Source organism: Burkholderia sp. A2, from assembly GCF_001729305.1.
GTDB lineage: Bacteria > Pseudomonadota > Gammaproteobacteria > Burkholderiales > Burkholderiaceae > Burkholderia > Burkholderia sola.
The window spans coordinates 1-111386 of record NZ_LZXX01000098.1; the positions used below are offsets into that span (position 1 = coordinate 1).

At 68.2% G+C, this 111386-nt stretch carries 96 protein-coding genes and 1 pseudogene; 36 read left to right on the forward strand and 61 right to left on the reverse strand.

Annotation, left to right across the window (positions count from 1 at the left end):
• The 3 genes from A9Z05_RS17970 to A9Z05_RS17980 form a co-directional block, all read right to left on the reverse strand.
• Positions 1-440: ATP-binding cassette domain-containing protein (locus A9Z05_RS17970; RefSeq protein ID WP_141723433.1), on the reverse strand; the 440-nt coding region annotated here is incomplete at its 3' end.
• A gap of 11 nt (positions 441-451) precedes the next feature.
• Entirely contained in the window at positions 452-2206 is a 1755-nt protein-coding gene (locus tag A9Z05_RS17975) for an ABC transporter permease subunit (RefSeq protein ID WP_069619312.1), read from the reverse strand.
• Positions 2207-2291: 85 nt separating this feature from the next.
• On the reverse strand, positions 2292-2477 hold the full coding sequence (locus tag A9Z05_RS17980; protein ID WP_069619313.1) for a phosphate transporter: 186 nt from the start codon (positions 2475-2477) through the stop codon (positions 2292-2294).
• 252 nt (positions 2478-2729) lie between these two features.
• Between A9Z05_RS17980 and A9Z05_RS17985 the strand changes: the two genes are divergently transcribed.
• The 3 genes from A9Z05_RS17985 (at position 2730) to A9Z05_RS17995 (ending at position 5325) form a co-directional block, all read left to right on the forward strand.
• Entirely contained in the window at positions 2730-3674 is a 945-nt protein-coding gene (locus A9Z05_RS17985; protein ID WP_069619314.1) for a metallophosphoesterase, read from the forward strand.
• A 19-nt stretch (positions 3675-3693) separates the two neighbouring features.
• A complete protein-coding gene (locus tag A9Z05_RS17990) occupies positions 3694-4035 on the forward strand; it encodes a cupredoxin family copper-binding protein (protein WP_069619315.1) in 342 nt (113 codons plus the stop codon).
• 150 nt (positions 4036-4185) lie between these two features.
• The gene (locus A9Z05_RS17995) at positions 4186-5325 is read left to right on the forward strand and encodes a patatin-like phospholipase family protein (RefSeq protein ID WP_069619316.1); all 1140 of its coding nucleotides are present in this window, start codon (positions 4186-4188) and stop codon (positions 5323-5325) included.
• Positions 5326-5365: 40 nt separating this feature from the next.
• Here A9Z05_RS17995 and A9Z05_RS18000 read toward each other — a convergent pair whose 3' ends face one another.
• Both A9Z05_RS18000 and A9Z05_RS18005 read right to left on the reverse strand, forming a co-directional pair.
• On the reverse strand, positions 5366-5677 hold the full coding sequence (locus A9Z05_RS18000; protein WP_084044317.1) for a 3-phosphoglycerate dehydrogenase: 312 nt from the start codon (positions 5675-5677) through the stop codon (positions 5366-5368).
• A 58-nt stretch (positions 5678-5735) separates the two neighbouring features.
• Complete coding sequence (locus tag A9Z05_RS18005) at positions 5736-6941, reverse strand: alpha/beta fold hydrolase (protein ID WP_069619317.1); 1206 nt, start codon at positions 6939-6941, stop codon at positions 5736-5738.
• Between the two features lie 322 nt (positions 6942-7263).
• Here A9Z05_RS18005 and A9Z05_RS18010 point away from each other — a divergent pair, with 322 nt between their 5' ends.
• Positions 7264-7572, forward strand: a complete 309-nt coding sequence (locus A9Z05_RS18010; RefSeq protein ID WP_006496873.1) for a helix-turn-helix transcriptional regulator — start codon at positions 7264-7266, stop codon at positions 7570-7572.
• A gap of 81 nt (positions 7573-7653) precedes the next feature.
• A complete protein-coding gene (locus tag A9Z05_RS18015) occupies positions 7654-8715 on the forward strand; it encodes an alkene reductase (RefSeq protein WP_069619318.1) in 1062 nt (353 codons plus the stop codon).
• A gap of 18 nt (positions 8716-8733) precedes the next feature.
• Here the strand turns inward: A9Z05_RS18015 and A9Z05_RS18020 are convergent, their stop codons facing one another.
• Positions 8734-9261 carry a GNAT family N-acetyltransferase gene (locus A9Z05_RS18020; protein ID WP_069619319.1) on the reverse strand — a complete coding sequence of 176 codons (528 nt, stop codon included), beginning with the start codon at positions 9259-9261 and terminating at the stop codon, positions 8734-8736.
• A 93-nt stretch (positions 9262-9354) separates the two neighbouring features.
• Between A9Z05_RS18020 and A9Z05_RS18025 the strand changes: the two genes are divergently transcribed.
• Entirely contained in the window at positions 9355-9966 is a 612-nt protein-coding gene (locus A9Z05_RS18025; RefSeq protein ID WP_069619320.1) for a LysE family translocator, read from the forward strand.
• Between the two features lie 21 nt (positions 9967-9987).
• Here the strand turns inward: A9Z05_RS18025 and A9Z05_RS18030 are convergent, their stop codons facing one another.
• Positions 9988-10908, reverse strand: a complete 921-nt coding sequence (locus tag A9Z05_RS18030; protein ID WP_176730224.1) for a phosphatidylinositol-specific phospholipase C — start codon at positions 10906-10908, stop codon at positions 9988-9990.
• Positions 10909-10914: 6 nt separating this feature from the next.
• Between A9Z05_RS18030 and A9Z05_RS18035 the strand changes: the two genes are divergently transcribed.
• A complete protein-coding gene (locus A9Z05_RS18035) occupies positions 10915-11937 on the forward strand; it encodes a LacI family DNA-binding transcriptional regulator (protein ID WP_069619322.1) in 1023 nt (340 codons plus the stop codon).
• Positions 11938-11969: 32 nt separating this feature from the next.
• On the opposite strand, the gene A9Z05_RS18040 is transcribed toward A9Z05_RS18035, so the two are convergent.
• The 11 genes from A9Z05_RS18040 to A9Z05_RS18090 all read right to left on the reverse strand — a co-directional run bounded on the left by A9Z05_RS18040 (position 11970) and on the right by A9Z05_RS18090 (position 24797).
• Complete coding sequence (locus A9Z05_RS18040; protein WP_069619393.1) at positions 11970-12830, reverse strand: carbohydrate ABC transporter permease; 861 nt, start codon at positions 12828-12830, stop codon at positions 11970-11972.
• Complete coding sequence (locus A9Z05_RS18045) at positions 12827-13696, reverse strand: carbohydrate ABC transporter permease (RefSeq protein ID WP_069619323.1); 870 nt, start codon at positions 13694-13696, stop codon at positions 12827-12829. The genes A9Z05_RS18040 and A9Z05_RS18045 overlap by 4 nt, the downstream gene beginning before the upstream one ends.
• A gap of 34 nt (positions 13697-13730) precedes the next feature.
• Entirely contained in the window at positions 13731-14969 is a 1239-nt protein-coding gene (locus tag A9Z05_RS18050) for an ABC transporter substrate-binding protein (protein ID WP_069619324.1), read from the reverse strand.
• Positions 14970-15269: 300 nt separating this feature from the next.
• Positions 15270-16478: a porin gene (locus tag A9Z05_RS18055; protein ID WP_069619325.1), complete on the reverse strand. Its 1209-nt coding sequence runs from the start codon at positions 16476-16478 to the stop codon at positions 15270-15272.
• A gap of 171 nt (positions 16479-16649) precedes the next feature.
• Positions 16650-17588 (reverse strand): helix-turn-helix domain-containing protein, encoded by a 939-nt coding sequence (locus A9Z05_RS18060; RefSeq protein WP_069619326.1) that lies wholly within the window; start codon positions 17586-17588, stop codon positions 16650-16652.
• Between the two features lie 70 nt (positions 17589-17658).
• Positions 17659-18249 carry a DUF3156 family protein gene (locus A9Z05_RS18065; RefSeq protein WP_069619327.1) on the reverse strand — a complete coding sequence of 197 codons (591 nt, stop codon included), beginning with the start codon at positions 18247-18249 and terminating at the stop codon, positions 17659-17661.
• Positions 18246-19748, reverse strand: coding sequence for an APC family permease (locus A9Z05_RS18070; RefSeq protein ID WP_069619328.1), 1503 nt, complete (start codon positions 19746-19748; stop codon positions 18246-18248). The genes A9Z05_RS18065 and A9Z05_RS18070 overlap by 4 nt, the downstream gene beginning before the upstream one ends.
• Before the next feature lie 222 nt (positions 19749-19970).
• Positions 19971-21311 (reverse strand): aspartate aminotransferase family protein, encoded by a 1341-nt coding sequence (locus A9Z05_RS18075; protein ID WP_069619329.1) that lies wholly within the window; start codon positions 21309-21311, stop codon positions 19971-19973.
• A 63-nt stretch (positions 21312-21374) separates the two neighbouring features.
• The gene (locus A9Z05_RS18080) at positions 21375-22877 is read right to left on the reverse strand and encodes an aldehyde dehydrogenase family protein (protein ID WP_069619330.1); all 1503 of its coding nucleotides are present in this window, start codon (positions 22875-22877) and stop codon (positions 21375-21377) included.
• A gap of 149 nt (positions 22878-23026) precedes the next feature.
• On the reverse strand, positions 23027-23755 hold the full coding sequence (locus tag A9Z05_RS18085) for a LuxR C-terminal-related transcriptional regulator (RefSeq protein ID WP_069619394.1): 729 nt from the start codon (positions 23753-23755) through the stop codon (positions 23027-23029).
• A 163-nt stretch (positions 23756-23918) separates the two neighbouring features.
• Complete coding sequence (locus A9Z05_RS18090) at positions 23919-24797, reverse strand: neutral zinc metallopeptidase (RefSeq protein WP_069619331.1); 879 nt, start codon at positions 24795-24797, stop codon at positions 23919-23921.
• 430 nt (positions 24798-25227) lie between these two features.
• On the opposite strand from A9Z05_RS18090, the gene A9Z05_RS18095 reads away from it, so the two are divergent.
• The 5 genes from A9Z05_RS18095 (at position 25228) to A9Z05_RS18115 (ending at position 30083) form a co-directional block, all read left to right on the forward strand.
• Positions 25228-26019, forward strand: a complete 792-nt coding sequence (locus A9Z05_RS18095) for an SDR family NAD(P)-dependent oxidoreductase (RefSeq protein ID WP_069619332.1) — start codon at positions 25228-25230, stop codon at positions 26017-26019.
• A gap of 99 nt (positions 26020-26118) precedes the next feature.
• A complete protein-coding gene (locus A9Z05_RS18100) occupies positions 26119-27171 on the forward strand; it encodes a LysR family transcriptional regulator (RefSeq protein ID WP_069619333.1) in 1053 nt (350 codons plus the stop codon).
• Positions 27172-27271: 100 nt separating this feature from the next.
• Complete coding sequence (locus A9Z05_RS18105; protein ID WP_069619334.1) at positions 27272-27955, forward strand: DUF4286 family protein; 684 nt, start codon at positions 27272-27274, stop codon at positions 27953-27955.
• Positions 27956-28024: 69 nt separating this feature from the next.
• A complete protein-coding gene (locus tag A9Z05_RS18110) occupies positions 28025-29332 on the forward strand; it encodes an MFS transporter (RefSeq protein WP_069619335.1) in 1308 nt (435 codons plus the stop codon).
• Positions 29333-29381: 49 nt separating this feature from the next.
• The gene (locus A9Z05_RS18115) at positions 29382-30083 is read left to right on the forward strand and encodes a DUF2848 domain-containing protein (protein ID WP_069619336.1); all 702 of its coding nucleotides are present in this window, start codon (positions 29382-29384) and stop codon (positions 30081-30083) included.
• 414 nt (positions 30084-30497) lie between these two features.
• Here the strand turns inward: A9Z05_RS18115 and A9Z05_RS18120 are convergent, their stop codons facing one another.
• Positions 30498-31889 carry an RtcB family protein gene (locus tag A9Z05_RS18120; protein ID WP_069619337.1) on the reverse strand — a complete coding sequence of 464 codons (1392 nt, stop codon included), beginning with the start codon at positions 31887-31889 and terminating at the stop codon, positions 30498-30500.
• A 131-nt stretch (positions 31890-32020) separates the two neighbouring features.
• Positions 32021-32998: an NAD-dependent epimerase/dehydratase family protein gene (locus A9Z05_RS18125; RefSeq protein ID WP_069619338.1), complete on the reverse strand. Its 978-nt coding sequence runs from the start codon at positions 32996-32998 to the stop codon at positions 32021-32023.
• A 98-nt stretch (positions 32999-33096) separates the two neighbouring features.
• Between A9Z05_RS18125 and A9Z05_RS18130 the strand changes: the two genes are divergently transcribed.
• Complete coding sequence (locus tag A9Z05_RS18130; RefSeq protein WP_069619339.1) at positions 33097-33999, forward strand: LysR family transcriptional regulator; 903 nt, start codon at positions 33097-33099, stop codon at positions 33997-33999.
• Positions 34000-34030: 31 nt separating this feature from the next.
• Here the strand turns inward: A9Z05_RS18130 and A9Z05_RS18135 are convergent, their stop codons facing one another.
• Positions 34031-34351, reverse strand: coding sequence for a hypothetical protein (locus A9Z05_RS18135; RefSeq protein ID WP_069619340.1), 321 nt, complete (start codon positions 34349-34351; stop codon positions 34031-34033).
• A gap of 60 nt (positions 34352-34411) precedes the next feature.
• Positions 34412-35284 (reverse strand): LysR family transcriptional regulator, encoded by an 873-nt coding sequence (locus A9Z05_RS18140; RefSeq protein WP_050017430.1) that lies wholly within the window; start codon positions 35282-35284, stop codon positions 34412-34414.
• A 147-nt stretch (positions 35285-35431) separates the two neighbouring features.
• Between A9Z05_RS18140 and A9Z05_RS18145 the strand changes: the two genes are divergently transcribed.
• Entirely contained in the window at positions 35432-36892 is a 1461-nt protein-coding gene (locus A9Z05_RS18145; RefSeq protein WP_069619341.1) for an MFS transporter, read from the forward strand.
• A gap of 90 nt (positions 36893-36982) precedes the next feature.
• Here the strand turns inward: A9Z05_RS18145 and A9Z05_RS18150 are convergent, their stop codons facing one another.
• The 5 genes from A9Z05_RS18150 to A9Z05_RS18170 all read right to left on the reverse strand — a co-directional run bounded on the left by A9Z05_RS18150 (position 36983) and on the right by A9Z05_RS18170 (position 41788).
• Positions 36983-37180: an oxidoreductase-like domain-containing protein gene (locus A9Z05_RS18150; protein ID WP_069619342.1), complete on the reverse strand. Its 198-nt coding sequence runs from the start codon at positions 37178-37180 to the stop codon at positions 36983-36985.
• A 128-nt stretch (positions 37181-37308) separates the two neighbouring features.
• On the reverse strand, positions 37309-38691 hold the full coding sequence (gene creD, locus A9Z05_RS18155; protein ID WP_069619343.1) for a cell envelope integrity protein CreD: 1383 nt from the start codon (positions 38689-38691) through the stop codon (positions 37309-37311).
• Between the two features lie 105 nt (positions 38692-38796).
• Positions 38797-40257 (reverse strand): two-component system sensor histidine kinase CreC, encoded by a 1461-nt coding sequence (gene creC / locus A9Z05_RS18160; RefSeq protein ID WP_069619344.1) that lies wholly within the window; start codon positions 40255-40257, stop codon positions 38797-38799.
• Between the two features lie 15 nt (positions 40258-40272).
• Positions 40273-40986, reverse strand: coding sequence for a two-component system response regulator CreB (creB, locus tag A9Z05_RS18165; protein ID WP_069619345.1), 714 nt, complete (start codon positions 40984-40986; stop codon positions 40273-40275).
• 88 nt (positions 40987-41074) lie between these two features.
• Complete coding sequence (locus tag A9Z05_RS18170) at positions 41075-41788, reverse strand: SDR family NAD(P)-dependent oxidoreductase (protein WP_069619346.1); 714 nt, start codon at positions 41786-41788, stop codon at positions 41075-41077.
• 374 nt (positions 41789-42162) lie between these two features.
• Between A9Z05_RS18170 and A9Z05_RS18175 the strand changes: the two genes are divergently transcribed.
• Positions 42163-42840 (forward strand): dihydrodipicolinate reductase C-terminal domain-containing protein, encoded by a 678-nt coding sequence (locus A9Z05_RS18175; protein WP_069619347.1) that lies wholly within the window; start codon positions 42163-42165, stop codon positions 42838-42840.
• A gap of 93 nt (positions 42841-42933) precedes the next feature.
• Here the strand turns inward: A9Z05_RS18175 and A9Z05_RS18180 are convergent, their stop codons facing one another.
• Both A9Z05_RS18180 and A9Z05_RS18185 read right to left on the reverse strand, forming a co-directional pair.
• Positions 42934-43743, reverse strand: coding sequence for an SDR family oxidoreductase (locus A9Z05_RS18180; RefSeq protein WP_069619348.1), 810 nt, complete (start codon positions 43741-43743; stop codon positions 42934-42936).
• On the reverse strand, positions 43740-44573 hold the full coding sequence (locus tag A9Z05_RS18185) for a molybdenum cofactor biosynthesis F family protein (protein ID WP_069619349.1): 834 nt from the start codon (positions 44571-44573) through the stop codon (positions 43740-43742). Before A9Z05_RS18185 ends, A9Z05_RS18180 begins: the two co-directional genes overlap by 4 nt.
• A gap of 170 nt (positions 44574-44743) precedes the next feature.
• Between A9Z05_RS18185 and A9Z05_RS18190 the strand changes: the two genes are divergently transcribed.
• From A9Z05_RS18190 to A9Z05_RS18200, 3 genes are all read left to right on the forward strand, one after another.
• Positions 44744-45538, forward strand: coding sequence for an AraC family transcriptional regulator (locus tag A9Z05_RS18190; protein ID WP_069619350.1), 795 nt, complete (start codon positions 44744-44746; stop codon positions 45536-45538).
• A 180-nt stretch (positions 45539-45718) separates the two neighbouring features.
• Positions 45719-46651, forward strand: coding sequence for a DMT family transporter (locus A9Z05_RS18195; protein ID WP_069619351.1), 933 nt, complete (start codon positions 45719-45721; stop codon positions 46649-46651).
• A 201-nt stretch (positions 46652-46852) separates the two neighbouring features.
• On the forward strand, positions 46853-47401 hold the full coding sequence (locus A9Z05_RS18200; protein ID WP_069619352.1) for a permease: 549 nt from the start codon (positions 46853-46855) through the stop codon (positions 47399-47401).
• Positions 47402-47496: 95 nt separating this feature from the next.
• Here the strand turns inward: A9Z05_RS18200 and A9Z05_RS18205 are convergent, their stop codons facing one another.
• Positions 47497-47631, reverse strand: coding sequence for an entericidin A/B family lipoprotein (locus tag A9Z05_RS18205; RefSeq protein ID WP_050017418.1), 135 nt, complete (start codon positions 47629-47631; stop codon positions 47497-47499).
• A gap of 245 nt (positions 47632-47876) precedes the next feature.
• Here A9Z05_RS18205 and A9Z05_RS18210 point away from each other — a divergent pair, with 245 nt between their 5' ends.
• Positions 47877-49172, forward strand: coding sequence for an aspartate carbamoyltransferase (locus A9Z05_RS18210; protein WP_069619353.1), 1296 nt, complete (start codon positions 47877-47879; stop codon positions 49170-49172).
• 131 nt (positions 49173-49303) lie between these two features.
• On the opposite strand, the gene A9Z05_RS18215 is transcribed toward A9Z05_RS18210, so the two are convergent.
• Complete coding sequence (locus A9Z05_RS18215) at positions 49304-49723, reverse strand: type II toxin-antitoxin system VapC family toxin (protein ID WP_069619354.1); 420 nt, start codon at positions 49721-49723, stop codon at positions 49304-49306.
• Positions 49720-49959 carry an Arc family DNA-binding protein gene (locus A9Z05_RS18220; protein ID WP_069619355.1) on the reverse strand — a complete coding sequence of 80 codons (240 nt, stop codon included), beginning with the start codon at positions 49957-49959 and terminating at the stop codon, positions 49720-49722. Before A9Z05_RS18220 ends, A9Z05_RS18215 begins: the two co-directional genes overlap by 4 nt.
• A 320-nt stretch (positions 49960-50279) precedes the next feature.
• Here A9Z05_RS18220 and A9Z05_RS18225 point away from each other — a divergent pair, with 320 nt between their 5' ends.
• From A9Z05_RS18225 to A9Z05_RS18235, 3 genes are read left to right on the forward strand one after another with little or no spacing between them, the layout of a single operon-like run.
• Positions 50280-52523, forward strand: a complete 2244-nt coding sequence (locus tag A9Z05_RS18225) for a TonB-dependent siderophore receptor (protein WP_069619356.1) — start codon at positions 50280-50282, stop codon at positions 52521-52523.
• Between the two features lie 3 nt (positions 52524-52526).
• On the forward strand, positions 52527-53282 hold the full coding sequence (locus A9Z05_RS18230) for a tetratricopeptide repeat protein (RefSeq protein ID WP_069619357.1): 756 nt from the start codon (positions 52527-52529) through the stop codon (positions 53280-53282).
• Positions 53279-53962 carry a Fe2+-dependent dioxygenase gene (locus A9Z05_RS18235; RefSeq protein WP_069619358.1) on the forward strand — a complete coding sequence of 228 codons (684 nt, stop codon included), beginning with the start codon at positions 53279-53281 and terminating at the stop codon, positions 53960-53962. Before A9Z05_RS18230 ends, A9Z05_RS18235 begins: the two co-directional genes overlap by 4 nt.
• Positions 53963-54035: 73 nt before the next feature.
• On the opposite strand, the gene A9Z05_RS18240 is transcribed toward A9Z05_RS18235, so the two are convergent.
• The gene (locus A9Z05_RS18240; RefSeq protein ID WP_141723434.1) at positions 54036-56228 is read right to left on the reverse strand and encodes a hypothetical protein; all 2193 of its coding nucleotides are present in this window, start codon (positions 56226-56228) and stop codon (positions 54036-54038) included.
• A 275-nt stretch (positions 56229-56503) separates the two neighbouring features.
• Here A9Z05_RS18240 and A9Z05_RS18245 point away from each other — a divergent pair, with 275 nt between their 5' ends.
• The 4 genes from A9Z05_RS18245 (at position 56504) to A9Z05_RS36980 (ending at position 58412) form a co-directional block, all read left to right on the forward strand.
• Positions 56504-56743, forward strand: coding sequence for a type II toxin-antitoxin system Phd/YefM family antitoxin (locus A9Z05_RS18245; protein WP_021158157.1), 240 nt, complete (start codon positions 56504-56506; stop codon positions 56741-56743).
• Positions 56740-57135, forward strand: coding sequence for a type II toxin-antitoxin system VapC family toxin (locus A9Z05_RS18250; protein ID WP_069619395.1), 396 nt, complete (start codon positions 56740-56742; stop codon positions 57133-57135). The genes A9Z05_RS18245 and A9Z05_RS18250 overlap by 4 nt, the downstream gene beginning before the upstream one ends.
• A gap of 379 nt (positions 57136-57514) precedes the next feature.
• Positions 57515-58099 (forward strand): NTP transferase domain-containing protein, encoded by a 585-nt coding sequence (locus tag A9Z05_RS18260; RefSeq protein WP_069619361.1) that lies wholly within the window; start codon positions 57515-57517, stop codon positions 58097-58099.
• A gap of 172 nt (positions 58100-58271) precedes the next feature.
• The gene (locus A9Z05_RS36980) at positions 58272-58412 is read left to right on the forward strand and encodes a hypothetical protein (protein WP_012339712.1); all 141 of its coding nucleotides are present in this window, start codon (positions 58272-58274) and stop codon (positions 58410-58412) included.
• Between the two features lie 50 nt (positions 58413-58462).
• On the opposite strand, the gene A9Z05_RS18265 is transcribed toward A9Z05_RS36980, so the two are convergent.
• The 8 genes from A9Z05_RS18265 to panE all read right to left on the reverse strand — a co-directional run bounded on the left by A9Z05_RS18265 (position 58463) and on the right by panE (position 67730).
• Entirely contained in the window at positions 58463-59221 is a 759-nt protein-coding gene (locus A9Z05_RS18265; protein ID WP_069619362.1) for an SDR family oxidoreductase, read from the reverse strand.
• Positions 59218-60765 (reverse strand): FGGY-family carbohydrate kinase, encoded by a 1548-nt coding sequence (locus tag A9Z05_RS18270; protein WP_069619363.1) that lies wholly within the window; start codon positions 60763-60765, stop codon positions 59218-59220. Before A9Z05_RS18270 ends, A9Z05_RS18265 begins: the two co-directional genes overlap by 4 nt.
• Positions 60766-60794: 29 nt before the next feature.
• Positions 60795-61883, reverse strand: coding sequence for an alcohol dehydrogenase catalytic domain-containing protein (locus A9Z05_RS18275; RefSeq protein ID WP_069619364.1), 1089 nt, complete (start codon positions 61881-61883; stop codon positions 60795-60797).
• A gap of 46 nt (positions 61884-61929) precedes the next feature.
• Positions 61930-62937 carry an ABC transporter permease gene (locus tag A9Z05_RS18280; protein ID WP_069619365.1) on the reverse strand — a complete coding sequence of 336 codons (1008 nt, stop codon included), beginning with the start codon at positions 62935-62937 and terminating at the stop codon, positions 61930-61932.
• Complete coding sequence (locus A9Z05_RS18285; protein WP_069619396.1) at positions 62924-64444, reverse strand: sugar ABC transporter ATP-binding protein; 1521 nt, start codon at positions 64442-64444, stop codon at positions 62924-62926. The genes A9Z05_RS18280 and A9Z05_RS18285 overlap by 14 nt, the downstream gene beginning before the upstream one ends.
• A gap of 62 nt (positions 64445-64506) precedes the next feature.
• Positions 64507-65451, reverse strand: coding sequence for a substrate-binding domain-containing protein (locus A9Z05_RS18290; protein ID WP_050015077.1), 945 nt, complete (start codon positions 65449-65451; stop codon positions 64507-64509).
• A 120-nt stretch (positions 65452-65571) separates the two neighbouring features.
• On the reverse strand, positions 65572-66531 hold the full coding sequence (locus tag A9Z05_RS18295) for an AraC family transcriptional regulator (RefSeq protein ID WP_069619366.1): 960 nt from the start codon (positions 66529-66531) through the stop codon (positions 65572-65574).
• Between the two features lie 251 nt (positions 66532-66782).
• Positions 66783-67730, reverse strand: a complete 948-nt coding sequence (gene panE, locus A9Z05_RS18300; protein ID WP_069619367.1) for a 2-dehydropantoate 2-reductase — start codon at positions 67728-67730, stop codon at positions 66783-66785.
• Positions 67731-67829: 99 nt separating this feature from the next.
• On the opposite strand from panE, the pseudogene A9Z05_RS34875 reads away from it, so the two are divergent.
• A pseudogene (locus tag A9Z05_RS34875) lies at positions 67830-68293 on the forward strand (transposase); the annotation flags it as partial.
• A 207-nt stretch (positions 68294-68500) separates the two neighbouring features.
• Here the strand turns inward: A9Z05_RS34875 and A9Z05_RS36245 are convergent.
• The 3 genes from A9Z05_RS36245 to A9Z05_RS38445 form a co-directional block, all read right to left on the reverse strand.
• Complete coding sequence (locus A9Z05_RS36245; RefSeq protein WP_141723435.1) at positions 68501-68740, reverse strand: hypothetical protein; 240 nt, start codon at positions 68738-68740, stop codon at positions 68501-68503.
• Between the two features lie 455 nt (positions 68741-69195).
• Positions 69196-69612, reverse strand: a complete 417-nt coding sequence (locus A9Z05_RS34880) for a DUF4279 domain-containing protein (protein ID WP_084044318.1) — start codon at positions 69610-69612, stop codon at positions 69196-69198.
• Between the two features lie 7 nt (positions 69613-69619).
• A complete protein-coding gene (locus A9Z05_RS38445; protein WP_084044320.1) occupies positions 69620-69859 on the reverse strand; it encodes a hypothetical protein in 240 nt (79 codons plus the stop codon).
• Between the two features lie 900 nt (positions 69860-70759).
• On the opposite strand from A9Z05_RS38445, the gene A9Z05_RS18320 reads away from it, so the two are divergent.
• Complete coding sequence (locus tag A9Z05_RS18320; RefSeq protein ID WP_069619370.1) at positions 70760-72313, forward strand: methyl-accepting chemotaxis protein; 1554 nt, start codon at positions 70760-70762, stop codon at positions 72311-72313.
• Between the two features lie 19 nt (positions 72314-72332).
• Here A9Z05_RS18320 and A9Z05_RS18325 read toward each other — a convergent pair whose 3' ends face one another.
• A complete protein-coding gene (locus tag A9Z05_RS18325; RefSeq protein WP_069619371.1) occupies positions 72333-73010 on the reverse strand; it encodes a response regulator transcription factor in 678 nt (225 codons plus the stop codon).
• A gap of 377 nt (positions 73011-73387) precedes the next feature.
• On the opposite strand from A9Z05_RS18325, the gene A9Z05_RS18330 reads away from it, so the two are divergent.
• Positions 73388-73879 (forward strand): hypothetical protein, encoded by a 492-nt coding sequence (locus tag A9Z05_RS18330; protein ID WP_069619372.1) that lies wholly within the window; start codon positions 73388-73390, stop codon positions 73877-73879.
• Positions 73880-73955: 76 nt separating this feature from the next.
• Here A9Z05_RS18330 and A9Z05_RS18335 read toward each other — a convergent pair whose 3' ends face one another.
• From A9Z05_RS18335 to A9Z05_RS18370, 8 genes are all read right to left on the reverse strand, one after another.
• On the reverse strand, positions 73956-74462 hold the full coding sequence (locus tag A9Z05_RS18335; protein WP_069619397.1) for a hypothetical protein: 507 nt from the start codon (positions 74460-74462) through the stop codon (positions 73956-73958).
• 129 nt (positions 74463-74591) lie between these two features.
• Positions 74592-75989 carry a sigma-54 dependent transcriptional regulator gene (locus tag A9Z05_RS18340; RefSeq protein WP_069619398.1) on the reverse strand — a complete coding sequence of 466 codons (1398 nt, stop codon included), beginning with the start codon at positions 75987-75989 and terminating at the stop codon, positions 74592-74594.
• Between the two features lie 131 nt (positions 75990-76120).
• Complete coding sequence (locus A9Z05_RS18345; RefSeq protein WP_069619373.1) at positions 76121-76705, reverse strand: hypothetical protein; 585 nt, start codon at positions 76703-76705, stop codon at positions 76121-76123.
• 155 nt (positions 76706-76860) lie between these two features.
• A complete protein-coding gene (locus A9Z05_RS18350; protein ID WP_069619374.1) occupies positions 76861-78519 on the reverse strand; it encodes a chemotaxis protein CheA in 1659 nt (552 codons plus the stop codon).
• A gap of 44 nt (positions 78520-78563) precedes the next feature.
• Positions 78564-78845, reverse strand: coding sequence for a hypothetical protein (locus A9Z05_RS18355; RefSeq protein WP_069619375.1), 282 nt, complete (start codon positions 78843-78845; stop codon positions 78564-78566).
• Positions 78846-78917: 72 nt separating this feature from the next.
• A complete protein-coding gene (locus A9Z05_RS18360; RefSeq protein WP_069619376.1) occupies positions 78918-79508 on the reverse strand; it encodes a hypothetical protein in 591 nt (196 codons plus the stop codon).
• A gap of 112 nt (positions 79509-79620) precedes the next feature.
• Entirely contained in the window at positions 79621-79944 is a 324-nt protein-coding gene (locus A9Z05_RS18365; RefSeq protein ID WP_069619377.1) for a hypothetical protein, read from the reverse strand.
• 1849 nt (positions 79945-81793) lie between these two features.
• Positions 81794-82717 (reverse strand): AraC family transcriptional regulator, encoded by a 924-nt coding sequence (locus tag A9Z05_RS18370; RefSeq protein ID WP_069619378.1) that lies wholly within the window; start codon positions 82715-82717, stop codon positions 81794-81796.
• Positions 82718-82898: 181 nt separating this feature from the next.
• Here A9Z05_RS18370 and A9Z05_RS18375 point away from each other — a divergent pair, with 181 nt between their 5' ends.
• The 7 genes from A9Z05_RS18375 to A9Z05_RS18405 all read left to right on the forward strand — a co-directional run bounded on the left by A9Z05_RS18375 (position 82899) and on the right by A9Z05_RS18405 (position 103121).
• The gene (locus A9Z05_RS18375) at positions 82899-83360 is read left to right on the forward strand and encodes a (2Fe-2S)-binding protein (RefSeq protein ID WP_069619379.1); all 462 of its coding nucleotides are present in this window, start codon (positions 82899-82901) and stop codon (positions 83358-83360) included.
• Between the two features lie 2 nt (positions 83361-83362).
• Positions 83363-85573 carry a xanthine dehydrogenase family protein molybdopterin-binding subunit gene (locus A9Z05_RS18380; protein WP_069619380.1) on the forward strand — a complete coding sequence of 737 codons (2211 nt, stop codon included), beginning with the start codon at positions 83363-83365 and terminating at the stop codon, positions 85571-85573.
• Between the two features lie 379 nt (positions 85574-85952).
• Positions 85953-86351: a winged helix-turn-helix domain-containing protein gene (locus tag A9Z05_RS18385; protein WP_069619381.1), complete on the forward strand. Its 399-nt coding sequence runs from the start codon at positions 85953-85955 to the stop codon at positions 86349-86351.
• A 393-nt stretch (positions 86352-86744) separates the two neighbouring features.
• Positions 86745-87899 carry a type III secretion system cytoplasmic ring protein SctQ gene (sctQ, locus tag A9Z05_RS18390; protein WP_069619382.1) on the forward strand — a complete coding sequence of 385 codons (1155 nt, stop codon included), beginning with the start codon at positions 86745-86747 and terminating at the stop codon, positions 87897-87899.
• A gap of 1 nt (position 87900) precedes the next feature.
• Positions 87901-88575, forward strand: coding sequence for a type III secretion system export apparatus subunit SctR (gene sctR / locus A9Z05_RS18395; RefSeq protein ID WP_006480865.1), 675 nt, complete (start codon positions 87901-87903; stop codon positions 88573-88575).
• On the forward strand, positions 88575-89357 hold the full coding sequence (locus A9Z05_RS18400) for a lytic transglycosylase domain-containing protein (RefSeq protein ID WP_069619383.1): 783 nt from the start codon (positions 88575-88577) through the stop codon (positions 89355-89357). The genes sctR and A9Z05_RS18400 overlap by 1 nt, the downstream gene beginning before the upstream one ends.
• 252 nt (positions 89358-89609) lie before the next feature.
• Entirely contained in the window at positions 89610-103121 is a 13512-nt protein-coding gene (locus A9Z05_RS18405) for an LWXIA domain-containing protein (protein WP_069619384.1), read from the forward strand.
• A gap of 56 nt (positions 103122-103177) precedes the next feature.
• On the opposite strand, the gene asnB is transcribed toward A9Z05_RS18405, so the two are convergent.
• The 8 genes from asnB to sctJ form a co-directional block, all read right to left on the reverse strand.
• On the reverse strand, positions 103178-105148 hold the full coding sequence (gene asnB / locus A9Z05_RS18410; RefSeq protein WP_069619385.1) for an asparagine synthase (glutamine-hydrolyzing): 1971 nt from the start codon (positions 105146-105148) through the stop codon (positions 103178-103180).
• A 261-nt stretch (positions 105149-105409) separates the two neighbouring features.
• Positions 105410-106441, reverse strand: coding sequence for an EscU/YscU/HrcU family type III secretion system export apparatus switch protein (locus A9Z05_RS18415; protein WP_069619386.1), 1032 nt, complete (start codon positions 106439-106441; stop codon positions 105410-105412).
• Positions 106442-106457: 16 nt separating this feature from the next.
• A complete protein-coding gene (gene sctT / locus A9Z05_RS18420; RefSeq protein WP_069619387.1) occupies positions 106458-107267 on the reverse strand; it encodes a type III secretion system export apparatus subunit SctT in 810 nt (269 codons plus the stop codon).
• A complete protein-coding gene (locus A9Z05_RS18425) occupies positions 107261-107929 on the reverse strand; it encodes a hypothetical protein (RefSeq protein WP_069619388.1) in 669 nt (222 codons plus the stop codon). The genes sctT and A9Z05_RS18425 overlap by 7 nt, the downstream gene beginning before the upstream one ends.
• Complete coding sequence (gene sctN, locus A9Z05_RS18430; RefSeq protein WP_069619389.1) at positions 107922-109298, reverse strand: type III secretion system ATPase SctN; 1377 nt, start codon at positions 109296-109298, stop codon at positions 107922-107924. Before sctN ends, A9Z05_RS18425 begins: the two co-directional genes overlap by 8 nt.
• Positions 109295-109924, reverse strand: a complete 630-nt coding sequence (sctL, locus tag A9Z05_RS18435) for a type III secretion system stator protein SctL (protein ID WP_027781117.1) — start codon at positions 109922-109924, stop codon at positions 109295-109297. The genes sctN and sctL overlap by 4 nt, the downstream gene beginning before the upstream one ends.
• Positions 109906-110646: a SctK family type III secretion system sorting platform protein gene (locus tag A9Z05_RS18440; protein ID WP_069619390.1), complete on the reverse strand. Its 741-nt coding sequence runs from the start codon at positions 110644-110646 to the stop codon at positions 109906-109908. The genes sctL and A9Z05_RS18440 overlap by 19 nt, the downstream gene beginning before the upstream one ends.
• A partial coding sequence (gene sctJ, locus A9Z05_RS18445; protein WP_069619391.1) for a type III secretion system inner membrane ring lipoprotein SctJ occupies positions 110643-111386 on the reverse strand: 744 nt, incomplete at its 5' end. The genes sctJ and A9Z05_RS18440, both read right to left, overlap by 4 nt.

Genomic DNA, 111386 nt, shown 5'->3' on the forward strand with positions numbered 1-111386 from the left:
AGACCGATCAGGTCGATCGCGGCGAGCGCACGCTCGCGCCGCTCGCGCGCGCCGACACCCAGCGCTTCGAGCCCGGCTTCCACGTTCTGCAGCACGGTGAGCCACGGGAACAGCGCGAAGGTCTGGAACACCATCGCGACGCCTTCGGCCGGGCCGCGCAGCGGCTTGCCGAGATAGGTCACCTCGCCGCCGGTCGGCTCGATCAGCCCGGCGATGATCCGCAGCAGCGTCGACTTGCCCGAGCCCGAGCGGCCAAGCAGGCCGACGATCTCACCTTCGCGCAGCGACAGGTTCGCGTCGTCGAGCACCAGCAGTTCGCCCTGCGTCTTGTTGAAGCCGCGGCAGACGTGATCGACGCGCAGGATTTCTTCGCCGAGGCGCGGCGGCTGCAACGGCTGGGACGTCTTGACGGGGGCGTGGATAACGGTCGAATTTTGCATCGCGCTTACTCTCAATCGAGACGGAGCCGGGATTCCGCATAGGCGTACATCGGACGCCACAGCAGGCGGTTGAACAAGGTAACGAACAGGGACATCACGGCGATGCCGAGGATGATCTTCGGGAAATCGCCGGCGGCGGTCGTTTGCGCGATATACGAGCCAAGGCCGTGCGCGACGACTTTCGTATCGCCCCACTGCACGAACTCGGACACGATGCTCGCGTTCCACGCGCCGCCCGACGCGGTGATCGCACCGGTCACGTAGTACGGGAAGATGCCGGGCAGCATCGCCTGGCGCCACCACTGCCAGCCGCGGATGCGGAAATTCTTTGTCGCTTCCTTGTAATCGTTCGGATAGGACATCGCGCCGGCGATCACGTTGAACAGGATGTACCACTGCGTGCCGAGCACGATCAGCGGCGACAGCCAGATGTCTGCGTTTAGGTGGAAGTGGACGATCGCGATCACGAACACCGGGAACAGCAGGTTCGCGGGGAACGCGGCGAGGAACTGCGCGAGCGGCTGGATCTTCTCGGCCAGCTTCGGGCGCAGCCCGATCAGCACGCCGAGCGGCACCCAGATCACCGATGCGATCGCGATCAGCACCAGCACGCGCAGCAGCGTGATGAGTCCGAGCACGAGCACGTGGCCGACCTCGGCCATCGTCACGCCGGTCGCGACGAAACTGACGACGCGCCATGCGACGTACGCCGTCAGCAGGATCACGAACGCGGCCCACACGATGTCGCCGATGCGCGACGGACGGCGCGACGAGGCGGCGCGCACGCGCGTGCCCGTCAGCGACGGCGCGCGCAACGGAATCCGCGCGGCCTGCGACAGCAGCCAGCCGGCCGGCACGAGCAACTGATGGATCAGGTGCGTGCGCCGCATCATGTCGAGCAGCCACGATTGCGGCGCATCGCCCGACGCGGTGTTCTCCATCCGGAACTTGTCGGCCCACGCGACGAGCGGGCGGAACAGGAACTGGTCGTAGGCCAGGATCACGACCGACATCGCGACGATCACCCAGCCGACCGCACCAAGATTCTTGTCCGAGATCGCCTGCGCGAGATACGCACCGATGCCCGGCAGCGTGATCGTCTGGTTGCCAACCGTGATCGCCTCCGACGCGACGACGAAGAACCAGCCGCCCGACATCGACATCATCATGTTCCAGATCAGGCCCGGCATCGAGAACGGCACCTCGAGCTTCCAGAAGCGCTGCCACGGCGTCAGGTGAAAGCCGCGCGACACTTCGCTCAGGTCGCGCGGCACCGTGCGCAGCGACTGATAGAAACTGAACGTCATGTTCCATGCCTGGCTCGTGAAGATTGCGAAGATCGCCGCCAGCTCCGCACCGAGCACGCGGCCCGGAAACAGCGCGAGGAAGAACGTGACCGTAAACGAGATGTAGCCGAGCACCGGCACCGACTGCAGGATGTCGAGGATCGGGATCAGCACCATGCCCGCGCGGCGGCTCTTCGCGGCGAGCGTGCCGTAGACGAGCGTGAACGCGAGCGACGCGACCATCGCGGCGAGCATCCGCAGCGTGGTGCGCAACGCGTATTCGGGCAGGTTCGACGGATCGAGCGAGATCTTCTGCGTCTGCAACACGCCGATCGGCGCCATCGTTTCGTGAAAGCCGACGATCGCCATCGCGAGCATGCCGATGATCAGCGGAAACGCGACCGCGTCCCAGCGGTTGGGCAGCACGCGCCACGCGGACGCGTTGGCGGTGCGATTCGGATCGAAGAAACGGATATCCATCGGTAGCGTCTTGTGTCCTGTGTTGAATTAAAAATCGATGGGTATGGACGTGTGCCGCGTAGCCAGTTCGCAGCCGCGGGGCGATTCAGGACAGGCCGTGCAGTGCGATCGGCAGCACCGAACCTTCCTTGACGAGACGAAGATCGGCGCCGGGATGCATGCCGACAGGGACGATGCCGCCGGCAATGAACGGAAAAAACAGCGCGAGGCCGAGGGAGCGCATGCGGTGACCGACCGCACGGCCCGTGTCCGTTGCCGCGAGGTTCGGCATGAAGGGCTCCGGAGAAGTGATTCGGAGTGGGAGGCTATCGGGCAGCCGTGACGCAAATGTGACGTGTCACTTACAGGACATTGACGAGTCATCCGGCGGCATCGCGCATCGCTCCGACGGCCGCCCACCCGGCGGGCGATCTCGCAACGATCGGGAATAAATCCACCGCTTCGCCGGTATCGCATGCGAAGGCGCCGGCTTATTCCAGGACGATCCGGCCGTCCGGTTTCGTCACACGAATGCGAGGCTTACATGTCTTCATCGACCCCTACCCGCCCGTCGCGCCGCAAGGCCCTGCAATGCATGGCCTTCGGCGGGCTCGGCACGCTGTTCACGCTATCGGGCGGCATCCTCACGCCGTTCGACCTCGCGCTCGCGCAGCCCGGCGACGCGCGCCCGGCCAACGCCGGCCGACCGCTATTCGTGCAGATCAGCGATACGCACATCGGCTTCAACAAGGACGCGAATCCCGACGTGTCGGCCACGCTGAAGCAGACGATCGATCTCGTCAACGGGATGCCTGCGCTGCCCGCGCTGGCGATCCACACCGGCGACATCACGCATCTGTCCAAGCCCGAGGAATTCGACCACGCGTCGCAGTTGCTGTCCGCGCTGCGCGTGCCGGAACTGCACACGGTGCCCGGCGAACACGACGTCACCGACGGTTCGGGCGCCGAATATTTCGGCCGGTTCGGCAAGGCGTCGGACAACCGCGGCTATTACAGCTTCGACCATGCGGGCGTGCACTTCATCGGGCTCGTCAACGTGATGCACTTCAAGCCGAACGGGCTCGGCAGCTTCGGCGACGAACAGCTCGCGTGGCTCGCGCAGGACCTGAAAGGCCGCTCGTCGAGCACGCCGATCGTCGTGTTTTCGCACATGCCGATGTGGACCATCTACGAACCATGGGGCTGGGGCACCGGCGACGCGCCGCAGACGATGGCGCTGCTGCGCCGCTTCGGCTCGGTCACCGTGCTGAACGGGCACATCCACCAGATCGTGTCGAAGGTCGAGGGCAACGTGATCTTTCATACCGCCCGCTCGACCGCGTTCCCGCAGCCGACGGCCGGCAACGGCCCGGGCCCCGTGCCGCTCACGGTGCCGCACGACCGGCTGCCGTCGATGCTCGGCGTGACGACCGTCGAATTCACCGGCCATCCCGCTACGTCGTCGCTGCACGATGCGACGCTCGCGTGACCAATATAAGGAGGCCGACATGATCCGCTTCAAGCCATCTCGAATCATCGCAATGCTGATGCTGTGCGGCGCGGCCGCAGGCACGCCGCTCGCCGCGTTCGCGCAGGGCCCGAACGGCCCGCTCGTGACGATTCGCAATTTCATGTTTTCGCCGATGTCCACCACGATCAAGGCCGGCACGACGATCACATGGAAGAACCTCGACGCGGAGCCGCACACCGTCGTCAACGACGCCGGCATCTTTCATTCGAAAGCGCTCGACCAGGACGAGACGTACGCGTTCCGCTTCGACAAACCGGGTGTCTACAAGGTGTTCTGCGGGATTCATCCGTACATGAAGGAGACGATCACCGTCGAATGACGCGGCTCGCCATGAAGCGCGCGGGGAACGACGGGCGGCAGCAAAAAACGCAAGCCGCCATTGCGCAGCGGGCGCCCCCGCGCTGTCGATCGCCTAAACTGAATCGAACTGTTCGGTTCCGACCCACCGTCACACGCAGCGAGGCAAGCCATGACCGCGAGCCAGCCGGCACGAATGGACCTCCCCGGGCAAGTCGTGCTCGTGCTCCAGGGCGGCGGCGCCCTGGGCGCGTTCCAGCTGGGTGTATTCCAGGCAATGGACGAGGCCGGGATCCGGCCCGACTGGGTGGTCGGCACGTCGATCGGCGCGATCAACGCGGCGTTGATCGCGGGGAATCCGCCCGAACGACGCTACGACCAGTTGTCGGCATTCTGGCATCGCGTGACGGAGCGGACCCGCTTCGACGTCCCGCCGCTGCTGCCCGGCTGGGACCGGGCGCTGGCCGAGCTGATGATCATCGGCGGCGGCATCACGGGATTCTTCCAGCCCAATCCGGCGTCGTGGCTCGGGCCGATGGTGCGGCTCGGCGTCGATCGCGCGTCGTACTACCGGATCGCGCCGCTGCGCGACACGCTGGCGTCGCTGGTCGATCCCGACCTGCTGAACGCCGGCCATCCGCGGCTGACCGTCAGCGCGGTCAACGCCTGCACGGGGACGATGCGCTATTTCGATTCGCGCGATACGCCGCTCGGAATCGACCACATCATGAGTTCGGGCGCGCTGCCGCCCGCGTTCCCGGCGATACGAATCGACGGCGCGCCGTACTGGGACGGCGGCGTGTATTCGAATACGCCGGTCGAGGTCGTGCTCGACGACAACCCGCGCCGCAGCGCGGTCATCTTCTCGGTGCAGATGTGGAATCCGGCCGGCCCGGAGCCCGAGAGCATCTGGCAGGTGTCGGAACGACAAAAGGACATCCAGTACGCGAGCCGCACCGACAGCCACATCGCGCGCCAGCAGCAGATTCACCGGTTGCGTCACGTGATCCGCGAACTGGTCCGGCACGTGCCGGAAGCCGACCGCGCGTCGCCGGCCGTACGCCAGCTCGCCGCGTGGGGATGCGAGACCACGATGCACCTGATCAAGCTCGCCGCGCCGCGGCTCGACGGCGACAATCAGTGGAAGGACATCGATTTCACGCCTGCCGGCATCGCGGCCCGCCGGGAGGCTGGCTACGACGCGGCGAAACGGGCCATTGCCGCGCGGCCGTGGGAACTGCCGATGGACCCGACGGAAGGCTTGACGGTGTTCGATCCGGACGCCGCGCCGGTCGCGGAAAAAACGGCATGACGCGCGGCAGGCACCGCCTCGCGCCGCGTGCCCCGCAGGGTCAGGCGCGCGCGGCTCGGATATGCGCGCGGCCGGCGTCGCTCACTTCGACCTCGGCCACGCCGCCCGGCGCATGATGGCGGACCAGATAGCCGCGTGCGCAGGCCTCCTCCCACACCGGCAGGCGCGGGCACGACGTGCGCCACGCGTCGATCACCTCGTCGTACGGCCGCGCGCCGGGCCCGATCCATTCGAGCAGGTCGAGAATCAACGGCTCGATCGATGCTGCTTCGCGCTCGGGTACATCCGGCGGGACTGCGTGGATCGGCGGCCCATCCGGCTTACGGTAATCATCGACGATCGTGATGTTCATGGGGAGCTCCTGGGAACACCGTCATCCTGATCCGCGAAGGCCGCGCGTGGAAATGAATTTATCTTGCCGATTCCTGCATTTTTCTGATCGATCGATTTTCGTCGGGCGTACGCCAGTCCGCCGCGGTGCCGGCCACGACCGGACACGACTGCGGCAATGCCTGCCCGAACAGCACGGCCAGCCCGCAAGCGGACGTGAACATGCCGAGACCGTCATGCCCGACACCCGGCACTTCGACGACCTGCTGCGCGAGATCGTCCGGATGCCGCTTTTTCAGGTAATCGAAATAGGCCAGCCCGCGCGCGAGCCGGTACGGCCCCTGCGCCATCGCCGCGCATGAACGGTCGATGAAATGCGTATAGGGATTCGTGTCGGCCTGCCCGAGCAGATACACGACGTGGCGTGCGACGTAGCGGGTTTCGAGATCGCGGACGTCCTGCGACGCCACGTAAGGCGGCGCCGATTTCAGCCCGTATTTCCATTCCGTCGCGCGCGGGCAGACGCCGCCGGCAAGTGCATCGGCATTCGGACGTTCGTCGTCAAAATACAGGTAGCTCGACGGGTTCGCGACCACGTAGCGTATGGCGATGCCGGCTCGCGCGAGCGCGTCGCCTTCGCGCCCGGCTACTGCGTAACGCTGCAGCAATTGCGCGCCGGCGGAGTGGCCGATCACGACGACCGTCGTCAGCGACGGGTACAGGCTGCGGTCGGTGAAATGCGCGAGCAGCGCGTCGAGCGCGGCAAACGAGCTGATCGGCGCCGGCTGGCGCGCCGGTTCGCCGCCCTTCCATCCTTCCTGGGTCCACGCGAGCGTCGATGCGGACAACGAGAACGCGCGCGTATCGGCACGTGTCAGGAACTGCGGCGCGACGACCATCGTGCCGTTGCCTGCCGCACCGGCCTTCTCGACGACCTTGCGCCCCGATGCGTAGTACGTGTCGGCATTGCGCAGGGTGCCATGAATCACGATGAACACGCGCGTGACGTCGGGCGCGGCCCGGTCGAGCGGATGATCGGCGTAGACCGGCAGCATCGCGCTCCCCTGCGGCGTATCGACGGCCACGCGCTGGTCGGCGACGGCCTTGACCGGCGCTTCGAGCCGTTCGCGCTGCGTGGGCGTGGCGGCTTCGGCCGGCTGCGCGCCGGCTAGCGCGCCGGCGGCGGCGCAGGCTACCGCGAGCGGAACGGCGTATGACAGGGCGCGCGCGGCCAGCAGCGCACACGAGCGTCGGAGACTGGCAAACGCGACGGAGGGGACGGACATGGCGGCAGCTCGGTGGTAGAGATGACTTGAACGGCGATGGTCGCAGAATCCGTCGCACGCCGCCGGCCGGTTACGCATGCCTTCGGCGTTGACGCACCCTTTGCCCGAGCGGCTCGTGTGTGGCGGTATGACATTGCCGGCAAGACGAACTAAAACCAGCGGATTCATCGAGAGCGGTTCACGGCGCCGCCGATCCGCCCCCGAGATTACGGTTTCCTATCAACCCCATTGTCGGCAGTGCTTTCCCATATATCGTCAAAATGCGATATAAGATTCGCCCATCGACGATACTTGTTTGCCCGATCGAAACACCCACCCTTCCATGCCGACTGAACTCGACATCGACGCGATCCTGAAAGCGCTCTCGAACCCCGTGCGCCGGGAGATCCTCGTCTGGCTGAAAACGCCCGGCGAGCATTTTCCGCAGCAGACGCTGCCGTACGAACACGGCGTCTGCGCGGGCCAGATCGACGCGCGCTGCGGGCTGTCGCAGTCGACCGTCTCCGCGCACCTCGCGACGCTGCAGCGCGCGGGGCTCGTGACGTCGACGCGGATCGGCCAGTGGGCGTTCTTCCAGCGCAACGAGGCCGTCATCGACGCATTTCACGACGCCCTGCGCCGCGAACTCTAGCCAACGGCCGAACCGGCCATGCGGGGCGCCGTCGCGCATGGTGCGCACGCTTCCCCGCCTTTCGTGAAGAGGTTATCTGCCATGCCCACGTTGTTCGATCCCGTTACGCTCGGCGAACTGACCCTGCCGAACCGCATCGTGATGGCGCCGCTGACCCGCTCCCGTGCGGGTGCGGCGCGCGTGCCGAATGCGCTGATGGCGCGCTACTACACCGAGCGCGCGTCGGCCGGCCTGATCATTACCGAAGCGACGTCCGTCACGCCGCAAGGCGTCGGCTATGCCGACACGCCGGGCATCTGGTCCGACGAGCAGGTCGAGGGCTGGAAGCAGGTCACGCAGGCCGTGCACGCGGCCGGCGGGCGCATCGTGCTGCAACTCTGGCACGTCGGCCGGATCTCCGATCCGATGTTCCTGAACGGCGACCTGCCGGTCGCGCCGAGCGCGATCGCCGCGGGCGGCACCGTGAGCCTCGTGCGTCCGCCGCGTCCGTTCGTGACGCCGCGCGCACTCGAACTCGACGAAATTCCGGGCATCGTCGCCGCGTACCGCAAGGGCGCCGAGAACGCGAAGGCAGCCGGCTTCGACGGCGTGGAGATTCACGGCGCGAACGGCTACCTGCTCGACCAGTTCCTGCAGGACAGCACCAATCGCCGCACCGACGCGTACGGCGGCCCGATCGAGAATCGCGCCCGCCTGCTGCTCGAAGTGGTCGACGCGGCGATCGACGTGTGGGGCGCCGGCCGGGTCGGCGTGCACCTCGCACCGCGCGGCGACGCACACACGATGGGCGATTCCGATCCGGCGGCAACGTTCGGTTATGTCGCGCGGGAACTCGGCCGCCGCAAGATCGCGTTCATCTTCACACGCGAATCGTATTCGGGCGACCAGTTGAGCCCGCGCCTGAAGGAAGCGTTCGGCGGCCCGCTGATCGCGAACGAGCAGTTCACGCTCGACACCGCACAGGCCGCGCTCGCGAACGGCAGCGCCGACGCGATCGCCTGGGGCAAGCTGTTCATCGCGAACCCGGACCTGCCGCGCCGCCTCGAAATCGGCGCGCCGCTCAACCAGCCGGTGCCGGAGACGTTCTACGCGGAAGGCGAAACGGGCTACACCGACTACCCGGCGCTGAGCGACGCGGCCTGACGGTGGAACGGCGCGGGTTCAGGCGGGCACGTCCGCACGCATGAACACGCGCCGCGTTTCATCGAGACCGAGCGCGACGTGGTGCGCGCGGATCGCGCGCAGCGCGTCGTCGAGCGCCGCATCGTCGATGATCCGGAAACCGAGACGCGCGTAATAAGGCGCGTTCCACGGCGCATCGCGAAACGTCGACAGCACCACCTGCTCGACGCACTCCCGCGCCGCGCGCGCCATCACCTGCTCGATGAGACGCGCGCCGATCCGCTGCCCGGCATGCGACGGCGCGACATCCAGTTCCTCCAGATACAGCCGCCGCGCATCGAGCAGCCGATAGAACGCGAATCCCACGCACGTGCCTCGCGGATCGACCGCGACGTACGCGCGACCGCCGTCGATCCGCTCGAGCACGGCGGCCGTATCGGTCGGCTCGGCATCGGCGATGTCGGCCATGCCGATCTCGCGAAACCGCTGCGCGGCGGCAACTTCCACCGCGGCCATCGCGGCCGCGTCTTCCCGCGCGGCGGGGCGAATCAGGATCGAGGCAGGCATGACGGCATTTCAGGCAGGCAGTCTGGAACGGCCGTCACTATAATCGAAACTTCATACGTATCGTTTTCGACCGCCCGATCCACGAGGTCCGTCATGACGTTGTCCGCACTCGCCGTCTTCGCCTTCGCCCTGCTCGTCACCGCCGGCACGCCCGGCCCAAGCGTCGCCGCGCTCGTTGCGCGCGTGCTGACGAACGGCGTGCGCGACGTGCTGCCGTTCCTGGCGGCCATGTGGCTCGGCGAGGCGCTGTGGCTCACGCTTGCGGTCGCGGGGCTGTCCGCGTTCGCGCGCACGTTCGCGACGGGCCTGATCGTGCTGAAGCTGCTCGGCGTTGCGTACCTGCTGTTCCTCGCATGGAAGATGTGGACCGCGCCGACCGGCACGGGCGCGGACGACCTGCCGCGCGGCCAGTCGTCGTGGCGCATGTTCGTCGCGGGGATGCTCGTCACGCTCGGCAACCCGAAGATCATGATCTTCTACCTCGCGCTGCTGCCGACCATCGTCGACCTCACGCACGTCAGCGTCGCCGCCTGGGCCGAACTGGTCGGCACGATGCTCGCGGTCCTGATCCTGGCCGACTGCTTCTGGTCGCTGCTCGCGTCGCGCGCACGGGCCTTCCTGACATCGGCGCGCGCGAAGCGGATCGCGAACCGCACGAGTGCAACCGCGATGGCCGGTGCGGCAGTCGCGATCGCGACGCGGTAGTCCCCGGCGACGCGCCCCCCGTTAACAGCGAAACGCCTTGCGCCACACACCCTGCTGCGGCGTGTGATCGTTGCATTCGATCAGCCCACGCACCAGCGCCCAGTCGTCGTTATCGCAGAAATCGAGCAGCATCGCGCCATGCGGGCCGCGCTGCTCGCGCAAGCGCTCGGCAAGCCGCGCATGAATGCCCTGCACGCGGCCATCGCCGTGTGCGACCACCGACGGATTCGCGCCCATCCCCGTTCCGCTGCAGAAATTGAGCGCCCAGCGGCCGCTATCCGGCAGCGGCAGATGCGTCAGCAGCGCGTCGATCGCGCGCCACTTCCATGCGATCGACGCGGCCACCGGCACGCGATATTCGTCCTGGATCACGAACGCGCCGTCCGGATGATCGATCGTGAACGTCGCGTTGTCGGGCCACGCGGTGAGGTCGATGCCAAGCGGCCGGCCGCTGCGAAAGCGCCGCAACAGCACGACCGCGCCGCGCACGTCGCCGAGCGTCGGCAGCGTGCCGCCGGCATGCCAGCGCAATCGCGGGTGCCGCGCGCGATGCGCGTCGAACGTTGCATCGAAACCGCGCGTGCACGCATGCGCCGGCCACTCGTCCTTCACCGACATCACGATGCATTCGCGCGGATGCGCATCGAGAAAGCGCGTACAGGTGGCCAGCACGTCGTCGAACGTCATGCCGAGCGCGATGCCGCCGTGATGGATGTCGAACGCATCGCGCACGTGCCGGCAACGGATGTCGAGCAGCCGCACGCCATGCGCGAGCTGCGCATCGAGCGGCGCGCGCTGCGTGCGCACGAGTAAATCGTCGACCGTATACGCACAGGTGTCATGGCTGCCCGGTAGGGTCAGCGTATGCAGCGGCCGCGCGTCGTCGAGCGCCGACATCCAGTCGGCGGGCGGCATGCACGTATCGTGGCGCGAAGGGATCATGAATCGATGAATGACAAGGAAAGGAAACCGTGGGTCACGGCGTCGGATGTCGCGGTGCGGGCCGGCGTCTCGCGCTCCGCAGTGTCGCGCGCGTTCTCGCCGACGGCAAGCATCGCGCCGCAAACGCGCGAGCGCGTGATGGCCGCCGCGCGTGCGCTGGGCTACCAGGTCAACCGGATCGCGCGCGACATGATCACGCAGCGCAGCAGCATGATCGGCGTCGTCACGGCCGGCTTCGAGAACCCGTTTCGCGCGCGGCTGCTGTCGGACCTGATGGCCGCGCTCGGGCAGCGCGCGCTCACGCCGCTCGTGACCAATGCGGAAGATCCGCGCCAGGTACGGCAATCGCTCGAACAACTGCTCAGCTACCGGATCGCGGGCCTCGTGATGACGTCCGCGTCGCCGCCACTGTCGGTCGCGCAGCAATATCTCGAACACCGGATTCCGGTCGTGATGATCAACCGCGAAGCGAATCTGCCGGGCGCGGATGTGGTCGTCAGCGACAACGCGGCGGGCGCCGCCCACGCGGCGCAGCGGCTCGTACGGGCCGGCGCGCGCCGGCTCGCGTTCGTCGGGCCCCGCGGCGCGAGCTACAGCGCGCGGTCGCGCGCCGCTGCGTTCGAGCAGGCGATCGGGCCACGCGACGCGTTCGACCCGACACTCGTACGTATGCTCGATACGCCGTCCGACACGCACGCCAGCGGAGTCGACGCCGCGCGGCACCTGTTCGCGACCGGCGAACGACCCGACGGCGTGTTCTGCTCGTCCGACCTGCTCGCGCTCGGCGTGATCGACGTCGCGCGTCGCGAATTCGGCTTGCGCGTGCCGGACGACCTGCGCGTGATCGGCTTCGACGATATCCCCGCCGCCGAATACGATGCATATCGGCTGACGACGCTGCGGCAGGACACGCGCGGCCTCGCGCTTGCGGCGATCGACCTGCTCGCCGACCGGATGCAGACGTTCGACGGCCCGTCGCGCACGCGGGTCGTGCCGGTCACGCAGGTGGTGCGCGACAGCTGCGCGTGACGACGCAGGACCGGGCGCGGCCACGCCACGCGTCACTTCAACCCGCCCGCGAACCCGCGCAACAGGTAGCGCTGTACATAGCCGGCCACGGCCAGCGTCGGCAGCGACGCCATCAGCCCCGCGCTCATCAGGTCGCCCCAGTCGATCCCGTTCTCCGTCACGTAGCCGGCAATCGCGAGCGGCAGCGTGAAGCGGCTCGGCGTCGACACGAACAGCAGCGCGATCAGGAATTCGTTCCACGCCGCGATGAACACGAAGATCGCGGTCGCGATCAGCCCCGGCGCGCACAGCGGCAGCACGATCTGCACGAGCCGCCGTGCGAGCCCCGCGCCGTCGATGCACGCCGCTTCCTCGTATTCGATCGGCACGTCGCGCACGAACGCGAGCAGCATCCAGATCGCCATCGGCAACGCGTAGATCTGGTACGCGAGCATCAGGCCGAGCGTCGAATCGAGCAGGTGCAGCCGCTTCGCGAGCGCGAACAGCGGCACCGCGATCGTGATCGGCGGCATCAGCTTCAACGCCAGCACGAGCATCAGGAACAACAGGTCGAGCCGCGCCGGAAACCGTAGCCGCACGAGCGCATACGCGGCCGGAAATGCGAGCGCCAGCGCGAGCAGCGTCGTGCCGAAGCCGACCAGCAGCGAATTGAACAGCGGTGCGCCGATGCCGTTCGACCACACCGACGCAAAATGCGCGAAGGTCGGCGCGGCCGGCCAGATCCGCAATGGATGATCGAGACGTTCGAGCGTCGGCATGAAGGCCGCGCCGGCCATCCACAGGCACGGCAGCAGCAACAGCGCGAGCGCGACGACGCGCAGCACCCATGGCATCGCGTGACCGCATGCGGCGCTCGTTCGTGCGCGCGGGATACCCGCCGATCGCGTCGTCATGCGCGCCGCTTGCGGACCGTCTGCCATACGTACCCCGAGACCAGCACCGCGGACGCCGCCAGCATCAGCACCGACGCGGCACTCGCCGGCCCGACGTTGAAGAAGCGGAAGCCCGTGTCGTAGATATAGGTCGACAGCGTCTGCGTCGCATTGCCGGGGCCGCCGCCCGTCAGCGCATAGACCTTGTCGAACAGCTTGAACGTGTCGATCGAGCGCAGCAGCAGCGCGAGACCGATCTGCGGCGCCGCGAGCGGCAGCGTGACATCGCGCAGGCACTCCCACTCGCTCGCACCGTCCGTGCGCGCGGCTTCGTACAGCTCCTGCGGGATCGACTGCAGCCCGGCCAGCACGATCAGGAACGCCATCGGCGTCCACTGCCACACGTCGACGAGCGCGAGCGACCACAGCGCGAGATGCGGATCGGACAGCCAGCGCACGCCTTCGACGCCGAACGCCGCGAGCAGCGCGTTCAGGAAGCCGTCGAAGTTCAGCCAGTTGCGCCAGATCGCCGAACACACGAGCGTGGACAGCATCATCGGCAGGATCGCGAGCGGCAGCGCGATGCGCCGCCCGGGAAACGCGCGCACGAACAGCAGCGCGAGGCCGAAGCCGAGCGCGACTTCGGCGAGCGACGCGACGATCGTGAAACGCAGCGTGTTGCCGAAGCCGGCCACAAACGCATCGTCGCCGAGCACCGCGCGATAGTTCGCGAGCCCCGCGAACGCGCGATGGCCCGCTGAATAATCGACCCGACAGAATGAGTCGATCAGCACCTGTGCGACCGGATACAGCGCCAGCGCGGCGAGCACCAGCAGCGCGGGCCCGAGCAGCGCGACGAACGGCAGGCTGCGGCCGAAGGTTTTCATGCGCGACCTCGGGCCACCGAGTTGACGCGCGCGGTCACTTGCCGGCCGCGGCCGTTGCCTGCGCGATCTTCTGCTGCGCCTGACGCAGTGCGGCGTCCGGTGCGGCCTGCCCCGTCAGCGCGAGCTGCAACTGGTCGCCGAGAATGCTCTCGACCTGCTGCCAGTCCGTCACGCGCGGCCGCGCACGGCCGGCCTCGAGCGCCTTCAGCTGATCGGGATACCAGCGGTACTGGCGCACCAGCGCCGGATCGTTGAACACGCTGCGGCGGGTCGGCGGAATGCCGATGCCGGCGAGGCGCGTCTGCGTATCGCGCGCGGTCAGGTAAGCGAGGAAGTCCTGCGCGAGCTTCGCATGCGGCGCGTCCTTCGGAATGCCCATCTGCCAAATGCCGAGCATCGGGGCCGGGCCCGCGGTCTGCCCCGGCGGCGGCTGCAGCGCGATCTGCCCGACCACGCGCGACTGCTTCGGATCGTCGAGCGCCGGCACCCATGCCGGCCACACCTCGATCGACTGCGCGGCCGTGCCGCGCTGCAATGCATCGCGCACTTCGGCCGCGCCGTACACGTCGACGTCCTTCGGCGCGAACGCCTTCAGTGCGAGGAACGTCTTCAGCGCGGCCTGCGCTTCGCGCGAATCGATCGTCACGTTGCCGGCACGGTCGAACACGTCGCCGCCATACGCCCACAGGATCGGCAGGAAGCCCGTGACGACCGGGTTGCCCTTCGTGCCGCGAAACACGACGCCCGACACGCTCTTGTCCGCGCCGCCGACGGTCTGCGCGATCTTCAGCACGTCGTCCCAGTTGCGCGGCGGTTGCAGTTTGTACTTCGCGAGCAGGTCCTTGCGGTACGCAAACATCTCGACGTTGCCGACGATCGGCAACGCGTACAGCGCGCCGGCCGCATTGCGGCCGAGCGCGACGGCGGACGGCACGAGATCGGCGTCGGCGAGCGCCGCGGGCAGCGGCTTCAGCCAGCCGTTACCGATGAATTCGGGCGCCCACGTGTCGTCCATCATCACGAGGTCGTACGCGCCGGTGCCTTCGCGCATCGACAGCTTGAGCTTCTGGTACAGGTTCGCGTTCGGCAGCTTGAGCAGCTCGATGTCGGTGCCCGGATGCAGCTTGTTGAAGCCGGCGACGGCGTCGGCGAGCCCCTTGCCGTAGATGTCGTCGCGGCCCGCGATGACGAGATCCGCCGCAAAGGCGTGCGTGGCGACAACGGATAGCGCAACGGCGGCGGACAGCGCCCGCAGGCGACTCAGCAAGGTCATGAGGTCTCTCTCGATCGGCGTATGGAGCGGAACAGTCATGCGTTGCACACGTGTGCAATGCCGGCGACACGTTGGGTCGCGTGAAGCGTCGCCATTGTTCACGCTGACCGTGAAGGTATTGTGGCAAAGCGCAAAGCCTAGCCACCTGACGCGCGCATTCCGTCCATCCAGGCCCGTTCAGTCAAGCATACGGACGTTTTTTCAAACGTCGCTTTCCATCACTCGACGGGTGCCGGACCCTGCACGCGGAGGCAGCACGGCGGCACGCGACCGACGTGCCGCCGCCAGCCGCATTCGACGTCAGAAGTTCACACGAATGCCCGCCATCACGGCGAGCTGCCGGCTCGAATTGCTGTTCGCGAGCACCGGAATCTGCGCGTAGTTCACCGCGTTGCCATTCCCATCGGTGCCGAGCCCCGTGCCGCTCGCGATCTGCCCGATCGCGACCGCATACAGCGCGGTGCGCTTCGACAGGCTGTAGTTCGTGCCGACGTTGACCTGATGGAAACGCGTCGTGCCGCGCCCGTCGGTGTGCGCGGCGTTGAAGATGTACGCGACGCCGCCCTGCAGCGCGGGCGTGAACATGTACGTGACGTTCAGCTCGCCGACGTCGAACGTGAATGCCTGCGTGCGCGGCTGCGCGCCGGTCGAGAAATAGCGGCTGTCGCCGAGACGCGTGTGCGTGTAGGTCAGCGCGACCGTCGCCGCGCCGAATGTGACCGAGCCGCCAGCGCCGAACGCGCGCATCGAGCCGGCGTCCTGCAGCAGGCAGAGCATCGCGCCCGGGTTGCTGCACGCGAAATCGCCGATATAGCCGCTCGCGCCGCCGAGCGCCGCGTCGAGCGGCTGGTGCAGGTCGAGATAGCCGACCGAGAAAGCGACCGGCGCACGCGTGTAGGTCGCGGCGACCGCATAGCCGCGCTTCGCGGAAAAGTCGCCGGCCTGCCCGCCGAAGCTGAACGTGCCGCCGAACGTGAGGCCGTTGAAATCGGCGCTGGTGAACTTCACCGCATTGTTGAAGTTGAACGCGGCGTTCAGGTTGTCGACGTCGCCGAGATGCGAGCCGTACGGCGTCGCCCAGTTGTTGCTCGATACGTATGCGCCGAGCATGTCCGTGTACGAGTCGTATTGCCGGCCGAGGCCGAGCGTGCCGATCGAATCCTGGCGCAGCCCGACCCATGCCTGCCGGCTGAACGCCGTGCCGCCCTGCAGCGCCTGCCCGTTCGCGGACAGAAACTGCTGCTCGAGCGAGAACACCGCGCTGAGCCCGCCGCCGAGCGGCTCGGCGCCCTGGAAGCCGAAGCGGGACGGCACCAGGTTGCCGCCGCCCATCTGCCATGCATGGCCGCCGCCCGTGCTGCCGTCGGCGCGCGTGAACTGCTGGTTCGTCGAATAGATGATGCCCGTGTCCACGGTGCCGTACAGCGTCACGCTGCCGGAGGTTTGCGCGTGCGCGTGCAGGCAACCCAGCATGGCCGCGGCTGCGGTCAGTCGTCGTCCGTTCTTCATGTCCCGCCCCTCAATGGTCATCGGTTCGCAGTACAAACCGATGGTGTTGTCGATATGGGTGGCAGGACTTTATCCAGCGAAAATTCCGGACCTCTATCCCAAATCAGCAAACGGTGATGGGGACGGGCAATACACGACGGCGCTCGGCGGCGCCGCCACGGTGAGGAGGCGTCATTCGGGACGCAAGGTTTGCGACGGCAGCTCGCCGAACAGGTCGCGATACTCGCGCGCGAAATAGCCGAGATGCGTGAAACCCCAGCTCGCGGCGGCCTCGCCGACGCCGAGCTGCTGCACCGGGGTCGTGCGCAGCAGGCGACGCACCGCGTTCAGCCGGATCGTGCGCAGGTAGCCGACCGGCGTGACGTCGGCCACGCGCTGGAAGCTCGTTTGCAGCGTGCGGCGGCTGCAGCGCAGCGCGCGACACAGTTCGAGCACGGTGACGGGTTCTTCGGGCCGCTCGCGCAGATGCTTCTCGCAGCGGCTCACGATATCGCTGTAGGTGGCGTGCGTGATGTCACGGCGCTCGACGCCGATACCGTGTTCCAGCGCATCGAGGAACATGCCGAGCATCGCGTCGCGGAACATCTTGCGGGTCGCCGCATATTCGAGGCAGCCCGGGTTGCGCTGCGCATCGTCGATCAGCGCCGACAGCCGCACGCCGAGCGCGACGCCCTGCGCGTCGGACAGCCGCGTCACGTGCCGCAGCCTGCGCGCGGCCGTCGCGCCGAATTCGGCTTCGCACAGCTCGTCGATCATGTCCGACGCGGCGCTGATCCCGACCAGCCCCATCCCTTCCGGCGTGTGAAACTCGAAATCCTCGCCGGCGCGTAGCGCGAGCAGCGCATAGCCGTCGACCGGCTGGCCCTGGAACGTACCCGCGAGCGGCACCGACAGCGGCACCGCGAGCGACGTGCGTCCGACCGGCGCGAGCCCGGTTTGCGCGACACGGCGGTTGGTCGTCTCGCGGAAGAAGTGGAAATCGTCGTACAGCACCTGCGTGACGGTGCCCTTGAAGCGGCCCGGCGTCATCTGACGGTACACCTGATGCCAGCCCGCGATCGCGAGCCCGTGATCGTGCACGTCTTCGTGTGAACGGGACTGGAACAGCATCGGCGTCTCCGGTAAAACCCTCGGGTGCTGGATGCGGCCGCCGGGCTCGCACGGCACGCACCGTCACAGCTTACCCTCGCAAAATCCTGCGTAGTGCGGTTTCGAACGCAAGACAGGCCGCCGACAGCGCGGCGGCCTGCTCATCGATCAGCCTGACGTAACGGCGAAACGACGGCATCCGGTTCACGACCTCGCTGCCGCCGAACGGCACGATCGCGAGCGTCCAGCGGCCGTCGCGCGCGGCGATCGTGCAGTCGCTCAGGTGCAGCGGGCGCAGCGCGTCGGCAAGCGACGAATCGGCGACGAGCGCGGCCACCGTCCGGAAAAATCCGGGGTCGCATCCCGGTGCGGGCTCGGCCGCGACGCCGGTGCGCCGCAGCCAGCCGGTCTGCAGCATGCGCGCAAGGCCCTGCCCGGCCGGCCCGACCGCATGGATCGACACTTGCACGCTGACCGTATGCATCAGGAACTGACGGTCGACGCGTTCCTCGATGCTCACGCGCACGCCGTTCGGCAGCCGGGCCAGGGTTTCGGCCGCGCCGCCGTCCGCATCGCGCACCGCCCCGAGGTCGGCCAGCACGCGCGCCGCGATCGCGCCGGGCCGGTGGCCGGGCGGCGGTGTGCCGGGCGCCGCGCGCCATCGGGCGAATACGAGCTTCACGACACGACGTGCTCGTTGCGCAGCACGTCCTCGACCGGCACCGGCCTGAACGGATGCCGGCGCTGCACGACGAGCGTCCAGAACAGCGCGTACAGCGCGGTGAGCCCCAGCATCGCGCCGAACGGCACGTAGATGTCGCGCGCGTTCATGCCGGGCGGCGTGATGTACCAGATCGCGAGCACGATCCCGACGCTCGACACGATCTGCGGCAGCGGGAACAGCGGCGAACGGTACGGCCGCGGCAAGTCCGGGCGGCGGATGCGCAGCATCACGACCGACGCGGTGACGAGCAGGTACGCGGTGCCCCATGCGCAGGTCGCGGCGAGCACGAGGTGCAGGATGCTGTCGAGGTTGCCGTTGATCAGCCATGCATGGAAGATCGGCACGACCGCCGCCGCGATGATGCCGACCACCGGTGTCTTGAAACGCGGATGCAGGTACGCGAAGCAGCGCGGCAGCGCGCCGTCGATCGCCATCCCGTACAGGATGCGCGGCAGCCCGGCCATCAGCGTGTTGATCGTCGCGGCGCCCGCGCACAGAAACGCGATGCCGAACCAGATCCGCCCGAACGGCCCGAGCACCTGCAGCGCGAACGCCGGAATCGCCCCGGGCGTGTCGAGCAGGTGCGTGAGGCCGTCCGGGCTCACCGGCACGTTCGGGACCTGGCGGCGGATCGCCGCGCCGTACAGGAACATGCAGATCGCGACGCCGACGAGGCCGAGCGCCATCGCGCGCGGGATCGTCCGGCCGGGCGCCTTCATTTCCGGCGCGAGCGGCGTGACGAACTCGCAGCCGACGAACATGAACATCGCCATCCCGACCAGCGATAGCACGGCCGGGATGGACGTGCCGACTTCCGACCCGCCGAACCAGCCGTCGAGATGCACGGCCGGCGCGGCCGCGAGCCCGAGGATCCCGAAGATCATCAGCGACAGCCACATGCCGGCCGTCAGCACGATCTCGAGCTTGCTGAACACCTTGATGCCGACGATGTTGGTGATCGCGAACGTGACCACGAGGCCGACGCCGACGAGCCATGAACTGTTGTGCTTCTCGAACGCGGCGTTCAGCGATTCGAAGTTCACGAGCGCCATGATGCCGCTCAGGATCGTCTCCGCGGTGCCGGCGAACACGTGCACGAGGAAATACGCGGAAATCGTGCCGGTGATCGCCCAGAAGCGGCCGAGCCCGCACGACAGGTAATCGTAAACCGAGCCGGCCGTCGGCAGCATCGCGGCAGCTTCGGAGAACGTGGTGGCCTGCGCCTGCATCATCACGAACGCGATGATCATCGCGACCGCGAACGCCCAGCCGCCCATCCCGAAACCCGACGTCGCGGTGAGGATCACCGGGCTCGCCATGATGAGCCCGACCGCGCTCGCCAGCGCGGTCGGAAAACCGACCGCACCGGCCTTCAACGCGGTGCCGCCGCCTGCTTCAGCCGGCGCACCGGCGGGCGTATCGCCCGCGGCGCCGGTCATTCCCGACCATCCCGACATCGTCGTCTCCTTCGTGGGTTGGCCCTAACCGGCGCTTCGTCGGCGGCCGGGGCCAGATGCTTTGCGGTCGGCCCCGGGCGGTGTTTCAGCGCGTCGATTCCCGGGGCCCTTCGTCGATCACGGCGTGATCCGATGTCGAAAAAATACGCAGGCAAAATAATCCGGTCATAGCGCAAATCGGCAAACCCGCGATGGCGTTTACCCGCCACCGCGGGTTGGCCGTCATGCGAACGGCACGGCCTCGAAGCCGGCGGCGAGCGCGTCGACGATCCGGTCGAGCTGTTCGCGCTGGATCACGAGCGGCGGCGACAGGATGATCTTCGTGCCGACCGGGCGCACCAGCACGCCGTGCTCGCGCGCGACTTCCGCGACCGCGTTCGCATAGCCCGACAGCGGATCGATCGGCTCGCGCGTATCCTTGTTCGCGACCAGATCGAGCGCAAGCATCAGCCCCTTGCCACGCACCTCGCCGACCGCCGCGAACCGTTCCGCGAACGGCTGCAGCGCTTCGAGCAGATACGCGCCCTGCTTCGCCGCATTCGCCGGCAGGTCTTCCTTCACGACGATATCGAGGCTCGCGATCGCGGCCGCGCAGGCGACCGGGTGACCGGCGTACGTATAGCCGTGCATGATCGCGCCGCCGAAATCGGCATTCGCGGCGAACGCGTCCTCGATTCGCGCGTTCACGACCGTCGCCCCGAGCGGCACGTAGCCCGACGAAATCCCCTTCGCGAGACACATGATGTCGGGGCGCACGCCCCAGCCGCGGCTGCCGAACAGACTGCCGCTACGGCCGAAGCCCGTCACGACTTCGTCGGCGATCAGCAGCACGCCGTAGCGGTCGCACACTTCGCGCACCAGCGGCCAGTAATTCGCCGGCGGTACGATCACGCCGCCCGCGCCCTGGATCGGCTCCGCGATGAACGCGGCGACGGTGTCCGGGCTCTGGAACTGGATTTCGCGCTCCAGCATTTCCGCGCAGATCCGGCCGAGTTCCTCCGGGTCCTGCGTGAACGGGTTGCGGTACAGCCACGGCGTCTCGACGTGGAAGCAGCCGGGCAGGTTCGGTTCGTAGTTGCGGCGGAACACCGTATTGCCGTTCACCGACGCGCCGCCGAAGTGCGTGCCGTGATAACCCTGCTTCAGCGAGATGAACTTCGTGCGATCGGCCTGGCCGCGCACCTTCCAGTACTGGCGCGCGATCTTCAGCGCGGTCTCGATCGCATCGGAGCCGCCCGAGCTGTACAGCACGCGGCGCATCCCTTCCGGTTCGAGCATGTCGATCACCTTCTTCGACAACTCCTCGGCGCGCGGATGCGAGATGCCGTCGAACAGCTGGAAGTATTCGAGTTCGTCGAGCTGACGCACGATCGCGTCCTTCACTTCCCGGCGGTTGTGGCCGACGTTCACGTTCCAGAGGCCCGCGACGCCGTCGACCAGCTGCTTGCCGGTTTCGTCGAACACGTAGCAGCCGTCGCCGCGCACGATGCGGATCGGCTTGCGCTGTTTCATTTCGTTCGGGTGCAGCATCGGGTGCCAGAATTTCGCTTCGTTGTAGCTCATTGCAATCTCCACTGTCGGATCGTTTGAATCGGGTTCGTTCGGGTTCGAGCGTCGCGCCGTGCGTCAATGCGCGATGCAGACGGATTTGGTTTCGGTGAAGCCTTCGATCGCGTACTGGCCGAATTCGCGGCCGATGCCCGATTGCTTGTAGCCGCCGAACGGCATCGACGGATCGAGCGGGATATGGCAGTTCACCCACACGGTGCCGGCCTCGATCCGCGGCACGAGGTTCATCACGCGTGTCAGGTCGTTGCTCCAGATGCTCGCGGCAAGGCCGTACGGCGACGCGTTCGCGAGGCGCACCGCGTCGGCCGCGTCGTCGAACGGCACGACGACGATCACCGGGCCGAATACCTCGTCGCGCACGATCGCGCTGTCCGGGTGCGGATCGGCGATCACGGCCGGCTTCACGTAGTAGCCGGGCAGATCGTCGGCCGGCGTGCCGCCCGCGAGGAACGTGAGGCCCGCGCGGCGCGCGCCCTCGATGTGCTCGACCACCTTGTCGCGATGGTGCGCGGATACGAGCGGGTTGATCTGCGCGGTGGTATCGAGGCCTGCGCCGAGCTTCATCGACTGCGCGACGCCGGCGAGGCCGTCCGCGAGCTGCGCGAACTTGCTGCGATGCACATAGATGCGCGAAGCGGCCGCGCACACCTGCCCCTGGTTGAAGAATGCGCCGGCGGCCACCCCGTCGAGCGCCTGCGCGACGTCGACGTCGTCGAGCATCACGATCGGGTTCTTGCCGCCGAGTTCCAGCGAGAACCGCGTCATGTTCTGCACGGCGGCCGCGCCGACCAGCTTGCCGGTCGCGGTCGACCCCGTGAACGAGATCTTCGCGATCGACGGATGGCTCGCGAGCGCCGCGCCGCAGACGCGGCCGCCCGTCACCACGTTGAACACGCCGGGCGGCACGCCGGCTTCGCGGGCCAGTTCGGCCAAGCGCAGCGCCGTCAGCGGCGTTTCCGGCGACGGCTTCAGCACGATCGTGCAGCCGGCCGCGAGCGCCGGAATCAGCTTCCACACCGCGATCATCAGCGGGAAATTCCACGGCACGATCGCGGCGACCACGCCGACGGGCTCCTTGCGCGTATAGGCCGTATAGCGCGCGCCGGGCGGGAACGGGATCGACACGTCGAGCGTCTGGCCGGTGATCTTGGTCGCCCAGCCGGCCATGTAGCGCACGTATTCGACGCTCGCGCCGACTTCGATCGCGCGCGACACGTGAATCGACTTGCCCTGGTTCAGCGTTTCGAGCTGCGCGAGCGTTTCGGCGTCGGCTTCGATCAGGTCCGCGAGTTTCAGCAGGATGCGTTCGCGGTCGGCCGGCCGCAGCCCGCTCCAGACACGCGCGTCGAACGCGCGTTTCGCACTGGCGACCGCGCGGTCGACGTCTTGCGCGTCGGCGTCGGCGACGGTCGCGAGCCGCTCGCCCGTGGCGGGGTCGTACACGTCGAGCCGGGCAGCCGCGTGCGCGGGCTGCATGGCACCGTCGATGAAGAGGCCGAAGTCGCGCGCGACGAAGGTGCGCACGGTGTCGCTGACGGCGACGAAGTTCGTGTGGCTCATGGGCGTCTCGTTGATTGTCGTGGCTGGACCGCGGGCCGGTGAGGCACGCGGGCGTCGGACCACTGTATCGACGAGAATTCACGCCCGGTGAGCGCAAATTGGCAGCGCGTTATCGCAAGACGATCACGCGTCGTGCCGCACGATCCCGATTAGAGGAACAACGCCCCGACCAGCTCCGTGCGATTCGACACGCCGAGCTTGCGGTACATCCGCATCAGATGCGTCTTGATCGTCGGCGGTCCGAGCGCGAGATCGCGTGCGATCTCCTTGTTCGAGCGACCGTCGCGCACGAGCCGCGCGATCTGCTCCTCGCGGTAGGTCAGCCGTTCCTCGCAATCGATCCGGTGGATGCCGCGCCGTGCACGCAGCAGCGGGCTCAGTGCGGCTTCGGCGACCGGCTGCAGCCGCGCGAGTGCGTCGATCTCGCCGGGCGCGAAGCGTCGTGCGGTGCCGTTGCCGTTCGCGTCGCCCATGCCGAAGCGCAGCAGCGAGAACGCGCCGACCGTCCGGCCCGCGTCGCGCAGCCAGATCTCGACGACGTCGGCCACGTCGTGCCGCCGCAGAAAACGGGTCCAGTACGCGGACGCAGCGCGTCGTTCGTCGGGCAGTTGGGACGCGAGCGTGACGACCGCGCATTCGCCCGCCGCGCAGCGCGACGGATGCAGCGGATCGAGCGTCCGGTAGCGGGCGACATAGGTGCGGTGCATCGATTCCGGCATCCCGAACAGCTCGAAATCGGCCGGTTCGCCGCTCTGGTCGAGCCGGTAGAACACGATCGCCGACGGGCTCGCGAACGCGTCGAACGCGTCCACGCATGCGCGCAGCGTGCGTCGCCAATCGGCGGGAGCGCAGTCGGTGGGGGCGGACAAGGTAGGCATGGGAATCGGCTGGCGCGCGAATGCATCGAATCTCGACGTCCGGGCCAGCGTACCGACGCCGACAAGCGCCGGTGAGCACAAATCGGCAAATCGTCCCCGGGCCGGCCGTGGTGGCCGGTTCAACCGGGACGATACGGGCGCGCGAAGGGGCGCGCGCCCTGGTTCAGCGCGCGTTCGCGGCGAACGTGTCGCAGGCGCTCACCTCGCCCGATTCCATCCCGCGCCGCAGCCAGTACACGCGCTGCTCGCTCGTGCCGTGCGTGAAGCTTTCGGGCACGACGTAGCCCTGCCCTTGCTGCTGCAGCCGGTCGTCGCCGATCGCGGCTGCGGCCTTCAGCCCCTGCTCGAAATCGCCCGGCTCCATCAGCCGCTGGTTCGCGCGCTGCGCGTTGTTCGCCCACACGCCGGCAAAGCAGTCGGCCTGCAGCTCCATCCGTACCGACAGCGCATTCGCGCGCGCCTGGCTCGACCGCCGGCGCGCGGCGTCGACCTTGTCGGCGATGCCGAGCAGGTTCTGCACGTGATGGCCGACTTCGTGCGCGATCACGTAGGCCTGCGCAAAATCGCCACCCGCGCCGAAACGCCTGCGCAGTTCGTCGTAGAAGCCGAGATCGATGTACACGTTGCGGTCGCCCGGGCAGTAGAACGGCCCCATCGCGGTCTGGCCGGTGCCGCATGCGGTCGGCGTCGAGTTCGTGAACATCACGAGCTTCGGCGGTTGGTACTGCGCGTGCAGTTGCGTGTTGAACACGCCCGTCCACGTGCGTTCGATATTGCCGAGCACCTTGCGCGTGAACACCGCGCCGGGATCGTTCGCCGGCGCGCCCTGGTGCTGGGTCGGCGCGGGCTGCGCCTGCTGCTGCCTGCCCTGCAGCGCCGACGCGCCTTCGAGCACGACGCGCGGGTCGATCCCGAAGAAATACGATGCGGCCAGCGCGACCACGATCGTGCCGATGCCGATCGTCGCGCGCCCACCGCCGAACCCGCCGGCGCCGCGGCGATCCTCGACGTTCATGCTTTCTCTTTCGTCGTCCAGCCTCATTGCCGGCCCCTCCCTGTTCTTTTGTCGATGGTCCGGCCGCGCCAGCGCGCAACCGGGCGATACGCCGTGGCGACATGAGCCGTCGGCGGACGCGATACATGCGCATCGGACGCCGGCTCGCAGCGATGCCGCCTGCCGCGCGATTGCCGGCCGCATCCTTGCGGGCCGCACCATTCGTACGACGGAATCGGTTGATCAACACGCCGCGCGCCGTTGCGCGCCTGCTTACGCTATTTTGCCGGGCTTTCGTGGCTTATCGCAAAAATGTGGAGGATAGAGCGATTCGGCGGCGGACATCGTCAGCCTTTGCAAAATGGGCCACGGCCGCCGCGTTTGGCCGTCCGGAAGACCCCCATTCATCCTTTCGGCGGATACCGGCGCGCGCCGGCGCCGCCTAAAGTGGCCGGAACGCATCTTCCCGGAGAACGACATGACGCCCCCGCCACCCCGCACGATCGCGATTACCGGCGCAGGCACCGGCATCGGCGCCGCGTGCGCGCGCCGCTTCGCCCGCAGCGGCGACCGCGTCGTGCTGATCGGACGCCGTCAGGCGCCGCTCGACGCATTGGCTGCCGAAACGGGTGGCCTCGCGCTGGCCGGCGACGCCGCCAGCCCCGCCGACTGGGCCGGCTTCCTGCCGCGCATCGCCGAACGCTTCGGCCGCGTCGATGCGCTCGTCGCCTGCGCGGGCGGCCATGGCATCGGCCGCGCGGACGAAACCGACGACGCGCAGTGGCGTGACGCGATGCACGCGAACCTCGACACCGCATTCGTCAGCGCCCGCGCATGCCTGCCCGACCTGATCGCGCAGCGCGGCAATATCGTGCTGGTCGCGTCGATCGCGGCGCTCGCGGCAGGGCCCGGCGTATGCGGCTACACGGTCGGCAAGCACGCGCTGCTGGGGCTGGCGCGATCGCTCGCACGCGACTACGGCCCGCACGGCGTGCGCGCGAACGCCGTCTGCCCCGGCTGGGTCCGCACGCCGATGGCCGATGCGGAAATGGAACCGCTGATGGCCGCGCACGGCGATTCGCTCGACGATGCATACGCACGCGTCAGCGCCGACGTGCCGCTGCGGCGCGCGGCCGATCCCGACGAGATCGCGGCCGTCTGCGCGTTCCTGGCGTCGCCGGACGCCTCGTTCGTGACCGGCACGACGCTCGTCGCGGACGGCGGCGCGACGGTCGTCGACGTGCCCACGCTCGCGTTCGACCGGCTGTGACGCCACGAAAGGCGTCACGCGTGCCTGCCCGCTTCCGAATCCGTTAACATCGTCCCGATCCGCCGCCTGGCGCGGCACCGCCTTACCGTTCGAGATTCGATGAACATCCGGTTCCTGGAAACCTTCGTCTGGCTCGCGAAGCTGGAAAACTTCCGGCTCACGGCCGAGAAACTGCATACGACGCAGGCGGCCGTGTCGAGCCGCATCGCCTCGCTCGAGGAAGCGTTCGACGTGCGCCTGTTCGACCGCAACACGCGCTCGGCCACGCTCACGCCCGCGGGCCGGCGCATGCTGGCCTACGCGGAGCGGATCGTGCGGCTCGACGGCGAAATGCGGCGCGACATCGATGCGGCGAGCGACGCGGGCCTGATCCGGATCGGCGTGATCGAATCGATCGTGCACAGCTGGTTCCCCGCGCTGATGGCGCAACTGCGCGAACGCTATCCGCGCCTCGACGTCGAGATCACGAGCGACACGACGCTGCACCTGATCCGCCTGCTCAGCACCGATGGCGTCGACCTGATCCTGCAGACCGATCCGGTGCCGGGCCCGGATTTCACGAACCTGCCGCTGGGCGAATTCCCCGTGCGCTGGGCCGCGAGCCCGCGCCTCGGGCTCGGCGGCCAGCCGCTCGACGTCGCGCGCCTGGCCGGGTTTCCGATCATCAGCTTCTCGCGCCACTCGGCGCCGCACGCGACGATCGAGCGGCTGTTCGCGGCGGTCGAACGGCCGGCCAGCATCAACTGCATCACGTCGGTCGCCGCGATGATCCGCCTCGTCGCCGACGGGCTCGGCGTGGCTGCGCTGCCGCCTGCGATCATCGGGCGCGAACTGCATGAAGGCGCGCTCGAACTGCTCGACGTCGAACCGGAATTCCCGGCGCTGCCGCTCGTCGCGACGTACCGCAGCCAGGGGTTGCCGGTCGCCGCGCGCATCGCGGAACTCGCGAGCGAAGTGGCACGTGCGACGGCGGCTGCCGCGAATCTCGCGAAACCGGCTGCACCGGCCGCCTCCGATCGCGTCGACGCAACGCCCGCGCGCAGGGCAACCGGGACAAAGACGATTCCCCCGGCGGAAACGAAGCCGAAGCGCACGACGAAAGCCGCATCGCCTGCCGCGCCTGCCGCAAAACGGCGCCCGCGCCGCTCATAAGAAAACCTGTTCACCGCGAATTTGTTTTCTTGTTGGACGGGCGCGGGCCGTCTTCGGGACACTGGGGTTCCTGACATCCCCCGTCACGAGGAACCCCGCGATGACCCGCCTTTCCCTTCCGCACGGCCAGCTCTGCGTCTGGACGGATATCGACCCCGCGCACGAAGCCGATTTCAACGCGTGGTACGACCGCGAGCACATGCAGGAGCGTGTCGCGATTCCCGGCTTCACGCATGCACGGCGGTTTCGCGCGACCGATGGCGGTCCGCGCCGATACCTCGCGCTGTATGTGACGGACGCGCTCGACGTGTTCCACGGCGACGCGTACCGGCGCGCATTCACGCAGCAGACTCCGTGGTCGCTCGCGAACTTCGAACGCATGACGGGCACGCAGCGGCGCGTTGGCGAGCTGACGATCGAGGCCGGCGACGGCGAAGGCGCGCATCTCGCACTGTTCGTGCTGCCGCCGGATCGCATCGACGTGCCGCAACTGCGCGAGCGTTTCGACGCGGCGCTGCAAGCACCGGGCATCCACGCCGCGCGGCTCTTCCGCACGTCACCGGACCTGTCCGCGCCGATCGGCGCATCGGCGGCCGCCCATCCGGCCGCCGATGCGCTGGTGCTGATCGAAGGCAGCGACGCAGCAGCCACTCGCCGCGTGGCCGCCATGCTCGCCGGGCACGACGACGTGCGCACCTTCGACCTGCTGTGGCGCGCCGCGTCACCGCTGCCCGCCCAGCGACGCGAAGCCGAACCGGCCGCCGATGCCGCGCTGCCTGCCTGAACGTTCGACGCCGACGCCCACGCCGGCCTCGCGCTTCACCCCGTCACCCGTCACGACCCGCCCGATACCATGAGCACTCTCGCCCAGCCCGCCGCCCACGCGCCCCGCCGTGTCCGCAACAGCCGACTCGCGACCGCGAGCATGATCGGCACGTCGCTCGAGTGGTACGACTTCACGATCTACAACACGCTCGCCGCGCTCGTTTTCAACCACCTGTTCTTCCCGTCGGTCGATCCGCTGGCCGGCACGATCCTCGCGTTCTCCACCTATGCGGTCGGCTACGTGTCGCGCCCGCTCGGCGGCTTCGTGTTCGGCAACCTCGGCGACCGCATCGGCCGCCGCGCGGTGCTGATGCTCACGCTCGTGCTGATGGGCGTGACGACCGCGCTGATGGGCGTGCTGCCGACCTATGCGCAGGCCGGCATCCTCAGCCCGATCCTGCTCGTCGCGCTGCGTTTCGTGCAGGGTGTCGCGCTCGGCGGCGAATGGGCCGGCGCGGTGCTGCTGTCGGTCGAGCACGGCGACCAGAAACGACGCGGGCTGTCCGCGTCGTGGACGCAGATCGGCCCGTCGTTCGGCACGTTGCTCGGCACCGGCTGCATCGCGCTCGTCACGCTGTCGACCACGCCCGACAACTTTCTGTCGTGGGGCTGGCGCGTGCCGTTCGCGGCCAGCGCGCTGCTCGTCGCGTTCGGCTTCTGGGTGCGGCGCGGCGTCGACGAAACGCCGCAGTTCGAGCAGCTCGCCGAATCGCACGCGACCGCCGAAGTGCCCGTCGCCGACGTGCTGAAGTACCACTGGAAGCGCCTGCTGATCGCGGGCGGCTCGCGAATCGGCTCGGACGTGCTGTATGCGCTGATCGTCGTATTCACGCTGACCTACGTGACGACCGTGCTGCACCTGTCGCGCCCCGTCGCGCTGACGGCCGTGATGATCGGCACGGCGTGCAACGCGCTCTCGGTGCCGTTCTTCGGCGCGCTGTCGGACCGTTTCGGCCGCCGGCCCGTGTATCTCGTCGGCGCAATGGCCGGGATCGTGTGGGCGTTCGTGTTTTTCACGCTGCTCGATTCGGCGCGCCCGGCGGCGATCGTCGCGGCCGTCGCGATCGGCCTCGTGATCCATGCGGTGATGTACGGCCCGCAGGGCGCATTCGTGACCGAACAGTTCCCGACGCGCGTGCGCTATGCCGGCTCGTCGCTCGCGTACACGCTCGCCGGCATCGTCGGCGGCGGCTTCGCGCCGCTCGTGATCGCCGCGCTGTTCCGGCAGACGGGCACGACGACCGCCGTGTCGCTGTACGTCACCGCCGCGCTCGTCGTCACGTCGATCGCACTCGTCGCCGCGCGCGAGACCGCGCACCGGCCGCTCGAGGATTGAGCGTCGCCACCAGCCGCATCGTTCCTTCGCACTTCAAACGGATATCCGCATGCCCACCCTGTCGTTCAACGTGATTTCCCTGCAACGCGCGCCGGCCGCCGTCGACGTCGACATCGAGCGCGTCGTGATCGCCGGCTGGGCCGGCCGCGACCCGGCCGCGATCCGCGCACACATCGACGAACTCGCTGCGCTCGGCGTCGCGCCGCCATCGACCACGCCGTGCTTCTATCGCGTGTCGTCGGCACTGCTCACGCAGGCTCCTTCGATCGGCGTGCTCGGTGCGCGCTCGGGCGGCGAGATCGAATGCGTGCTGGTCGACAGCCCGGCCGGCACACTGGTCACGGTCGGCTCCGATCACACCGATCGCGAAGTCGAGGCGTACGGCGTCGCCGTGTCGAAGCAGGTGTGCGCGAAGCCGCTCGGCCGCGACGCGTGGCGCCATGCGGATGTCGCCGATCACTGGGATGCGCTCGAGATGCGTTCGTGGCTGATTACGCGCGACGGCGAGCGGACGGCGTATCAGCACGGCGCGGTCAGCGGCCTGCTCGCGCCCGACGCGCTGTGGCAGCGGTTCGACGATCGCCACGCGATGCCCGTGCGCTGCGCGATGTATGGCGGCACGGTCGCCGTGCACGGCACGATCGCGACGATGAGCAACGGCGATGCGTTCGAGATGGAGCTGCACGATCCGGTGCTCGGACGCAGTCTCACGCATCGCTACGCAGTCGAGGTGTTGCCGGTCGTGGCTTGACGGCGAACGGAAAACCGCACGGGACGCGGGCGCCACGGCTGTCGGTCGTGACGCCTGTTCCTACCGGTACGACTCGAAGCAGTGATAGTCCGGGAAGTTGAACTGCGAGTTGCCGCAGGACATCACACCGGCCAGGTTGGTACACCCGCTCAACGTGAACATGATTGCTCCCGCAACCGACGCTTTCCAGCCGAAATGCAACATCTCGCCCCCGTTTCCCGTTGATCGACGTTGACGACATGATGCTCATCGGATGCGCGCGGGTATGTGGAAAATTGTTGCCCCGCGGGTGCTTCGATTCTGTCCGACGCTCCGGTGCCGGGCATGGCCCGACGCACCGGAAAGCGGTCGAGGTGTGTGGCTGCGCGTGACGCAGAAAATGGCGGCGACGCAACGCGCACGCGCCATCGCCCGTCACGCCTTGAACGTGATCCACGGTTTCAGCCGGACCGCACTTCGGATCAGCCCGGCCTGCTCCTGCGAGTCGATCACCGGCCCGATCGGCTTGTAGGCCTCCGGCGCCTCCTCAATCCGGCGTTCGTCGCGCAACGTCACGCATCGCCACGTACCGGGCGCGTGCTCGGTACGCATCCTTCGCAACGCCTGACGGCGCACGCTCCGGCCCGCGCCGTGGCTGCATGACCACAGCCAGTCGGGATGGCCGAGCCCCGTCGCCAGAAACGACGCGTCGCCCATCGAGCCGGGAATCAGCGCGAAATCGCCATCGCGCGCGGGTGTCGCGCCCTTGCGGTGGATGTTCATGCCGTTCTCGCGCAGCACGACGTTGTGCGGCACGTCGACCACGAGCGCCGATCCGGTCGCGCCGGTCAGCTCCGCCAGCTCCTTGCGCACCATTTCCGCGAGAACGACGCGGTTCAGCCATGCATAGCGCGCGGCCGTGCCCATCGCGACGAGGTATTCGCGCGCCAGTTCGCCGGACAGACCGTACAGGCCGCTCTCCGGATGCCTGACGCCGGCCGGCCACGCGGCACGCGCGCGATCCATCCAGCGCCGCCCGACGTAGAAGCCGACATCGCGCGAGCCGCTGTGAATCATCACGACGACATCGTCCTTCGCGAGCCCGGCGCGGTACGCCGCATGCCGGTCGAACACCGCGTCGACGATCTGGAGTTCGACGAAATGGTTGCCCGAGCCCGGCGTGCCCAGGCTCGGGTCGCGAAACATGTCGCGCGAGCCGACATGCGCGTCCGGCGCATACTTCGCGCTGCCGTCGAACCCGGCGAGACCGATGCACGACGACAGTTCAGCGGCCAGCCGGTCGCGGTCGACCTGCTGCCACAGCCCCTGCCGCGCCACGCGGTCGATGAATGCCGCCGGGCCCGCGTCGAACAGCGCGCGAAATGCGTCGCCGCCGACCGGCACGTCCCGGCGATCCGCGAGAATCGTACGCGTGAGCCGCTCGACGAGCGCCGCTTCGAATGGCGCGAGGGCCGAGCGCTTGAGACCCGTCGTGACGAGGCGCATCCCGCAGTTGATGTCGGTGCCGATCGCGGCCGGAATCACGAACGCGTCGTCGGTCGCGACGACCGAGCCGACCGGCGCGACGCCGCCCGGATGGAAATCGGGCGTCGCGCACGCCTTGCAGACGCCGTGGCGGCCATCGGGCGACCGGACCGCGGCGAACGCGAGCAGCTGCTGCACGGCCTTCTCCTCGAGCGGGAGCGAATCGGGCAGCAGCACGGAAGCCTGCGACTGTTCATTGCGCAAATGGTAGATGCCGGCCTGATGGTCGACATGGATGCCTTGCCGCTGCAAGGCTTTTTTCAGACGAGGGAAAGTAGACATCGCTGCTGGAAATGAAAAAGGTACGACGCGACCTCCGGCATTCCGGCGGTCGTGGGTACCTTCCTGCAGCAGCGTCGAGGAAGGAAGCGCGGATCATAGCAGAGCCGCGCGACATCCGCGACGACCGTGGCTCACCCGAGACACCCGAGCCCCGCCAGCGTCGCCTCCACCGCCGTATCGAGCGGCGTCACCGGCTCGCGGCCGAGCACCGCGGTCACGCGCGCGTTGTCCATCCGGATCGGTTCGCGCCACAGGTAACGCATCTCGAGCAATTCGCGCAGCGTCGTGACGAACGGCGCGGCCGCCCACACGAGCCACCACGGGAAGTCGCGCAGCGTCGGCCGCATGCCGTGCCGCTGCGCGACGCGTTGCACGGCCTGCGCCATCTGCATGCCGTCTTCATCCCAATGCCCGCCCAGATGAAAACGCGCGAACGGCTCCAGCGTCTCGCGCCGCTCGATCAGCTCGACCATCGTGCGGGCCACGTCCGGCACGTACGACCATTGATGGCCGACGCCGCGGCTCGGCACGCTGATGGTCGCGACGGGCCGCCCCGGCTTGATCAGCCCCTGCGAGAACCAGCTGTTGCCGAGCTGCGGCCCGAAGAAATCGCCGGCCCGCACGACGATCGCCCGCACGCCGTGCACGCTGGCGTCCTGCAGCCGCCGCTCCAGTTCGACGCGGATCGCGCCCTTGCGGGTCGCCGGATGCTGCGGCGCATCTTCCCGCAGCACCGGAAACGCATCGGCGCCGAAGTTGTAGACCGTGCCCGGCAGCACGACGGTGGCCTGGGCGGCCCGGGCCGCCGCGATCGTGTTGTCGATCATCGGCAGCACCTGCGTGGCCCAGTTCCGGTATCCGGGCGGGTTCACCGCATGCACGATCACGCTGCAGCCGTGCGCGGCGCGCACCACCGCCTCGCGATCCAGCGCGTCGCCGCGCACCCATGCGATGCCGTCGCGCTCCACGCCCCCGGCGTCGAGCCCGCGCTTGAGCGCGCGCACCCGCCAGCCCGCATCGCGCAATTGCCGCGCGACTTCCCCGCCGATCCCGCCGCTCGCACCCAGCACGAGTGCCTGCCGTTGCGCCCCGCCTGCGTTTGCCAACATTGCCGCTCTCCTTGAATGACACCTCACGACACGCATTCTGGCGCGCCGGTCGCTATCAAGGAATTGCCGAACCTGGCAGATCGGCTATACATTTATGCATGACCACCGATCTGAACTGGGAACGCTACCGCACCTTCCTCGCGGTGCTGACGGAAGGCTCGCTGTCCGGCGCGGCGCGCGCGCTCGGCATCACCCAGCCGACGGCCGGCCGCCACGTCGCGGCGCTCGAAGCCGCGTTCGGCCAGACGCTGTTCACGCGCTCGCCGTCGGGCCTGCTGCCGACCGAGGCCGCGCTCGCGCTGCGCGGCCATGCGGAGGCGCTGCGCAGCGCGGCGGCCGCGTTCGAGCGCGCGGCGGCCAGCCACGGCGCCGGCGTGCGCGGCATCGTGCGGATCTCGGCCAGCGACGTGATCGCCGTCGAGGTGCTGCCGCCGATGCTCGCGCAGTTACGGCGCGACCATCCGGGGCTCGTGATCGAACTGGTGCCGACGGACCGCATCCAGGACGTGCTGAAGCGTGAGGCCGACATCGCGGTCCGGATGGCGCCGCCCGCGCAGGACGCGCTCGTCGCGCGACGCGTCGGCGACATCGAGGTCGGGCTGTATGCGCGCGACGATTACCTGGCGCACCACGGCGCGCCCGCGACGAGCGACGCACTCGCGCATCACGCGCTGATCGGCTTCGATACAGTCACGCCGTTCATCCGCTCGGCGGGGCGTGGACTGCCGCTCTGGAAGCGCGATGCGTTCGCGCTGCGCACCGACAGCAATCTCGCGCAGCTCGCGATGATCCGCGCCGGCTACGGGATCGGCTTCTGCCAGACGGCGCTCGCGAAACGCGACGCGCGGCTCGTGCGCGTGCTGCCCGACGGGCCCGCGATGCGGCTGGAAACCTGGGTCGTGATGCACGAAGACCTGCGGACGAGCCCGCGCTGCCGCGCCGTGTTCGATGCACTGGCCAACGGGCTGCGTGCGTATGCGGACGGTGAGGTCGCCGAGTAGAAAGCCGCGGGCACGAATAGCGCGGCCGCCGCTATTCGTAGATTTTCCCGGCGAACAGGATATCGGCGATGCGCCGCCAAGGATTGTCGGGCACGTCATAGAAGCGCAGCCCCTCTTCCGACGCCTCGGCCCAGTCGATCATCGCTTCCAGGTATTCGCCGATCGAACGATTTTCCCAACCGAGCGCGGCGTGCGCGTATGGCGACAGCGGCGCGTCGGCCTCGAGCTGCCGCTCCGTGTGCCAGTCATGGCCGAGCACGCGCAGGAAGTGAATCAGCGAACGCTCGTCGACCACGCGTTCCAGCGCATCCTGCAGCTTCGCGGCCATCTCGCTCTTCAGCTCATCGTTCATGTCCGTGGCCCCCTGGCGCGCCTCTCGATGACGCGCCGCCGCGTGTCGCGCGGCATGGTTTTACATCAGCAGTTGACGCGACAGCACCTCGCGCGCCTGGGTGACGGTTTCACGTTCGCCCGGCAGCGGCGGCGTCAGCGAAAACACCGCGTCGGGCAGCGGCGGCAGCCGGTATTTGGTGCCGAGCCGCATCAGGCCGTCACCGATCGCCGACGCGCACAGGCAGCCGACCCCAAGCCCCGCCGCGAGCATCGACTGCAACCCCGCGACGCCCGACGCGCTGTGCACGAGCACGTACGGCGTGTGCTGCTCGTCGAGCGAGCGCACCGCGACCTGATGCATCATGCAGTCGTCCGGCAGCAGCACCAGCGGCAGCGGCTCGGGCAACTGCTCGGCGAGCGCCGGCGACGCGACCCATGACAATGGTTCGCGACGCAGCACCCAGCGCGTGTCGGCCGACACCGGCCGGAACGGCCCGCTCGACATGTTCATCACCACGCCGAGATCGATCTGCCCGCGTGCGTGCGCCGCTTCGATCTCCGCGCTCTTCATCGCGCTCACGTGCAGGCTCAATTGCGGGTAGCACTCCCGCAGCCGCGCCAGCATGCCCGCCACTTCATTCGTGCGGTAGTAGTCGGTGATCGCGACGCGCAGCTCGCCCTTGATCGCCTGCCCGCGCAGCTCGTCGAACGCGGCCTCGTTCAGCGCGACGATGCGCCGCGCGTGCTGCAGCAGCCGCGAGCCGGCCGGCGTCGGCTCGACGCCGCGCTTGCTGCGCACGAACAACGGCACGCCGGCGCGCGATTCGAGCTTGCGCACCTGCTCGCTGACCGTCGACTGCGACAGGTGCAGGAGCGGCGCGGCGGCCGTCAGGCTGCCGGCGTCCGCGACCGCCGCGAAAGTGCGCAACTGATCCAGGTCGAAACCGCGCATCGTCATCCTCCATCCATCGAATAACCCGATGGATGCTACCACTCTTTCCCGCTTTTCCGAATCATGGGCGATACCCAGAATAAGCGGTCAACGGCCCGATCGCGTCGATCGTCTATCCGGCCCTCATTCTTTGGATCTGCTTTCATCATGACGAACAACACCCTCGCTCCCTGCGCGCCGGCCGGCGCGGCTGCCGCGGCGACGCCGCGCGGCCACCACGGCTGGGCGCTCGTGGTCCTGCTGGTCGGCGCCATTCTGCCGCCGCTCGACTACTTCATCGTGAATCTCGCGCTCCCGGCCATTCGCGACGGCATTGGCGCGCGCCAGGCCGAGTTGCAGCTCGTCGTGTCCGCCTATGCGTGTGCGAACGCGGTCGTCCAGATCACCGGGGGGCGGCTCGGTGACCTGTACGGACGCAAGCGCATGTTCATGGTCGGCATGGCCGGCTTCGTGCTCGCGTCGACGCTGTGCGGGCTCGCCGACAACGGCACGGTGCTCGTCGGGGGCCGCGTACTGCAGGGCCTGTTCGCCGCGATCCTCGCGCCGCAGGTGCTCGCGACGATCCGCAGCGTGTTCAGCCCGCAGGAACAGGTGCGCGTGATGGGCTTCTACGGGTTCGCGTTCGGCCTCGCGGCCGTGATCGGCCAGCTCGGCGGCGGCGCGCTGATCAGCCTGCATCCGTTCGGGCTCGGGTGGCGCGCGATCTTTCTCGTCAATCTGCCGATCGGCATCCTGGCGCTGATCGGCAGCTGGCGCTTCATCCCGGAAAACCGCGCGCCGCGCGGCCAGCGCATCGACGTGCCGGGCACGGTGCTGATGTCGCTGTTCCTGCTGATGATCGTGTACCCGCTCACGCACGGTCGGGAAGCCGGCTGGCCGCTGTGGATGATCGCGTGCGGCATCGGGGCGCTGCCGATGCTCGGCGCGCTGCTGACGGTCGAAGCGCGCCGGCTCGCGCGCGGCCACGATCCGCTGCTCGACGTGCGGCTGTTCCGCAACCCGGTCGTCGCGCTCGGGCTTCTGCTCGCGTTCCTGTTCTACATGCTCAGCGCGTTCTTCCTGAGCTACGGGATCTATCTGCAGGGCTGCCTGAACTGGTCGCCGCTCGCGTCCGGGTTCGCGATCCTGCCGCTCGGGCTCGGCTTCCTCGCGAGCCCGCTGCTGATGACGCGCCTCGTCGCCCGCTTCGGCGGATATCGCGTGCTCACGCTCGGCTTCGCGATGCTCGCGGCCGGCGTCGCGATCGCCGCCGCGCTCGCCCGCGACGGCGCGCCGGGGCCCGGCTTCTATGCGGGCATCGCGGCGATCGGCATCGGGCAAGGGCTCGTGCTGCCGTCGGTCGTGCGGATCGTGCTCGCGGAAGTCGATGCGGCGCGCGCGGGGGTCGCGTCGGGGATGGTCAGCGCGATGCTGCAGATCGGCGCGGCGGTCGGCGCCGCGACGATCGGCGGCGTGTTCTTCGCGCGGCTCGGCGTCCATCCGGCCGCACTCGATTACGTGCAAGGGTTCAGGACGTCGATGTTCACGCTGACGATCGTGTTGCTGGGCTGCATTGCATTGTCGATGGCGCTCGGGCCGCTGCATCGGCGGCTGCATGCGGATGCGTGACGCCTGGTGCGCGACGGGATTGGCCTCGTCAGTCCAACGCCGGCAACAGACGCGGCGCATGCAACGCATGGCCGCTCGCCGGCGTCCGGTTTATTTGCGATGCTCGCGCTCTGCCTGCCGCGCCTCCCATTCGGCCAGTTCGACGCGATAGCGCGCGAGCGCTTCGTCGTACAGGTCGAAGACGCACGGCGAGCAGCCGCTGTTGCAGCAGTCTTCCAGTTCGGGTTGGATGGGCGGGGTCGGACGGGGATCGTCGATGGACGGATCTCCGGAAGCTTGGTTCGGCACGGCGTGGTCCGGTAATGTGGAGCGGTCAGTATAGGGCGATCCGGGCCGCCGCCGCGTTCGGCAAGCCGGGCGGGCGACGACGAACGCGTCCCTCACTGCGCGATCGCCGATCCCACCCGCTCGCTCGCCTACTTCGCCGACGCGCCCGGCTTCACCGCCGCCGGCTTGTCGGCCAGCGGCTGCCACGCGGCGCCGAGCGAATACCAGTCGACGCGGCGCGTGAGCATCATGATGCCGGCGAGAATCGCGAACAGCAGCAGCGAACCGAGCATCAGCGCATTGTCTTCCGACAGCAGGAGTCCGTAGAGCGCCCCGTACAGCATCGCGAGCAGCGTCGTGAACGTTGCGCCGCGCTTCACGCTGTGCAGCACGAACGACAGGTAGAAGCCGAGCAGCCCGATGCATGCGCCGCTCGCCGCGAGATACGCATAGCCGAACGCAATGTGCTCGGACAGGCTCAGCAGCAGCAGGAAGAACAGCGCGAGCGACAGGCCGACCAGCGTGTACTGGATCGGGTGAATGCGCAGCCGCTTCACGAGCTCGTACATGAAGAAGCTCGCGAACGTGAGCATCACGAACAACGCGCCGTATTTCGTCGCGCGCTCGGCCTGCAGATAGACGTTCACGGGCTCGATCACCGACACCGACGCCATCTCGATCTCGCCGTCGCCGGACGCCACTTGCTCGCGCGCCTTCGTGTTGAACGACGTCACGTGCCAGTTGCTGACGAAGCCGCGCGCGTCGATCGTGCGATCGGCCGGCAGGAATTCGCCGCCGAAGCTCGGATGCGGCCACGTCGATTTCAGCGAGAAGTCGTTCTGGTCGCCCACCGGCGCGAACGCGACCGATTCGGCGCCCGCCAGTGGCAGGCCGATGCTGAATGGCACGACCGCCGCGCCTGCGTTTGCGTCCGCCAGCGCCGCGAGATCGACGTTCGCATGCACGCCCTGGCGCAGGCCCTCGAGCCGCGTGCCCTGCTCCACGTCGATCCGCTTGCCGCCGATGCGCAGGTCGGGCTGCGCCTTCAACCCGCGAAGGTCGCCGATGCCGAGTGCGACATACGCGCCGTCGATCTTGAAGCTCACGTGGCCGTCGGCCTGCGGCAGCTTCTTCAGGTCCGGCAGCGGCAGCGTGCCCGTCATCCGGCTGTCGAGCCCGTACACGAGCGCCTTGTGGATGCCGCGATAGCGCACGCTGACCGACAGCGTGCCGTCCACGTTCAGCGTCTTCGGAAACACGAGCAGCCGTTTCGTCTCGCTTTTCAGGCTGGTTTTCGCCTTGCCGCCGGCGCGCACGTCGTCGCTGACGCGCGTGACTTCCGTGTAACGGACGACGAGCACCGGCCCCGTCACCGTCTGCGGGCCCGCGTAGCTCGCCCAGATGCTCTGGAGCGCGCTCTGCCGATAGTCGGCGCGTTCCCGCACGATGCTCTGGACCATCTGCAGCGGGATCAGGATCGCGAGCGCCAGGAGCGCGGTGATCATGGACTTGAACAACAGGACTCGATTCATTGCTGACAGATACCGGAGTGGAAGGTACGGTCAGCATGAGCGGCCCCGGTGAAGGGCGATTGAAGCCGGCGTGAAGCGAATGTGTGGCGAGCGTGAAGCGCGCGGTCAGCCCGCCGACGGCAGCGTGAGCGTCGCGCACGCGCCGCCTTCCGCGCGGTTCGCGAGCGCGACCCGGCCGTGGTGCAGCATCGCGACTTCGCGGACGAAACACAGCCCGAGGCCCGTGCTGCGATCCTGCCCGTCGGGACGCGGCAGCGAATAGAAGCGTTCGAACACGCGCGACAGCGCATAGTCGGGCACGCCGGGGCCGTCGTCGGCGACGCGCACCACGGCGACGTGCGCCCTGCCCGCCGGCTGCCGCTCGAGCGCGATCCGGATCGTGCTGCCCTGCGGCGCGAAATCCAGCGCGTTGTCGAGCAGGTTGCCGAGCGCCTGCCGCAGCAGGAACGGATCGCCGTCGACGACCGGCGCATCGGCCCCGTCAGCCGCATCGTTCGCTTCGATCCGCAGGCTCACGCCGCGCTGCCGCGCGCGCGGCTCGATATCGTCGACGAGCTGTTCGAGCACCGGCCGCAGCGCGACCGGCTCGTGCACCGACAGCCGCTGCTTCTGCTCGACCTCGGCCAGCGCGAGCAGCTTGCGGATCATCTGTTCGAGGCGGCCGGCCTGGCGGCGAATGTTCTCGGTGAAACGCCGGCGGTTCGCGACCGGCATGTCTTCCTGCAACAGCTCGGCCGCGCCGCTGATCGCGGCCAGCGGGCTCTTCATCTCGTGCGTGAGCGTGTGGATGTAGGTTTCGACGTACTGCCGGTCTTCCAGCCGCTGATGCATGCTTTCCACCGCGCGCCCGAGTTCGGCCAGCTCGTTCGCGCCCTGCAGCGGCATCGACGCGCGCTCGCCGGCCGCGATCGCGCGCGCATAGCGCTGCAGGCGCCGCAGCCCGAGCACCAGCCACCACGTGCACGCGGCGCCGATCAGGATCGCGCCGCCCATCAGCAACGCGCCGTACAGCATGATCTTGCGCTGGCTGCGCGCGATGAACGGCGCGACCGTCTGGTTCGGCTTCGCGATCGTCAGCACGCCGATGATCTCGTTGCCGCGCCGGATCGGCGCCGCCACGTGCATCACGGTGCTGCTGTCGTCGTTCGGATCGCTGCGCGTGCTGCGCGCGCCGTATTCGCCGCGCAGCGTCCGGTATACGTCGTTCCAGCGCGAATAGTCCTGCCCGACCGCGCTGCCGGACGAGTCGTAGCGGACGATGCCGTGCGCGTCGGTGATGTAGAGACGGTAGCCGATCGCGTTCTTCTGAATGCCCCACACGTTCGCGCTGACCGGGCGCTCGTGCAGTTTCCCGAGCTGCCGCGCGAACGCGCCGTCGGCGATATGGCCGGTCGCCATGTCGTCGGCCGCCAGCGTCGCCAGCACCTGCGCGGTATCGACGAGCGTGTCTTCCATCGCTTCGCGCACGCCGGGCTTCACTTCCTGCACGAACACGCGCAGCGTGATCAGCGCGGCCAGGCCGACGATCAGGAAAAATCCGAAGAAGATGCGCAGGCCGATATGCATGGGCGGTGTCGATCGTTACGGTTGCAGCGAATAACCCATCCCGCGATGCGTGCGGATCGGGTCGCGCTCGGGATCGATCGCGCGCAGCTTGGCGCGCAGCGTCTTGATGTGCGTGTCGACCGTGCGGTCGGCCGAATCGAGCGCCTCGTGCCACACGAGATCCATCAATTGTTCGCGCGAGTAGATGCGGCCCGGATGCCGGACCAGCAACGCAAGCAGCCCGAATTCGTAGCGCGTCAGGTCCAGCGCGTGGCCGAGCCACGCCACCCGCGCGCCGTCGGCATCGAGCGTGAAGCCGGCGGCGACCGGTGCAGGCGCGTCGGCCGACGCGGGCGCGGGCGCCGGCTCCGGTGTGGCGACCCGGCGGAAGCGGCGCAGGATCACGCGCACCCGTGCAGCCAGCTCGCGCGGCGAAAACGGCTTGACGACGTAATCGTCGGCGCCGATCTCGAGCCCGACGATCCGGTCGATCTCGTCGTGCCGCGCGGTCAGGAAAATCACCGGAACATCGGTGAACGTGCGCAGCCGTCGGCATACCTCGAAGCCGCTGAGGTCCGGCAGGCCGACGTCGAGCACCACGAGATCGACACGCGTGTCGCGCAGTCGGTCGAGCGCCGCCTGCCCGAGCGTGCAGTGAACGGTCTGCATGCCGTCGGTGCCGAGGGCATAGACGATCGTGTCCGCGATCGCCTGTTCGTCTTCGGCGATCAGGATGGTGGGCTGAGTCATGGTGTCGGGTTCGGTCTCGGGTCCGGGTCGCGCAATCCGGTGCGACATTGTACGCACGGCCGGACCTGGCGAGCCCTCCCCCGGCGCACTACGCGACGCGGCCGCTCACCGGAATCGACGCCCCGGTGATCGCCTGCGCGTCGGCCGACAGCAGGAATCCGATCGTCGCCGCGAGCTGTTCGGGGCGGACCCAGCGCGAGAAATCGGCGTCCGGCATGTCCTTGCGGTTCGGCGGCGTGTCGATGATGCTCGGCAGCAGCGCGTTCACGGTCACGCCGCGATCGAGCAGTTCCGCCGCCAGCGCCTCGGTGAGCCGCGCGACACCCGCCTTCGCGGCAGCATACGCGCCCATCCCCGCGCCGGCCTTGAACGCCGCGCCCGCACCGATGTTGACGATGCGACCGGCCTGGCTCGCCACCAGGTACGGCAGCGCGGCCTTCGACGCGTTCAGCGCCGTCCTCACGTTCAGTTCGTACATGCGGTCCCACGTGGCGGCATCGCCGTCGGCGACCGTCTGCCACACGAATGCGCCGGCGATGTTCAGCAGCGCGTCGACCCGGCCGAATTCGCGGTTCACCGTGTCGAGCGCCTGTACGGCGGCCTGCGGATCGACGAGGTCGATGCCGCCGATGCGCAGCGCATCGGCCGGCACGCCGGGCAGCGCCTGCGCCGCCGGCGCCGCGCCGCGGCCGATCAGCGCGACGCGTGCGCCGCGCTCGCCGAGCCACGCGGCCGTCGCGACGCCCAGATGACCGAAGCCGCCGGTAATCGCGACTGCCTTGCCTTTCAGGTCGTGTTCCATCGATGTGTTCTCCTGGATCGAGGGTAATGGGGATGAAATGCCGACAGCGTAGCGCCGTTCACGCGTTCGTGCGCACGGGATGAGGGTGCGGTCGCGCGGTTCGTCCGTCGGTGGACCGTGGCTGGCCGGGAGGGAAATCGGCGAAAGGTCGACGGGAGGCTGGCGGCGACCCGTCGGCGGCATCGCGAAACAGATCGCGGCCCATACGTCGCGAGACGGTGCGATGCCTGCGCGGGTCGACGAGCACGCAGTCGGACGGCCGGGCATAATGCGCGATGCCCGGCACTCATGGCCCGCGACAACGCAGCCGGGCTGGCCCGCCGACGGCCCGCGCCACCGCCGACTCGCATCCCGAACCTCAACCCGTCCATCCCATGCAAGTACTCGTCATCGGAACCGGCAAGCTCGCCAACGAGTTGCTCGGCTCGCACAAGCTCGATCCGGCCACCTGTCGCGTGATGCCGTGGTCGGACAGCACGCGAACCGACGCCCGGTCGATCGTCGTCCACGCCGGTTCCGGCCGCGAACTCGCCGCGGCGATCGCGTTCTGCCAGGCCACCGCGTCCCCGCTCGTCGAGTTGTCGACCGGCTCCGACCTCGAAACAGGAACGTACGGCTTTCCGGTCGTGCTGTGTCCGAACACGAACATCCTGATGCTCAAGTTCATGAGCATGCTGGAAACCAGCGGCCACCTGTTCCGCGACTGCGAGATCAGCGTGACCGAGTCGCATCAGGCCGGCAAGACGTCCGTCCCCGGCACGGCCGTCGGCATCGCCCAGTCGCTCGGCGTGCGACCGGAAGCCATCCGCTCCGTTCGCGACCCGGCCGTTCAGCACAGCGAATTCGGCATCCCGGCCGATCAGCTCGGCCGCCATGCGGTTCATCGGATACGCATCGACGACGGCGCCTGCAGCCTGCAGTTCGAATCGCGCGTATCCGGCGATACGCCCTACGCGGATGGCGTATCGCGGATCGTCGAGGCCGTGCGGCAGCACGATCTCGAGCCTCGTCGCTATTCGATCGTCGAATTCATCCGCAACGGCTGGCTGTAGTCACGGCGGCGGCGTGCGGCACGGCCCCATGGCGCGGGCCGCCAGCAGATGACCGCACGGCTCGCCGCGGCCGCCGCCCTCGCTGGCTCGCCGCTACCCTTCTCCCAGCACCGCCCCGCTCTCCGGCAACGTCGCCCCGCCGTCGACGACGATCGTCTGCCCGGTGATGTATGCCGCGTCGGCCGACGCGAGAAACAGCATCGCGTTCGCGATGTCGTCCGGCTCGCCCAGCCGCGCCAGCGGAATGTCGTGCGCGATCTGCGCCGCGACCGACGCGTCGCCGAGATTGCCGGCCGCCGGCGTGCGGATCATCCCCGGTTCGACGCCATTGACCGTCACGTTGCGGCGCGCCAGCTCCAGCGCCGCCGCCCGAATGAAGCCGTTCACGCCGGCCTTCGACGCCGCGTAATGCGCAAGCCCCGGATAGGCGACGCGCGGCCCCGTCACCGACGACGTGACGAGCAGCCGCCCGGCCCCCGCGCGCGCGAATGCCGGCAACGCGGCCTGCGCAAGCCAGAACAACGCCGACAGGTTGACCGACAGCGTCCGGTCGAGCGTCGGCTCGTCGATCTGCGCGAACGGCGTCAACGGAAAATACGCGGCATTGTGGATGACGACATCGAGCCGGCCGCCGTCGCGCTCGACCGCCACGACGAGCGCATCGAGTTCGGCCCGGCTCGCGGCATCGACCCGGTACGCGCGTGCATCGCCGCCCACGCGGGCCAGCGCGTCGGCCTGCGCGGCTGCCGCATCGCCGTTCAGGTCGGCGACTGCGACGAACGCATCGGATTCCGCGAAACGGCGCGCGATCGCCGCGCCGATCCCTTGCGCGGCGCCCGTGACGAGCACGACACGGCCGCTGAAATCCGCACGCAAGCGGTCGCTGCCGAGCACGGCACTCATCGTTGCGCCTCGTCGCCGAGCGGATGCACGGTTTCGTTCAGCACCTGCGCGTACGCACCGATCTGGAAATTCGACAACGTGCCGAAATCGCTGCCCTGATAGCCGAAGATCTTGCCGTCGGTCTTGCGCTGTGCGAAGTCGATCAGCACGACGCCGAGCGTCGGCACCACCTTCTCACGCCACACGAACAAGTAAAGCTCGTCTGCAATCCTGAAGTAATGACAGCGGTCGACATCGGCCAGCCCGCCTTCGACGCCCTGCAGGCACTGCCACGCGTAGAAATTCTCGTTCAGGTAGATGTGCTCGTAGCATTCGGTCGGGCTGTAGCGGTACATCGTCCGCTTGCCGATCAGCTCGCGCGTCGGCGCGTGCAGCGGCCCCGGCCGGGCGTGGCCGCCAAGCGTACCGTGTCGGAATTGCGCATCGACCGCCGTCAGCGGCAGCCCGTGCGTGACGCGCGTGAACGCATCGATGCGTGTGTCGGCTTCCGTCGGCAGCGTACCGACGACCGACGTCCACACGCCGGTGTCGAGATCGATCACCAGGCTCACCGACGTCGCCCGAGCGGTGGCATCGATGTAGTCGACGAAGTACAGCCCGTCGCGCAGCCGCGTCACGCGGCACGCCGCGCGGCCATCCGTACCGGTCGCCGCATCGCGCCACTGCAGCGCGCCCGGCTCGAACGTATAGACCCGCCACGCGCCCGATGCGTCGCCGAGCGTCAGCGTCCGCCCGACGAGTGCGTCGACGGGGGCGAGAACGTTCGCGTCCGGCGCGAAGCCGTCCGCCAGCGCGCCCACCTGAATGAATACCGGATCCTGTCGTTCCACCTGCCCTCTCCCGCGCAGCTTCAGGCCCGGCGGGCCGTGTACGCTGCTCATGCGCACATGGTGCGGGTTGTGCGCGCCGCGCGGTATCCGCCAAACGGATGAAGGGCGCGCGGCGCCGGAACGCGCTAAAGTGCACGTGATCCGCGCCGCCACCGGCGCGAGGAGCGCACATGCACCGTGTCACCCACTACCGACGCACCGGCGAAGGCATCGAGGCGATCACCCTCGAATCCGATCGCGCGTTTCCGCGCCACGCGCACGACGAATTCGGGGTCGGCGTGATCGTCAGCGGTGCGCATCGGTCGTGGAGCGGCCGCGGGCAGGTCGACGCACTGGCCGGCGACACGATCATGGTCAACCCGGGCGAGATGCACGACGGCTCGCCGCTCGAAGCCGGCACCGGCCGGCGCTGGCGGATGCTGTACCTTGCCCCCGCGCTGGTCGCGGGCGTCGCGGCGGAAGAAGGCGTCGGCAGCGTCGAGCTCGCGCATCCGGCCGTGCGCGACGCGTGGCTCGCGGCCGCCGTCGGCCGGCTGCATGCGCGCATCGTCGCAGGCGAAACCCAGCCGCTGGCCCGCGACGAAGCGCTCGTGATGCTCGTCGCCGGTTTGCTCGCCCGGCACGCAAACCGCACGCTGCCGGCGGCCGGCGTCGCACCGGCGGTCCGCGTCGCCCGCGAGCGGCTCGACGCGGCGCCGGCCGCACCCGTGTCGCTCGCCGAACTGGCCGACCTGAGCGGCGTCAGCCGCTTCCAGTTGCTGCGCGGCTTCGCGCGCGAGCTCGGCATCACGCCGCATGCCTATCTGGTTCAGTCGCGCACGCGGCTGGCGCGCGCGTTGCTGGCCGGCGGCCTGCCGATCGCCGATGCCGCGGCTGAAGCCGGCTTCGCCGATCAGAGCCACCTGACGCGCGCGTTCGCGCGCCAGTTCGGGATCACGCCGGGGCGGTTCACGCAGGCGGGTTAAGCCGCGCCGTCGCGCGCGCAGCGCGACGCCGTCGGGCGCACTGCATTCGCAGGCGGTTGCTGCTCAACGTGAGCCGCGCCCCATTGCGTCCTGGCATGTCGACGGCGCACCGTATTCAACGCCCCCGCCGCTGCAATTTCGTTCAAGACGTTCCGCGCCCGGTACGCGACAATGCGGCGCATGAAGACACGCCTGATCGGTTATCTCTATCTCGCCGCCGCGATGGCGGGCGTCGGCAGCACCGTCATCGCGAGCCGTCTCGCGGCCGGCGGCCTGCCGCCGTTCGCGGCCACCGCGCTGCGCTTCCTGATCGCGACTCCGCTGCTGTTCGCGCTGATGCGCGCGCAGCGCATGCGCTGGCCGCGCGTTTCCGCACGCGACGCCGTGCTGCTCGTCATCCAGGCGGCGGCGGGCGGCGTCGGCTATACGGTGCTGCTGATCAGCGGGACGAAGCTGTCGTCGCCGCTCGATGCGGGGGTGATGCTCGGCACGCTGCCGGCCATGTCGACGTTGATCGCGGCCGTCGTGCTGCGCGAGGCGCAGACGCCGCGCGACTGGCTGGCTGCCGCGCTCGCCACCGCCGGTGTGCTGTTCGTCACGTTCGCGCCAGGCCACGCGATGCCGTCGCTGCAGACGCTTGCCGGCGATACGCTGGTACTGGCGGCCGTCGCATGCGAAGCGGTTTTCATCCTGCTCAACCGGCGGCTTGCCGCGCCGTTGCCGCCGCTTGCGCTTTCCACCGCGATGTCGGGCCTCGGCTTCGCGCTCGCGCTCGTGCCGGCCGCGTTCGAATGGCGTGCGGTGGAGAGCGGCTGGACCGTCGGCGCCGTGTCGGCGATCGCGTACTACGCGCTGATTCCGACCGTGCTCGGCTACCTGTGCTGGTATGCGGGTTCGGCGCGCACGAGCGGCACCGAGGCGGCCCTGTTCACCGCGGTCGCGCCGGTTTCGGCCGTGCTGTTCGCCGTCGGGCTGTTCGGCGAAGCGCTGACCGGCACGCGTATCGCCGGCATCGCGCTCGTCGTCGCCGGCATGCTCGTCGGCGCGACGCGACGACGCGGGCCGTCCGTCGAATCACGCACGACGCTCGCTGCGCGGACCGCCTGCGACTGACTCGCGCTCATCGCGTCCCGGCGGAAACGGCGGCGGCTCCGTGCCGTCGCATCGCCTGCCGCTTCCCGCCTTCGCCGCCACGCAGCCGGCGACTGCAAGAATGTGTCCGCACACCGCAAAACCGTTGCGCACGGCTGCGCAAGATGCAATATTCGCGTGGCTGCCCCCTTTGACCACCCTCGAACAACAATCCGCCAAGCAATGAACAGGAAGGAAGCCAAAACAAGAATCGCGGCGCTGCTGTCCGCGGGAACGAGGAAGGCCGACGCGCTGGCGGAACTGTCCGGACAGGGGCTCAAGGATCGCGTGCTCGCGCACCTGATCGCGTCGCGCCCGGACCCCGAACGCTGCCGCAAGAACAAGGTGCACATCCGGATCCTGATCGCGCTCGGCATCGCCCAGTTGGTCATCAGCCTGATGCTTGCGTACTACTTCTTCGCATCCGGCGCCGGCACCGTCCTCGTCACCGTATTCGTTGCGTTGACCGTGCCGCTGTCGCTGCTGTTCATCTGGGGCTTTGCGACCCATCGTGTCGGCGCGTATCACGCGTTCATCCTGCTGTCGCTGTTGCAGATGCCGAAGACCGTCGCCGATCTCGGCCGAGATCCGGCGGCCGCGCTGCCGAGCCTCGCGATCACGGTCGTGCTGGTGGGTTACGTGTGGTTCGTCCGCAACCGGTTGTTCCCCGACTACGGCTGGTTCACGCCGCGCAAGGTCGAAGGCCGTTACGCGTTCGTGGAACGCGCCTGACGCCGCCGGCGTCGACTCGCGCACAAAAAAAAGCGCCGGGCCGCCCCGCCATCGCGGGAAGGCCCGGCGCCTTCTGCATGCCGGAACCGGTCGGCTTACTTGGCCTTTTCAGCCGAATCGCTGATCGCCTGGCCGCCCTTCGAAATATCCTGGCCCACGCCGGCGACCGTATTGCAACCGGCGAGCGCGGCGGTCAGCACCAGCAGCATTGCAGCAATCGTACGCGTCATTCTCATTCTCCTTGGAATCAACAAGCCCGACCGGGCGGATCGTGTGAATCGTGTGTGGCGTGGCGCCCGGCACGCTGCCGGACACGGGGCCTGACCTGATTATACGGAGAGCCGCGCCGCGCGCCAGTACGGCCCCGCCGCGTGTCCTGCGCGCCACACCGCGCGTGCGCGCAGATTTTTCTTGACTTCATTGCGCCAGGAACTAATATACGCACCGCGTATATTTTCCACCCCAGGAGCCGCCGATGACCGTTCCCCAGCAAGCCTTCCTCCGCGACGCGATGCGCCGCCTCAACATGACCCGGGAGGCATTCGCGAATCGCATCGGCGTCAGCCGGCGCGCACTGGATACCTGGCTGCTGCCGGACGATTCGCAGGAATCGCGCGGGATGCCCGAGATCGTCGAGCGCTTCGTGTCGGAAATCGTCGAACGCTCGGAGCCGGACGGCGAGAAGTATACGCAAAGCGTAGACAAGCAGGGGCTTGCGAAACAGTTCCTGTTCGAAGGCAAGCCGCAATTGATCTCGGTCGATCAATTCTCGCGGGATTCGGTCGAGGCGCTGTTCCGCGTGGCCGACGTCATGCAGCCGATCGCGCGGCGCCACAAGATTTCGCGCGTGCTCGAAGGCGCGGTGCTCGGCAATCTGTTCTTCGAGGCCAGCACGCGCACGCGCGTGTCGTTCGGCGCGGCCTTCTGCCGGCTCGGCGGCTCGGTGTGCGACACGACCGGCTTCACGTTCTCGTCGATGGCCAAGGGCGAATCGATCTACGACACGAGCCGCGTGATGGCCGGCTACGTCGACGCGCTCGTGATCCGTCATCCGGAAAAAGGCTCGGTGGCCGAATTCGCCCGTGCGACCAATCTGCCGGTGATCAACGGCGGCGACGGCCCCGGCGAGCACCCGAGCCAGGCGCTGCTCGACCTGTATACGATCCAGCGCGAATTCTCGCGACTCGGCAAGATCGTCGACGGCGCGCACATCGCGCTGGTCGGCGACCTGAAATACGGTCGCACCGTGCACTCGCTCGTCAAGCTGCTCGCGCTGTACCGCGGGCTGAAGTTCACGCTCGTGTCGCCGCCGACGCTCGAGATGCCGGCCTACATCGTCGAGCAGATCGCGACGAACGGCCATGTGGTCGAGCAGACGAACGACCTCGCGGCCGGGCTGCGCGGCGCGGATGTGGTCTATGCAACGCGGATCCAGAAGGAGCGCTTCACCGACGAGTCGTTCGAAGGCTATACGCCGGATTTCCAGATCAACCAGGCGCTCGTCGATTCGGTATGCAAGCCCGACACGCTGATCATGCATCCGCTGCCGCGCGACAGCCGGCCCGGCGCGAACGATCTGTCGGTCGACCTGAACCGCGACCCGCGTCTCGCGATCTTCCGGCAGACCGACAACGGCATTCCGGTGCGAATGGCGATCTTCGCGGTGCTGCTGGGTGTCGAGAATCTCGTCCAGCACTCGATGCGCGACGCGACGTGGCGTCCGCCGGCGTACCTCGGGCCGGAGGATGCCGTGTTTCACGGAATCGACTGACCGCGGCCGGTGTCGCGCGCCTTCACGGGAGATCGCTTCAGTTCAAGGGCCGCGGGCAGACGTAACGCATTCGACGCGCCGACTTGCACGGCGCGTTTTTCATTTTTAATGCAGGCGCAGGCCACCCCGCGTTAGTTGGCCCACGGGTCGATCACGCGCAGGCCCGCTGCCTCGAACGGCGCGACATCGCGCGTGGCCACGATCAAGCCGTTCGCGACGGCGGTTGCAGCGATGAAGCCATCGGCAGACGCCATCGCGTTGCCCATGCCACGCGCCTTGGCGCGAAGGCTCGCGTACGCCTTGCTGGCCGCATCGTCGAACGGCAGGATCCGGCCGCGAAACAACGGCACGACGCGCCGCTCGATACTTTGCTCGAGCCAGTCCCGCCGGCGTCCCTCCGGCAACGCCGCCACGCCGAATCGCATTTCCGCCAGACTGATCGCAGCAAGAAACAGCGTCTCGACATTCTGCGCGTCGAGCCATTCGATCACGGCTGGGTTCGGCTCGCGCCGCAGCGGCTCGGAAATGACGTTGGTATCGACGAGGATCATTCGAAGCTCATCGGATCGGCTGGCGATGTATCGCGCCGAACGTCGAAATCGATGCCACCGGCCTCCCGCCCCATTTCCGCCAGCAGCGTCCCAAGCCTGGGCCGCCCGCCGGGCTGCACGGCTTGCTCGAGGATGTCGCGTACCTCGGCCTCGGTACTGCGGCCATGTTGCGCAGCCCGGATTCGAAGCGCGCGATGCACTTCGTCGGGCAAATTTCGAACAGTAATCACCGGCATGATGCGCCTCACTACATTTGCTTGCAATGCAGTCATATTAACACCTTGCTGTCATTTGAGCCGAAAGAAGATTCGACCACTGTAAGCCGCCCGCCCCACCTCTTCCATTCGGCCGTTCGGCCATCCTCGCGGCCCTGCAAGCCCTCGCCAACCCTCCGCAACATTCGTCAACAATCCTCCCGCAAACGAGAACAAGAACGCTTCTCATTCAACAAGAAATTACATAGAATGCCGCCTGAAAACAAATCGTAATAATTCCCGGCGGCGTGCACATTTCCGCAACGCACCGCCCCGGGGCCACATCGCGAGGTCGAAGCACCATGAAGTCCCGTCCCGACGAGCTGAAGCTCGGTAAATTCACCACCCTGTGCAGCGTGCTCGCCGCGAGCCCCGCGTTTGCCGACGGCACGCCGCCCGCGGCGCCCGTCAGCCCCGAAGGCCACCTCGCGCCGATCGAAATCCAGGGCAAGACCGAGCACAGCTACAAGGCCGACTTTTCCGCTTCCGCGAAATTCACCGCGCCGCTCGTCGACACGCCGAAATCCGTCACCGTGATCCCGCAGGAACTGATCCAGAGCAGCGGCGCGGCGACGCTGACCGAAGCGCTGCGCACGGTGCCCGGCATCACGTTCGGCGCCGGCGAAGGCGGCAACCCGCTCGGCGACCGTCCGTTCATCCGCGGCTACGACACGCAGGGCAGCATGTTCGTGGACGGCATGCGCGACACGGGCGCCACCACCCGCGAGATCTTCAATACCGAGCGCGTCGAGATCACCAAGGGTTCCGACGGCGCATACGGCGGCCGCGGCGGCGCAGGCGGCAGCATCAACCTGATCACGAAGGCGCCGCATCTCGGCACGACGGCCGCCGCGAGCGCGGGCCTCGGCACCGACCGCTATCGGCGCTTCACCGCCGACGGCAACTGGCAGTTCGCCGATCACGCCGCGTTCCGCCTGAACCTGATGAGCCACAACAACGACGTCGCCGGCCGCGACGCCGTCAACAACGAGCGCTGGGGCGTCGCGCCGTCGATCGCGTTCGGCCTCGGCACGCCGACGCGCGTGACCGCGAGCTACTACCACCTGTCGACCGACGACATGCCCGACGGCGGGATCCCGTACTTCTACACGACGTCGAACAAGCCCGCGAACGTCGGCACGATCTATCCGGCGCCCGTCGATCGCCACAACTTCTACGGCCTGATCGACCGCGACTTCCGCAAGACCACGTCGGACATCAGCACGATCAAGATCGAGCACGACATCACGCCGAACCTCACGGTGCGCAACACCACGCGCTATACGGAATCGACGCAGGACTACATCTGGACGCAGCCGGACGACAGCCAGGGCAACGTGGTCAACGGCAAGGTCTGGCGCCGCAACAACAACCGCGACAGCTCGATCAACAGCCTCGCGAACCTGACCGAGCTGTTCGGCGAATTCCGCACGGGCCCGTTCAAGCACAGCTTCACGACCGGCATCGAGCTGTCCCGCGAATGGGGCAAGCGCGATTCGTACACGGTCGCAACCGACAAGGGCACGATCTGCCAGAAAGGCATCGGCGCCGTGTCGGGCTACAACTGCACGAGCCTCTGGTCGCCGAACCCGAACGATCCGTGGGCCGGCTCGATCACGCGCAACAACGACTACGCGCATGCGCGCACCACGACGAAGTCGATCTACGGCTTCGACACGATCGAGATCACGCCGCGCTGGCAGGTGAACGCCGGCGTGCGCGTCGACGACTACTCGACCCGCTTCACCGATACCAAGGCGAATGGCGGCAAGACCTATACGCGCGACGACACGCTCTTCAACTGGCAGGCCGGCCTCGTGTTCAAGCCCGCGCGGAACGGCAGCATCTACGCGTCGTATGCGACGTCGTCGACGCCGGCCGGCATGCTGCTCGGCGAAGGCAGCGAAACGCAGTCGCTGACGCCGGGCCGCGGCGGCGTCGGCCCGAACGCCGACCAGATGGCGCCCGAGAAGAACCGCAGCATCGAGCTCGGCACCAAGTGGAACATGCTGAACGACCAGTTGTCGCTGACGGCCGCGCTGTTCCAGATCGACACGACGAACGCGCGCGTGACGCTGCCGAACAACCAGTACGCGATGGTCGGCAACAAGCGCGTACAGGGCCTCGAACTCGGCGTCGCCGGCCAGATCACGAAGCAGTGGCAGGTGTTCGGCGGCTACACGTACATGAAAAGCCAACTGCGCGACAACGGCAAGGACGCCGCGAACAACGGCAACCGCTTCCCGAACACGCCGAAGCACAGCCTCACGATGTGGTCGAACTACGACGTCACGCCGAAATTCACGGTCGGCGGCGGCGCGTTCTACATGTCGGAAGTGTTCGGCGATCCCGCGAACCTGCGCGCCGTGCCGTCGTACTGGCGCTTCGACGCGATGGCGCAGTACCGGATCAACAAGAAGCTCGACCTGCAGCTGAACGTGAACAACCTGTTCAACCGCACCTACTTCGATCAGGCGTATCCGGCGCACTATGCGTCGATCGCGCCGGGCCGCTCGGCGTTCGTTACGCTGAACGCGCGCTACTGATCGATGGAGGCCGTATCGCTGAAGGCGCTCGCATCGGTATCGCCGCGCGAGTTCGCCGACATCCTGGCCGGGCCGCCCGAGCGCGCCGCCGCGTGGGTTGCGGCGGCGGCCGACCACGGCATCGTCGATGCGCAGGCTGTGTACGGGCAATACCTGCTCGACGGGCACGGCGTCGCACGCGATCCGGCCGCCGCGCTCAACTGGTTCCGGCATGCGGCGCGGGCGGGCCACCCGATGGCGATGAACATGCTCGGACGCTGCCACGAATTCGGCTGGGGCACGGCCGCCTGCGCGCCGGTCGCCGTGTACTGGTATCGGCTCGCCGCGCAGGCAGGCCTCGACTGGGGCATGTACAACTACGCGACCGCACTCGCCCTCGGCAACGGCGTCGACGAGAACCGCGCCGACGCGCTCGACTGGTTCCGCCGCGCGGCCGCGCTCGGTCACGCGAAATCGATCAACCTGATCGGCGGCTTCTACGAGGACGGCTGGGTCGTATCGGTCGATATCGACGCCGCGTTCGACCACTATCGCCGCGCCGCCATTGCCGGGGACTTCCGCGGCCAGTTCAACTATGCACGGCTGCTCGCCGAGCGTGGACGCGTCGACGAAGCGCTCGCTTGGCTCGCGCGGGTGCCGGCCACCGCGACACCCGCGTTCATCGCGAAGATGCGCGCGTATCTCGTGTCGTCGCCGCTCGACGCTTTTCGTTCGGCGGCCCTGCAGCTGGCGCCGCATGCCATGGAATTTGCATCATGATGCTTCATATCCCCGGTGTACTAACCAAGGCACAGGTCGCGCAATGCCGCGAGATGCTCGATACCGCCGACTGGGTCGACGGCAACGCGACGTCCGGCGCGCAGTCGGCGCTCGCGAAACGCAACCGGCAATTGCCGGAAGGCTCGCCGGCCGCGCGTGCGGTGGGCGATGCGATTCAGGACGCACTCGCCCGCCATCCGCTGTTCTTTTCGGCGGCGCTGCCGCTCAAGGTGTTTCCGCCGCTGTTCAATCGCTATGAAGGCGGCGAGACGTTCGGCACGCACGTCGACAACGCGATCCGGTTGCTGCGTGGCACGGATTTCCGCGTGCGCAGCGATCTGTCGGCGACGCTGTTTCTCGAGGAACCCGATGCGTACGACGGCGGCGAGCTGTGCGTCGAGGATACGTACGGCGTGCATCGTGCGAAGCTGCCGGCGGGCGACCTCGTGCTGTATCCGGCGTCGAGCCTGCATCACGTGACGCCTGTGACGCGCGGTGAGCGCGTCGCGTCGTTCTTCTGGATTCAGAGCATGGTGCGCGACGACGGTGATCGCACGCTGCTGTTTCAGCTCGATACACAGATTCAGGCGCTTTCCGCAGAAAAAGGGGCGAAGGACCCGGTGGTCATTTCACTGACAGGGATTTATCACAATCTGTTGAGGAAGTGGGCGGATGCGTGAGATTGCAATCACCTCACCCTCGAACGCCACGATCGACACGCCCACATCGAATCCGCCCGGTCGATGCCGACGCTCAATGGGCGCCAATCGCTTTCTCTGCCACAGGGATATAACCCGAATAGCCCGCCATGTAGGTTCGCCAGCCAGCATTCGTGTAACTGACGACCTGATCCTTCGGGATCGTGATGCGGACGCAGGCCAGTTCGGCGTTCTCGGTGATCGGCGAATCAGTCGTCGTGGCGGTGGTCGAGCTGGCCGCACCAGCCGTGCGCGCCAGCTTCACCTCGGTCGTTGCGACAGCGGCGCTCGCCACATCGATGCCAGCTTTACGGCCTCCGTTGTTGCCAGTCGACACTCCGTCGGACGCTGTCGCCTTGTCGCCAGATTTCCCCCCCTGGCTGACTAAGCGCTTAAACGCTCGATTCCGCTGATCAAGCAGCGGCTGATCACAGCCATAAGTGCGCTTTCGCAACATCGCATCGCCCGCCGGAAGCGCAAGCCTCAACGTCTGGACATTCACATTCGCGGCCCCTACTCCGACCGAGGGCGCAATAGTCGTGGACGAAGCAGCCACTGACGCACTGGGTGATTTATCGTCACGGATACCTCGCGCCTGCGTGTGCGCCGCCCCCACCACTGGGGCCTCGGTCGGCGCGCCAGCCGACACGGATAATTCAGGACGAAGGATCAGTTCGACCACCATCGAAGATCCAAGGCGATTGACGATATTTACATCGGTCAGCGTAATCGAACCGTCCTTGCCTGCGTTGCACCGAACGCCGAACGGCGCCAACGTCGCGCATTGCTGACCGGACAACGCCATGCTCGACGCGTGCCGGTTGCCAAAACTCAAGATCGCAACGAGCATGCGGGGGAACAGCAGCGGATTCTGCACGATGATCGGAACCGACACGAATGAAACAAGCGCTGCAAGCGCACACAATCCTGCCCGCATCTTCCAGCCACGCGACGCGAATGCTCCCCAGTTCATCACGCTCAGCAGCGCCATGGTCAGCAACAATGTCTGCGTGCTTTCCCTGTTGCCGTTCAGGGAATCGACGAGATCTGCAAAGATCAGTACGCACAGCGAGAAGATCGCGAACGCGGCCGCTGTAAAAAGCTTCGCCGCTACGAGCTTCGGCACGCCGTTGCGGCGGCCCGTCGCCGGTGTCGCAGGCGTCAAAAGGCCAACCGGCGCAATTTGGCGCTTGCGGAAAAACCACCCCTTCCGCAGCATCCAGACAGCAAAGACCGCTGCACACAAGATCGTGACGGGCAACCGGTCGCCCGTCACGAACCATTTGAAATTGACGAGTGCGATCAACCACGAAATGGCCACTACCGCGAGGACGACCAAGCCTATTGCCCGAATGGCATGCAGCGTCACGTGCATTATGCGCTTCGGTACATTGCGTGACCGGTTCGCAGCGAGACGCAGCAAGCGCTGCACGAACCATACTATCGCCGCGATAATTGCACTTGCCGCCGCTGCAGCCCATGACGGCGTAGTCATCCACCCGAGGCAGGCTCTCACGTCCGGCGCCAGTTGCGAAAACGCGTAAACGATCGGCTGCGCGCGCGCTGTAGCCCCGGCGCTCGTGTCGATCCGCTCGTTGCCGAAGTACGCGACGAGTTGCAACGCACTGAGGATCACCACGCCGAACAACAGCACGCTCGATAACACTCGCGTTAGCCGGCTGTCGACAAACGACCCGTCAGCAAGCAATAGCCCTATCAATCCGCCGTAAGTCGCGACATAGGCAACGACAGTCAGCCAGGCCAGCACCGGGCTCGCCCACGACACGAATGGATTCGTCAACAGGTCCGTCCAGATCAAAACCGTCAGGACGGTTGCGATCACGATGAATCGCCCGCGTACCAAGCGATCACGCATCTGCTGGTTCTGCGTGAGTGGCCCCATCTGGCCAAAGGCAACCACGTGTGTGTCGTCGTAAAACCGGTCGAGCACGAAGCGAGCAGCAAAGCCTGCAATCAGCGAATACACACCAAACACGCCGACCAAGCCGATCTCGACGAGGAAGGTGGCGACCAGCGTGCCTGTCAGTTCAGTCAGTGTGAAATCCGGAACCTGATCGAGGCTCAGCGAGTACAGCAGTAATGGCACACCGCCGAGCACCAGTACCATCAGAGACAGAAGCGTAAACGGATGCCCAACAGCGATTTCATTGAATCGTTCATGTGCTGTTTTCGCCTCACGTGTTGTTTTCACCGCACGTGTTGCTTTCCTCTCGCGTGTTGTTTTCATGATTGTATGTTTGTCGTTCGAAGCCGCCCATCCCCCCTCTCAGTCGGGGTACATGCATCCTGGCAGCAGGATGCAAGCATTTTACCCAACGTCAATTGCGATTCACCCTGACGCAACCACACCGACGCGCGCAGCCCCCCACGATGCTCCCGTCTATCCGCCGCTGACCTCCGCCGCCAGTAATCGATGAATCGGCCTTTCCGACCCGACCGATTCCTTGCATCGATTCGGCACAACCCTTAAAATGACCATCGTCAAATGACCATGCTCATACCATGATGCCGCACGCTCCCGTATCGAAATCCGAATTCAAGGCTCGCGCACTCGAATACTTCCGGCTCGTCGAGGCGTCGGGCGAAAGCCTGATCGTCACCGACCACGGCAAGCCGACGCTCGAGATCCGGCCGTATCGCTCGCGCGAAGCTCAGCCGTTGGACATATTGCGCGGGTCGGTCATGCGCTACGACAATCCTCTCGATCCGATTGCGGAAGATGATTGGGAGGCGTCGCGGTGATCGTGCTGGATACGCATGCATTGGTGTGGTGGGTGGGTGGCGACCCTGCGCTCAGCAAGAAGGCGAGAAGCGCGATCGATCGCGCACGGAGCGAAGGCACGCTCGCCGCTTCGGCCATCTCCGCGTGGGAGATCGCGATGCTGGTGCGCAACGACCGCCTCGCCCTGACGATGGATGTCGACGCGTGGCTCGCCACCGTCGCGCAGATCGACGGCATGCGGTTCGTGCCCGTCGATGCCGACATCGCCGCGAAGTCCACCGACTTGCCCGGCACGTTCCACAAGGATCCTGCCGATCGCATGATCGTCGCGACCGCGCGGCGGCTCGGCGCGCCGCTTGTCACCCGCGACGAAAAAATCCGCGCGTACGCGCACGTCAAGACGCTTTGGTGAGCGCCACCCGTCCGTGGGTCGAACCGCCGCGCATCTTCCGCCAGACTCTGGCATATTGGCGATTCGTCTGATCAAACCGACCACGACCGCCGCGCTCGACATTGGCGCGTGGCCCGCAACCGTCGTTGTGCCACTGACCCGCGCCGGCTTCACGAATTACCCATCCGAATGGTGGCATTGGTCATTCGGCGACCGCTATTGGGCCGTCATGCAGAACGAATCTCACGCAATTTACGGTCCTGTCGACGAAAGCATGCTCGGGGAAGCGTCGCGATGACGGTTTTCCCGATCCGGCACGCGTGACTCGGTAACATCCTCACTTGCCGATCCCCGTGTGCTCCCGCACAATCGCAGCACCTGCCTCACTCCCCGCGCGCCGATGTCCTATGCGTCACTCGCGACCGGCGTCCTGCTCGCCGGCGGCCTTGGTCAACGCTTCGACCCGAGCGGCCTGCACAGCAAGCTGCTCGCCCGGCTTCCCGACGGCACGCCGGTGGCGGTGGCTGCCGCCCGCCATCTCGCGGCCGCAACCGCCGACGTGATCGCCGTCGTGCGCCCCGGCGCCGAAAAGCTCGCGATTCTGCTGAACGAAGCCGGCTGTCAGGTCGTCTATGCGCCCGACGCGTTGCGCGGCATGGGCGCGAGCCTCGCGGCCGGCGTCCGCACCGCGCCCGATGCGAGCGGCTGGCTCGTCGCGCTTGGCGACATGCCGTGGATCGCGGCTTCCACATACGAAACGGTCACACGCGCGCTCGAAGCCGACGACGCGTCGATCGTCGCGCCCGCGCATCGCGGCGTGCGCGGCCATCCGGTCGGTTTTGCCGCGCACCACTTCGAGGCGCTCGCCGCCCTCGACGGCGACGCGGGCGCCCGCGCGCTGTTCGCCAGCGCGCCGGTGACCCTGCTCGATGTCGACGATCCCGGCATCCTGCGCGACGTCGATACACCGGCGGATTTGCGCTGACTTCGATTGCGCGGGCCCGCACGTTCACGCACGCACCGCGCCAATAAGCGGATTTCTCCGACGACCGACAAGCCGTCGCAAGAATCCCGCTGCAAACACGCGCCCGATTGGCTATAACGGAGACGAGGCGCGTCCGCCGCGCCACCGCCGTCACGCACGCCACGAGTTCTCCATGAGCGACCACACGACCCCGACGCCCGAGCCACCGGCCGACCCGAACCGCGATCCGGAAGACGATCCGTTCTCGTCGCCGCCCGGCCATCACGACAACCCGCAGCAGCCGGACGGACCGCCGAGCAAGGATCCGGTCTAGCCGCGCGCCGGCCGCGCCGCGCACTCGACCCGCGACTTCCGCGACGCGGTCTAGCGTGCGGTATACCCGCCGTCGATCGGCAGCGACACGCCGCTGATCATCGACGCCGCGTCGCTCAGCAAGAACAGGACCGGCTCGACGACTTCGCCCGGCTGCGCAAAGCGGCCGAGCGGAATCGCGGCCAGCATCGGTGCGCGCTTCTCCGGTTCACTCCACGCGAACTGCGCCATCGGCGTGAGCGTGACGGTCGGGTTCACGCTGTTCACACGAATGCCGTGCGGCCCGAGTTCGATGCACAGCACGCGCGTGATCGCGTCCATCGCCGCCTTCGACGCGCAATAGCTCAGATGCGCGGGCAGGCCGACGAGCGCCGCCTGGCTCGACACGTTGACGATGCTGCCGCGTGCGTTCGCCGCGCCGCGTCCGTCGCGCTCGATCATCTTGCGCGCCACGGCTCGCGCGACGAGCGCCGCGCCGCGCGCATTGACGGCCATCACGCGATCGAAATGCGCGGCGTCGACATCGAGCGCCGGTTCGAGCGACGCGATCCCCGCGCAATTGACGAGGCCGTCGAACGCATCGTACGGGTCGAGCGCGGCATCGATCGCGTATTCGTCGCCGCCGACATCCATGCGCAACGTATCGCACGCAATCTCGCCGGCAAGCGCGTTCAGCGCGGCCATGTCGCGCGCCGCCGCGACGACGCGCGCGCCTGCGTGCGCGAGCGCGACCGCGCACGCGCGGCCGATGCCGCTCGACGCGCCCGTGACGAGCACCGTCGCCCCGCCGAAATCGAATCGTGTGTTCATGAGGATGTGCCCAGCCTGTGCATGATCGGCTTGAGTGCGGGATACAGCGCCGTGTAGAGCGCGAAACGCGCGTCGTATGTTTTCGCGCGGTCGGCATCGGGCCGTGCGCGCTCGACGAGCGTGACCCAGCCGCCCTGCGCGTCGTCGCGCGACACGAGCCCTGCGCCAACACCCGCGAGCAGCGCGGCGCCCATCGCGGCTTCGACCTCCTGCTCGATCGTCCACACCGGAAAGCCCGTCACGTCCGCGATGATCTGCATCCACAGCGCCGAATGCGCGGCGCCGCCGACGACGATCAGTCGGTCGTCCAGCGCCACCGCGCCACGGCGGCCGGCCTCGATGTTATGGCGCAACGCGAACGCGACGCCTTCGAGCACCGCGCGATAAAGATGCGCACGCGTATGCGCGAGACTCAGCCCGACGAACGCGCCGCTCGCCTTCGCATCCCACACCGGGCTGCGCTCGCCCATCAGGTACGGCAGGAACAGCACGCCGTCCGCGCCGGCCGGCACGCGCTCGGCCGCCTCCTCGAGCAGCACGTGCGGATCGCCGTGCGGCAGCAGGCTCGCCGCATCGATTTCCGCGTGACAGAACTGGTCGCGAAACCACGCGACCGACGCGCCGGCCGTGATCGCGCCGCCGAACACATACAGGTCGCGCTGCCCGTCGAATACGTGCGGCATGCTGACGAGGCCGTGCCGCGCATCGACTTGCCGGTTCACATAGCCCCAGCACATGCTGGTGCCGATCATCGCGACGTGCTGCCCGGTACGCGTCGCACCGGCCGCGAACGTCGCCACCGCCGCATCGACGCCGCCCGCGACGACGGGCGTGCCGGCCGGCAGCCCGAGTTGCGCGGTCCATTGCGACAGCAAGCCGCCGACGACGTCCGTCGAATCGACGAGCCGCTCGGGCATCATCGTCGCCGGAATGCCGAGCATGTCGAGCGCGTCGTCGGACCACTCGCGGCGCGCGACGTCGTACACGCCGCCGATATTGCCGGCCGCACTGTGGTCGACCGCGACTTCGCCGGTCAGCAGGTAGATCACATATGCGTTCGGCGGCAGAAAATTGCGCACGTTCGCCCACACGTCGGGCCGCTGGTCGCGCAGCCACAGCATTTTGGTGAAGCCGTAGTAGCTGTCGACGCCGTTGCCGGTGATCACGCGCAGCCGCTCGACGTTCACGTGTTCGTTGACCCAGTCGACTTCCGCGGTCGCGCGCCGGTCCATCCAGATCAGGCACGGATGCAGCGGCCGCATGTCGATGTCGACCGGGATGCCCGAGCCGCCGTACAGGCTGCTCACGCACACCGCCCGGATCGCATCGGCCGGCACGCCCTGCGCGCGCGCGTCGCTCACGCAGCCGGCGATGCAGTCGAGCACCGCGTCGAACCACACCTGAGGCCACTGCTCGGCCCACAGCGGGCGCGGCGTATCGGGCTGGTAGCCGGCCGAGCATCGCGCGACGATCGTGCCGTGCCGGTCGACCAGCAGCGCCTTGGTGCTCTGCGTGCCGATATCGACGCCTATGACGTATTCCATGATGTCTCCGGTGAGGCGCACGCCGGCGTTCAGCGGGCCGGCTTCAGCAGCACCTTGATCGATTCGGGCGATTTCGCGACGCGGATCGCGTCGTCCCAGTCCTCGAGCGCGAAGCCGTGCGTGACGATGCCCTTCGACGTGACGAGCCCGCGCGCGAGCAGGTCGATCGCGACCGGATAGCAGTATGGCCCGAGATGCGCGCCGCGTACGTCGAGCTCCTTGCGGTCGCCGATGATCGACCAGTCGACGGTCGCATCCTCGCCGAACACGCTGAATTCGACGAAGCGGCCGAGCTTGCGGATCAGGTCGAGCCCCTGGTTCACGCCGACCGGCGCGCCGGTCGTCTCGATGTACACGTCGCAGCCGTAGCCGTCGGTGAGTGCGCGGACGATCTCGCGCGCGTCGTCGCGCTGCGGGTTGATCGTCACGTCGGCGCCGTACTGGCGCGCAAGTTCGAGCCGTTCGTCGATCAGGTCGATCACGACGAGCTTCTTCGGCGTCTTCAGGTGCGCGACCTGCGTCATCATCAGCCCGAGCGGGCCCGCGCCGGCGATCACGACGACGTCGTCGAGCTGGACGTCGCCGCGATTCACCGTATGGATCGCGCACGACAGCGGCTCGATGATCGCCGCGTCCTCGAGCGATACGCCGAGCGGGATCTTGTGAACGATCGCGGTCGGCGGAATGCGCATGTACTCGGCCATCCCGCCGTCGGCGACCTCGCGCTGGAAACCGAAGATGTTGTGCACCTCGCACATCCAGTACTGGCCCGACTTGCAATAGCGACACTTGCCGCACGGCACGATCTGCTCGGCGATCACGCGGTCGCCGAGCGCCACGCAGAAATGCTCGGCCGCGCCGTCGCCGAGCGCCTCGACATAGCCGAAGAATTCATGGCCGGGAATCACCGGCGCCTTCACCCACGGGCTCGGTCCGCCCCAGAACATCTTGGCGCCGGTGTAACACTTGCAATCGCTCGCGCAGATCCCGCACGCGGCGATGCGGATCACAAGCTCGTTCGTCCCGGGGTGCGGCTTCGCGACCTGTTCGACGCGATAGTCCTCGGGGCCGTGGCAGACGACCGCGGTCATGCGCGGCTGGGCTTCGGGTGTCGTCATGAGTTGTCTCTTTTATGAGTGATTCGGATACCGGATTAATCAAGCGTTACCGCGATCGCTCGCGGCTGATGTAGATCGCGAGCAGGATGATTCCGCCCTTGATCACGTTCTGCACGTACGGGTTCACGCCGATCATGTTCAGTCCGTTGTTGAGCACGCCGAGCAGCAGCGCGCCGACCAGCGTGCCGAGGATCGCGCCGCGCCCGCCGGAGATCGACGTGCCGCCCATCACGACGGCCGCGATCGCGTCGAGCTCGAAGCCCACGCCCGCGTTCGGCTGCCCGCTCATCAGGCGCCCGGTCAGCACGATCGCGGCAAGCGCCGACGTGAGCCCGGCGAGCGTATAGACGATCAGCTTCACGCGCGCGACCCGCACGCCGGTGAGCCGCGTCGCCTGCTCGTTGCCGCCGATCGCGTATACGTAGCGGCCGAACGGCATCCGGTCGAGCAGCAGCCATGCGATTGCGTAGACCACCAGCATGATCAGCACCGGCGCCTGGACGCCGAGCACCTTGCCGCTGCCGAAGAACGCGACCCAGTCGGGCAGCCCGTCGATCGGATAGCCGCCCGTGTAGATCAGCGCGAGGCCGCGCGCGATGCCCATCGTCGCGAGCGTGACGATGATCGGCGGCATGCCCGCGAACGCGACGAACACGCCGTTCAGGAAGCCGAAGCCGAGCCCGACCGCGATGCCGATCGCGAGCGCGGCGACTGCGTTGACGCCCGCGACCATCAGTCCGGCCGCGAGCGTGCCCGACAGCGCCATCACCGAGCCGACCGACAGGTCGATCCCGCCCGTCAGGATCACGCAGGTCATGCCGACCGCGATGATCGCGTTGATCGAGACCTGGCGCAGCACGTTCTCGAGGTTCGCGGCGGACAGGAAGCTCGGGCTCGCGATCATCATCGCGATGCACACGACGATCAGGCCGACGAGCGGATAGAACAGCGTCGAGCGGCGCAGTTGCGCCCACATCGGGCGCGGCGGCGGCGCATCGCCGGCCGTGGCGGCGAGTGTCGTGGATGGCGGGGAAGAAGAATCAGGCAGGTTCATGGGTCGCTCCTCGCGTGCCGGCCGTGGCATAGGTCATGACCGTGTCGGGATCGATCTCGTCGCCGGCGAGCGTCGCTTCGATGCGGCCTTGCCGGAACACGGCGACGCGATCGCACATGCCGACGATTTCCGGTAATTCGGACGAGATCATGATGATGGCGTAGCCTCGCGCGGTGAGTTCGCGCATCAGCCCGTAGATTTCGGCTTTCGCGCCGACGTCGATGCCGCGCGTGGGCTCGTCGAAGATCAACACCGACGTGTGATGGTTCAGCCAGCGCGCGATCACGACCTTTTGCTGGTTGCCGCCGGACAGCGTCGCGACCTCGGTGTGGATCGACGGCGCCTTCACGCCGACGCGCCGCATCACGTCGTATGTCGTGCGCGCCTCGCCGCGCCGGTCGATCAGCCAGCGCATCGACCGGTACTTGCCGAGGTTGTTCAGCGAGATGTTGTCGCGAATCGAGAACGACGTGACGAGCCCTTCCGTCTTGCGGCTTTCCGGCAGGATGCCGATACCGGCACGCAGCGCGTCGGCCGGATCGGCGAGCTTCGCCGCCGCGCCGCGCACACGCAGTGCCTTGCGGTGCGCACGCGTCGCGCCGATCACCGCGAGCGCGGTTTCCGTGCGGCCCGAGCCGACCAGCCCCGCGAAACCCAGGATCTCGCCTGCATGCAACACGAAGCGGTTCACCGGGCCGTCGCGCTCGATCTGCAGCGCATCGACCTCGAGCACGGCCGGCGCGTCGGCCGGCAGCGCCGGCTTCGGCGGAAAGCTGCTCTCGATCCGGCGGCCGACCATCATGCGCACCAGTTGCTCGACGTCGGTGTGCGCAACCTCGGTCGTCGCGACGTACTGGCCGTCGCGCAGCACCGTGATGCGGTCGCACACCGCGAAGATCTCGTCGAGGTGATGCGAGATGAAGATCATCGCGACGCCCTGCCGCTTCAATTCGCGCATGATCGCGAACAGGTGCTCGGCCTCGGCCGGCGTGAGCGTCGCGGTCGGTTCGTCGAGGATCAAAATGCGCGCGTCGAGCGACAGCGCCTTGCCGATCTCGACGAACTGCTGCTGCGCGACCGACAGCGCACGGATCGGCGCATCGAGATCGATCGCCACGCCGAGCCGCGCGAAGATGGCGGCCGCCGCGGCACGCATCCGCTTGCGGTCGCGCGCGCCCCAGCGGTTGCGCAGCTCGCGGCCGAGGAACAGGTTGTCGACGGCATCGAGGTGCGGAATCAGGCTGAATTCCTGGAACACGATGCCGACGCCGGCCGCGACCGCGTCGTGATAGTCCGCGAAATGGCGCGCGGCGCCGTCGATCTCGATCGTGCCGGCATCCGGCTGATGGATGCCGCACAGGATCTTCATCAGCGTCGACTTGCCCGCACCGTTCTCGCCGAGCAGCGCATGAATCTCGCCGCGCGCGATCTCCAGATGAATGTCGGACAGCGCCTTCACGCCGGGAAAGCTTTTCGTGATGTGGCTGAGCCTGAGTATCGTGTCCATCGGCTTCTCCGTGCGAAGGGCGTCGGCCGCGCCGCCGCCCTTCGCGTCGCTTCGCACGTCGTTCACCAGCTGAAGCCCTTCGCGTTGCCGCGATCGACGACCTTCACGTCGACCGGAATCGCCTTCGGCACCGTTGCGCCCCACTTGCGCGCGATCGCGATGCCGAGCGCGATGCGCACCTGGTCGGCCGGAAACTGCGCGGTCGTCTCGATGAACTTCGAGTTCGGCTTCTGGATCGCGGCGATCGCCTCGGGCGCGCCGTCGACGCTCGTCAGCTTGATGTCCTTGCCGGACCCCTCGATCGCGGCGAGCGCGCCCATCGAGCCGCCGTCGTTCACGCTGAACAGGCCCTTCAGGTTCGGATGCGCGGAGATCATGTTTTCGGTGACCGACAGCGCGGTCGCGCGCTCCTGCTTGCCGTTCTGCGTATCGACGAGCTTCACGTTCGGGAATTTCGCGAGCCCGGCCTTGCAGCCGCGCACGCGTTCGAGAATCGGCACGACCGGAATGCCGTCGAGGATCGCGACCTCGCCGCTGCCGCCGATCGCCTTCGCGAGGTATTCGCACGACATCACGCCCGCGTCGTAATTCTTCGAGCCGACGAACGAATCGACCGGGCCGTTCGCGTTGGCGTCGACGGCGACGACCACCGCGCCGGCCTTCTTCGCCTGCGTGATCGCCGACTGGATGCCGGTCGAATCGGTCGGGTTCACGAGCAGGATGTCGATCTTCTTCTGCAGCATGTCCTCGACGTCGCTCACCTGCTTGCTGACGTCGTGATGCGCGTCGGTGACGACGACCTGCGCGCCGATCGACGCGGCCGCATCGTTCAGCGCCTTCTGCATCGTCACGAAGTACGGGTTGTTCAGCTCCTGGAACGTCATGCCGATCCGCAGCGGCGCAGCGTGCGCGGCGGCGGCGGGCAACAGGGCCGCGACGGCGAGCGCGGCAACGGCCGCCAGGCGGGCGGCGCGACGGGGGGATGAAGCGGGCGATGCGTGCGTCATGACGGTGTCTCCAGAATTGTGTGCGGCTTTTTCGTGGGTGAATGCGCCCCTCGCGACGTGAGCGACGCGATCGGCTGGGTAAAACGGCGGGGAAAACGCGGGCGGGCAACGGCCCGGCGATCATCCGGGCTGCGGCATGAGTTCGGGCGCACCGGGCGTCAGCACGCGCGGCGGCAGCGGGTTACCGGTCGGCGCCGCGTGCAGCGCCAGCTCGCGGCTGCGCGCGTTCAGGCTTTGCAGCGCACGGAATTCGGACGGCGCCATCCCCTTCACCGCGCGGAACTGGCGGTTGAAGTTCGACACGTTGTTGAAGCCGGCCTGGAAACAGATGTCGGTGATGCTCGCGTCGTCGGCGAGCAGCATCTGGCAGGCTGATTCAATCCGCAGACGATTCACGTACTGGACGAACGGCATGCCCGTATGGCGATGGAACGCGCGCGAGAACGCGCTGACGCTCTGCCCGGTCAGTTGCGCGAGATCGGATTCGCGCATCTCGGACGCGAGGTTCTTGCCGATATACGACAGCGCGTGGCTCAGGCGCGTCGGCGTGACGTCGGCCTGGTCGTACGCGGGACTCGCGAGCAACGTGCGCTCGGCCGCATCGCACAGGCGTTCGAGGATCGTCATGAACAGCGCGATACGGCGCATGCCCCGCGCGGTCAGCAATTCGTCGAACAACGGCGCGATCGCGGCGCTCGTCGCCCCGTCGAAGCCGACGCCGCGCCGCGCGTCGTCGAGCAGCGTCTGTGCATCACGGCATTCGGGAAACGCGTCCATGCAGCGACGCACGAACGACGGATCGAACTGGATCACGAGATTGCGGCGCTCGACGGTTTCGCCTTCGGCCATGTCGCTGACCCAGTTGTGCGGCAGGTTCGGGCCGAGCAGCACGAGATGGCCTGGGCCGAACGAACCGATGTGATCGCCGACGAAATACTTGCCGTGCGTCGCGACGATCAGGTGCAGCTCGAATTCAGGATGGAAATGCCAGCGGATCGTGCGATACGGATAGCCGTGCGACCAGACCTTGAACGACTCGTCGCGTCGCACTTCGACCACTTCGAGATCGGGGTGCATCATGTTGGCGTCTCCATTCCCATGGTTCGCTGGCCGGCCTGTTCGGCTGTGCGCGCGTGCGCCGCGTGTCTCGCGCGGCACCGCGACCGGTCGCATGGGAAGCAATGTAGGTCGATCGCGCGCGCGGCTCCACCAACTTTACGCCTGATTTTCGATACTTTTTTGCCGTCCGCGCGTGGAAATGGCGCCGGACGGCAAATTTGTTGCAGCGCGCAACGGTGCGGCGGCCACCCGTGCCGCCCGTCCGCGCCGGCTTACGCCGCCGCGTGCTCGCGCGCCGTGCGCACCTCGTATGCCTTCAGGTGGTTGTACGCGATCCGCAGCAGCGACAGCGTATCGGCCGCCTGCGGATCGCGTCGCGCGAGCAGGTCGCCGATCACGTGATCGGCTTCGACGCGCGCATGATTCTCGACGTCGCGCAGCATCGACGCCGTCAGCGGCGACGGCGTCAGCACCATCCGCTGCATCCGCTCGCTGGCCGCCGGGTCGGGCCGGTAGCCGTTGTGTTCGGCGATCGCGCTGCATTCGGCGAGCATCGTCTCGAGCAGGCGGCGGCCGTCCGGCGCGGCGAGAATGTCGCCGATCGACCCGCGAAACAGCGACGTGCTCGCGGCGAGCGTCGCGAGGAACACCCACTTGTCCCACATCCGCGCGGTGATATCGTCGCTGAGGGTGGCGTCGAAGCCCGCGCCGCCGAGCACGTCGGCCACCGCGCGCACGCGCGGCGATTCACCGCCGGCAAGCTCGCCGAACGTCACGCCGTGCGTGTCGTTCAGGTGCACGATGCGCTGCTCGCGATCGAGCGTCGCCGCGATCACGCACAACCCGCCGAGCACCTGTGACGCGCCGAAACGCTCGCGCAGCACGTCGACGTGACGCATCCCGTTGAGCATCGGCAGGATCAGCGTCTGCGGGCCGACGAACGGCGCGAACGATGCAATCGCGTCGTCGAGGCTGTACGCCTTGCAGCTCAGCAGCACGAGGTCGAACGGCGCGACGCCGGCGCCCGCGTCGCCCGCGCGTATGGTCTGAACGTTTGCGAGCGTCAGGTCGCCGCGCGGGCTGCGGATCAGCAGCCCGTCGCGCGCGAGCGCGGCCGCGCGGCCGTCGCGCACCAGGAACGTCACGTCGCGCCCCGCCGCGGCCAGCCGGCCGCCGAAGTATCCGCCGACCGCGCCGGCCCCTACCACCAGAATCCGCATCGTTGCCTCCTTTCGGTTTCATCGGCGTCGCGCTGCCGCCCGCGCGGGCGCGACGCCGACCATCGCCCGACAGTATAGCGGCCTCGGTTATGCATATGCATAGATGCCCGCGCCCGCGTCGCGGGCTTCGGTAAATGGCCGCTTCTAAGAGTGCTGCCACGGCCAAAGCCACGCCGCAAGAAACACCCAGGACGGCTTCCGGTCTCCAACCGGGCTGCACTGAACGGCATCCTGAACGTATTTAAGACCGGGATACGCTGGTGCGACCTCTGAACCAAGCTGGGATTTGGCTCAGGGCCGACCTGCTGGAAGCGTTTGTGCGACTGGCAAAGGGCCGGCGTGTGGAGCGCGTTGCACGCACTGCTGCTTGCGAAGTTACGCGAAGCCGGCGAACTCGATTTCTCACGGGCAGCGGTCGATTCATCCTCGGTGATCGAACACGTGATCGCCCGGCGCCGTATGGAATGCGGCAGCGGACTAGGCAAGCTCCGCTGGGTGGTCGAGCGTACTCCGCATGGCTGCACAATTTTCGTCGTCCTCGCATTCGCTTTGAGCGTCGAGCCGCGTCTGTACCGGTCAATCGACGCTTGCAGAAAAAGCAGCACTGCGCGGCGTCATCCTTGTAGAGTAAATGAAAAAAACCGGACCTAATGAAGGTGCCGGGGCTTTTGTTGGTTCTTCGTGGATTTCCGTGGGTGTCCCCAGCCGACCGAAGAGATCTCAGGGGCAGCGTACGGTACACTGTCCTTCTAACGAAAACGAGAAATCATTTAGCTGAAAAATAAATCATTTTTAGGTGGCGGAAACGTAATCTCCGCATCTGAAAATTTTTCAATGTCACGACGAACTATCGCGCCACCCAACTTTTCATCAAAACACCTTCCAAACACCCCAAGAACCTTATAGGTGTATTTCGCATTTTTAATAAATTGGCGAAAATCATCAATCGCAATTTGGCGGATTTTTTCATTTTTATTGCCTATAACGGGATGAATCAAAACTTCAGCCACACACCTTATATCCGACCCTTCGAATACAGGGCAATCATTCCAGCGCACGATTTTATTTCTTTGCTTATTTAGCGAATCAACGATCTTGCGCACCTAATCCCAAAATTTCTTGAATTGATCTCCGCAGGACGCCGCTAGAATGGCGATCACGATTTCAATCCGTGGACTCATTGAAATATTTTAGTAAAAAATGGCAAATGCAATCTGATGGTCAATTTTTTCCGCGTCAGCCATAACCCAGCAAAGCTGGCTCTCAATGTTCGAAAATGCGTCGATCGCCCTAGCTCTCTCAAGATCGAAAGTGTCCTTTATATGATCTTTGTTATCCATCGATATTTTCAAAAAAAAATCGCCGCACATACGACAACAAGCACGCTCAGTTGGATAGTACGTCGCTTGACTGAACAACCCTCCAATGCAATGCCATGTACTTCTCAGTGGTGCGTTGATCCGCTCTATCGGTATTCATCGATTTCGACTTCGCCTCCGAGCGATTCGACAAGAGCCCGGATATCGTCCGGCACGTCCGGCACGCGCTTACCGCTCTCGTTGTCCCAATAGCAGCGGAGACGGACCCGAGCGCCCGCGCCGTCGATAAGCCCGCGCAGGTCCGGGCGCGGCAACGACAGATGCTTGATGAGATAGCGAAGATGGGGTTCCAGTTGATCACTGTGGACAGCCCCGTCACTGCGAACCGCCCAAACACTCGTGCGACGCGTTATGACGCGCCCCTGTCCTGTCGGATCGTTTACCCGCTCCCCTTTCGTTACCTCCGTATCGGGTACGACGCGGAAATAGTCTGTCCAAAATTTGGGGACGACGCGATCGCCTGAAATAGAGAATGATGCATGTGCAAGTTGCTGTTTTTTCATGATCCGCTCAGTCCCCGTAGTTGTGCATGTTGTCGATCACGACACCTTTGAATTCAACGTCTCCGTTGTCGTGCCAGAGAACGTTATCGGCCCCTCCCAAATCATTCGCGTCTTTCATTTGGTGGATCATGTTGCCGAAGATTTTGCGCTGGTAACCAAGCATTTTCGCCGCAAAGTTCGGGTTAGTCGTGCTTGCCGCTAGCTCTTGAATGTCACCGCTCACAGGGCTATCAGCGTAGTCAAACACGTTCGCATCACCTAGCGGTGCCCCCATCCAAACGAGTTCGCAAGTTGAGGCGTACCGCCTGCTAGTGCGCCGCCAGTACCGGCAGCGACACTTTGAAGGTAACTCATGAGTTCACCGGCTGACACATCGCTTGGTACGGCCCAAGACGGTATCGGCTTGTCCACTGGAAGCGCAGCCATCCCCGGCACACTGGGAAACCTCCTGCCCTTTGGGAAAGGCGGTGTTGATGGTCTGCCACCGCCCCCAGCACCCCCACTTGCCACGGGCCTATCGATCGACACGGTAACCCGGCCGTCCTCTATCGCTGACCTAAGCGCGGCGACGGGATCGCCGGACAACGACCCGGCAAGCCCCAGTTCCCGAAGGTAGCTGGCAGCCTCCGCCATCAATGCGGAATACTTCGGCCAATGGAGCATTAATTCTGAGACAGCCGCGCGCTGTTCCGCAGACCGAATTGCCCCGCTGTCACTGGACAGCGTAGCGCGCTTTCCTGAGCCAATGTCGATAGTTACGGCCACAACTCGAATTCTCCATATGAATCCCGGTCACTGTATCGCACCCACCCGCGGCCTGTGAAGGCGCGGAGGGGTTCGTTTTCCGATCCGGCGCGACGCCTTATAACGCGTCGCATAGAAGCTGTTGCGAAATCACGGCTTAGGTTTGTTAACTTTTTCGCAGCCGCCTCAAGATTCGCTACGAACGGTGCGCACACGTGCACGAGGCATTCCTCTCGGTCGCGTGCTGCTTGATTTGCTGGAACAAACGCAAGACAGCGTCCGATTAATTTCGCAGCATCTTCTAAGGGATTTCCCGTCTACGGCGACGCGCATGGCGCGCCGTCAAGACATGTATCCCGTCACGCCGCCCCGGCGAGCTTCCACGACTGACCGACCTCATACCATGCGCAATCTCTCCCTGAATCAGAAACTCGCCTCGATGATCGTCATCCTGTGGCTCGGCCTGCTCGTGATCGCCGGGCTCGGCGCATGGCAGACCCGCGCGTCGATGATCGCGGACCGCCGCGATCAGCTTGCGTCGCTGGTTGCGCAGGCCGCGAGTGTGACCGACCACTACTACAAGCTGTCGCAGCAGAACGCGCTGCCGGAAGCCGATGCGAAGCAGAAGGCGCTCGAGGCGATCGCCGCAATGCGCCATGGCGCCGACGGCTACGTGTCGGTCAACGATTCGAAGCCGGTGATCGTGATGCATCCGATCAAGGCCGAGCTCAACGGCAAGGACGTGTCGAATTTCACCGATCCGAACGGCCAGCACCTGTTCGTCGAGATCGTGAAGGCCGGCAACGCGGCAGGCGGCAAGGGCTTCGTCGAATATCTGTGGCCCAAGCCGGGCGCGGACAAGCCGCAGGACAAAACCAGCGCCGTGCAGCGTTTCGCGCCGTGGGACTGGTATCTGGTGACCGGCATGTACATGGACGACGTGCGCTCGGCGGTGCTCGCGAGCGTCGGCCGCTGGCTCGCGATGACGGCCGTGCTCGGCGCGATCGCGACAGCCGTGATGGTGCTGGTGCTGAAAAGCGTGCGCGCAAGCCTCGGCGGCGAGCTCGAAGCGGCGCTCGACGCCGCGCAGCGCATCGCGCAGGGCGACCTGACCGCGCGCGTGACCGTGAAGCACGACGATCGCGGCAGCCTGCTGCATGCGCTGCACACGATGCAGGGCGGGCTGATCGACATGGTGTCGCGCGTCCGGATGGGCACCGAGAACATCAACGTCGGCGCGAGCGAGATCGCGTCCGGCAACACCGACCTGTCGCAGCGCACCGAGGAACAGGCGGCCGCGCTCGTGCAGACCGCGTCGAGCATGGACGAGATGACCGCGAACGTGAAACAGAACGCGGACAGCGCCGCGCAGGCCGCGTCGCTCGCCGGCCAGGCCGCGCAGGTCGCGACGCGCGGCAGCGCAGTGGTCGACGACGTCGTGCGCACGATGAACGAGATCACCGACCGCTCGCACAAGATCGGCGACATCATCGGCGTGATCGACGGGATCGCGTTCCAGACCAACATCCTCGCGCTGAACGCGGCCGTCGAAGCGGCGCGGGCAGGCGAACAGGGCCGCGGCTTCGCGGTCGTCGCGGCCGAAGTGCGCTCGCTCGCGCAACGCTCGGCGACGGCGGCCAAGGAGATCAAGTCGCTGATCGTGTCGTCGAACGAGACGGTCCAGCACGGCGCGACGCTCGTCACGCACGCGGGCGAGACGATGGCCGAGATCGTGCAGTCGGTGCGGCGCGTGAACGAGATCCTCGACGAAATCAGCCACGCCTCGCGCGAGCAGAGCGCCGGGATCGAGCAGGTCAACCGCGCGGTCGGCGAGATGGATCAGGTCACGCAGCAGAACGCGGCCCTCGTCGAACAGGCCGCGGCCGCCGCGCATTCGCTGCGCGATCAGGCCGAGGCGCTGCGCGACGCGGTGACGCGGTTCGCGCTGCCGGCCTGACGGCAGGCCCGCCCCGCACTCACGCCGCGCTGCCCGCCCGCAGCGCGGCCTCTCCGCTCCCGAGCCCCAGCCCCGCCGCGCGCTGGATCAGCTCGACGTCGTTGCTCGCGCCGAGCTTCTTCATCGCGCTGATCTTCTGCGCGCTGACCGTCTGCTTGCCCTTGCTCAGGCGCTGCGCGATCGTCTTGATCGGCACGCCCGACAGATACAGGCGAATCACCTCGATCTCGCGCGCCGACAGCTTCACGGGCGCATCGCCGCGCGTGCCGAGCGCATCGACCGCGCGGCGCACGGACGGCGACAGGTAGGTCGCGCCGCTGTAGCTCGAATGGATCGCCGTGACGATATGGCCGACCTCGTCGAGCTTGCTGACGACGCTCACGCCGCCGACCGCGAGGATCGACCGGAAGATCAGCGGATTCTCGTTCGCGACCAGCGCGACGATCCCGACGTTCGGCCGCGTGCGGCGCAGCCAGTCGAACAGCGCGAGGCCGTCCATCTGTTCGTCGCCGCGAATCGTATAGTCGACCAGCACGACGTCACAATCGACGCCGCCGAGCGACGCGACCAGTTCGGCCGCGCTCCGGTAGACCGCCGCGAGCTCGATCGCGCAGGCGCCGCCTGCGATCTGTTCGATACCGGCCAGCGTCAACGGCCAGTCGTACGCGACGACGATGCGAACATTGAATTTCCTCATGCGCAATTCCTGGTGGTTCACCGGCCGCGCCACGCGAAACGCACACGACCGGTTGGGCGTTGAAAGGACATTCAGGCTATTTTTAGCCTGAATGTCGATTCTATGAATGTCTGCCCGCGCGCGATATCGGACGGCGTACGAATTGGCCGCCGAAGACGTAATACGCGTTTGATATTTGTACCGGCTCGACGCCCCGGCGGCCGCCGATCGACCGTCGCGACATTGGCCCAATGGCCGGTATTGCGCGCCGCACGGCCGGCCAGCAGGTAAAATCCGGCGTTTGCATGCCACCCCGGGCCGCCGGCGGCGAGCGACGCGCCGATGCCGGCCGCGCGCCACGGCCCCTTCGCCGGCTTGCCCGTACTCCCGCTTTCCTCATGACCGATTCCGACCTGCAATCCGACGACACCTCCATCCACGAAGACGGCCTCTGGCGCGACAACGGCTGGACCGCCCGCATCATCAAGAACGAAGACGACGACGGCTGGGCCGTCGAGATGGTCAAGGACGGCGAGTCCGAGCCCGCGCTCGTCGGGCCGTGGACCATGGGTCGCGACAAGAAGAACCCGAAGCCGATGGACGCGAACGCGTTCCGCACGCTCGTGAAAACCGCGACCGAAGTGCTGATGCGGCATGAGCAGCAGCGGCGCGCGCTGCTGCACAAGGAAGTGACGGTGCAGGACGAAGCCGGGCAGGATGTGTCGGTGACGCTCGACATCGTGCCGGACGAGTTCGAGCCGTATGCGCAGCTCAAGGCGTTCGATCCGTATGGCGAGCTGCTGGCCGAAGCGAAGGTGTCGGCCGGGTTCAAGCTCAACAAGGCCAGTGCCGAACGCTGGGTCGCATCGGGCTTCGACCGGCCGGCATAGGGCCTGTTCACGCTAGTAACGGGGCCCTGAGCGAACGGGCCCCAGGCAAGCACGCACGGCGCGCCGAAGCGCGCGATCAGGCGCCGGCGCCCCGCTCCGCGCGGGCGAGCCGGCGGGCGGCCAGCTTGCGCCGCACGAGCGCCTCGAACTGCGGCGTCGCGGCCTCGGGATCGCGTGCGGCCAGGCCCAGCAGGTTGCGCGCGAGCTGAATCGGCGTCAGCACGATGCCCCACGGCAGCCCCCACCAGCCGGGCGTGGCCGACGCGAGCAGCGCGACCGCCTGCTTTCTGCGGCCGCAACGGCGGCAGCACACGTGGCGCCGCGTCGCCCAGCGCGTGACGAACACGAGCGACACGACGCGATGCGACGCGTGGACGTCGACCGGCTGCCCTTCGCGCAGGCAGATCGGACAGGGCCCGTAGCGCCAGTCGTCGACGTACTGCCGCACCTTCGCGTCGGGCACCCGTTCGGCCTCGACGACGACCGGATGCGCCCGTGCGCATGCCGGGCTGCAATAGCGGCGGCCGTCGATCGACTGCCCGCCGACCAGGAACGTCCTGCCGCACTGACTGCACTCTGCCACGATGACCTCGGATGAACGTGATGCGCCGCGTGCCGGTTGCGCGCCCATCGATGCGCGCGCCGGCCGGGGCCATTTGATGTTTTAACGGCTGCCGCCGCGAGGTCTTGAGCGCTCGCGCGCCGCGGCGTGTCAGCCATGCAGCCCGTGCGTGTTCATCAGACGGTACAGCGTCGCGCGCGAGACGCCGAGCTCCGCCGCGGCGTCCGCATGCTGGTGGCGGTGACGCAGCAGCGTTTCCTCGATCGCGTTCCGCTCGGCCTGCCGGCGCGCCTGCGCGAGCGACGGCGGCTGCAACGACGTGTACGGGCGCAGCTCGAGATCGGCGGCCGAGATCAGCGGGCCGTTCGTCATCACGACCGCGAAGCGGATCCGGTTGATCAGCTCGCGCACGTTGCCGGGCCACGAATAGTTGTGGATCGCCGCGATCGCGCACGGCGTGAAGCCGCGAATCCGGTACGAGCCGTCGCCGCGATAGCGCCGCAGCACGTCATCGGCGAGCAGCATGATGTCGCGGCCGCGCATGCGCAGCGGCGGCTCGTCGATACGCAGCACGCACAGGCGGTAGTACAGGTCGGCGCGGAATCGCCCGGCCTGCATCGCGGCCTCGAGATCGACGTGGGTCGCCGACACGATCCGCACGTCCACCGGAATCGACGCGTACCCGCCGAGCCGCTCGATCTTGCCCTCCTGCAGGAACCGCAGCAGGCTCGCCTGGCTCTCGAACGGCATGTCGCCGATTTCGTCGAGAAACAGCGTGCCGCCGTGCGCGGCCTCGATGCGGCCGATCGTGCGCTGGTGCGCGCCGGTAAACGCGCCGCGCTCGTGCCCGAACAATTCGGATTGCAGCAGCGTCGTCGGGATGGCCGCGCAGTTCACGGCGACGAACGGAGCGTCGGCACGCTGCGACTGCCGGTGGATCGCCGCCGCCGTCAGCTCCTTGCCGGTGCCGGATTCGCCGGCGATGAACACGCTCGCCTCGGTGTTCGCGACCTTGCGGATCGTCGCGAACAGCCGGCGCATCGCGTCGCACGCGCCGATCATCGCGCCGCCCGGCGGCGGTGCTTCCGCGGCCGGATCGCCGTCCGCGAGCGTCAGCATCCCGTATGCATGGCCGACGAGATAGCCGATCGTCGTATAGGCCGCCGCATTGCGCACATAGTCGAAGCAGCAGCGGCGGATCAGGCGCGCGATCGTGATGTCGCGCAGCCGCTCGCCGTCGGCGAGCGCGACCCAGCCGACGCGCGGGTCGCGCAGCAGCGCCTCGAACGACGCGACGTCCGGCGCCACGAAACCGGCGAAATCGACGATGCCCGCGTGCGGACGGTTCGCCTTGACGAGATTCAACGCGTCCGCCACGGTTCTGGCGCGCCTCACGTCCCAGCCGCGCGACGCGAGCACATCGACGAGCGCGGCATCGTGTTGCCGCGACAGGTAGACGAGCGGCCGCGACGGCCCGACGAGGGGGTGCCGGACCGCGACGAACGGCAGCGCGCTCACCCGCCGTTCGACATCCTGCGGGCCTGACATGCCGAGCTGACAGCACTGGTTCACGATCGCCTCGCCGCATAAGGTTGTGTATCGGAGCAGCCGTTTCCCGATCGCGCGTCGCGGGCTCGCAGTCCCGCGGCGCGACGCCGCTCCGTCCTCGAATCGATGCGTCATCGGCAGAACACGACGCGCTGCGTGTAGATCTGCGGCTCGACGACGGGTTGCGCCTGGCCGTTGAGATCGTCGCGGTAGGCGCGGTAGGTCTTGCCGTTCACCGTCACGTCCGACGCGCGGGCCGTCTCGATCCTGTCGAGCCCGGTGTGCCGCCATTCGTTCACCCGGTCCGCCGCCGTGACGCTCGACTCGCCCGCGATCTTCTGCGTGATCGCGCTGCCGTCGCTCCACGGTTGCGTCTGCATGTCCCCGGTGTGCTGCATCGCGCCGACCGTCCTGCCGATCGGCTTCGGCCCGCTCTGCGCGTCGAACGGCGCACCGCGGCCGTACACCGGCGATTGCCACGACGGCGCGTGGCCCGCCTCCGGCATCATGTAGACCATCTGCGGGTCGCCGATCATCATCATCGGCGCGCATGCCGTGTTGTCGGGACGGCCGAGCGTCGATAGCGCCTGCTGGACGCTCGCGGCGTTCGCGAGGGTCTGCTCGTTCAGGATGACGAAGACCGCGGGATTCTGGAAAACCGACTGCGCAGCGGCTTGCACGCTGGCCAGCAGCAAAGCGACCCAAAAGATCCTCATGATTGAGGCCCTCCCTGCATCCTCGTCACGCAAAAAGAGGTGTTGACCTCGGGGATCGGAACAACACCCGTCAAACCGGAAAGACGGTCGGGCATCGGGCCGAACGCCTGCCGCGCGACCGGCGCGCCGGTCGTACGGCAGACCGGCCCGCACGCTCACGACGAGGTACTCGTCGAGATGACGGTCGGCGCCGGCGCGACCGGTGCAGCCGGTGCGGCCTGCCGGTCGACCGTGGTCGGCGGCAATGCTTGCAGCGGATCGGTCAATGCACGCATGCCGGCCGCATGTGCAGCCGCTGTGCCAGCCGCTTCGACCGCGTCCGGCACGGTCGCGTCGGCTGCCTGCATGTCGGCGGACGCCGCGGCGATCGCAGGCCGCGCGGCCTCCGGTGCACGCGCTTCGGTGATTGCCTGCGGCGCGGGCGCTGCAGCCTTCGTGTCGGCTGCCGGCGCCGCGGCGACGGCTGCCGCCGGCATCGGTTCGGCCACCGGCTCGCCTGCGGCCCGCGCAGCGTCGGTCGCGGCAGGCATCGGCTTCGATGCGTTGCCGGCGACGGTCGGGGCAGGCTCGGGCGCTTTGTCGGCAACGGCCGGCGCAGGTTCGGCGGCCTGGTCAGCAACGATCGGCGCAGGCTCCGGGGCTCTGTCGGCAGCGGCAGGCACAGGCTCGGGCACGTTGTCGGCGATCGGCTGCGCGGGCTCCGGCGCCTTCGTATCGACCACCGGTGCGGCAGGTGCTGGCGATGCGTTGTCGGCCACAGCCGGCGCGGCGATGACGGCCGCCGCCGGCACGGCTGCCATCGCGGCCGCCGGAACGACCGACGCCGCGGGCGCGGCGGCGGCCGCAACAGGCGCGACGGGTGCGGCGGCCGCAGGGACTGCAGCGGCAGCCGTCGGCGCTGCGACAGTCGGCGCGACTGCAGCCACGGCCGGCGCCGCGACGCCCGGAGCGGCGGCGACAGGCGCCATCGCCGGAACCGGCACGGGCACGGGCACGGAAACCGGCGCAGCGCGCATCGAAGCCGTCTCGATCGGACGCGTCGGTGCGGGCGCCGGCGCGGCCGAGCCAAGCGGCGGCAGGCCCATCCGGTTGCGCACGATCGGATCGCGATACTTGATGTCGTCCGCGACGGTCGCTTCGACGCTGGGCGCCACGTTCGAACGCGCGAGCGGCGCGCTCGTGCCCGGGCACAGGTGTCCGGTCGCTTCCACCGCGCGCCGGTTCGCGTCGCTCTGGCACAGCAGCGCGAGCGCCACGTCGGTCAGGCCCATCGCACGGAATTCACGCGCATCGAGACGCCGCACGCAGGCCTGGTCGACCAGCGTCGTACCGCCCGTCGCGCCGAACCCCGGAAACGACACGCCGACGCTCACCGAGCCCATGCAGGTATCGGACAACGTGGTCGTGAGGCCGGGCGCCTGGATCGACGGGTTCGTCTTGATCGTCTGCGTGCCCGAGTAATTGACGTTTTCCGAGATCTGGGTGTTGTAAGGGTTGGTGCCGGGCGCCCCGGACGACTGGAGCGAGTTCACGCTCTGCGGCGTCACGTTGCCGCCGGCCGTGCCGGACGGCATCGTCACGTTGACGTTCACGCTCGAATTGCCGCTGCCGCGCACGCCGCTGGAACTGGTGGCATTGCCGCCGCGCGAACTCGTGGTGTTCGTATTCATGCTCGACCCACCGCCCTGGCTGATCGCGGTCGACGACGTCGACGATTGCGCGCTCGACGTCGAATCGGCGGTTTGCGCATGGGCACCGATCGTGGTCATCGCGAACATCGCCGCACATGCCACCTTGATCCTGTTGCTGTTCATTTCACTCTCCGGACGAGGTTTGACCTCCCACCCAGGCAACCGTACTAATTCCCCTGAATGCCTTCAGTTTTCGCTGCTTCCCCGAACTGCTTCCAGCCGCTGCCCAGCTGGGACCACGAGCCGGCCGACATGCCCTGCCATTGCTGGGTGTCCGGTCCGCCGATGGCACTGCCCGACGAAAGCGTGTGTTGCTCTGACGGTTTGGTTGTCTGGTCGGGGTTGTTTGACGTCTGCATAGTCGATTGCACACCATCGGGAGCACGGTCGGCGCCATACGCCGTCAGAGACGCGAGCATCAGAGCGGCGGCAATCAGGTTCTGCTTCATGCCAACTCCTTACGTGACAACAATGCGGAAAAGAGACCAGCGTCGCTGCGAAACTGGTCCCCCCACCCCTGACTAACGACTGCTCCCGGTCGCGCTCGAGTCGCCCTGGCTTCCGCCCGATGCGGACGGCGAACCGGCCGGACCGGTACTCCACACGGTCGATGTGTTGTAGTGATTCGAGCCCGCGATCGCGCCCGACCCGCCGCCGCCCGTCCACCCCACGGCCCCCGCGTTGGCCATCCCGTGGTCGTTCGCGCCCGTGGCCGTGTAGTGGTTCGCGCCGAGTACGATCGTGGCGGTCACCCCTCCCGAAAGCGCATTCGCGTTCTCGTTCGTGCTGCCGTTTCCGGCGAACGAACCCGCGGCGCCGATCCCGCCGCCTGCCGCGAACGCGCCCCCGTTCGTGCCCGAACCGCTGGCCGTCGAAGTCGAGTTGTGATACGCGGACGCCGTGCCGGCAGAGCCGGCGGGTGTCACGGTACTGCCTGCATTCGCGCCGGCCGTCGAAGTCGAATTGCTGGTATAGCTGCCGGAGCCGACCAGCACCGAACCGGAAACACCCGCCGCAACGGATTGCGTCTGGTTGGTCGTGGACGATCCGGCCGCCAACGCAGCGGACGAAATGACGGCGAGCGCTGTCGCTAAAATGACTTTGGCTTTCATAGCAATTCCTTGCCGTGAGGAAGTTCGAACGGTGGCGGAGCCGGGCCTGCCCGCACGGGGCAAGGCCCGGCATCCGACCCGCCAGCCAATGACGAACGCTACGCGTCGCGGCTTAGTGGTGATACGTCCAGCCGGTCGATCCCGCGTTCGCGCCGCTGCTGCCGCCCGCTTGTGAGCCGCCGAAGCCGAAGCCGCCGACCGTCGACGTTTGCGTGTGGCTCGTATACGAGATCGAGCCGCTGCCGGGGCCGCCGGCCAATGCGCCGGCTGCGCCAAGCGCCGAGCCGGAATCGGTCGCGGAGAAATGACCGAACCCGGTGACCCCGGCCATCGTCTGGCCGCCGCTCGACGAGTTGCTGCTCGACACCGTGCCGCTGCCGGCAAACGCTGCACCCGAAACCGCCAGAACTGCTGCTGCAATCAGAAGCTTCTTCATGGTGGACTCCTAACGGCGTGGAGAGAATGAGCACGGAAGATCGCACGCCATCGACCTTCCAGCCGCGAGCAATCCTCAAAAATAAGGATTACTATTAAATTCACAAATCATTGCCCTATCGCGAATCGGCTTTTTATTTTTTTGCCAGCCGAAGTCTAGTTTTATGTTTTTAAATTTTCCAAAATTTAAGCGTAGGTGTTTTCTATTATTTTTACGACCATTGCTGACGGTCTAAAAAACACCCTCGATTCCATTAACCGAAATGACGCGCACATCTTTCCGGCTCGCGATTTTCAATACCCCGTAGAAAACGAATGCCGGCACTGGCGCCCGTTTCCGGAATTGAAAATTGGCGAATGTATTGACTACCGCAAAATGCAGCGCCCGCTCGACACGTGCCCTTCATTCGGGCGATAACGGGCCGGCATTGCAGCCAGACGACATGTCTGCTCCCTGAGCTGACGAAGCAAGGCCTTCCGGATAACCCGGGCGACGCGCGTTCGATCTAGTCCGGCCGGCGCAGGGACCGGCCCGGCGCGATCGAAACGGCGCTGCACGGTTGAAGAGGAATCGGCGCCACGCTGTCCGGCACGAACAGCAGGCCCCATCCGGGAATGCCGAATGAAGTGGAGCACCGCTGTCGGCCGGTTGCCGCGCGAAGCGACGACCGCGCCCGCATGCGGCGCGCGCGGAGGACGGGAAATCGGCAAGGCGCTACCGACGACGCTGGCACTGCGCCGCAAGCGCTACCCCGATCGTTCCGACTACCCCTTTGGTGCGCAACCCACGCGCAGGTCATGCCACTGCTTATAGTGTTCATCGCCATTTCCCCGACAGGCTCGTGACGAACGGGTCGCCCCCACATCGTTGTTGCATCGTGTCGACCGCTCGCCGGTACGTCCCATATCGCAAACCCCATGCCATGCGATATTCCACCGAGCATTGCATCCGGCGTGCGGCCGTCAGGCCTGATCATTTCTCCAGAAACAGCGTTTTTTTGTTTCATGAATGTATCGCGATAACGGGGCGCGCCCTAAAGCGATCATTGAAGATCGTGACGCAATACCGCGATTTGATGGAAGAATCCGGCTTGCCGGGCGTTGACGGACACCCGTGCGAACGGGTGTTTCAATCTTGAGAGGCGAATCTCGACTCACCGCTCGGGGTTCGCGCGTTTCCGCTGACAAACCGCGTGTCGCGGCATGCCAGCAGCCGTCCATTACCCCGACGAACGAGGGCCGGTCGCTCGATGCGCCCCACCGAACGGCCGCCGATACGGCCGAAACACGGGTTCACCCTGAAATGCAAAAGGAATTTGATTCATCCGTGAAAATACCCGCACGATCACGCGGCGAAAAATCGTGCCATCCGGTATGTTTCGGGCGCAATAACCGAACAAATGAAAACGTCCGATTCCGACACAGACGGGCACCTTCATTTTTTTCATTCCCATTCGATTCACCTTTCGCGCACGAAGCGACGACGGTCGATTCATCGAATAGACACCCTCAGTCAGTTACCCGCTTGATTCTCATCACTGAAACATTTCGATTCAAAACAGCTTTCACGTCTTCAATCTCGTGAAAGCTTGACTCATCGCGCGTTTCGTCGCATCGAACCGTATCGATCCAGCCATCTCCGTGGGTACTTCCCTGCCCCCCGAGACTCACGCGTGAGACACAAACGTTCGATATCGATGAAGGCATGCGTCGGATGAGCGGCGATTTCAGTCGCGAACCGTGGCGCGACCCGGCACTGCGCAAGACCGGAGCCCGCCACGCGTCGCGGCCGACATCCTCGAGCGCAACGCGCCGCCGTCGCGAAATGACGATCGATGGCCGGCCGCCCGTCAGCCGAGCAGCTCCTTCTTCCGCAGATGCACGACGTCGCGCATCGGCGGCGCGCCGAACAGCCGGCTGTATTCGCGGCTGAACTGCGACGCGCTTTCGTAGCCGACGACGGCCGCCACCGACCCGACGTCGCCGCCCTGTCGCAGCAACAACCGCCGCGCCTCGTGCAGCCGCAGTTGCTTCTGGTACTGCAGCGGGCTCAGCGTCGTCACGTGCTTGAAATGATGGTGCAGCGACGACACGCTCATGTTGACCGCCTGCGCGAGCGATTCGACGCGCATCGGCTCCGCGAAATGATCGCGGATCCATTCGATCGCGCGCGCGATCCGGTGCGTCTGGCTGCCCGCGATCGCCATGTGCCGCAGCCGCGTGCCCTGCCCGCTCGTCATCAGCCGATACAGCACCTCCTTTTCGATCAGCGGCGCGACGACCGCGATGTCGGCCGGCGTATCGAGCAGCCGCAGCAGCCGCAGCGCCGCGTCGAGCAGCGGCGGCGTCAGTTCCGCGAGCGCGATCCCCTCGCCTTCCGGGCCCGCGTCGGGCTCGGGCAGCCGCATCTCGGCCGCCAGCTCGACGATGCGCTGCGGATCGAGCGTCAGCGACAGGCACAGGTACGGCTCGTCCGCCGACGCACGCGTCACGCGCGAGAGGATCGGCAAGTCGATCGACGTAATCAGGCAATTGTGGGTGTCGTATTCGTAAGCCTGGCCGGCCACGATCACGCGCTTCGCGCCCTGCGCGGCGATGACCAGCGCGGCGCGCGATACGCCGCAGCCGAGATCGACCGGCCGCGTGTGCCGATGCAGCATCAGGCCCGGCACGGCCGTCGAATGCGAGCCGTCCGCCGGCGCGAAACGGCCGATCAGCGACGCCAGTTCGCGTCGCCCGGATTCGCGCGACGCCACGATATCGGTCATGTCCATGACGCATCCTCGAATAATTTCCCGTGTCGCGCGAGCATAGCGAAACGGCCTGCGGCGTGCCGGGGATTTGCAGGATTGTTCAATAAATTTGCAGGATTGGGTAGACGCAAAAACCGGCTGCTCGCGCACACTCCCGGCTAACCTGTCCGTAAGGCGGGTTTTCCCCACGGAGACACACAACATGCCTACCTCGTTTGTCCTGAACGGCAAGAACGTCACGCTCGACGCCGATCCGTCGATGCCCGTCCTCTGGGCGATTCGCGAACACGCGGGACTGACCGGCACGAAGTTCGGCTGCGGCATGGCGCAGTGCGGCGCGTGCACGATCCATCTCGAAGGCCAGGCCGTGCGCTCGTGCGTGCTGCCGCTCGCCGCCATCGCGGGCAAGCACGTCACGACGATCGAAGGCGTGCAAAGCAAGCCCGCGAAGGCCGTGCAGGCCGCATGGGTCAAGCTGCAGGTGCCGCAATGCGGCTACTGCCAGTCCGGCCAGATCATGTCGGCCACCGCGTTGCTCGAACAGAACCCGAAGCCGACCGACGCGGACATCGACGCCGCGATGAACGGCAACCTCTGCCGCTGTGCGACCTACGCCCGCATCCGGGCCGCGATCCACGATGCGGCCGCGACGCTGGGAGCCTGACCATGACGATCGAACTCGACCACACCGATGCGGTGCGCCCGTCGCGCCGCACGTTCCTGAAAGCCGCGGGCGCCGCTGCCGCCGTCAGCCTGACCATCGGCTTCGACTGGGCCGGCCTCGGCCGCCGCGCGCTCGCCGCGACCGCACCGGCCGGCGATTTCGCGCCGAACGCATTCCTGCGCATCACGCCCGACGGCGCCGTCACGGTGATCGCGAAGCACGTCGAAATGGGCCAGGGCGCATATACGGGCATCGCGACGATCGTCGCCGAGGAGCTCGATGCCGACTGGTCGAGCGTGCGCGTCGAAAGCGCGCCGGCCGATGCGAAGCGCTACGCGAACCTCGCGTTCGGCACGATGCAGGGCACGGGCGGCAGCTCGGCCATGGCGAACTCGTGGCAGCAACTGCGCGAAGCGGGCGGCAAGGCGCGCGCGATGCTCGTGTCGGCCGCGGCGGCCCGCTGGAAGGTGCCGGCCGCCGAGTTGACCACCGCCAACGGCGTCGTCACGCACGCGAAGAGCGGCAAGACGGCCGCGTATGGCACGCTCGTCGCCGATGCGTCGAAGCTGCCGGTGCCGGACAAGGTCACGCTGAAGCAGCCGGCCGATTTCAAGCTGATCGGGCACAGGATTCCGCGCGTCGACGCATCGTCGAAATCGAACGGCACCGCGCATTTCACGCTCGACACGACGTTCCCCGGCATGCGCGTCGCGCTGCTGCAGCGGCCGCCGCGCTTCGGCGCGACGGTGAAGTCGTTCGACGCGACGGCCGCGAAGGCCGTGCCGGGCGTCGTCTCGGTCGTGCAGGTGCCGGGCGGCGTCGCGGTCGTCGCGACGGGCTTCTGGGCCGCGAAACAGGGCCGCGACGCGCTGAAGATCGACTGGGACGAAACGAAGGCGGAGAAACGCAGCTCGGACGCGCTGATGCGCGAATACCGGCAACTCGCCGAGAAGCCGGGCGCGTCCGCGCGCAAGGACGGCGATGCCGATGCGGCGATCGCCGGCGCGGCGCGCAAGATCAGCGCGACGTACGAATTCCCGTATCTCGCGCATGCGCCGATGGAGCCGCTCGACGCGGTCGTCAAGCTGACGCCGAACAGCTGCGAGATCTGGGCCGGCGACCAGTTCCAGACCGTCGACCAAGGCAACGCGGCCAGGACGGCCGGACTGAAGCCGGAGCAGGTGCGGATCCATACGCTGTATGCGGGCGGCAGCTTCGGCCGGCGCGCGAACGCATGGTCGGATTACGTGGTCGAGGCCGTGTCGATCGCGAAGGCGCTCGGCGCGGACGGCAAGCCGGTCAAGCTGCAGTGGACCCGCGAGGACGACATCCAGGGCGGCTTCTACCGGCCGATGTACTTCCACAAGCTCGACGCGGGCCTGACCGCGGACGGCCGGCTGGTGGGCTGGCGTCATCGGATCGTCGGCCAGTCGATCCTCGCCGGCACGCCGTTCGAGGCATTCATGGTCAAGAACGGAATCGACGCGACGTCGGTCGAGGGCGCGGCGAACCTGCCGTACGCGGTGCCGAACGTGTCGGTCGAACTCACCACCACCCAGGTCGGCCTGCCGGTGCTGTGGTGGCGCGTGGTCGGCAGCTCGCACACGGCCTATGCGGTCGAGGCGTTCATCGACGAAGCCGCGCATGCGGCCGGCAAGGACCCGTACGCGTTCCGCCGCGACCTGCTCGCGAAGGAGCCGCGCATGCGCGCGGTGCTGGAGCTGGCCGCGCAAAAGGCCGGCTGGGATCCGGCCAAGCCGCTGCCGAAGGGCCGCGGGCGCGGGATCGCGGTGGCCGAGGCGTTCAAGAGCTATGTCGCGCAGGTGGCCGAGGTGTCGGTCGATGCGGACGGCAAGGTGAAGGTCGAGCGCGTGGTGTGCGCGGTCGACTGCGGGATCGCGATCAATCCCGACATCGTCGCCGCGCAGATGGAGGGCGGCATCGGTTTCGGGCTCGGCGCGGCGATGCACAGCGCGATCACGCTGAAGGACGGCCAGGTCGAGCAACGCAACTTCGACGGCTATCACGTGCTGCGGATGGCCGAGATGCCGAAGGTCGAGGTGCATATCGTGCCGTCGGCCGAGGCGCCGACCGGGGTCGGCGAGCCGGGCGTCGCGCCGATCGGGCCGGCCGTGGCGAACGCGATCTTCGCGGCGACGGGCAAGCGGCATTACGTGCTGCCGTTCGATTCGGCGGAGAGCGCGAAGGCGTGATGTGTCGGGACGCCGGCTGCGGCGCGAGGTATGCGCCGTGGCCGGTGTTTTTCGGCCGCCGATGCAGGGTTCGACGTAGGGTTCGTTATCCACCCTCAATCTCATCCGGTCTCCCCCCAAGGCCGGACCTCCTCCCACGTTACGTCAGACGTAACGCCCGTAACGTCGCCACCCGATGCTACGTAACAATCCTTCACTATTGCCGTGCCCGTTTCATCGGCCGCCCGGTGTTCCCCGTTAAAAATTCTTTTAAATTCAACGCTTCCCCGCCGTCCGCGCCATTGCCGCCTGCCCGCACCGCCTCACAGCCCTCCCCCTGGCCCGGAAGTTGCAGCACAGCACCCCGCAAACACTCCTTTACGGACATGCGAGGGCCACCATGGATTGCAAATACCTGTACATCGACAACATAAAAATCAACTTCGTCCGCCGCACGATCGAAATCGACAACAAGGTCGTTGACGTGACCCCGCGCGAATTCGACGTCGTCGAATTCCTGCTCGACAACATGAACAAGGTCGTGCCGCGGCAGGCAATCCAGGAAGCCGTGTGGGGCCGCGAGCTCGGCGTGTCGTCGCGCACGCTCGACACCCATATCTCGCGGATCCGTTCGAAGCTGCAGCTCGAACACGACAAGAACCTGCGCATCATCCCGATCTACGCGGTCGGTTATCGCCTCGTGCTGTTCGGTGCGGCGATGACGCACGTCGAGCGCCACGACGCGGCGCCGATCGTGCGCGCGGCGCCGCAGCCGGCGATGGCCGCCGACTACGCGTAACGCTGCACCCGCGCGCCGCCCGTTCGCGGCGCGCCGGCAACGCCTCCCCACCGCGCTGCGCGGATTCGCAGCCCCATCGCGGCCGGTCAGCCGGATGCGGCCTGTCCGCCGTCCGGCCCCGTCAGCCAGTCGCGCCCCGACCGCCGCCTCCGGGCGGCGGTTGCCTTTGACCGCCAGCCGTCGCGCCGCCCGCTTCATCGCACGCCTCCGCACTTCGTCGCGCTTCGTAGCGCCCCGCTCCCGTCGTCTGCGCACGACGGTCGCGACTACGGATTCCGGCGCGGCACGCGGCCATCGCCGTCCCTACAATCGACGCAGCAGCCGCGCGCCCCTCGGCGCCGCCGGCACCAGAACAACCCGTCGAACCGACGCCGAATCCGCCCCGATCCCGCCGTGCCTGCGCTGTTCCTGACGAATGCCGACGCCGGCGACGCCGCGAACCGGGCCATGCCCGCCGCTTCCCCGCCGCCCGCCGCCGCGCCGGCCGCGGTCGCGCTCGACGCGTCGCCCTACCTGCCGCGCCTGTCCGCCGCCGCCGCGCGCGGGCTGTCGCATGCGTACTGCGCGACGGGCGCCGTCCCGGTCACGCTCGGCGAGCACGCGTACGAGGTGCGCTGGCGCGTCGACGCCGAGCCGGCCGCCGACGCGCACGCGTACCGCTTCGTCGTCGGCCCGGCCGCCGGCACGCTGTGGATCGACCCGATCGCGGAAACCGAATGGCTCGGCGATGCGGCCAATCCGGCGGTCCCGGCCGTGATCCGCGCGGCGCTGCTCGCCGATCTCGCCGCGCCGCTCGCGGCCGTGCTGCAGGCGGCGACGCGGCAGCGCGTGGAATTGCTGCCGCCGCCCGACGGCGCGCCGGCCTGGCGCGCCTCGCCGGCCGCGCTGCGGTTCGAGCTGCGGCGCGCCGACGCCGCGTGGCGCTGCCACGGCGCGCTGCTGTTCGACGCGCCGGATGCGCTGGCCGTATTCTTCGCGGCCGCGCCGGCCGCGCTCGCCGACGCGCGCGCGGCCTACGCGAGCCTGCCCGTGCCGCTCGTGTTCGAGATCGGCCGCACCGAGCTGACGACGGCCGAACTGGCCGACGTCGTCGGCGGCGACATCATCGCGATCGAGCGCTGGCAGGCGCACGAGCAGAACCTGCTGTGCGTCGCGCGGCTGCCCGCCGCGCCGGCGTGGGAGATCACCGGACGGCCGTCGGGCAACCGGCTGACCGTCGAACGAATCAGGGAGATGCCTTTGGAACCGACCCGCACCGACTCCGCGCCGCCGACGACGCACGACGCGCCGCCCGCCGACGCCCCGCGCTCGCTCGACGGCCTCGCGGTCGACCTGCGCTTCGAGCTGCCGCCCACGTCGATGCCGCTCGGCGAACTGAGCGCGCTGCAGCCGGGCGCCGTGATCGAGCTGCAGCAGGGCATCAACCAGAGCGTGATCCATCTCGTCGCGAACGGGATGCTGATCGGCACCGGTCATCTGATCGCGGTCGGCCAGAAGCTCGGCGTACGCGTCGTCACGCTGACGCAACCCGCGCCGCGCGAGCGCTGAGATGGGCAACCTGCCGAATCCGGTCGCGCTGATCGCGGTGATCGCCGCGCTCGGCATCGCGCCGTTCGCGGCGCTGATGGTGACGAGCTACACGAAGCTGGTGGTCGTGCTCGGCCTGCTGCGCTCCGCGCTCGGGATCCAGCAGGTACCGCCGAACCTGGTGCTGAACGGCATCGCGCTGATCCTGTCGCTGTTCATCATGGCGCCCGTCGGGATGTCGATCCGCGACGCGTTGCAGGCGCGCCATTTCGATGCATCGGGACAGTTGTCGACCTCGGACATCGGCGCGCTCGCCGATGCCGCGCTGCCGCCGATCAAGGATTTCCTCGTCTCGCATACGCGCCAGCGCGATCGCGAATTCTTCGTGCGCACCGCGACGTCGGTCTGGCCGAAGAACCGCGCGGACGGCATCAAGGACGACGACCTGCTCGTGCTGGTGCCGAGCTTCACGCTCGCCGAGCTGACGAAGGCATTCCAGATCGGCTTCGTGATCTACATCGTGTTCATCGTCGTCGATCTGCTGGTCGCGAACATCCTGCTGGCGCTCGGGATGCAGATGATCTCGCCGACGACGATCTCCGTGCCGTTCAAGCTGCTCCTGTTCGTCGCCCTCGACGGCTGGTCGCTGCTCGTGCACGGGCTCGTGCTGTCGTATCGGGTCGCCGGAGCCGGATGATGCGCGCACGCGCCCTGCGAACCGCCGCCGCGTGCGTGTGCGCGCTGATCGCGCTCGCGTGCGGGCCGCACGGCGTCGCGCAGGCAGCCGGCGCCGCCGCCGGTTTCGCGCAACTCGCACGCGCGTGCGCGCCGAACGTCGACCCCGATACGCTCGCCGCGCTCGTGCGCACCGAGTCGGGCTTCAATCCGTATGCGATCGGCGTGGTCGGCGGGCATCTGGCGCGCCAGCCCGCCTCGCTCGACGAGGCGCGCGCGACCGCGCGCGAACTGTCGTCGCTCGGCTTCAGCTACAGCGTCGGTCTCGCGCAGGTGAACGAACGCAATTTCGCGAAATACGGGCTCGATGAAGCGACGATGTTCGAGCCGTGCCGCAACCTGCGGGCCGGCGGCGCGATCCTGACCGAATGCTTCGCGCGCTCGTCGGGCACCGGCCGCGCGACGCAGGCCGCGTTGCGCGCGGCGCTGTCGTGCTATTACAGCGGCAACTTCACGACCGGCTTCTCGAGCGGCTACGTGAGCCGCGTCGTCGCGAGCGCGCAGCGCAACGCGCACGAAGGCGGCATCGAGCCGATCCCGGTCGTGCGCGACGTGCCGCCGCCGGCGCGGCAGCGACGCATGGACGCGGCCGCGACCACGCCGCCCGATCGCGCGCGCAGGCTGCCGTTGCCGGCCGCCTCCGCCGACGCACCGTCGTGCCATGCGCGCCCGGTCGTGATGATGTGCCGCGGCTTGCCGGCGAGCCAGGCGAAGCGGCTGTGCGTGCGGTGTCTCGATCAGTGATCGCATGATCGCGCGCGGCGCCGGGCGCGCGCGCCCGCGCCGCTTTCAGGGGTCCGAACGACGTCGCGCGGCCTGGCTGCCGCCCGCCGCGCGCATCTCGTAGCCCGCGCGACGCCGGGGCGCCGGCCGCTTCCCGCCGCTACGAAACAGCAGCGTTCCCGTCGCCGGGTGGGTCCGTACACTCGAACGATCACGTCGCGGCGTGCAGGACGCCGCGCGTGCCGCGCATCGCGCGGCTCAACGGAGACGAGCATGCTGTTGATCGACGGACTGGGACTGGGTGTCAACTGGCAGCGCTTCCTGTCGGAAACGCTGAATCCGGTCGTTGCACCGCCGCCCCCGCCGCCGCCGAAGAAGGACGACCCGGCCGCCGGGCCCGCGAACCCGACCGCCGCCCCGCCGATTCCCCTCACCGCGTCGCTGGCCACCGATCCGTCGAAGCCGACCAATGCCGAGATCCAGTCCGCGACGTCGCTGATCCAGAGCATGGCCGCGCAATATACGGCGCCGCCGCCCGAGATCACGGTCGAGAACGACAAGACGCGCGCGGTGCAGAAAGCGATCCAGGACGCGCAGACGAAGTACGACAACGCGTCGCAGACGCTGCAAGGCGCGCAGAACGTGCTGCATCTGGTCAACCGCGATCCCGAGTCGACGGCCGACGACCGCAAGACCGCCCAGGCCGACTACGCGAAGGCGCGCACGACGGCCGACACCGCGCAGCGCGAGCTGAACGTGACGACCGACGCCGGCTACATGATCCTGTACGGCGAACAGGCGAACGCCGACATGCCGGCCGGGATGAAGATCGACGATTCCGGCAAGGTGACCGACCCCGGCGACGCGCAGCACGCGGCCGACCAGCAGTTCAAGGCGCTGCTGGACGCCTTCCCCGATCATGCGAACGATCCGAACTGGGTGCCGCAACCGGGCGACTGCAAGAACCCGCTGCAGATCCGGCTCTACGACAATTGGCAGACCGCGAGCGCGAAGGCGGCCGTCGGTGCGTCGAAATACTTCGCGGACGTCGCGAATTCCAATCTCGCGTATACGCAGTTCCAGTCGTACCTCGCCGATCCGGACTACAAGGCCGCGCTCGATGCGGGCGTCGGGCGGCTGAACGACGCGCTGCAGCCGCTGGAGCTGAAGGTCACGATGCCCGATGCGCCCGCTTCGCAGGATGCCGCGCAGCAGGCCGTCACGTCCGCCGCGAAGGATGCGAACTATGCGAACGCCGCGTACGGCGCGGCCAACGACAGCCTGGCGCTCACGAACGCGCAGCAGCGCTACGATTCGGCCAGCGGCAAGGAAGGACCGACGGTGGTCGTCCCGAACGAAGTGTCGGACGCGAAGACCGCGCTCGCCCGCGCGCAGACGGCGGCGAACACGAGCGGCGGCTATCTGCAGATGCTGTCCGCGCAGCGGCAGGTCGACACGCTGCAGGCCGACTATACGAAGAAGCAGGACGCATCCAGCGCGTGGCACAAGGCCAATCCGCACGCGATGATCAAGGATCCGCAGGTCGATCTGGACCTCGGCGATGCGTATGCGAAGCTCGATCAGGCGAAGCAGCAGGCGAGCATCGCGCACGACGGCTTCGTCGTCGCGTACGGCGCGACGCTCGCGCAGCAGTACGACGATCAGGCCTCGCGGATCAAGGCGCAGGTGAACGCGCAATCGATCTTCACGAAACCGGGGCTTCAGCCGCCGCTGCTGACGCCGTCGCTGTCGACCGCGAACGGCCTGCCGAGCCTGCCCGCATCGTCGTTGTCGACGGCGACGTCGGCCGCTCCCACCGGCACGCCGACGCTGCCGAGCGCGTCGCCGCTGGCCTCGCCGACGTTGCCCGGGTCCAATGGCGCATCGTCGCTGCCCGCGTCGCCGCTGCTCGACAGCCCGTTCCTGCTGCCGCAGTCGTCGGGGCCGTCCGCCGCGCAGGCCGGCCCGACGATGCTCGACGTGAAGCGCATGCAGACCGTCGCGGGCGCGATCCGCGCGGCCGACAGCCGGATGTCGGATTCGGTCAACGAGCGCGCGACCCAGCTCGCGCTGTCGCAGGCGCGCATCAAGCAGACGCAGGCGAAGAGTACGCTCGAATCGGTGCAGAAGAAGTACGACGACTGGGCCGCCGCGAATCCGCCGCCGATGCGCTTTCGCACCGTCGCGGGCGACGACCTGATCCCGGCGCCGTCGGCGCCGCGTCCGAACCTGTATCAGGACGAGCTCGACAAGGCGAAGGCGGCCGTCACGCAGGCCGACAACGCGGTGCAGCGCCTGCAGCTGCTGAGCGAGACGTCGCACCAGCAGGTGCTGATGGACAGGTTCGACGCCGGCCTCGACGAACGGCTGCGCTATGCGGCGCCCGGTTCGGACGCCGAGAACGACTACAAGAAGGCGCTGCACGATTTCTACGAAGCGCATCGCGGCGAGTTGTCGAACTCGCTGCTCGACGCGGCCAGCGCGAGCACGAACAACGGCGGCACGATCGCGTTCGGCAAGCTGACCGACAACGAGCAGCGCAACCTGATCGGCGTCGCGCTCGGCATGCAGCCGGACGTCCAGAACGGCGCGGCGTCGGGCGATGGTTCGGATCCCGTATCGCCGACGAAGGACGACGTCGCGCGCTACACCGACAAGGACAAGCTGAAGACGATCAACAGCGTGCGCGACAAGCTGCTGTCGATCGGCGGGGGCGCGACGACGCAGGTCAGCGTGTTGCCGATGGTCTACGCCGCCAAGGATGCCGGCATGACCACCAGCGCGCTGTTCAAGGTCAGCGGCAAGGACGGCACGCAGTACGTCGACGAGACGGCGAGCAACTACGACGACATCAACGATTACATCGACAACAACGAGCTGTCGACGGACGGCACGGTCGACATCGCGACCGGCCACAACGCGGACGGCACGCTGCAGCTCGTGTCGAAGGCCGCGCATCACGAAAGCGGCTTCGACAGTTTTCTGAACACGCTGACGAGCACGGGCCTGAACATCGGCATGATGGTCGGCGGGATGGCGCTCGAAGGTCTCGGCACGCTGCTCGACGGCACCGGCATCGGCGCGATCGTCGGCGTGCCGCTGAACATCCTCGGTGCGGGGATGATGTACACGGCGATCGGCGCGACGATGACGAGCGCCGGCCTCGATCTGGCCAATCGCGCCGACCACGGGCGCAGTCTCAATCCGTTTACCGACCCGGGCGCGCGGGCCGACTTCATCAACCTCGTGCCGATGGGCGCGGCGGGCGCCGCGAAGCTGGCCGGCAGCAAGCTGTTCACGCGCGCGGTCACGGCGCTCACGCGCACGCCGAAGGTCGCGTCGGTGCTCGCCACCGGCGCGCGGACCACCGCGGTCGTGACGGGCGTGGGCGGCGCGGTCGAGGCGTTCGGCGAAGCGGGCTACGACTATTTCGTCACCGGCGACAAGAAGGCCGCCGGCGAGCAGCTCAAGTCCGGGATCACCAACGTCGCGTTGATGGCCGCGGGCGGCCTCAAGGAACGCGCGGTGACGTCGGTGCGCGCGCGCACCGGCCAGCCGGTGCCGATCCGCGGGACAGACGGCAAGACCGTCACCGTCGACAGCCAGACGATCGGCCGGATTCTCAACAGCGGCGACGCGTCGTCGCTCGCGGCCGGCCGCACGCGCGTGACGCTCGACGGCGAAGCCGTCAAGGTGTCGCCGGACGGCACGCTGCGCGTGGGCGACAAGGTGCTGACCTACGACAACACGCCGATTCGCGTGCTCGACCGCGCATCCGGGAAGCGCCTGCCGCCGGGCAAATCGGTGGTGCTCGGCGAGGACGGCACGCTGTCCGTCGTATCGGTGTCGCCGAAGGCATGGACCAATGGCACGCGCGTCGACGACGTGACCGGCACCGGCGAGCGCATGTCGTTCGGCCCCGAGGGCGAGATGAGCGTAACGCCGAAGATCGTCGCGAAGACGCCGCTCGACGTGCTGCAACACGTGCTCGACCAGGCCAGCGACGCCTATCGGCAGACGGTCGCCGGCGCGCAGGCGCCGCGCCGCCTCGCGCAGACGGCGGCCGAAGGCGAAGCCGCGAGCGCGTCCGCCGACGCGCGCAGGACGCGCCGCACCAGCGAGGAACACGCCCGCGTGCAGCAGCAGCGCGACGAAACCGATGCCGAACGCAGCACGACCGCGAGCACCAACCGGCGTAGCGCCGACACGCAATCGATGCGCTGGCGACCCGTCGCGGCCGACGAGCCGGCCGGCCCGGGCACGCGCGCGAAGCCGGACGGCGCGCCGCCGCGCGTCAACGCGAAGGTCGTCGACCTGACGGACGACGCGCCCGTCACGCGCGCGGCGACGTCCGATCCGGCCGGCATCGCCGTGCCGCGCGGGCCGAGCGCCGAGCCGATGGAAGTCGGCGATCGCACGGTCTACGTGGTGCGCAGCGGCGCGACACCCGACGCGCCGGGCGCGCGGCCGTCGTCGCCGCGCCCGCAGGATCTCGAGGAACCGGTGATCGTCGTCGCCGGCGAACACGACGCGGCGCTCGCGCCCGAGCTCGCGAACCGCTGGCAGAAGCCCGTCTATGCGGCCGCGCCCGACGCATTCGGTGCGGACGGCCAGCTGCGCGCGGGCGCGCGCGTGCTGCGCTTCGATCCGGCGCCGGAGGCGGCCGCGGCCCATGAAGCCGGCCTGCCGGCCGGCATCGCGCCCGACGAAGCGCCGCCGGCTGCGCCCCGCACGGCTGCCGACGACACGGTGATCGTGCTGGCCGGCAAGCGCGGCCCGAACGAACCGGCGATGCCGCGCACGGCTGCGCCGCCCGAGCCGGTCAACGCGCTCGATGGCGTGTTCAGCGCGCCGAACCGCGTGCTCGTGCTCGTCAAGCCGGAACGCCCCGGCACGCCCGAGCGGATGGCGGAACGCGAAACGGCCGCAGCCGACCGCGGCACACGCGCGCCCGACGACGCAAACGGGCAGGCCGCCCGTGCGCCGACGGGCGGCGAACGTCGCACCGCGGCGAACGACGACATCGGCCTCGCCGCCGCCCACCCGGAAACGACCGAGACCGCCCCGCCCGACCCCGGCGCCTCGAAGCCGGGCTGGGTCACGCGGATGCAGATGCGCTTCGGCGGCGCGGCGCTGCCCGAAGCCGCGCAGGCGCTCGCGATGCAATCGGGCACGCTCGCGACGCAACTGCGCATGCTGCAGGACGCCGGCTGGCGCGTGACGCTCGGCAAGCGCGGCGGCGGCAGCCGCATCGACCCGCGCAAGCGCCGCGTGACGATCGACGGCGCGCTCCAGCATCCAGGCAGCATCACGTATACGCTCGCGCACGAAGCGCGCCACGCGGTCGAGGCGATGGCCGGCGTGCTGAACCTCGACTACGGCAACCGCAGCCGCTTCACGCGCAAGGCGCTCGAAGCCGAGGCACGCGCGCAGATCAACGCGTTCGAGGCGCGCTACGAAATCGAGCTCGCGGGCGGCGGCGACATTGCCGCGCACGTGCGCCTGCCGGACGCGATCGAGCGCGAAGGCGCCGCATGGCGCGCGCCGTCGCACGACTATGCGGGCACGGTCGGACGCCTCGTCGACGCATTCGCCGATGCGCCCGTGTCGGGCCGCGACGGCGAGACCTACCGCGATTTCTACGACGACGTATGGTCGCGCCAGAAGCGCCGCGGCGGCATCCCGCGCCGGATGCCCGCGCCGCAGACGCACGAGACCGGCGGCGCGCCGCACGGCGTGCGCAGCTTCGACGAACGCGTGGCATGGAGCCGCGCGCATGCCGAATATGCGTCGCCGTTCGGCGACGGGCCCGTGCCTTCGGCGGCCGACCTGCAGGCGGCGCGCAGCCGCCACTTCACGATGCTGCAGGACGAAGGCGTGCTGATGCTGCACGCCGACACGTTGCCGAACGGCACGCTGCTCGCGGGCGGGCGGCCGGCCGGCGTGCATGAATACGCGCTCGACCAGGCGCCGTCGTTCCTGGTCAAGGATGGCTATTCGATCGTGCTGTCCGCGAAGCACGGCGGCGAGGCGGCTGCCGCCGGGCTCGCGAATCTGTGGCAGCGGCCGGTGTATGCGCCGCCCCCGCACGCGGTCGGCGAACGCGCGGCGCTGCTCGACACCGGCGTGTTCCGCCGCTACGACCCGGCGCCCGCGGCACCGCACGATCTCGGGGAACTGGCGGCCGATGCCGAAGGCGTGCACCTCGAAAGCAATCCGGCGGTGCGGATCGACGCCGAGCGCCACGTCGGCGAGCTGCTCGGCTCGGGCGCCGAAAAAACCGTGTTCGCGCTCGGCCACGATGCCGCGCTCGCGGTTTACGACAACGGCCCGCATACGTCGGAAGCCCGCCAGATCGAGGCCGCGATCGACGAGAGCATCGCACTCGACGATCTCGCCTCGTACGGGCTGAAGACCGTGACGATGGACGGTCCGTTCTCCGCGCTGAACCGCGTCGCCGTGCTGTACCGGCCGCTCGGCGTGTTCCACAGCTTCGGCTTCGAGACGGGTGCGCTGCCGCGCGTGGTGTCGCGCGCGGCGCTCGAGCACATCCGGCAGATTCGCGAAGTCGTCGAACGCACGGGCATCGGCTTCGACCTGCAAGGCCTCTTCACGCGCGGCGGCGATTTCCTGCTGAGCGACCCCGGTGCGATCGGCATGGGCGCGGGCGAGCATTTCACCACGCTGCAGCGGCTCGCGGTGATCGAGCGCGCGCTGACGCAAGGCCTCGAGCGCGGCAACGTCGAACTCGCGCATCCGCGGCTCGCCGAAACGCCGCCGCCCGATGCGTTCGTGCAGAAGCCGTCGGTCATCACGCGCGTGCGGATGCGCTTCGGCGGCGCCCCGCTGCCGAAGGAAGCGTACCGGCTGATCGACGCATCGAGCCTGCTGTCGCAACAGCTTCGGCTCGGCGCCGACGCAGGCTGGAAAGTCGTGCGCGGCAAGCCCGGCGGCGGCAGCAAGATCGACACGCGACGGCGGCGCGTCACGATCGACGGCGGTCTGCAGTCGACCGGATCGATGGTCTACGTGCTCGCGCACGAAGCCCGCCATGCGCTCGAGGCCGCGACCGGCACGCTCGGGCTCGACTACGGCTCGACGCAGCGCTACGTGCGCAGTGCGCTGCTCGCCGAGGCGCGCGCGCAGGTCAATGCCTTCGCGGTGCGCGACGAGATCCGCGCGAACCTCGGCATCGACATCGGCCGCCACGTCGCGCTGCCCGACGCGATCGCCAACGAATACGGCCGCGCGCGGGCCGGCGATGCCGCCTCGCTCGCGCGCCTCGCCGACGCGTTCGAGCACAGCCCGACGTCGCTCGACGGCGGCGTCACCTACGGCGAGCTGTATCGGCGCCACGCACAGGCCGCGCAGCGCACCGGCGTCACGATGCCGGCGCCGCGCGAGACGGCCGCGACGCTCGCCGAAGAAACGGCATGGGCGCGCGCCCGTCCGGTAAAGGCATCGCCGTTCGACGGCAAGCCGGTCGCCGGCGTCGACGCGCTGACGCTGGACCGCTCGGGCCCGCTGTCCTACGACCGCGACGGCCGCATCGTGATCGTGCACGGCGTCACCGATGCGCAAGGCCGTCTCGTCGATCCGGACGGCCGGCCGTACACGCCGGTCGAGGTCACGCTCGCGCACCGCTCGGTGCTCGGCCTGCCCGGCTCGTCGGTGATTCTGTCGGCACGCAACGGCCGCGACGCCGCCGCCTGGCTCGCGAACGTCTGGCAGCGCCCCATCTACGCACCGCCGACGATCGCGGTCGGGCTCGGCGCCGAGGCGCGGCTCAGCCATACCAACGCGTGGCTGCGCTACGATCCGGCGCCGCACCAGCGCCCGGACCTGGGCGCGCTCGACGTCGACGGCAACGGCGTCCACGTGAGCGGCGACCCGGCCGCACGCGTGCCGGTCGAGCGCTTCACCGGCGCGGCAACCGGCGCCGGCATCGAGAAAACCGTGTTCGAACTGGGCCGCCGCAATGCGATCGGTCTCTACGAGGGCACGGACAATCGCGCGATTCTCGGCCACATCGAATCGATCCGGCTCGAACAGGAAGGCCTCGCGGCGCTGCGCGCGCACGGGCTGCGCACGCTCACGGTCGGCGGCCCGTTCGCGGCATTCGATCGCGTGGCCGTGATGTACGCGCCGTTCGCATCGCTGAGCAGTCACGACGTGATGGCCGGCATGCTGCCGTCGCGCGTCACCCGCGACGCCTTCGCGCAGCTCGACCGCGCGCGCGACATCACCGCGCGGCACCGTCTGTACTACGACTTCGAAGGCGTGTTCGACGCGCGCGGCGACTTCTACCTGAGCGACCCGTCGACGGTCATGACCGATGCGCCGAAGCTGAACGTGGAAGGCATCGTCCGCGAGATCGGCACGCTGCGCGTGATGCTCGAGGACGGCATCGCGCGCGGCGCGATCGAGCTCGCGCATCCCGGCATCACCGAACACTTGCCACCCGACGCGTTCGTGCAGAAGCCGTCCGTCATCACGCGCATCCGGATGCGGTTCGGCGGCGCGCCGCTACCCAAGGCCGCCCATGCGCTGGTCGACCGCTCGAGCCTGTTGCGCCAGCAGGTCGCGCTGGCCGGCGAGGCCGGCTGGAAAATCGTGGTGGGCCGGCCCGGGCGCGGCAGCCGGGTCGATACCGCGAAGCAGCGGATCGTGCTCGACGGGCAGTTCCACGGCGCCGGCACGCTCGTCTACACGCTCGCGCACGAAGCGCAGCATGCGGTCGAGACGATCACGCGCCGCCTCGCGCTCGACCGCTCGTCGCCGGAGGCGCTGACCGACAGCGCGTTGATGGCCGAAGCGCGTGCGCAGGCGAACGCGTTCGCGGTGCGCCGCGAAATCCTCGACGACGGCGGCATCGACATCGCCAGGGACGCCCGCCTGCCCGATGCGATCGCACGCGAAGCCGACCACGTGATGCCCGGCGACGAAGCCGGGCTGCGCCGGCTCGCGGCCGCCTTCGGCGACGTCGCGCCGTCCGTGCCGGGCCACACGACCTATCGCGCGTACTACGCGAGCCAGGCCGACGCGATGCACGCGCTCGGCGTGCCACGCGAGATGCCGGCGCCCGCGCCGCAGCCGGCGTCGAATGCGCCGGTGCCCGCGGCGACGGCGGACGCCGCGCGCCGCCAGCATGCGCTCGATCACCTCGCCTCGCACGGCAAGCGCGACCTGATCCGCATCGACGGTTCGCAACTCGCGTCGCTCGAGCAGATGAAGGATGCGTTCGGCAAGAATGCGCACGTGCTGATCGCCGAGCATGAAGCGCGGCCGGACGCGTCGATCGACGCACGCCATGCGCAGCCGAAGTTCGTTGCGAGCATGCGCACCGACGAGAACGGTACGTTCGTCGACAAGACGTCCGCCGATCCGGCCGTGCCGATCCCGGACGCGGTCTATCGCGCGCTGAAGGACAACGGCGGCGCGGAACGGGTGAATGTCGATTTCTACGTGTCGCCCGTGTCGCTCGCGGAATTGCGCGAGTACGGCGGCGCCGCGCGGATCACCGCGCGCAGCGACGGCCGCACCTGGGAAGCCGAACAGGCGGCCGCGACGCCCGACGCGGACGTCGTCACGACGCTGAACTCGCTTGCCGACGCGCCGCGCTTTCGCCGGCCGAAGCAGGCGGCGAAAGCGGCCGGCGACGGCGCGACGCTTTACGCGATCGACAAGGAAACCGGCAAGGTGCTCGGCTACGCGACGCGCAACGCCGCGCACGACTGGACTTATCACGAGTCGACCTCGCTCGGCGACGCGACGATCGCGCCGCGCGATCTCGGCGCCGCGTTCCGCCGACGCGCGCGCAACCTGTCCGGCGGCCGTCGCGGCGTGCGCTTCGTCGTGACGGACGTCACGCACGACACGGTCGAGCGCTACGGCGGCTTCGCGCCGGCGGAAATGCGCAAGGCGCTCGGCGACGAGAAGCCGCCGATGCAGAAACTCGGCACGCGCGTGCAGCGCGGCCTCGCGAAAACCGACCCCGGCGTGCGCCGCAAGATCGCCGAGATCGAAGGCGCCGACAGTCCGTTCCTGCCGCCGAAGCTCGTCCCGGACAGCGAGCAGCTCGCGATCGACTTCAGCGGCGCGAACACGCTGCACCTGATGCGCGCGCTGGAGCTGAAGGCGCTGCGCGGCGATCACTACGTGTACGTGTACGAAACCGATCATCCGGTTGCCGAATCGCTGCATACGCGCCGCGGCATCATCGCGATTCACGACGGCAACGCGCTCTGGTACGACAACGCCGAACAATTGCGCGACCACCCGGACGCGGGCCGCCCGCTCGACGAGATGCCGCTCGGGCGCGGCCCGTTCGGCGCGAACCAGCACTTCCTGCTGTCGACACTCGCGCCCGAGGCGTTCGATCCGCGCGCGACCGCCACGCAGAAAGCCGCGCTCGCGCAACGACTCACGCAGCTGCTCGACGAGAAGTCGTATTTTGATGCGCTGCCGCAGAAGTTCGACCTCGCGACGCGCTGGATCCGCACGCAGATCGCCGGCCAGATCGATCGCGTAAAAGCCGCCCAGGCCGACCTCGCCGCGGCCCAGCAAGCCGCGCAGCCGGCGGGCGGCGGCCCCACGGGCCCCGCCGGTCGGGTGCGCAATGCGCTGCGCGGCAAGCGCGGCCGGCGCAACCGCCGCGCCGCGAATGCGGCAAACGCATCGAACGCGCCGGCCGCGCCGAAGCCGCCGAAAACGCCGGCGGCCAAGCCGCTGACGCTGCGGCCATACCAGCCGAGCCTGGGTTCGAGCACGGTCGCGGAATGGGTGATGCGTTACGGCGCCGCCAAGGTGGCCGACTGGTTCCCGACGATCGACCGCGTGAAGGCGGTCACCGCACGCAAGCACCAGCCCGATGCCGGCGGCCTCGCCCTGACCGACGAACCGCAGACGATCCTGGCCGACGCACCGATGCTGAAGGCGCTCGGCATCCCCATCGGTCTCGCGCGCGAGGTGTCGAGCATGCCGTCGCGCGGGCCGGTCGCCGATCCCGGCGGCGATCACAACCGCTTCGTGAAGTGGATGCAGGCGTACGCCACGCGCCACAGCGCGGCACGCATGATCGACAAGCGCGCGATCCAGGCGTTCGTGCGCGCGCCGGCCGAGATCCAGGACCGCGTCGCGCCGATGGCGCGTGCGTTCAACCTGCGCGACGATCCCGCGCTCGCAGTGCGCTACGTCGAGCAATATGGCGGCGCGATGCCGGTCGTGTCGATTCCGGTCGATCCGCACACGCTCGCGGCCGCGCGCGGCGGCAAGCACGATCCGGCGTTCATCCGGCGCGCCCGCCAGTTCGGGTCCCCGATCGGCGCGCGCTACAACGAGGCCGACGCGACGATCACGCGCGAGGCGCCGGACGGCACCACGCGCACGCTCGAGCTCGACGACATCGCGCATCTGCACAAATGGCTCACCGCGGCGTCGCGCCACGGCTTCCAGCTTCGCCTCGAAGCGGCGTCGGGCCGCCCGCTCGTCTCCGCGGACGACCGCCGCACGATCGCCGGCACCAACGACAGCTATGCCGAATACACGCGGCTGATGACGTCGTTCGAGACGTGGTCGCACGATCACGCCGGCGAGCCCGCGCCGAACGTGATGCTGAGCTTTCACGGGTGGGACGCCGTGCTCGAGCCGGTGCCGGGCGCCGGCCACGTCGAGCTGCTCGATGCGCTGCTCGACCGCAAGGCGATCGACTGGCTGCACGTCGGGCTGTCGTACGGCACGCACGGCGCCGACTTCATCGCGAACCAGGACCTGACGCGGGCGCTGGCGGAACGGATCGTCGACTATTACCAGACCGACCGTCACGGCAAGTTCGCGCGGCTGCACGGCGCCGATGCGCTCACGCGCGTCTTCGAACCGGTGAGCCCCGAGGCGTTCGCGAACCAGCAGCAGGTGCTGTTCGCGGAGATCGCGCGCATCGGCAAGTCGAAAGGGCTGTCCGACGACGCGCTCGCGACGCTGCGCGGCGAACTGTACGAACGCAACACGACCGCGCTCGTCAACCAGGCGCGCAAGGCGACGATCGAGCATGCGATGACGCAGTGGGCGTCGGCCGATCATCCGCCCGCCACGCGCACCGAAAAACTCGCCCGCCGCTTCGGCGAACGCTGGCTCGCGGAAGCCGGCGGCCGCGCGCCGGCACGCGGCACCGTCGTGTCGACCGCCGATCCCGCCGGGCCGCTGCCCGACAGTCGCGCGTACTGGCAGTCGGTCGTCGAGCGCGAAGCGCTGAAGAACGATCCGTCGAAGCCGATCAGCGTCGGCCGGCAGATCGCGGCGAACCCGAAACAGGCCAAGATGATCGAGGAACTGCAGGCGCTCGCGCAGATCAACGCGCTGCGCGTGCATCGGCCGTCGTTCCGCAAGGCGGAGCTGTGGAAGTCGATCGGCTTCAGCTCGCTCGTCACCGGTGCGGGCGCGCTCGTGATCGCCGATACGCTCGGCGCGACGCACGTGCTGCGGCAGGACATGCTGGGCAGCGCGACGTCGTCGTTCCTGTTGGGCTCGCGTCTTGGTCGCGTGTTCCAGGTCATGCACCAGGGTGCGGTGCGCAGCCTGCAGGCCGGTGATCCGAAGGCCGCGCAGGCGGTGCTCACGCGGCTCGAAGTGACGCTGTCGCGGCAGCTGCGGTCGGGCGCGCACGATTACGGCCAGAACCGCCGCGCGCAGCTCGAGCAGATCTCGAACGAAGCGCGGACGCTGGCCGCGCAGTATGTCGAGCTGAACCGTGTCGGGCTGATGAGTTTCGACGACGCGACCACCCACATCAAGGCGCTCGCCGCGGACGTGCTCGCGCAGATGCAGGGCACGGTCGGCGGCACGTCGCTGCAGCAGCTCCATACCGGCAACCCGCGTCACCTGTTCGGGATCGCGGGCCGCGCGGGCGCCGCGATCACGTCGACCGCGACGCTCGCGGTCGGCATCAGCGGCGTGGTGCACGCACACGGGGCGTTCGATCTCGCCTACGGCTCGGCCGCCATCGCGAGCGGTGCGTTCGGCGCCACGTATGCGGGCCTCGTCTACACGATCGGCGCGCACCGCGTGAATGCCGACAAGCGCAGCCGCATCGTGCGCTTCACCGATTCGGCGAGCGACTTCATGGCCGTCGCGTATGGCGGCCTCGGCACCGGCGTGCAGTGGAGCGGCGGCCATTACGACCTCGCGATCGCGACCGGCGTGTCCACCGCGCTGCTGCTCGGCGGGCGTCTGAACACGCATTTCCCGAACGCGACGCCGCTGATCAAGAAGATCCCGACGGCCGTCGTGCTGATTCCCGTCGGCGCGTTCGCGTACAAGCTGATCGAAGGTCTGTTGACGACGTTCTTCGGCTCGGGGTCCGGTTCGTCGAATCAGTCGAATTCGAATTCGTCGCAATCGAATCTCGCGCCCGGTGCGTCGCCGAGCGCGTCGGCAAGCGCTTCGGCGAGCCCTTCGGCAAGCGCCGCGCCAAGCGCTTCGGCGAGTGCATCGCCCAGTGCGTCGCCTGCCGCGCCGGCTTCTCCGTCGCCCAGCGCCACGCCGTCGACCGCGCAACCGTCCGCGTCGACGCAGCCCTACATCGTCGTCGCCGGCGATTCGCTGTGGATCATCGCCGACCAGCATCGCCAGTCGCTGCTCGACGCCGCGCACGTATCGCGCGCCGATCAGCAGGCGATGACGCGCGGCGAGCAGGATACGCGCGCGTTCAACGAGATCCTGCAGCTTAATCCGTCGGTGTCACGCGATCCGAACCGCCTGTCGGTCGGCACGCCGCTGATCGTGGGCTGATCCCGGCGCGCGGCGCGCGTGGCGCCGCGCGCACCGGTCGCGCACGGCACGCCGCATCATGCCGCCCGCTGATGTTCCAGCCACGCCTGGAACATCAGCACCGTCCACAGCTGGTGCTGCCAGTTCATCCGGCCCGTCTGGTGCTGGCGCCACAGCCGCTCCACCGCCGCCGCATCGAAGAAGCCTTCCTCGCGCAGGCGCGACGGCCGCAGCAGCGCGTCGGCCCAGTCGCGCAGCGCGCCGCGCAGCCAGTGGTCGACGGGCGCGCAGAAGCCCTGCTTCGGCCGGTCGATCAGCGCGGACGGCACATACCGGTCGAGCAGCCGGCGCAGCAGCGCCTTCGACTGCCCTTCCGGCAAGCGCACCGACGCCGGCACGCGCCACGCGAATTCGACGACGTGATGATCGAGGAACGGCATGCGCGTTTCGAGGCTCACGGCCATCGCCGCGCGATCGACCTTCGCGAGGATGTCGGTCGGCAGGTACGTGAGCGTGTCGATCGCCATCGCCTGCTCGGCGAAGCTCAGGTGCGCGGGCCACGCGGACACCGTGTCGAGCGGCGTCGGCGGCTCCTGCCCCGCCAGCGCGATGCGCTCCGGATGATGCACGGACGACATCAGCAGCCGGTACAGCCCGATGCGGCTCTCGGCGGTCATCACATGGCCGAGCTTGTGCAGGCGATCGCCGATGCGCGACGACGATTCGCGCGCTTCCACGCCGCCGCCGAACGCACCCTGCGCGACGGCCGCGAGCTGGTCCGCGTGATCGGGCCGCAACGCATGCAGCGCGGCGGCGATCCGCGCGCGCACCGCGGCCGGCACGCGATGCAGCTTGCGCCACAGGCGCGGCGTCAGGAAATAGCGCGTATAGCCGCCGAACAGTTCGTCGCCGCCGTCGCCGGACAGGCTCACCTTCACGTGCCGGCGCGTCAGTTCGGAGACGAGAAAGGTCGGGATCTGCGACGCATCGGAAAACGGCTCGTCGTAGATCGACGGCAGCTTCGGCACGACGCCGAGCGCATGGTCGGCCGTCACGTAAAGCTCGGTATGGCGCGTGCCGAGATGGCGCGCGACCGCCTTCGCGTAACCGGCTTCGTCGTAGCCGGCCTCGTGAAAGCCGATCGTAAACGTGTCGACCGGCGACGCCGATTGCGCCTGCATCAGCGCGACGATCGCCGACGAATCGATGCCGCCCGACAGGAATGCGCCGAGCGGCACGTCGGCTTCCATCTGCCGCGCGACGGCCTGGCGCAGGATCGTGTCCAGCTGATCGACGGCTTCGCCGGCGCTGCCCTCGAACGGCTGCGCGCGGCCCGCCTCGATCGCCTGCTCGAGCGTCCAGTACGCCCGCACGCGCGGCGTGTCGCGCGCATGTTCGAACTGGATATACGTGCCGGGCGGCAGCTTGCGGATGCCGCGATAGATCGTGTAAGGCGCCGGCACGCTCGACTGGCGCAGGTACAGGCACAGCGCGTCGCGGTCGATCGTGCCGTCGAAGCCCGGATAGCCGCGCAGCGCCTTCAGCTCGGACGCGAACACGAGCGCGTCGCCGATCCGGCCGTAGTAGAGCGGCTTCTCGCCGATCCGGTCGCGCGCGAGCGTCAGCACCCGCGACGCGCGATTCCACAGCGCGAACGCGAACATGCCGGTCGCGCGGCGCAACGTGGCCTCGACGCCCCACGCGACGATCGCCGCGATCAAAACCTCGCTGTCGGAGTGGCCGCGCCACGCCGGTGCGCGCCCCGTGCGCTCGAGCTCCGCGCGCAGTTCGCGATGGTTGTAGATTTCGCCGTTGAAGACGAGGACGTAGCGGCCGCACGCGGAAGCCATCGGCTGTCGGCCGTGCACCGACAGGTCGACGATCGCGAGCCGCCGGTGGCCGAGCGCGATGCCGGCATCCGGGTCGACCCAGATGCCCTGCCCGTCCGGCCCGCGATGCGCGAGGCTCGCCGTCATTCGCGCGAGTGTGCCGCGCGCTGTCTCCTCATCGAAGGCGACGCTATTCAGAAAGCCGTCGATTCCGCACATTGATTTGTCTGCCCCTGTTGACCTGTTCCGTCACGCACCGCGCACCTCGCGGCCCGCCGTCGGGCATGACGGTCGAGCCATATTACGAAGAAATAAATCAGCAATAATTCACCAGTGAATGCGCGCACCGTCCGGAAAAAAATGGACGTCAAGTTGCGCGTGCAGATGGCCGCATGACGGGGCCATATCGAATCCGGCGGGCCGGCAAGGCAGGGGAAAAAAGGGGCACATGCCGTCATGACGCCACCGCATCACGCCGCGTCACACGGCGCCGGTCGCCCATTTCAGCAACTGCGCGACCTCGCGGAAGTGCTGCGGCTGGATCGTGCCGTTCTCGGGCGTCGTCTCGTACAGCGCCTGCGCGAGCCCGACGTTCGCGAGCGTCGGGCGCAGCGCGTCGCGGGCCAGCCGCACGATCCGCTCGGCCGCGTCGCCCTCGCCGCGCGCGAGCACCCACGGCAGCGAGCCCATCCCGCCGTAATAGAGCGCGACCGCGACGCGCGGCGAATGGACGACCACCGACGCATAGCCGACCCGGTCGGGCAGCGACGCGAACTGCACTTCGCGCGCGAGCTGGCGGCGCTTCGCCTCGATGTGCGGATCGCCTTCGTCCTCCTTGTGCTCGCGCCGCACTTCGTCGATCGACATTTTCATCTTCTGGTTGAATTCGTGCCGCTGGTGCACGATGTCGATCAGCGCCATCACGATGTAGATCAGCGCGGCCCAGCCGAACAGCAGCATCAGCAGCTTCACGATCAGCGCGAGGATCGAGACCGGCCGCGTGAAGCCCGACTGCACGGACGGATCGAGCGACTCGACGATCAGCCAGCCGAGCGTCGCGACGAGCAGCGCCGTCTTCAGCAGCATCTTCGCGAGGTTGACGAGGTTGCGCAGCGACCACAGGTTCTTCATCCCCTCGGCCGGGTTGAGCCGCGACAACTGCGGCACGAGGCGGCTCCACGCCATCACGCCGCCCACCTGCACGAAGCCCGCGAGCAGCCCCGCCAGCAGCCCGGCCGCGACGATCTGCGCGGACTGCGTCGCCCAGTCGCGCGCGGCGCCGTCGATCAGCACCGCGAGCCGCGCGGACGGATCGGCCGCGCCGACCGCGTCGAACACGAGCCGGAACAGCGCCTGCAATCGCGCGAACAGCGAACCGATGCCCACCGCGAGCGCCACGCACACGCCGACGAAGAACGCCGACGACACCGTTTCCGCGCTCTTCGGTACGTCGCCCTTCTCGCGCGCCTCGCGCAGGCGCTTCGCGGTCGGCTTCTGGTCCTTTTCGGCCATGTCGGCTCCGGCGCGCTCAGCCGCCGCCGTGCGCGGCGAACAGCGCGCGCAGCAGCGCCATCAGCCCGCTGTCGGGGCTCAGCAGCGAATGCAGCGACGCGTACACCACCGGCAGGAACAGGACCATCATCAGCAGCGCGAGCGCGCTCTTCAGCGGCTGCGAGAACACGAAGATGTTGAGCTGCGGCACCGCGCGCCCGACCAGGCCGATGCCGAGTTCGACGAGCACCAGCACGATCGTCACCGGCGCGGCGAGCTTCACCATCCATTCGAAGATCGTGTCGGTCTGCCGCACGATGAAGGTTTGCAGCATCGACGAGAAATCGGGGCCGAGCGAGCCGATCGGCCACCATGCGTACGACTGCGCGAACAGTTGCACGAGCACCTGCAACCCGCCCGCCGTGACGAACAGCGCGATCGCGACGAAATTCAGGAATCCGGAAGTCGGGCCGCCCTCGTGCCCGCCCATCGGATCGAAGAACGCGGCGCTGCCGCTGCCGGTCTGGAAGTCGATCAGGTAGCCGACGCCCTGGATCGCGAACAGCACCGCGCTGAACGCGCCCGCGAGCAGCATGCCGACCACCGCCTCCTTCGCGACGAGCAGGCACCACATCAGGAACGGCAGCGCGGCCACCTGCGCGGCATCGATCGTCGGCGCGACGAACGCGGCGATCACGACCGCGATCCCGTTGCGCACGAGGCCCGTGATGATCTGCTCGTTGAACACCGGCACGACGAACATGATCGGCAGCAGGCGCGGCATCACGTAGAGCAGCGGCCGCAGCATGCCGGCGACGTCGTTGAAGCCCGCGGCCTGGTCTAGCATCGGCGCTCCGCGGCGGCGCTCGGGGCGGGATCGTCAGGCGAGGCGAACGGGTCGGTTTCAGCCGTGATGTCGGCACCGGTTTCCGCTTCGGTCATCGCCGCATCGAACGCGGCCGCGGCCTCCGGCGGCGTGGACGCATGACCGGCCGCGTCGCCCGCGCCGGCCACCCAGGTGCCGCCCGTCGCGAAGCGCCGCACCGCGTAGCCGTCCGCGACTTCGTCGGCGTCGCGCTCGATCCGCGCGGCGCGCGCGTGCAGCGCCTTCTCGCCAGCCTTCTCCAGCTTGTCCTCGGCGGCCTTCGCCTTGCGTGCGGCGCGCTGCAGGTCGGCGAGCGTCGCCTCGTGGCCGCGATGCACGTGCGCGGCCTCGCTCACCGACGCGTTCGCGGTGCCGATATGCCGGTCGAACGTGCGCGTATCGGCCGCCGCGTCCTGCAATGCACGCGCTTCGCGCACGTCGTCGGCGAGCCGCGTCTGGATCGCCGCCTTCGCGGCGACCTGCTGCGCGAGCTGCGCCTGCGCGGCCGCCAGCGCGCGCCGGCTCTGCGCGGCGATACCCTGCTGGCGCGCGGCCGCGACGCGCGCGATCTGGCTGCGCATCTCGCGCACGCGCTTCAGGCGGGCGAGCGTCGCGAGCACGAGACGATCGTCGGCTTCAGACATGATCGTTCGCCAGCTTCGTCAGTTTCGCGAGCAGCACGTCGAAGCGCACGTCCTCGTCCGACGCCTGCGCGCAGAACGCGCCGATCGCATCGCGCGCACGCAACGCGAGATCGCCGAGCCGGTCGCTGCCTTCGCGATACTCGCCGATCTGCACGAGCAGCTCGATTTCCTGGTACTTCGCGATCAGCTCGCGCACGCGCGCGGCCGCATGCTGGTGCGCGCGGCTCGCGACGAGCGGCATCACGCGCGACAGGCTCGCGAGCACGTCGATCGCCGGATAGCGGTTCGCGAGCGCGATCTTGCGCGACAGCACGATATGGCCGTCGAGGATCGAGCGCACTTCCTCGGCGATCGGGTCCGATTCCTCGTCGCCTTCGACGAGCACCGTGTAGAGCGCGGTGATCGATCCGTGCGCGCCCTGCCCCGCGCGCTCGAGCAGGCGCGGCAGCACCGCGAACGTCGACGGCGGAAAGCTGCGCCGCGTCGGCGGCTCGCCGCTCGCCAAGCCGACCTCGCGCTGCGCGCGGGCGAAGCGCGTCAGCGAATCGACCAGCAGCAGCACGCGCTTGCCCGCATCACGGAAGTGCTCGGCGATCGCGGTCGCGACCAGCGCGGATTTCACGCGCTCCATCGCGGGGCGGTCCGACGTCGATACGACGACGATCGAGCGCGCGCGCACCTCCGGCGACAGGCTGTGCTCGATGAATTCGCGCACCTCGCGGCCGCGTTCGCCGACCAGTGCGATCACGTTCACGTCGGCCTGCGCGCCGCGCGCGATCATCCCGAGCAGCGTGCTCTTGCCGACGCCCGACGGCGCGAAGATGCCGACGCGCTGCCCGACGCCGAGCGTCATCAGGCCGTCGATCACGCGCACGCCGGTCGGAAACGGCGTGTCGATCATCTTGCGCGCGAGCGGGTTCGGCGGGTCCTGCTGCGTCGAGACCCACGCGGCGCCCGTCACCGGCCCGCGATCGTCGAGCGGCCGGCCGAGCCCGTCGAGCACGCGGCCGAACAGCCCTTCGCCCACCGGGAACACATGCTCGCGCCCGGACGGCACGACGGTCGTTTCCGGCGACAGCCCGGCCACGTCGCCGAGCGGCGTGAGCAGCGTCGTCTGCCGCGAGAAGCCGACCACCTCCGCAAGCAGCGTCGGCTGGTTCGGCGTGCGCAGCTCGCAGATCTCGCCGAGCCGCGCGCGGATGCCCGTCGCATTCAGGATCTGCCCGACCGCGTGGTTGACGCGGCCCTGCACCGACACCGGCGAAAAGAACGCGAGTCCCGCGTCGAGTTCGCCGACGAGGCGGCCGCGATCGAACGGCGCACCGTCGTCGTCGCCGAACGACGGTGGATCGTCGAGCGGCGCGTTCATCGCGCGGCGCCTTTCAGCGCGTCGCGGCGGATCGCCTGGCGCAACGCGTCGATCTGCAGATCGAGGCTCGCGTCGATGCGCCCGGACGGCGTCTCGACGGTGCACGCATGGCGTTCGAGCTGCGCGTCCTCGACGATGCGGATCTTCTGCCGGTTCGACTGCCCCGCGAACGCGCCGTCGAGCGCGTCGCGCATCTCGTCGGTGCGGCCGGGCGCGATACGCACGATCAGGAACGCCTCGTCGCGCACGAGCGGCGCGATCCGCGCGAGCGCGGCCTCGTACAGCTTCTGCGTGCTCATCTCGCCGACGATCGCGCGCACGGCCTTCACGACGATGTCGGCCATCGCGTCCTTCATCGTCTCCATCGTGCGCGTGGCGGCGAGCGCCTGCGTGTATGCCTGCGCGGCCTGCTCGCGCTGCGCGCGGCGCATGCCTTCGTCGTAGCCGGCCGCCTGGCGCTTGTCGAATTCGCGCTGCGCGTCGGCGACGATGCGCGCGGCCTCTTCATGCGCGGTCGCGATCACCGCGGACGCGTCGAGCAGCGCCGCGTATTCGCGCTCCTTGAGCACCTTGCGCTCCGACAGCAGCTGCAGGTTGTCGCTCGTGATCAGAAAAGCCAGTCCCATGACGCAAGCCTCTCGGGAATCAGAAACAGGAACATCAGTTCGCCGAACTGGTCGCGCTGCGCGCGGTTCAGCCAGTACGGCGCCTCGTCGTCGATCGCCCGATTGAATTTCAGGCGCACGCGCCGCGCAACCGCGTCGCCGGCCACGCCGATGAAATCCGCGAGCAGCCGCCCGCCGCGCGCGCGAATCACGACCGGCAGCGCGGCGGGATCGGCGCGCCACGGTTCGAGCGTTTCCGCGAGCGCGCCGAATTCCGGCGCGCGTTCGAGCGCGAGTTCGAGCGCATCGCCGCCGAGCCGCGCCGCGACTTCCGCGCGGATGCGGCGCCCGGCCAGCGCGTCGCGCAGCCACGCGCGATGCAGCAGCAGCCCCGCATACGCGGCCAGTTGCTCGAGCGCCGCGCCCGGCAGCAGCGCGAGACGCGCGCACGGGTTCGCCACGTCGAAGTCGTGCCGGTCGGCCACGCCGTTCACGTCGAGCAGGTGCCGCGCGAGCAGCTTGCGGCCGGCCGCGCCGAACGCGTCCGGCGAACGGTAGCGCGCGGGCCAGTCGGCCGGCACGCGCGTCACGTGCAGATAGCGATCGGGCCGCAGGTTGAAATCGCAGACGAGCGCATGGAACGCGGCAGCGCGCGCGGCCGGCGGCGGCGCAAGCGGGTGCAGCCACGGCAGCAGCGCCGCCTCGGACGCGGCGGCCGGCGACAGCGCGTGCGGATCGCTCATGCGCCGTCGCGCGCGCCGTCCGGCGTGCGCAGCCCGCCGCCTGCCTGCTGCGCGGCCGTACCGCCGGCGTTCGCGCCGCGCGGCGCGCCGACCAGGCCCGCGAGCCGCGCGCCGAACATCCCGCGTCGCGCGGCCGACAGCGCGATCACCGCGCAGGTCAGCAGGATCAGCGCGAACACGAGCCAGCCGAGCGGCGAGCGCAACCGCAGGATGTCGGACACCGCGCTGCCGATCCCGTCCACGCGCGCCGCGCGCGCGGCGGCCGGCTGCAGGAACAGCGACACGTTGTCGTACTGCAGCCCTTCGATGCTGTGCGCGACGAGATCCTTGACCATCGGCGCCATCGCGCGCAGGTCGACGCCCGGCCGGTAGCGGATGTACACCGCGGCCGACGACGGCTTGATCTTGTCCGCGAGCGGATCGTTTTCCGGAATCACGACCTGCACGCGCGCGACCACCACGCCCTCGATGTCCTGCAGCGTGCGCGACAGATCCTGCGACACGCCGTACAGGTAGCGCACGCGCTCCTCGGCCGGCGTCGACACGAGGCCCTGCTTCTGGAACAGCTCGCCGAGGCTCGCATAGCTCGGCTTCGGCAGCCCGTTCGCGTGCAGCACCGTGAGCGCCGCCTGCATGTCGCCGTCCGCGACGCTCACGAGCCATGCGTTGCGGTCCGACGTGTCGCGCGCGTCGTTGTCCTTCGACGCGCTGATGCCCGCGTCGCCGAGCACCGCGATCAT

Coding starts and splice junctions, on each gene's coding strand:
- A9Z05_RS17975 (WP_069619312.1), bottom strand. CDS start 2,206: ATGGATATCCGTTTCTTCGATCCGAATCGCACCGCCAACGCGTCCGCG.
- A9Z05_RS17980 (WP_069619313.1), bottom strand. CDS start 2,477: ATGCCGAACCTCGCGGCAACGGACACGGGCCGTGCGGTCGGTCACCGC.
- A9Z05_RS17985 (WP_069619314.1), top strand. CDS start 2,730: ATGTCTTCATCGACCCCTACCCGCCCGTCGCGCCGCAAGGCCCTGCAA.
- A9Z05_RS17990 (WP_069619315.1), top strand. CDS start 3,694: ATGATCCGCTTCAAGCCATCTCGAATCATCGCAATGCTGATGCTGTGC.
- A9Z05_RS17995 (WP_069619316.1), top strand. CDS start 4,186: ATGACCGCGAGCCAGCCGGCACGAATGGACCTCCCCGGGCAAGTCGTG.
- A9Z05_RS18000 (WP_084044317.1), bottom strand. CDS start 5,677: ATGAACATCACGATCGTCGATGATTACCGTAAGCCGGATGGGCCGCCG.
- A9Z05_RS18005 (WP_069619317.1), bottom strand. CDS start 6,941: ATGTCCGTCCCCTCCGTCGCGTTTGCCAGTCTCCGACGCTCGTGTGCG.
- A9Z05_RS18010 (WP_006496873.1), top strand. CDS start 7,264: ATGCCGACTGAACTCGACATCGACGCGATCCTGAAAGCGCTCTCGAAC.
- A9Z05_RS18015 (WP_069619318.1), top strand. CDS start 7,654: ATGCCCACGTTGTTCGATCCCGTTACGCTCGGCGAACTGACCCTGCCG.
- A9Z05_RS18020 (WP_069619319.1), bottom strand. CDS start 9,261: ATGCCTGCCTCGATCCTGATTCGCCCCGCCGCGCGGGAAGACGCGGCC.
- A9Z05_RS18025 (WP_069619320.1), top strand. CDS start 9,355: ATGACGTTGTCCGCACTCGCCGTCTTCGCCTTCGCCCTGCTCGTCACC.
- A9Z05_RS18030 (WP_176730224.1), bottom strand. CDS start 10,908: ATGATCCCTTCGCGCCACGATACGTGCATGCCGCCCGCCGACTGGATG.
- A9Z05_RS18035 (WP_069619322.1), top strand. CDS start 10,915: ATGAATGACAAGGAAAGGAAACCGTGGGTCACGGCGTCGGATGTCGCG.
- A9Z05_RS18040 (WP_069619393.1), bottom strand. CDS start 12,830: ATGACGACGCGATCGGCGGGTATCCCGCGCGCACGAACGAGCGCCGCA.
- A9Z05_RS18045 (WP_069619323.1), bottom strand. CDS start 13,696: ATGAAAACCTTCGGCCGCAGCCTGCCGTTCGTCGCGCTGCTCGGGCCC.
- A9Z05_RS18050 (WP_069619324.1), bottom strand. CDS start 14,969: ATGACCTTGCTGAGTCGCCTGCGGGCGCTGTCCGCCGCCGTTGCGCTA.
- A9Z05_RS18055 (WP_069619325.1), bottom strand. CDS start 16,478: ATGAAGAACGGACGACGACTGACCGCAGCCGCGGCCATGCTGGGTTGC.
- A9Z05_RS18060 (WP_069619326.1), bottom strand. CDS start 17,588: ATGCTGTTCCAGTCCCGTTCACACGAAGACGTGCACGATCACGGGCTC.
- A9Z05_RS18070 (WP_069619328.1), bottom strand. CDS start 19,748: ATGTCGGGATGGTCGGGAATGACCGGCGCCGCGGGCGATACGCCCGCC.
- A9Z05_RS18075 (WP_069619329.1), bottom strand. CDS start 21,311: ATGAGCTACAACGAAGCGAAATTCTGGCACCCGATGCTGCACCCGAAC.
- A9Z05_RS18080 (WP_069619330.1), bottom strand. CDS start 22,877: ATGAGCCACACGAACTTCGTCGCCGTCAGCGACACCGTGCGCACCTTC.
- A9Z05_RS18085 (WP_069619394.1), bottom strand. CDS start 23,755: ATGCCTACCTTGTCCGCCCCCACCGACTGCGCTCCCGCCGATTGGCGA.
- A9Z05_RS18090 (WP_069619331.1), bottom strand. CDS start 24,797: ATGAGGCTGGACGACGAAAGAGAAAGCATGAACGTCGAGGATCGCCGC.
- A9Z05_RS18095 (WP_069619332.1), top strand. CDS start 25,228: ATGACGCCCCCGCCACCCCGCACGATCGCGATTACCGGCGCAGGCACC.
- A9Z05_RS18100 (WP_069619333.1), top strand. CDS start 26,119: ATGAACATCCGGTTCCTGGAAACCTTCGTCTGGCTCGCGAAGCTGGAA.
- A9Z05_RS18105 (WP_069619334.1), top strand. CDS start 27,272: ATGACCCGCCTTTCCCTTCCGCACGGCCAGCTCTGCGTCTGGACGGAT.
- A9Z05_RS18110 (WP_069619335.1), top strand. CDS start 28,025: ATGAGCACTCTCGCCCAGCCCGCCGCCCACGCGCCCCGCCGTGTCCGC.
- A9Z05_RS18115 (WP_069619336.1), top strand. CDS start 29,382: ATGCCCACCCTGTCGTTCAACGTGATTTCCCTGCAACGCGCGCCGGCC.
- A9Z05_RS18120 (WP_069619337.1), bottom strand. CDS start 31,889: ATGTCTACTTTCCCTCGTCTGAAAAAAGCCTTGCAGCGGCAAGGCATC.
- A9Z05_RS18125 (WP_069619338.1), bottom strand. CDS start 32,998: ATGTTGGCAAACGCAGGCGGGGCGCAACGGCAGGCACTCGTGCTGGGT.
- A9Z05_RS18130 (WP_069619339.1), top strand. CDS start 33,097: ATGACCACCGATCTGAACTGGGAACGCTACCGCACCTTCCTCGCGGTG.
- A9Z05_RS18135 (WP_069619340.1), bottom strand. CDS start 34,351: ATGAACGATGAGCTGAAGAGCGAGATGGCCGCGAAGCTGCAGGATGCG.
- A9Z05_RS18140 (WP_050017430.1), bottom strand. CDS start 35,284: ATGCGCGGTTTCGACCTGGATCAGTTGCGCACTTTCGCGGCGGTCGCG.
- A9Z05_RS18145 (WP_069619341.1), top strand. CDS start 35,432: ATGACGAACAACACCCTCGCTCCCTGCGCGCCGGCCGGCGCGGCTGCC.
- creD (WP_069619343.1), bottom strand. CDS start 38,691: ATGAATCGAGTCCTGTTGTTCAAGTCCATGATCACCGCGCTCCTGGCG.
- creC (WP_069619344.1), bottom strand. CDS start 40,257: ATGCATATCGGCCTGCGCATCTTCTTCGGATTTTTCCTGATCGTCGGC.
- creB (WP_069619345.1), bottom strand. CDS start 40,986: ATGACTCAGCCCACCATCCTGATCGCCGAAGACGAACAGGCGATCGCG.
- A9Z05_RS18170 (WP_069619346.1), bottom strand. CDS start 41,788: ATGGAACACGACCTGAAAGGCAAGGCAGTCGCGATTACCGGCGGCTTC.
- A9Z05_RS18175 (WP_069619347.1), top strand. CDS start 42,163: ATGCAAGTACTCGTCATCGGAACCGGCAAGCTCGCCAACGAGTTGCTC.
- A9Z05_RS18180 (WP_069619348.1), bottom strand. CDS start 43,743: ATGAGTGCCGTGCTCGGCAGCGACCGCTTGCGTGCGGATTTCAGCGGC.
- A9Z05_RS18190 (WP_069619350.1), top strand. CDS start 44,744: ATGCACCGTGTCACCCACTACCGACGCACCGGCGAAGGCATCGAGGCG.
- A9Z05_RS18195 (WP_069619351.1), top strand. CDS start 45,719: ATGAAGACACGCCTGATCGGTTATCTCTATCTCGCCGCCGCGATGGCG.
- A9Z05_RS18200 (WP_069619352.1), top strand. CDS start 46,853: ATGAACAGGAAGGAAGCCAAAACAAGAATCGCGGCGCTGCTGTCCGCG.
- A9Z05_RS18205 (WP_050017418.1), bottom strand. CDS start 47,631: ATGACGCGTACGATTGCTGCAATGCTGCTGGTGCTGACCGCCGCGCTC.
- A9Z05_RS18210 (WP_069619353.1), top strand. CDS start 47,877: ATGACCGTTCCCCAGCAAGCCTTCCTCCGCGACGCGATGCGCCGCCTC.
- A9Z05_RS18215 (WP_069619354.1), bottom strand. CDS start 49,723: ATGATCCTCGTCGATACCAACGTCATTTCCGAGCCGCTGCGGCGCGAG.
- A9Z05_RS18220 (WP_069619355.1), bottom strand. CDS start 49,959: ATGCCGGTGATTACTGTTCGAAATTTGCCCGACGAAGTGCATCGCGCG.
- A9Z05_RS18225 (WP_069619356.1), top strand. CDS start 50,280: ATGAAGTCCCGTCCCGACGAGCTGAAGCTCGGTAAATTCACCACCCTG.
- A9Z05_RS18230 (WP_069619357.1), top strand. CDS start 52,527: ATGGAGGCCGTATCGCTGAAGGCGCTCGCATCGGTATCGCCGCGCGAG.
- A9Z05_RS18235 (WP_069619358.1), top strand. CDS start 53,279: ATGATGCTTCATATCCCCGGTGTACTAACCAAGGCACAGGTCGCGCAA.
- A9Z05_RS18240 (WP_141723434.1), bottom strand. CDS start 56,228: ATGAAAACAACACGCGAGAGGAAAGCAACACGTGCGGTGAAAACAACA.
- A9Z05_RS18245 (WP_021158157.1), top strand. CDS start 56,504: ATGATGCCGCACGCTCCCGTATCGAAATCCGAATTCAAGGCTCGCGCA.
- A9Z05_RS18260 (WP_069619361.1), top strand. CDS start 57,515: ATGTCCTATGCGTCACTCGCGACCGGCGTCCTGCTCGCCGGCGGCCTT.
- A9Z05_RS36980 (WP_012339712.1), top strand. CDS start 58,272: ATGAGCGACCACACGACCCCGACGCCCGAGCCACCGGCCGACCCGAAC.
- A9Z05_RS18265 (WP_069619362.1), bottom strand. CDS start 59,221: ATGAACACACGATTCGATTTCGGCGGGGCGACGGTGCTCGTCACGGGC.
- A9Z05_RS18270 (WP_069619363.1), bottom strand. CDS start 60,765: ATGGAATACGTCATAGGCGTCGATATCGGCACGCAGAGCACCAAGGCG.
- A9Z05_RS18275 (WP_069619364.1), bottom strand. CDS start 61,883: ATGACGACACCCGAAGCCCAGCCGCGCATGACCGCGGTCGTCTGCCAC.
- A9Z05_RS18280 (WP_069619365.1), bottom strand. CDS start 62,937: ATGAACCTGCCTGATTCTTCTTCCCCGCCATCCACGACACTCGCCGCC.
- A9Z05_RS18285 (WP_069619396.1), bottom strand. CDS start 64,444: ATGGACACGATACTCAGGCTCAGCCACATCACGAAAAGCTTTCCCGGC.
- A9Z05_RS18290 (WP_050015077.1), bottom strand. CDS start 65,451: ATGACGCACGCATCGCCCGCTTCATCCCCCCGTCGCGCCGCCCGCCTG.
- A9Z05_RS18295 (WP_069619366.1), bottom strand. CDS start 66,531: ATGATGCACCCCGATCTCGAAGTGGTCGAAGTGCGACGCGACGAGTCG.
- panE (WP_069619367.1), bottom strand. CDS start 67,730: ATGCGGATTCTGGTGGTAGGGGCCGGCGCGGTCGGCGGATACTTCGGC.
- A9Z05_RS34880 (WP_084044318.1), bottom strand. CDS start 69,612: ATGAAAAAACAGCAACTTGCACATGCATCATTCTCTATTTCAGGCGAT.
- A9Z05_RS18320 (WP_069619370.1), top strand. CDS start 70,760: ATGCGCAATCTCTCCCTGAATCAGAAACTCGCCTCGATGATCGTCATC.
- A9Z05_RS18325 (WP_069619371.1), bottom strand. CDS start 73,010: ATGAGGAAATTCAATGTTCGCATCGTCGTCGCGTACGACTGGCCGTTG.
- A9Z05_RS18330 (WP_069619372.1), top strand. CDS start 73,388: ATGACCGATTCCGACCTGCAATCCGACGACACCTCCATCCACGAAGAC.
- A9Z05_RS18340 (WP_069619398.1), bottom strand. CDS start 75,989: ATGTCAGGCCCGCAGGATGTCGAACGGCGGGTGAGCGCGCTGCCGTTC.
- A9Z05_RS18345 (WP_069619373.1), bottom strand. CDS start 76,705: ATGAGGATCTTTTGGGTCGCTTTGCTGCTGGCCAGCGTGCAAGCCGCT.
- A9Z05_RS18350 (WP_069619374.1), bottom strand. CDS start 78,519: ATGAACAGCAACAGGATCAAGGTGGCATGTGCGGCGATGTTCGCGATG.
- A9Z05_RS18355 (WP_069619375.1), bottom strand. CDS start 78,845: ATGAAGCAGAACCTGATTGCCGCCGCTCTGATGCTCGCGTCTCTGACG.
- A9Z05_RS18360 (WP_069619376.1), bottom strand. CDS start 79,508: ATGAAAGCCAAAGTCATTTTAGCGACAGCGCTCGCCGTCATTTCGTCC.
- A9Z05_RS18365 (WP_069619377.1), bottom strand. CDS start 79,944: ATGAAGAAGCTTCTGATTGCAGCAGCAGTTCTGGCGGTTTCGGGTGCA.
- A9Z05_RS18370 (WP_069619378.1), bottom strand. CDS start 82,717: ATGGACATGACCGATATCGTGGCGTCGCGCGAATCCGGGCGACGCGAA.
- A9Z05_RS18375 (WP_069619379.1), top strand. CDS start 82,899: ATGCCTACCTCGTTTGTCCTGAACGGCAAGAACGTCACGCTCGACGCC.
- A9Z05_RS18380 (WP_069619380.1), top strand. CDS start 83,363: ATGACGATCGAACTCGACCACACCGATGCGGTGCGCCCGTCGCGCCGC.
- A9Z05_RS18385 (WP_069619381.1), top strand. CDS start 85,953: ATGGATTGCAAATACCTGTACATCGACAACATAAAAATCAACTTCGTC.
- sctR (WP_006480865.1), top strand. CDS start 87,901: ATGGGCAACCTGCCGAATCCGGTCGCGCTGATCGCGGTGATCGCCGCG.
- A9Z05_RS18400 (WP_069619383.1), top strand. CDS start 88,575: ATGCGCGCACGCGCCCTGCGAACCGCCGCCGCGTGCGTGTGCGCGCTG.
- A9Z05_RS18405 (WP_069619384.1), top strand. CDS start 89,610: ATGCTGTTGATCGACGGACTGGGACTGGGTGTCAACTGGCAGCGCTTC.
- asnB (WP_069619385.1), bottom strand. CDS start 105,148: ATGTGCGGAATCGACGGCTTTCTGAATAGCGTCGCCTTCGATGAGGAG.
- A9Z05_RS18415 (WP_069619386.1), bottom strand. CDS start 106,441: ATGGCCGAAAAGGACCAGAAGCCGACCGCGAAGCGCCTGCGCGAGGCG.
- sctT (WP_069619387.1), bottom strand. CDS start 107,267: ATGCTAGACCAGGCCGCGGGCTTCAACGACGTCGCCGGCATGCTGCGG.
- A9Z05_RS18425 (WP_069619388.1), bottom strand. CDS start 107,929: ATGTCTGAAGCCGACGATCGTCTCGTGCTCGCGACGCTCGCCCGCCTG.
- sctN (WP_069619389.1), bottom strand. CDS start 109,298: ATGAACGCGCCGCTCGACGATCCACCGTCGTTCGGCGACGACGACGGT.
- sctL (WP_027781117.1), bottom strand. CDS start 109,924: ATGGGACTGGCTTTTCTGATCACGAGCGACAACCTGCAGCTGCTGTCG.
- A9Z05_RS18440 (WP_069619390.1), bottom strand. CDS start 110,646: ATGAGCGATCCGCACGCGCTGTCGCCGGCCGCCGCGTCCGAGGCGGCG.